The 98,609-nt window shown below is 70.3% G+C and carries 77 protein-coding genes, 3 tRNA genes and 1 pseudogene; 48 read left to right on the top strand and 33 right to left on the bottom strand.

All coding sequences use genetic code 11. The features are described from left to right. Positions 1-86 precede the first annotated feature (86 nt). Both DY157_RS07705 and DY157_RS07700 read left to right on the top strand, forming a co-directional pair. A complete protein-coding gene (locus DY157_RS07705) occupies positions 87-845 on the top strand; it encodes an anaerobic ribonucleoside-triphosphate reductase activating protein (RefSeq protein WP_115728084.1) in 759 nt (252 codons plus the stop codon). Between the two features lie 63 nt (positions 846-908). Then, complete coding sequence (locus DY157_RS07700) at positions 909-2,435, top strand: variant leucine-rich repeat-containing protein (RefSeq protein ID WP_115728083.1); 1,527 nt, start codon at positions 909-911, stop codon at positions 2,433-2,435. 214 nt (positions 2,436-2,649) lie between these two features. On the opposite strand, the gene DY157_RS07695 is transcribed toward DY157_RS07700, so the two are convergent. Next, positions 2,650-3,795, bottom strand: a complete 1,146-nt coding sequence (locus DY157_RS07695; protein WP_115728082.1) for an acyl-CoA dehydrogenase family protein — start codon at positions 3,793-3,795, stop codon at positions 2,650-2,652. A 154-nt stretch (positions 3,796-3,949) separates the two neighbouring features. On the opposite strand from DY157_RS07695, the gene DY157_RS07690 reads away from it, so the two are divergent. Continuing rightward, a complete protein-coding gene (locus DY157_RS07690; protein WP_328587401.1) occupies positions 3,950-4,636 on the top strand; it encodes a LytR C-terminal domain-containing protein in 687 nt (228 codons plus the stop codon). 107 nt (positions 4,637-4,743) lie between these two features. Here the strand turns inward: DY157_RS07690 and DY157_RS07685 are convergent, their stop codons facing one another. Then, positions 4,744-5,997: an App1 family protein gene (locus tag DY157_RS07685; RefSeq protein ID WP_115728080.1), complete on the bottom strand. Its 1,254-nt coding sequence runs from the start codon at positions 5,995-5,997 to the stop codon at positions 4,744-4,746. 151 nt (positions 5,998-6,148) lie between these two features. Next, positions 6,149-7,285 (bottom strand): LacI family DNA-binding transcriptional regulator, encoded by a 1,137-nt coding sequence (locus DY157_RS07680; RefSeq protein WP_115728079.1) that lies wholly within the window; start codon positions 7,283-7,285, stop codon positions 6,149-6,151. A 247-nt stretch (positions 7,286-7,532) separates the two neighbouring features. On the opposite strand from DY157_RS07680, the gene DY157_RS07675 reads away from it, so the two are divergent. From DY157_RS07675 to DY157_RS07640, 8 genes are all read left to right on the top strand, one after another. After that, positions 7,533-9,047, top strand: coding sequence for a sugar ABC transporter ATP-binding protein (locus DY157_RS07675; RefSeq protein WP_115728078.1), 1,515 nt, complete (start codon positions 7,533-7,535; stop codon positions 9,045-9,047). Then, complete coding sequence (locus DY157_RS07670; protein WP_115728077.1) at positions 9,044-10,063, top strand: ABC transporter permease; 1,020 nt, start codon at positions 9,044-9,046, stop codon at positions 10,061-10,063. Before DY157_RS07675 ends, DY157_RS07670 begins: the two co-directional genes overlap by 4 nt. Continuing rightward, positions 10,060-11,067, top strand: a complete 1,008-nt coding sequence (locus DY157_RS07665; protein WP_115728076.1) for an ABC transporter permease — start codon at positions 10,060-10,062, stop codon at positions 11,065-11,067. The genes DY157_RS07670 and DY157_RS07665 overlap by 4 nt, the downstream gene beginning before the upstream one ends. A 63-nt stretch (positions 11,068-11,130) precedes the next feature. Next, complete coding sequence (rhaS, locus tag DY157_RS07660) at positions 11,131-12,231, top strand: rhamnose ABC transporter substrate-binding protein (RefSeq protein ID WP_115728075.1); 1,101 nt, start codon at positions 11,131-11,133, stop codon at positions 12,229-12,231. Positions 12,232-12,399: 168 nt separating this feature from the next. After that, positions 12,400-12,765 (top strand): L-rhamnose mutarotase, encoded by a 366-nt coding sequence (locus DY157_RS07655; protein ID WP_115728074.1) that lies wholly within the window; start codon positions 12,400-12,402, stop codon positions 12,763-12,765. Positions 12,766-12,833: 68 nt separating this feature from the next. Next, on the top strand, positions 12,834-14,012 hold the full coding sequence (gene rhaI / locus DY157_RS07650) for an L-rhamnose isomerase (protein WP_115728073.1): 1,179 nt from the start codon (positions 12,834-12,836) through the stop codon (positions 14,010-14,012). 136 nt (positions 14,013-14,148) lie between these two features. Continuing rightward, the gene (locus DY157_RS07645; protein WP_115728072.1) at positions 14,149-15,648 is read left to right on the top strand and encodes a rhamnulokinase; all 1,500 of its coding nucleotides are present in this window, start codon (positions 14,149-14,151) and stop codon (positions 15,646-15,648) included. 69 nt (positions 15,649-15,717) lie between these two features. Next, positions 15,718-16,584 carry an alpha/beta hydrolase gene (locus DY157_RS07640; RefSeq protein ID WP_115728071.1) on the top strand — a complete coding sequence of 289 codons (867 nt, stop codon included), beginning with the start codon at positions 15,718-15,720 and terminating at the stop codon, positions 16,582-16,584. 151 nt (positions 16,585-16,735) lie between these two features. Here DY157_RS07640 and DY157_RS07635 read toward each other — a convergent pair whose 3' ends face one another. The 3 genes from DY157_RS07635 to DY157_RS07625 form a co-directional block, all read right to left on the bottom strand. Beyond that, positions 16,736-17,857 (bottom strand): class II aldolase/adducin family protein, encoded by a 1,122-nt coding sequence (locus DY157_RS07635; RefSeq protein WP_115728070.1) that lies wholly within the window; start codon positions 17,855-17,857, stop codon positions 16,736-16,738. Positions 17,858-17,925: 68 nt separating this feature from the next. Next, positions 17,926-19,668: an alpha-L-rhamnosidase-related protein gene (locus DY157_RS07630; RefSeq protein ID WP_160159484.1), complete on the bottom strand. Its 1,743-nt coding sequence runs from the start codon at positions 19,666-19,668 to the stop codon at positions 17,926-17,928. A 296-nt stretch (positions 19,669-19,964) separates the two neighbouring features. Continuing rightward, on the bottom strand, positions 19,965-22,547 hold the full coding sequence (locus DY157_RS07625; protein WP_235827171.1) for an alpha-L-rhamnosidase: 2,583 nt from the start codon (positions 22,545-22,547) through the stop codon (positions 19,965-19,967). Between the two features lie 436 nt (positions 22,548-22,983). Here DY157_RS07625 and DY157_RS07620 point away from each other — a divergent pair, with 436 nt between their 5' ends. The 4 genes from DY157_RS07620 to DY157_RS07605 all read left to right on the top strand — a co-directional run bounded on the left by DY157_RS07620 (position 22,984) and on the right by DY157_RS07605 (position 27,325). Continuing rightward, on the top strand, positions 22,984-24,306 hold the full coding sequence (locus DY157_RS07620; protein ID WP_115728067.1) for an ABC transporter substrate-binding protein: 1,323 nt from the start codon (positions 22,984-22,986) through the stop codon (positions 24,304-24,306). A 63-nt stretch (positions 24,307-24,369) separates the two neighbouring features. Then, the gene (locus DY157_RS07615) at positions 24,370-25,311 is read left to right on the top strand and encodes a carbohydrate ABC transporter permease (protein ID WP_115728066.1); all 942 of its coding nucleotides are present in this window, start codon (positions 24,370-24,372) and stop codon (positions 25,309-25,311) included. Then, positions 25,308-26,165, top strand: a complete 858-nt coding sequence (locus DY157_RS07610; RefSeq protein ID WP_115728065.1) for a carbohydrate ABC transporter permease — start codon at positions 25,308-25,310, stop codon at positions 26,163-26,165. The genes DY157_RS07615 and DY157_RS07610 overlap by 4 nt, the downstream gene beginning before the upstream one ends. Then, positions 26,051-27,325, top strand: a complete 1,275-nt coding sequence (locus tag DY157_RS07605; RefSeq protein ID WP_218938071.1) for a LacI family DNA-binding transcriptional regulator — start codon at positions 26,051-26,053, stop codon at positions 27,323-27,325. The genes DY157_RS07610 and DY157_RS07605 overlap by 115 nt, the downstream gene beginning before the upstream one ends. A gap of 34 nt (positions 27,326-27,359) precedes the next feature. Here the strand turns inward: DY157_RS07605 and DY157_RS07600 are convergent, their stop codons facing one another. Further along, a complete protein-coding gene (locus DY157_RS07600) occupies positions 27,360-28,574 on the bottom strand; it encodes an MFS transporter (protein WP_115728064.1) in 1,215 nt (404 codons plus the stop codon). 183 nt (positions 28,575-28,757) lie between these two features. On the opposite strand from DY157_RS07600, the gene DY157_RS07595 reads away from it, so the two are divergent. After that, positions 28,758-29,513: an NYN domain-containing protein gene (locus tag DY157_RS07595; protein WP_235827127.1), complete on the top strand. Its 756-nt coding sequence runs from the start codon at positions 28,758-28,760 to the stop codon at positions 29,511-29,513. An 87-nt stretch (positions 29,514-29,600) separates the two neighbouring features. Here the strand turns inward: DY157_RS07595 and DY157_RS07590 are convergent, their stop codons facing one another. From DY157_RS07590 to DY157_RS07565, 5 genes are all read right to left on the bottom strand, one after another. Then, positions 29,601-30,854, bottom strand: coding sequence for a multicopper oxidase domain-containing protein (locus DY157_RS07590; protein ID WP_407923468.1), 1,254 nt, complete (start codon positions 30,852-30,854; stop codon positions 29,601-29,603). Between the two features lie 1,867 nt (positions 30,855-32,721). Next, positions 32,722-34,062, bottom strand: coding sequence for a hypothetical protein (locus DY157_RS07580; protein ID WP_175578449.1), 1,341 nt, complete (start codon positions 34,060-34,062; stop codon positions 32,722-32,724). Positions 34,063-34,163: 101 nt separating this feature from the next. Then, positions 34,164-36,893, bottom strand: a complete 2,730-nt coding sequence (locus DY157_RS07575) for a glycoside hydrolase family 78 protein (RefSeq protein WP_115728063.1) — start codon at positions 36,891-36,893, stop codon at positions 34,164-34,166. A 14-nt stretch (positions 36,894-36,907) separates the two neighbouring features. After that, complete coding sequence (locus DY157_RS07570; RefSeq protein WP_115728062.1) at positions 36,908-37,738, bottom strand: alpha/beta hydrolase; 831 nt, start codon at positions 37,736-37,738, stop codon at positions 36,908-36,910. Beyond that, positions 37,735-39,027 carry an MFS transporter gene (locus DY157_RS07565; protein WP_218938070.1) on the bottom strand — a complete coding sequence of 431 codons (1,293 nt, stop codon included), beginning with the start codon at positions 39,025-39,027 and terminating at the stop codon, positions 37,735-37,737. Before DY157_RS07565 ends, DY157_RS07570 begins: the two co-directional genes overlap by 4 nt. Positions 39,028-39,119: 92 nt before the next feature. On the opposite strand from DY157_RS07565, the gene DY157_RS07560 reads away from it, so the two are divergent. Continuing rightward, entirely contained in the window at positions 39,120-40,106 is a 987-nt protein-coding gene (locus DY157_RS07560) for a LacI family DNA-binding transcriptional regulator (RefSeq protein WP_115728061.1), read from the top strand. 80 nt (positions 40,107-40,186) lie between these two features. Here the strand turns inward: DY157_RS07560 and pgm are convergent, their stop codons facing one another. Beyond that, positions 40,187-41,857 carry a phosphoglucomutase (alpha-D-glucose-1,6-bisphosphate-dependent) gene (gene pgm, locus DY157_RS07555; RefSeq protein WP_115728060.1) on the bottom strand — a complete coding sequence of 557 codons (1,671 nt, stop codon included), beginning with the start codon at positions 41,855-41,857 and terminating at the stop codon, positions 40,187-40,189. A 225-nt stretch (positions 41,858-42,082) separates the two neighbouring features. On the opposite strand from pgm, the gene DY157_RS07550 reads away from it, so the two are divergent. The 13 genes from DY157_RS07550 (at position 42,083) to DY157_RS07490 (ending at position 51,370) form a co-directional block, all read left to right on the top strand. After that, positions 42,083-43,423, top strand: a complete 1,341-nt coding sequence (locus DY157_RS07550; RefSeq protein WP_115728440.1) for an AGE family epimerase/isomerase — start codon at positions 42,083-42,085, stop codon at positions 43,421-43,423. 213 nt (positions 43,424-43,636) lie between these two features. Further along, a tRNA-Ser gene (locus DY157_RS07545) sits at positions 43,637-43,723 on the top strand. 69 nt (positions 43,724-43,792) lie between these two features. Further along, positions 43,793-43,886, top strand: a tRNA-Ser gene (locus DY157_RS07540). 232 nt (positions 43,887-44,118) lie between these two features. Further along, positions 44,119-45,387, top strand: a complete 1,269-nt coding sequence (locus DY157_RS07535; protein WP_115728059.1) for a tyrosine-type recombinase/integrase — start codon at positions 44,119-44,121, stop codon at positions 45,385-45,387. A gap of 787 nt (positions 45,388-46,174) precedes the next feature. Beyond that, complete coding sequence (locus tag DY157_RS11385; RefSeq protein WP_160159482.1) at positions 46,175-46,363, top strand: helix-turn-helix domain-containing protein; 189 nt, start codon at positions 46,175-46,177, stop codon at positions 46,361-46,363. After that, positions 46,360-46,950: a hypothetical protein gene (locus DY157_RS11380; RefSeq protein ID WP_160159481.1), complete on the top strand. Its 591-nt coding sequence runs from the start codon at positions 46,360-46,362 to the stop codon at positions 46,948-46,950. The genes DY157_RS11385 and DY157_RS11380 overlap by 4 nt, the downstream gene beginning before the upstream one ends. Beyond that, positions 46,947-47,258, top strand: coding sequence for a hypothetical protein (locus tag DY157_RS07520; RefSeq protein WP_115728056.1), 312 nt, complete (start codon positions 46,947-46,949; stop codon positions 47,256-47,258). The genes DY157_RS11380 and DY157_RS07520 overlap by 4 nt, the downstream gene beginning before the upstream one ends. Continuing rightward, entirely contained in the window at positions 47,255-47,479 is a 225-nt protein-coding gene (locus DY157_RS07515) for a hypothetical protein (protein ID WP_115728055.1), read from the top strand. Before DY157_RS07520 ends, DY157_RS07515 begins: the two co-directional genes overlap by 4 nt. Then, positions 47,476-48,375, top strand: coding sequence for a bifunctional DNA primase/polymerase (locus DY157_RS07510; protein WP_115728054.1), 900 nt, complete (start codon positions 47,476-47,478; stop codon positions 48,373-48,375). Before DY157_RS07515 ends, DY157_RS07510 begins: the two co-directional genes overlap by 4 nt. Then, a complete protein-coding gene (locus DY157_RS07505) occupies positions 48,372-49,004 on the top strand; it encodes a hypothetical protein (protein WP_115728053.1) in 633 nt (210 codons plus the stop codon). The genes DY157_RS07510 and DY157_RS07505 overlap by 4 nt, the downstream gene beginning before the upstream one ends. A gap of 164 nt (positions 49,005-49,168) precedes the next feature. Further along, positions 49,169-49,561 (top strand): WhiB family transcriptional regulator, encoded by a 393-nt coding sequence (locus DY157_RS07500; RefSeq protein ID WP_115728052.1) that lies wholly within the window; start codon positions 49,169-49,171, stop codon positions 49,559-49,561. Between the two features lie 127 nt (positions 49,562-49,688). Continuing rightward, positions 49,689-50,363: a hypothetical protein gene (locus DY157_RS07495; protein WP_115728051.1), complete on the top strand. Its 675-nt coding sequence runs from the start codon at positions 49,689-49,691 to the stop codon at positions 50,361-50,363. Between the two features lie 158 nt (positions 50,364-50,521). Then, the gene (locus tag DY157_RS07490) at positions 50,522-51,370 is read left to right on the top strand and encodes a phage major capsid protein (protein WP_115728050.1); all 849 of its coding nucleotides are present in this window, start codon (positions 50,522-50,524) and stop codon (positions 51,368-51,370) included. Between the two features lie 1,029 nt (positions 51,371-52,399). On the opposite strand, the gene hemL is transcribed toward DY157_RS07490, so the two are convergent. From hemL to hemE, 6 genes and pseudogenes are all read right to left on the bottom strand, one after another. Further along, a complete protein-coding gene (gene hemL / locus DY157_RS07485) occupies positions 52,400-53,719 on the bottom strand; it encodes a glutamate-1-semialdehyde 2,1-aminomutase (protein ID WP_115728049.1) in 1,320 nt (439 codons plus the stop codon). A gap of 196 nt (positions 53,720-53,915) precedes the next feature. Next, on the bottom strand, positions 53,916-54,896 hold the full coding sequence (hemB, locus tag DY157_RS07480) for a porphobilinogen synthase (RefSeq protein WP_115728048.1): 981 nt from the start codon (positions 54,894-54,896) through the stop codon (positions 53,916-53,918). After that, the gene (locus DY157_RS07475; RefSeq protein WP_235827169.1) at positions 54,893-55,813 is read right to left on the bottom strand and encodes a uroporphyrinogen-III synthase; all 921 of its coding nucleotides are present in this window, start codon (positions 55,811-55,813) and stop codon (positions 54,893-54,895) included. Before DY157_RS07475 ends, hemB begins: the two co-directional genes overlap by 4 nt. A gap of 117 nt (positions 55,814-55,930) precedes the next feature. Beyond that, positions 55,931-56,896, bottom strand: coding sequence for a hydroxymethylbilane synthase (gene hemC, locus DY157_RS07470; RefSeq protein WP_115728046.1), 966 nt, complete (start codon positions 56,894-56,896; stop codon positions 55,931-55,933). 236 nt (positions 56,897-57,132) lie between these two features. Beyond that, a complete protein-coding gene (locus tag DY157_RS07465) occupies positions 57,133-58,647 on the bottom strand; it encodes a protoporphyrinogen/coproporphyrinogen oxidase (protein WP_115728045.1) in 1,515 nt (504 codons plus the stop codon). After that, positions 58,644-59,702: pseudogene (gene hemE, locus DY157_RS07460) on the bottom strand (uroporphyrinogen decarboxylase); the annotation flags it as partial. The pseudogene hemE and the gene DY157_RS07465, both read right to left, overlap by 4 nt. Positions 59,703-59,969: 267 nt before the next feature. On the opposite strand from hemE, the gene DY157_RS07455 reads away from it, so the two are divergent. The 6 genes from DY157_RS07455 to recR all read left to right on the top strand — a co-directional run bounded on the left by DY157_RS07455 (position 59,970) and on the right by recR (position 68,713). Next, positions 59,970-61,184 carry a glutamyl-tRNA reductase gene (locus tag DY157_RS07455; protein WP_115728043.1) on the top strand — a complete coding sequence of 405 codons (1,215 nt, stop codon included), beginning with the start codon at positions 59,970-59,972 and terminating at the stop codon, positions 61,182-61,184. Beyond that, a complete protein-coding gene (locus tag DY157_RS07450; protein ID WP_115728042.1) occupies positions 61,181-62,359 on the top strand; it encodes a ferrochelatase in 1,179 nt (392 codons plus the stop codon). Before DY157_RS07455 ends, DY157_RS07450 begins: the two co-directional genes overlap by 4 nt. Before the next feature lie 79 nt (positions 62,360-62,438). Then, positions 62,439-63,167, top strand: coding sequence for a hydrogen peroxide-dependent heme synthase (gene hemQ / locus DY157_RS07445; RefSeq protein ID WP_115728041.1), 729 nt, complete (start codon positions 62,439-62,441; stop codon positions 63,165-63,167). Positions 63,168-63,261: 94 nt separating this feature from the next. Further along, entirely contained in the window at positions 63,262-64,707 is a 1,446-nt protein-coding gene (locus tag DY157_RS07440) for a GuaB1 family IMP dehydrogenase-related protein (protein WP_115728040.1), read from the top strand. A gap of 118 nt (positions 64,708-64,825) precedes the next feature. Beyond that, positions 64,826-68,113 carry a DNA polymerase III subunit gamma and tau gene (locus DY157_RS11740; RefSeq protein ID WP_235827125.1) on the top strand — a complete coding sequence of 1,096 codons (3,288 nt, stop codon included), beginning with the start codon at positions 64,826-64,828 and terminating at the stop codon, positions 68,111-68,113. A gap of 3 nt (positions 68,114-68,116) precedes the next feature. After that, positions 68,117-68,713: a recombination mediator RecR gene (gene recR, locus DY157_RS07430; protein WP_115728039.1), complete on the top strand. Its 597-nt coding sequence runs from the start codon at positions 68,117-68,119 to the stop codon at positions 68,711-68,713. 69 nt (positions 68,714-68,782) lie between these two features. Here the strand turns inward: recR and DY157_RS07425 are convergent, their stop codons facing one another. Further along, positions 68,783-69,499 (bottom strand): DUF554 domain-containing protein, encoded by a 717-nt coding sequence (locus DY157_RS07425; RefSeq protein ID WP_115728038.1) that lies wholly within the window; start codon positions 69,497-69,499, stop codon positions 68,783-68,785. Positions 69,500-69,530: 31 nt separating this feature from the next. Beyond that, on the bottom strand, positions 69,531-70,274 hold the full coding sequence (locus DY157_RS07420; protein ID WP_115728037.1) for a TM2 domain-containing protein: 744 nt from the start codon (positions 70,272-70,274) through the stop codon (positions 69,531-69,533). A 137-nt stretch (positions 70,275-70,411) separates the two neighbouring features. Here DY157_RS07420 and DY157_RS07415 point away from each other — a divergent pair, with 137 nt between their 5' ends. Together DY157_RS07415 and DY157_RS07410 are read left to right on the top strand one after the other, a co-directional pair. Then, a complete protein-coding gene (locus tag DY157_RS07415; protein WP_235827124.1) occupies positions 70,412-71,149 on the top strand; it encodes a response regulator transcription factor in 738 nt (245 codons plus the stop codon). After that, on the top strand, positions 71,146-72,846 hold the full coding sequence (locus tag DY157_RS07410) for a sensor histidine kinase (RefSeq protein ID WP_115728035.1): 1,701 nt from the start codon (positions 71,146-71,148) through the stop codon (positions 72,844-72,846). Before DY157_RS07415 ends, DY157_RS07410 begins: the two co-directional genes overlap by 4 nt. A gap of 550 nt (positions 72,847-73,396) precedes the next feature. Here the strand turns inward: DY157_RS07410 and DY157_RS07405 are convergent. From DY157_RS07405 to DY157_RS07395, 3 genes are all read right to left on the bottom strand, one after another. Continuing rightward, positions 73,397-74,197 carry an ABC transporter ATP-binding protein gene (locus DY157_RS07405; RefSeq protein WP_115728034.1) on the bottom strand — a complete coding sequence of 267 codons (801 nt, stop codon included), beginning with the start codon at positions 74,195-74,197 and terminating at the stop codon, positions 73,397-73,399. Continuing rightward, positions 74,197-75,144 (bottom strand): ABC transporter permease, encoded by a 948-nt coding sequence (locus DY157_RS07400; RefSeq protein WP_115728033.1) that lies wholly within the window; start codon positions 75,142-75,144, stop codon positions 74,197-74,199. Before DY157_RS07400 ends, DY157_RS07405 begins: the two co-directional genes overlap by 1 nt. Positions 75,145-75,240: 96 nt before the next feature. Then, on the bottom strand, positions 75,241-76,242 hold the full coding sequence (locus DY157_RS07395) for an ABC transporter substrate-binding protein (RefSeq protein WP_115728032.1): 1,002 nt from the start codon (positions 76,240-76,242) through the stop codon (positions 75,241-75,243). A 269-nt stretch (positions 76,243-76,511) separates the two neighbouring features. Between DY157_RS07395 and DY157_RS07390 the strand changes: the two genes are divergently transcribed. After that, positions 76,512-77,828: an aspartate kinase gene (locus DY157_RS07390; RefSeq protein ID WP_115728031.1), complete on the top strand. Its 1,317-nt coding sequence runs from the start codon at positions 76,512-76,514 to the stop codon at positions 77,826-77,828. Positions 77,829-77,952: 124 nt separating this feature from the next. Here the strand turns inward: DY157_RS07390 and DY157_RS11980 are convergent, their stop codons facing one another. From DY157_RS11980 to DY157_RS07360, 6 genes are all read right to left on the bottom strand, one after another. Beyond that, positions 77,953-80,346: an MFS transporter gene (locus DY157_RS11980; RefSeq protein ID WP_456236503.1), complete on the bottom strand. Its 2,394-nt coding sequence runs from the start codon at positions 80,344-80,346 to the stop codon at positions 77,953-77,955. 351 nt (positions 80,347-80,697) lie between these two features. Then, positions 80,698-81,411, bottom strand: a complete 714-nt coding sequence (locus tag DY157_RS07380) for a response regulator transcription factor (RefSeq protein ID WP_115728030.1) — start codon at positions 81,409-81,411, stop codon at positions 80,698-80,700. Then, positions 81,408-82,196, bottom strand: a complete 789-nt coding sequence (locus DY157_RS07375) for a sensor histidine kinase (RefSeq protein ID WP_115728029.1) — start codon at positions 82,194-82,196, stop codon at positions 81,408-81,410. The genes DY157_RS07380 and DY157_RS07375 overlap by 4 nt, the downstream gene beginning before the upstream one ends. A gap of 66 nt (positions 82,197-82,262) precedes the next feature. Further along, a complete protein-coding gene (gene trxA / locus DY157_RS07370; protein WP_115728028.1) occupies positions 82,263-82,625 on the bottom strand; it encodes a thioredoxin in 363 nt (120 codons plus the stop codon). A gap of 196 nt (positions 82,626-82,821) precedes the next feature. After that, positions 82,822-83,514 carry a TetR/AcrR family transcriptional regulator gene (locus DY157_RS07365; protein ID WP_115728027.1) on the bottom strand — a complete coding sequence of 231 codons (693 nt, stop codon included), beginning with the start codon at positions 83,512-83,514 and terminating at the stop codon, positions 82,822-82,824. A gap of 102 nt (positions 83,515-83,616) precedes the next feature. Then, positions 83,617-84,090 (bottom strand): NUDIX domain-containing protein, encoded by a 474-nt coding sequence (locus tag DY157_RS07360; protein ID WP_235827123.1) that lies wholly within the window; start codon positions 84,088-84,090, stop codon positions 83,617-83,619. Positions 84,091-84,270: 180 nt separating this feature from the next. On the opposite strand from DY157_RS07360, the gene DY157_RS07355 reads away from it, so the two are divergent. Next, positions 84,271-84,341: transfer RNA gene (locus DY157_RS07355), tRNA-Gly, on the top strand. A gap of 208 nt (positions 84,342-84,549) precedes the next feature. Here the strand turns inward: DY157_RS07355 and DY157_RS07350 are convergent. Continuing rightward, positions 84,550-84,954, bottom strand: a complete 405-nt coding sequence (locus DY157_RS07350; protein WP_115728025.1) for an arsenate reductase ArsC — start codon at positions 84,952-84,954, stop codon at positions 84,550-84,552. A 132-nt stretch (positions 84,955-85,086) separates the two neighbouring features. Here DY157_RS07350 and DY157_RS07345 point away from each other — a divergent pair, with 132 nt between their 5' ends. From DY157_RS07345 to DY157_RS07330, 4 genes are all read left to right on the top strand, one after another. Next, positions 85,087-86,139 carry an efflux RND transporter periplasmic adaptor subunit gene (locus DY157_RS07345; protein ID WP_115728024.1) on the top strand — a complete coding sequence of 351 codons (1,053 nt, stop codon included), beginning with the start codon at positions 85,087-85,089 and terminating at the stop codon, positions 86,137-86,139. A 1-nt stretch (position 86,140) separates the two neighbouring features. Further along, the gene (locus DY157_RS07340; protein ID WP_115728023.1) at positions 86,141-86,947 is read left to right on the top strand and encodes an ABC transporter ATP-binding protein; all 807 of its coding nucleotides are present in this window, start codon (positions 86,141-86,143) and stop codon (positions 86,945-86,947) included. Next, entirely contained in the window at positions 86,944-88,350 is a 1,407-nt protein-coding gene (locus tag DY157_RS07335) for an ABC transporter permease (protein WP_115728022.1), read from the top strand. The genes DY157_RS07340 and DY157_RS07335 overlap by 4 nt, the downstream gene beginning before the upstream one ends. Before the next feature lie 135 nt (positions 88,351-88,485). After that, complete coding sequence (locus DY157_RS07330) at positions 88,486-89,667, top strand: IS30 family transposase (RefSeq protein ID WP_160159413.1); 1,182 nt, start codon at positions 88,486-88,488, stop codon at positions 89,665-89,667. A gap of 125 nt (positions 89,668-89,792) precedes the next feature. Here DY157_RS07330 and DY157_RS07325 read toward each other — a convergent pair whose 3' ends face one another. Then, the gene (locus DY157_RS07325) at positions 89,793-90,641 is read right to left on the bottom strand and encodes an HhH-GPD family protein (protein WP_115728439.1); all 849 of its coding nucleotides are present in this window, start codon (positions 90,639-90,641) and stop codon (positions 89,793-89,795) included. A 233-nt stretch (positions 90,642-90,874) separates the two neighbouring features. Between DY157_RS07325 and dcd the strand changes: the two genes are divergently transcribed. The 3 genes from dcd to DY157_RS07310 all read left to right on the top strand — a co-directional run bounded on the left by dcd (position 90,875) and on the right by DY157_RS07310 (position 93,721). Then, complete coding sequence (dcd, locus tag DY157_RS07320; RefSeq protein ID WP_115728438.1) at positions 90,875-91,456, top strand: dCTP deaminase; 582 nt, start codon at positions 90,875-90,877, stop codon at positions 91,454-91,456. Positions 91,457-91,464: 8 nt separating this feature from the next. After that, entirely contained in the window at positions 91,465-92,715 is a 1,251-nt protein-coding gene (locus DY157_RS07315; protein WP_115728021.1) for a PRTRC system protein E, read from the top strand. 127 nt (positions 92,716-92,842) lie between these two features. Continuing rightward, the gene (locus DY157_RS07310; protein WP_115728020.1) at positions 92,843-93,721 is read left to right on the top strand and encodes a hypothetical protein; all 879 of its coding nucleotides are present in this window, start codon (positions 92,843-92,845) and stop codon (positions 93,719-93,721) included. A gap of 883 nt (positions 93,722-94,604) precedes the next feature. Here DY157_RS07310 and DY157_RS07305 read toward each other — a convergent pair. Next, positions 94,605-97,187 carry a (Fe-S)-binding protein gene (locus DY157_RS07305; RefSeq protein ID WP_115728019.1) on the bottom strand — a complete coding sequence of 861 codons (2,583 nt, stop codon included), beginning with the start codon at positions 97,185-97,187 and terminating at the stop codon, positions 94,605-94,607. 89 nt (positions 97,188-97,276) lie between these two features. Between DY157_RS07305 and DY157_RS07300 the strand changes: the two genes are divergently transcribed. Continuing rightward, complete coding sequence (locus DY157_RS07300; protein WP_160159479.1) at positions 97,277-98,587, top strand: RNB domain-containing ribonuclease; 1,311 nt, start codon at positions 97,277-97,279, stop codon at positions 98,585-98,587. Positions 98,588-98,609 lie beyond the last annotated feature (22 nt).

Genomic DNA, 98,609 nt, shown 5'->3' with positions numbered 1-98,609 from the left:
TCTTTTTCCTTATATTCGTTTTTTTTTTTTAACATAGCGCGCGCCCACCGACTCCCACACCTCTCTATTCGTCGGCAGCGTCAGATGTGTATAAGAGCCGGGACCCCGGTCGACCGGGCGGGAATCACGAGGCCCTCGTGCCGGACGACCTCCAGATCGCCGGGCTCGTCCCGATGTCGACGGTCGACTGGCCGGGGAAGTTCGTCGCGTCCGTGTTCTGCCAGGGGTGCCCGTGGGCGTGCCCGTACTGCCAGAACTCGGCGATCCTCGATCCGCGGATCCCGGGGGTCGTCGCGTGGGACGCGCTCGAGCGCCTGCTCGAGCGGCGCCACGGCCTGCTCGACGGGGTCGTGTTCTCCGGCGGCGAGGCGACGCGCCAGCTCGCCCTCCTGCCCGCGATGCGGCGCGTCCGCGAGCTCGGCTACCTCGTCGGCCTCCACACGGCGGGACCCTACCCGCGGCGGCTCGAGGCGATCCTCGAGCAGGGCCTCGTCGACTGGGTGGGCGTCGACGTCAAGGCGATGCCCGAGCACTACGAGGAGGTCGCGGGCCGTCAGGGCGCCGGGGAGCGGGCGTGGGAGTCGCTGCGCCTCGTTCTCGCGCACCCGGAGGTCGACCACGAGGTCCGGCTCACCGTCTACCCGGAGGGCCCGGGCGACGGCCTCGACGTGGCGCGCGCGGTGAAGGCGGCCGGGGCCAGGTCGTTCGCGCTCCAGCAGGCGCGCGCGCTCGGCACTCCGGAGGGCTTCGAGGCGAGCGGCGCGGGCTGGGACGATCAGGTCGCGGCGCTCGCCCGCGACTGCGAGGCGCTCGGCTTCGAGAGATTCGAGTTCCGCCCCGCCTGAGCCTGCTCGCGGCCCGTATATTACGGTGGATTCGCCGTCCGCTGCGAGAAACGAGGAGGCGCGATGTCGAATCCGCCGAGTCCGAGGGACCCCGAGCAGTCAGTCGCCGACCCGACGACGAGCGCCGGGGATCTGCGACTCATCGCCTACTACCGCCCCGAGCTGCGCGCCCGCGTCGCCGCGCACCCGAACGCGTACCCGGGGCTCCTCGACTGGCTCGACGTGCTCGGCGACCCCGAGGTGAGCGCGGCCGTCGCCGCGCGCCGCGCTGCGGACATGCCGCCCGAACCCGTGGCGATCGACGAGGGCGCGGCCGACACCGCGATGGGCGGCGCCGAAGAGCCGCAGGCGTCGGACGAGTCCGCCTTCGCGCCGACCGAGGTCGAGGAACAGCCTGGCGAAGAAGAGCCCGCCGAGGCGGATTCGCCCGTGGAGTTCACGGACGACGACGACTTGGAGGCGACTCGGGAGGCGCCCGCGATCGAGTCGCTCCCCGAGGACGGGGGCGACCCTGCGTCCTCGTCGATGGACGAGCGCGAGCCCGACGACACCGCCGCTGGGCGGCCGGGGTCCGATGAGCCCGCGGAGGAGGAGTCGGCTACCGCCGTTCTGCCCGCCGCCGAATCGGCGACCGCCGAGTTCCCGCGCGTCGAGGAGGCGCCGAGCGGCCCCGTCGAGCGGGCCTCGATCTTCCCGGCGGGGACCTCGCCCGCCCTCGACGACGAGCCCGGCGCGGGCGCCGTCTGGGACGCGCCGATGCCGGCCGCGAATCCCTGGGCCCCCGAGGCCGTGTCCGCCCAGCCGACGAGGGCGGCCGGATGGGCCGCCGAACCCGCCGACCCCGATGCCGCCCCCGTCGCGACGCCGACCGGGTGGGCGCCGACCGGTGCGGCCCCCTCTGCCGGTGCGACTCCGCAGTGGCCGGGCGCCGCCCCCGTCGCGCCCGAGGACGGAAGGGAGGCCAAACGCGGAATCCCCGTCCCGCTCGCGGTCCTTGTCGCGATCGCGCTCGTGCTCCTCCTCGTCGTCGGGTGGCTCGTGACGAACGGCTTCGGAACGCGGACGCCGACGACCGCCGGGTCGGATTCCTCCACGACCGGGTCGAATTCGTCGACGACCGGGTCGGCCGACTCGGGCTCTTCGAGCGCGCAGAGCTCGGCGACGGACGCCGCTCAGTCGGAACCCTCCGAACCGAAGTACCCGGCTCCCGCCGGCGCGGTCGACATGGCCCAGCTCACCGCGCCCTCCGGGAACATCGCGTGCGTCCTCGGGACCGACGCGGTGACCTGCCAGATCTACGAGACCCGCTGGGCCGGGACCTCCTTCGACACCTGCGGCGGCCGCTCCTACGGCGTCCTCGTCGCGACCGCGGACACCGCGGAGAATTCGTGCGCCCAGGGCGACGTCGGCGACGTTCGCAATGCCCTGCCCTACGGCTCGTACGCGACCCACGGAGACTTCGCGTGCTCGTCGACCGAGGACGGCATCTCCTGCTGGAACACGATGACCGGCACGTCCTTCGCACTCGCGCGCGGCGGCTGGATGGTCGGGGACACGGGCGAGATCGCGCCGAGCGCGTTCACCTGGTAGGGGGCGAGTCAGAGCGATTGCTCCCGCTGCTTGCCTCACCACCGATATCGGAGCGAAGGGGCGGCGAAACCCCGATGAGGCAAGCAGCGGGAGCGCATGCGACAGCGAGGGGGAGGACCGATGGGTCCTCCCCCTCGCCGTTCCCGTGGATGGTCGGGCGTCGCTGAACGCGCCCAGAGGGGCGTTCAGCGCGCTCGCGCCATGAGACCCGTGCTCACTTCTCGATCGGCCCGAGCATCGCGTTCGCCCACGCGCCGTGGAGCGACTCCTGGTCGGAGGGCTGGAAGAGGCCCGCGAGGGCGTCGCGGTAGAGGCGCGAGAGCTCGTGCTTCGCGTAGTACGACGAGCCGCCGCACGCGCGGATCGCCTGCTCGACGGCGCGGAGCGTCGCCTCGGCGGCGGCGTTCTTCGCGGCGGAGAGCTGCGGCATCCAGATCGCGCCGCGGTCGACGCCGGCCTCGACGTCGCGGGCGAGTTCGCGGATCTGGGGGCCGACGGCGTTCATCGTGATCGCGGCCTCGGCGATCCTCCAGCGGATGTCGGGGTCGTTCGCGTAGACGGTCGCATTCTTCACGGACCTGCGGGTCTTCACGTGCTCCGCGGCGACCTCGACCGCGCGCTCGCCGACGCCCTGATAGGTGGCCGCGAGGAGGATCTCGAAGTGGGAGAAGATTCCGAAGACGACCGGGTCCTTCGAGGGGCCGGGCTCGCAGCGCGTGAGGATCCGGTCGGCGGGGGCGTGGGCGCCCTCGAGGATCGTCGTGTTCGACTGGGTGGCGCGCATGCCGAGGGTGTTCCAGTCGTCCTTGATGGTGAATCCGCCGTCCTCGCGGTGGAGGATCGCGAAGACGGAGTGGGGGCCGTCCTCGCCGGAGTCGTCGCGACCGAAGGTCATGAGGCGCGTCCAGACGGGGGCGAGGGACGTGAAGATCTTCGTCCCCTCGAAGGAGTAGCCGCCCTCGGAGTCGGGCGTCGCCTTCGTGATCGATCCAAAGAGGACGAGGTCGTTGCCGGGCTCGGAGATGCCGAAGCCGTAGAGTTCTCCGGCGGCCGCGTCGCGCAGGATGATCTCGCCGCGCGGATTCCCGTTGCGGACGAGGTGACGGCCGAGGCCGACGATGATCTGGTGCATGTTGATGCCGAGGGCCGTGCCCGGGGCGGCCTTCGCGAGGCGCGTCTGCTCGGCGGCGATCTCCTCGAGGGTGAGGCCGGCGCCCCCGTACTCGGCGGGGACGAAGGCGACGAGGTAGCCGGCGTCGCGGAGCTCGGCGAGGTCGTCGACGGGGAAGGTGTTCTCGGTGTCGTGGAGGCCGGCGCGCTCGTGGATGCGGGCGAGGAGGTCGTCGGGGAGGAAGCCCATGGGGGTCCTTTCGCTATCGGATCGGCGCCCCAACGCTATCGCCGCAGCGCTCCGGACGCGCGGCGTGGCGACGCCGCTCGCGCGCGACCGGATCGACGGCGCCTCACGCGAGAGTCGCGTCCCGGGGCGGCGTCGCGTCGAGTAGTTTGGGAGGGTGACTTCCCAGATGCCGGCCCTCACTCCGCGTCAGCGCTTCCTCAAGGAGCGCCAGCGCAAGCAGAACCTCACCTTCGCCGTCACCGGCGCCGTGATGGCGGCGCTCGCGCTGCTCAGCGTCCTCGTCCTCTCGGGGCTCGTCCTCGTGCCCTTCGGGAATGACTTCTCGAAGGCGACGAAGTACGCGTCGGCGGGGACGATCCCCTGCCCGGCGGGCGACGCGACGCCGGTGGCCGCGGCGTCGATCAAGGTGCAGGTCCTCAATACGACGTCCCGTCAGGGCCTCGCGTCCGAGGCGACGAACATGCTGACGGCGGCCGGCTACACGCCGCTCGAGGCGGGCAATTCGAGCCCGGAGTACGCGGGCACGGTCGAGATCGACGCGGGGCCCGCCGCGGTCAACGACGCCTACACGGTCGCGCGCTTCTTCCCGAAGTCGAAGGTCGTCCTCACGGAGGCGACGGACAAGACGGTGTCGGTGCTGCTCGGCACCTTCTACGACGGCCCGCTGTCGGCCGATGAGATCAAGCGGATCTCGGAGTCCACCGAGGCGATCGCCTCGCCCGACGGGTGCCTCGCCCTCTCCGACGAGGACGCGGCGCGTGCGACGGCCCAGTCGGGAGCCCAGTCCGGCGCCCAGTCCGGCGCGCAATCGGGCGCACAGTCCGGTCAGTCGGGGAACTGATCGCCGAATTCGACGAGTGGGGGGCGGTGCCATCCGGCTTCGCCCCCCACTGCTCGTTCAGCCAACGCCTCGTCGTCCCCGCTCGAAGGGACGGCGCCCCGTCCTCGTCACTCCGCGCGCGATGATTTCGCGCGGCGCTTCTTCGCATCCGGATCGGCGCGCCCGCCCGCGATCCGCGAAAGCCCACCGGACTTGATGCCGTGCATGAGCGCGTCGCCGTCGGATCCGAACCACACGGGGATCCTCTCGGGCGCGGTCCACAGGGCGTCGGGGACGAGTGCCTCGAAGGTGCCGTGGGACATGAACTGCTCGATCTCGGAGAGGGAGCGGATCGCGATGCCGGCGACGTTCGAGGGGAACTCGCGCGCGAATTCCGCGTAGATCTCCGGGTCGCGCTGCCCGTCGTCGCCGACGAGGAGCCACTTGACGGTGGGGAAGGTACGGGCGAGCCTGCGCAGCTCGCGGCGCTTGTGCTCGGGCCCGGAGCGGAACCAGCCGGTGTTCGAGGGCCCGAAGTCCGTCATGAGGAACCCGCCGCGCGGGTAGTCGAGCCGGTTGAGGAAGTCGCGGAGCGCGGGGACGACGTTCCAGGCGCCGGTCGAGAGGTAGACGACGGGCGCGTGCGGGGCGATGCCCTCGGGGACCGCGTCTGCTCCGACTCCGGCGAGGGCGGAGAGGAACGCCGCCATGCCGGGGACGGCCTCGCGGGAGGACACGCGGTCGACGAAGGAGTGCTTCGCCGCGACGAACAGGCGGGGGAGCATCGTCACCATCACGGTGTCGTCGATGTCGGAGACGACGCCGAAGGTCTCCTCGTCCCCGATGATCCGCAGGGCGACCGACACTGGGGCGCCGGCGCGCACCCGCCCTGAGGCGCGGGCCGCATTTCCGGCTCCGGCGGGAGCGGGCTCGGAGCGCAGGGTGTCGCCCTCTTGAAGACCGAGCGCTCGGACGTCGCCCTCGTGGAGAACCTGCATCCACGCGCTGTGCCATCCGGCCGAGAGACCGTGCCCGGGGACGGAGAGGTCGATGTAGCCGCCGCGGTCGGCGAAGGCGATGCGGCGCTGCGAGCCGACGGTCACGAGGACGGGCTGGCGCGGCACCTGCGCGTCGAAGAACTGCCGCCATCCGCGCCTCTGGGAGAGCCAGGAGCGCTCGTCGTGGCGCCGCTCCATGATGACGCGGCCGAGCACGCGGGCCCGACGCGTCGAGCCGTGACCGCCGAAGCCGACGATGCCGGGGTGGAATCCCCAGTCGCCGAGGAAACGGGAGAGCGCCTTCGACCCGGCCTCGCCGAAGGATGAGGTGAGGGTGAGGAGCAACGACGACGACTCGTCGTCGATGAGCGGTTCGGCGAACATGGGCCTCCTGTGCGGGGATACCGCCATTGTGCCCGATTCGCGCCGCGACGGGGGACGAGGCCGGGGCCGTGGACCCGAGGAGGGGAGGCTCGCGAGTCCCCCGGATTCGGCTCGTCGCCCCGCCCTCGTGCGGAAGACGGCGGGGGAGGGGTCAGCGCGAGGGGGCGGCGGTCGACTTGCGGACCACGAGGCGCGGATAGAACTTCAGGTGCGTGACCGAGGAGTCCGGGCGCGTGCTCTTGAGGAGGAGGTTGACGGCCTCGGTGCCGAGCTCGACCATCGGCTGATGGACCGTGGTGAGCGGTGTCGACATCTCGGCGGCGATCGCGATGTCGTCGAAGCCGACGAGCGAGACGTCCTGGGGCACGCGGACGCCGGAGTCGCGCAGGGCCGTCATCGCGCCGAAGGCGATGAGGTCGTTCGCGCAGAAGATCCCCGTGGGGAAGCCCTCGGGAAGATCGGGAGGGGAGAGCGGGCCGGTCGGCTGGTCGATGCCCTCCGAGCCGACGTGCGCGGCGATCCCGCGCGACTCGAGGTAGTCGAACATCGCCTGACGCCCCGCGTCGGCGGTGAAGTCCTCGACGTTGAGGGTCTCGAGGCGGATCGAGGGGCCGGTGAACGCCGCGTCCTTCGCCTCCCTCTCGGTCCAGTGCGCGATCGCGTCGTCGACCCCCCGCTGACGATTGCGGGCCTGGCGGACGGACGTTGGTCCGTTGAGGAAGAGGAGATCCCGGTGTCCGAGGGCGAGGAGGTGCTCGATCGCGAGGGTCGCGCCAGCGCGGTCGTCGATCGAGATCGAGGAGATGTCCGGCGGGGTGTCGGGGGAGTCGAAGAGGACGACCGGGACGCCGCGCTCGACGAGCTCGTGGGCGACGGCGAGCTCGGAGTCGGCGGGCGTGAGGAGGATGCCGCGGACCGCCTGCCCGGCGAGGGTGCGGAGGAGGCGGGCCTCTCGGCGGGAGTCGGAGTGGGTGGAGGACAGCGACATCACGCAGCCCTCCTCGGAGAGGCGCCGTTCGATGCCGGCGGCGGCCTCCATGAAGAAGGGGTTCGTGAGGTCGAAGACGGCGACGCCGACGAGTGGGGAGACGCCCTTGCGCAGGGCCTGGGCCGTGGGGTTCGGGACGTAGCCGAGCTCCTTGATCGCGGCCTCGACGCGCTCGCGGACGGCGGGGCGCACGGTGCCGCGGCCGTTGACGACGTTCGAGACGGTGCCGACGGAGACGCCGGCGAGCGCGGCGACGTCCTTGACGCCGGGCGCGCGGTCGGCGGGCTTGCCGGGGGCCATCGTCTGTTCCGCCTTTCCTCGGGGATGCTTGGGCCCCCATCGTGCCACTAGTGATGCGCCGCCCGGGAGTCTTCCGCAAAAGACCAGGTGACGGGCGGTGATGTCGCCTCGATGTGCCGGGGAGGATGAAACGAGCGTCGGAAGGTCACGTCCGTGAAACGATTCGCGAATGTGGTTGACAAGCTCGCGCTCGGAAGTGCAGACTCAGGGCACTGAATCGTTTCAACCTCAATGTGGAGGTGGTCGCGTGACACGCGAAACCGTTCAGCCCGTTGTCTCCCTTCAGCACGCTGTGAAGAAGTTCGGCTCCTTCACCGCGATGGGCGATGGATGCATCGAGCTGTATCCGGGCGAGATCCACGCGCTCGCCGGGGAGAACGGCGCCGGCAAGTCGACGCTCGTCAAAGTCCTCGCGGGCATCCATCGGCCGAACGCCGGGGAATTCCTCCTCGACGGGAAGCCCGTCTCCTTCAGCACTCCGGCCGAGTCGAAGGCCGCCGGAATCTCCGTCATCTACCAGGAGCCGACCCTCTTCCCCGACCTCACGGTCGCCGAGAACATCTATATCGGGCGCCAGCCCGTCAAGGCGCTCGGCATGATCGACCACGCGAAGATGCGCGACGACGCCCAGGCCCTCTTCGACCGCCTCGAGGTCGACATCGACCCCTCCCGTCCCGCCGAGGGCCTCTCGATCGCCGATCAGCAGATCCTCGAGATCGCGAAGGCCATCTCCCTCGACGCCAAGGTCCTCATCATGGACGAGCCGACCGCCGCCCTCTCCGGGCACGAGGTCGACCGCCTCTTCACGATCGCCCGGGCGCTGCGCGACAAGGGCGCCGCCCTCATGTTCATCTCCCACCGCATGGAGGAGATCTTCGGCCTCTGCGACCGCGTCACCATCATGCGCGACGGGCGCTACGTGTCGACCCGCATGATCGCGGAGACGAACGAGCCCGAACTCGTCCGCGACATGGTCGGTCGCAGCGTCGACCAGCTTTTCCCCAAGCTCGACGCCGAGATCGGCGACGTCGTCCTCAAGGTCGACGGCCTCACCCGCACCGGCGTCTTCCGCGACGTCTCCTTCGAGGTTCACTCCGGCGAGATCGTCGGCCTCGCGGGCCTCGTCGGCGCCGGCCGCTCCGAGGTCGCCCGCGCGATCATGGGCATCGACAAGGCCGACGCCGGCACGGTCGAGGTCTTCGGCAAGAGGCTCCGCTCCGGCGACACCACTGCGGCGATCAAGGCCGGCCTCGGCTTCGTCCCGGAGGACCGCCGCAAGCAGGGCCTCGTCATGGACCTCTCGGTCATGCGCAACGCCGCCCTCACGCTCCGCGAGAAGCTCGCCCGCTTCGGGATCATCGACGCGAAGCGCGAGGCGAGGAGCGCCGAGGAATGGTCGAAGCGCCTCGAAGTGAAGACCTCCAGCCAGTTCGACCCGGTCTCCTCCCTCTCCGGCGGCAACCAGCAGAAGGTCGTCCTCGCGAAGTGGCTCGCCACCGAGCCGCGCATCCTCATCGTCGACGAGCCGACCCGCGGCATCGACGTCGGCACGAAGTCCGAGGTCCACCGACTCCTCTCCACGCTCGCCCAGTCCGGCGTCGGCATCATCATGATCTCCTCGGAGCTCCCCGAGGTCCTCGGAATGTCCGACCGGGTGCTCGTCATGTGCGAGGGCGTCGTCACCGGCGAATTCACCCGCGCCGAGGCGAACGCCGAGAACGTCATGACCGCGGCGACCGACCACGCGAAGGCGGCATCATGAGCACGACCACCGCTCCACGATCGAGGTCCTTCGACCTCAAGCGCTTCTTCGGCGCGCGCGAGATGCCCGTCATCATCTCGCTCATCGCACTCGTCCTCATCACCTGGGCGCTCAACCCCCGCTTCCTCACCGCGCAGGGCGTGAAGGACCTCTTCCTCAACGCGACGATCGCGATGCTGCTCGCGGCGGGCCAGTCGCTCATCATCTCCTCCGAGGGCGTCGACCTCTCGATCGGCTCGATCCTCGGCTGCTCGGCGTTCTTCACCGGCGTCCTCTTCGCGTCCTCCGACGGCATGCCGATCATCGCGGTCTTCATCCTCGGCACGCTCCTCGGCGCGGTGCTCGGCGCGATCAACGGCGCACTCGTCACCAAGGCGAAGGTGCCCGCGATGGTCATCACGCTCGGCACGATGTACGTGTTCCGCGGCGCCCTCAACTGGTGGGCCGGCTCGAAGCAGTACTTCGCGGGCGATCGCCCCCAGGCCTTCGGCGACATGGGCGTCGCGACGATCCTCGGATTCCCGATCCTCACGCTCCTCGCGGTCATCGTCATCGTCCTCGTCTCGCTCTACCAGCGATTCGCGAGGTCGGGGCGCGATCTCTACGCGATCGGATCCGATCGGGACGCCGCGGCCGTCTACGGCATCCCCGTCGGCAAGAGGGTGTTCGCCGCGTTCGTCGCGAACGGCGCGCTCGTCGGCCTCGGCGGCGTCCTCTACGCCTCCCGGTTCAACTCCGTCGGCGCGACGACCGGCACGGGCATGGAGCTCGACATCGTCGCGGCCTGCGTCGTCGGCGGCGTCGCGATGACCGGCGGCGTGGGCACCGCCTACGGCGCCGCGATCGGCGCGCTCCTCCTCAACACGATCACCTCGGCCCTCACTGCCGTCGGCGTCGACAAGTTCTGGCAGCGCGCGGTCGTCGGCATCCTCATCATCGTCGCGATCCTCATCGACCGGGTGTCGACGATCCGTCGTCAGGACGCCCTGCGCAAGAAGGGAGGGGCGCAGTCATGACCGCCCCGGAAATCCAGACCGCGAAGAAGGGCCCCTCGGCCCTCGGCAGGCTCTGGGCCTCGCGCGACACGAAGATGGCCCTCATCCTCCTCGCCGCGATCGTCCTGGCCCTCGTCCTCGTCCCCCGCTTCGGGCAGCCCCGCACGCTCACCTACCTCACGCTCGACGTGACGACGACGCTCCTCATGGCGCTGCCGATGACGCTCGTCATGGTGAACGCCGACATCGACCTGTCGGTCGCCTCGACCGCGGGCCTCGTCTCCGCGAGCCTCGGCGTCCTCGTCCAGGGCGGCACGCCCTTCTGGATGGCGGTCGTCATCTGCCTCATCATCGGGATCCTCTGCGGCGGCATCAACGGCATCATCACCGCGTACATCGGCATCCCGGCGCTCGCCGTCACGATCGGCACGCTCGCCCTCTACCGAGGGCTCGCGCTCGTCGTCATCGGCGATCAGTCGATCTCGAAGTTCCCCGAGTGGGCGACCTCGTTCGCGACCGGCTCCTTCGGGAAGACCGGCATCCCCTACGTCGCGATCCCGCTCGTCGTCTTCGTCCTGCTCTTCTGGATCCTCCTCCACAAGACCCCGTACGGCCGCGGGCTCTATGCCCTCGGCTACTCCCAGGAGGCCGCGCGCTTCGTCGGCATCGATACGAAGAAGTCGAGGATGATCGCCCTCGTCCTCTCCGGATTCATGGCGGCGGTCGGCGGCGTCTTCTACACCCTGCGCTACTCGGCGGCGAAGTCCGACAACGTCGAGGGACTCGAGCTCACCGTCATCGCGGCCATCGTCTTCGGCGGCGTGTCCGTCTTCGGCGGCAAGGGCTCCATCTGGGGATCCGTCTTCGGCGTCTTCACCGTCGGCGTCCTCAACTATGCGCTCCGCCTCAACCGCATCCCGGAGGTCGTCCTCGTGATGATCACCGGCCTGCTCCTCATCGGCTCCGTCGTCGCCCCCTCGGTGGTGAGCGCCGTCAAGGACTGGCGGAGCCGGAACCGCACTTAGTACTCCTCCGATCAACACGAACCCACCCGGCGCGATCTGCGCCAGATGAAAGGAAAGACAAAGATGTCTCGACTCAACCGCGGCGTCACCGCCGCCTTCGGCGCCATGTTCCTCATGGCCTCGATGTCCCTCGCCGCATGCTCCGGCGGCTCGAGCTCGTCCTCCTCGGACTCCGGCTCGTCGTCCGCCTCGACCTCGCAGAGCTCGTCGATGGCCGCCTCCGACGGCAAGTACGACGTCTCCGACGCGACGATCACCTTCATCCCGAAGCAGCTCAACAACCCCTTCTCCGACGTCATGCTCGGCGGCGGCACGAAGGGCGCCGAAGAGGTCGGCTTCTCCGCCAACCAGGTCGTCGGCCCGCTCGAGGCCTCGTCCTCCTCGCAGGTCTCCTTCATCAACGCCGAGGTCCAGGCCGGAACCAACGTCATCGTCATCGCGGCCAATGATCCCGACGCCGTCTGCCCGGCGCTCAAGGACGCGATGAACGCCGGTTCGCACGTCGTCACCTTCGACTCCGACGCCTCGGCCGACTGCCGCGACGTCTTCATCAACCAGGTCGAGTCCAAGCAGGTCGCCATCACGATGCTCGAGATGGTCTCCGAGCAGATCGGCGGCAAGGGCAATATCGCGATCCTCTCGGCCACGGCCACCGCGACCAACCAGAACGCGTGGATCAAGTTCATGGAGGACGAGATCGCCTCCAACGACGCCTACAAGGACATCACAATCATCGACAAGGTCTACGGCGACGACGACGACACGAAGTCGTTCCAGGAGGCCCAGGGCCTGCTCCAGGCGCACCCCGACCTCGACGCCATCGTCTCCCCGACCACGGTCGGCATCGCGGCGACCGCCCGCTACCTCTCGACCTCGGAGTACAAGGGTAAGGTCGTTCTCACCGGCCTCGGTCTCCCCAACGAGATGCGCTCCTTCGTCAAGGACGGCACCGTCAAGGAATTCGCCCTCTGGGATCCCGCCCAGCTCGGCTACGTCGCGGCCTACGCGGGCGCGGCGCTCCAGTCCGGCGCGATGACCGGCGCGGTCGGCGACAAGTTCATCGCTGGCGAGCTCGGCGAGCGCGAGGTCCAGGAGGGCGGCGTGGTCGTCGTCGGCGACCCGGTGCGCTTCAACGCGGACAACATCGACAACTACGACTTCTGATCGGTCGTAGGCGTCATCGCGGCGGCCGACGGTTCTTCCCGTCGGCCGCCGCGCCGTTCGGGCCGCCCCGGCTTCCGCCGTCGAGAAGGGGCGGCCCTTGACGAGTGAAACGATTCATTCTATTGTTGGGGACAACGACGTTCCCGTTTCGACGATGAAGGAGGAATGATGTCGCAGACCCCGGATCTTCACGAGACCCTCGCGACGACGACGCAGAAGTCGCCGACCCGCCAGTGCTTCCTGCTCCGCGTCCGCCCCGAGATGCTCCCCGAGTACATCGACGTCCACCAGAGGGTCTGGGAGGAGATGCGAGATGCCCTCTCTCAGAGCGGCTGGCGCAACTACTCGCTCTTCCTCGAGGAGGAGACCGGCCTGTGCGTCGGCTACTTCGAGTCCGACGACGTCGACGCCGCTCAGGCCGCCATGGCCCTCACCGAGGTGAACACCCGATGGCAGGCGGAGATGGCGAAGTACTTCCAGCCCGACGGCGGCGGCGACGCGCAGATCCTCCCTCAGTACTTCTACCTTCCATGATCACCGGCGGCGATGACGCCGCCCCGTCCGACGATTCCACTCATTCCACCGAATAAGGAGAAATCCCCATGGTCGCTCTCTCCGACCTCAGCGCCGAGCAGCACCGCCTGCTCGCCGAGCAGACGATCGAGGTCCCCTCGTGGGCCTACGGCAACTCCGGCACCCGCTTCAAGGTCTTCACGACCCCCGGCACCCCGCGCGACCCCTACGAGAAGATCGCCGACGCCGCCGAGGTCCACAAGTACACGGGCCTGTCTCCCCGCGTCTCGCTCCACATCCCGTGGGACAAGGTCGACGACTTCGCCGCGCTGCGCGCCTACGCCGAGGACCTCGGCGTCGAGCTCGGCACGATCAACTCGAACGTCTTCCAGGACAACGACTACAAGTTCGGCTCCCTGACGAACACGGACGAGGACATCCGCGCGAAGGCCATCGCCCACCACATCGACTGCATCGAGGTCATGCGGGCCACCGGCTCCAAGGTCCTCAAGATCTGGCTGCCCGACGGCACGAACTACCCCGGCCAGGACTCCATGCGCGTCCGCCAGGACCTGCTCGCCGATTCCCTCTCGCAGATCTACGCCGAGCTCGACGACGACCAGAAGCTCCTCCTCGAGTACAAGTTCTTCGAGCCGTACTTCTACACGACCGATGTGCCGGACTGGGGCACCGCCCTCAGCCAGGTCCTCGCCCTCGGCGATCGCGCCGTCGTCTGCCTCGACACGGGCCACCACGCCCCGGGCACGAACATCGAGTTCATCGTCATGCAGCTCCTGCGCGCCGGTCGCCTCGGAGCGTTCGACTTCAACTCGCGCTTCTACGCCGACGACGACCTCATGGTCGGCGCCGCCGATCCCTTCCAGCTCTTCCGCATCATGCGCGAGATCGTGACGGCGAACGCACTCGACAAGAATTCGGGCGTCAACTTCATGCTCGATCAGTGCCACAACCTCGAGGAGAAGATCCCGGGCCAGATCCGCTCCGTCCTCAACGTCCAGGAGGCCACCGCCAAGGCCCTCATCGTCGACGAGGAGGCCCTGACGAAGGCTCAGCTCGAGCACGACGTCATCGCCGCGAACAACATCCTCATGGACGCCTTCTGGACCGACGTCCGCCCGATGCTCGCCGAGCTCCGCGAGGAGAAGGGACTGGATCCGGATCCGGAGAAGGCCTTCGCCGCCTCGGGGTACCTCGCGAAGATCGCCGAGGGGCGCGTCGGCGGCCAGCAGGCCAGCTGGGGCGCCTGATCCGATCGCCGGCGCGATCCGCGCCGACGTCACCGGCCCCCACGGGGGTCTCGAATCGATGAAGGGGGCCGTCCCGGCGGGCAGCGCCGGGACGGCCCCGTCGACTCGTCAGGGTCGAGACTCGAAGGAGTTCAGCATGGTGTACACGATCGCCGCGGTCGACCTCGGCGCGTCCTCGGGCCGCGTCCTGCGGGCCGTCCTCGAGGGCGGAAGGCTCGAGATCGAGGAGTGCTCGCGCTTCGCGAACGGTCCGGTCCGCGTGTCCGTCGAGGGCGTCGACGACTTCGAGTGGGACATCCTCTCCCTGTGGAACGGGATCCGCTTCGGCCTCGCCGAGGCCGCGCGCCGCGGCCCCGTCGACGCGATCGGCATCGACTCCTGGGCCGTCGACTACGGGCTGCTCGACTCCCAGGGGCGGATGCTCGGGAACCCGCAGTGCTACCGCTCCCCGCGCACGGGCCCCGCGGTCGAGGCGGTCTTCGACGCGATCGACGCGGACGCCCTCTACGCGCGCAACGGGCTCCAGTTCCAGCCCTTCAACTCGATGTTCCAGCTCGTCGCCGACAAGGAGATGGAGCGCGCGTCGAGCGCGCGGACGATGCTCCTCGTCCCCGACCTCCTCGGCTACTGGCTGACGGGCCGCCGCGTGTGCGAGGTGACGAACGCGTCGACGACGGGCCTCGTCGATCCGCGCACCCGCTATTGGGATCCCGAGGTCCTCGACCTGCTCGCCTCCCGCTTCGGGGTGGATGTGCCCGCGCTGCTCCCCGAGCTCGTCGAGCCCGGCGCGGTCGTCGGCCCGGTGCGCTTGGAGGGCGTCGATCTGCGGACGAGCTCCGGCGAGCCCACGCCCCTCATCGCGGTCGGCTCGCACGACACCGCCTCCGCGGTCGCCGCCGTTCCCGCGGTCGACGGTCGCCGCTTCGGCTTCGTCTCCTCGGGCACGTGGTCCCTCGTCGGGATCGAGCTCGACGAGCCGGTCCTCTCGGCGGCCTCGCGCGCCGCGAACTTCACGAACGAGCTCGGCGTCGACGGGACCGTCCGCTACCTCAAGAACATCATGGGCATGTGGGTCCAGCAGGAGTGCCTGCGCCAGTGGCGCGAGTCCGGGATGGAGGACATGTCCTGGCCCGTCCTCGACGCCGAGACGGAGGCGTCCGAGCCGATGCGTACGCTCTTCGACATCAACGACGCGGCGTTCCTCGCCCCCGGCGACATGCTCGGCCGCATCGACGCGTGGTGCGAGAAGGTCGGCGAGCCCGTGCCCGAGAACCGCGCGCAGGTGCTCCGCACGATCACCGAGTCGCTCGTCGTCGCCTACCGTCGCGCGCTGCGCGAGGGCTCCGAGCTCTCCGGCGAGCCCCTCGAGGTCGTCCACATCGTCGGCGGCGGCTCGAAGAACGTCCTCCTCTGCCAGTCGACGGCCGACGCGACGGGCCTGCCCGTCGTCGCGGGCCCCGTCGAGGGCACGGCGATGGGGAACATGATCGTCCAGCTTCGCGCCATCGGCGCGCTCGAGGGCGGCCTCGCCGATCTCCGCGAGGTCGTTGCGGCGTCCGAGCGCGTCGTCCGCTACGAGCCGCGTCCCGAGGCGCTTGCGGCCTGGGACGCCGCGGAGGCGCGCGTCTTCGGCTGAGTGAGTCGCGGACGCGGATCGACGAGGGCGGAGCCGAGCGCCCGACCACGGGGGAGTAGAAGGCGACTGATGGAATCCACGATCGAGGTCGACGAGCGACGCGTTGCGACGACGGAGGGCGAGGTGCGCATCCGCGTCTACTCGCCGCTCGCTCCGGTCGGCGCTGCGGGCGTCGTCTGGTGTCACGGCGGCGCATTCGCCTACGGGGACATCGACATGCCCGAGTCCGATTGGGTGTGCCGGGAATTCGCTCGCGCGGGTCGGACCGCCGTCTCCGTCGACTACTCCCTCTGCGATCCGACTCCCTTCGAGACGGGGGAGGGCCCGACGACGGAGGCGCGGGAGGTTCCCGTCGCCGCCGTCCAGGTGCGCGATTGCGCGCGCGAGGTCCTCGAAGGGAGGATCGACGGTCGCGTCGACGGGTGGTTCATCGGCGGTGCGAGTGCGGGAGCGAATCTCGCGCTGGCCGCGTGCCGGATGCTGATCGACGAGGGCGGCCCCGTGCCGCTCGGCGTCCTCCTCGCGTACCCGATCGTGCACGCTGAGCTGCCGGTGGCATCGGATGAGATTCGGAGCGCCTGCGCGAAGTCGGCCGGCCCCTGGCCCGTGTTCACCGACGAGATGGTCCGCCGCATGAGCCTCGGTCATGCCGGTGGGGCCTCGAACTTCGGCGCGGCGTACTTCTTCCCGGGCGATGGTCCGCTCGGGGGGCTTCCGCCCCTCCGCATCGTCAACAGCGAATTCGATTCGCTGCGGGCCTCCGGCGAGCTTCTCGCCGAGCAGGCGTCGGCGGCCGGATGCGCGGTCGAGGTCGACGTCGAGCCGGGCACCGAGCACGGTCACATCAACACGCCGGACCATCCCACCGCCATGAGGACGATGATGCGCTTCCTCGATTGGATGGACGGAATCGGCGATTCCTCGGGCGATCGCTGATCAATGCCCGTGGGGGCTGGTTCGATCCTCGCGCCGGGGCGGGTCGTCTGAGGCTCTCGGGTCGAAGCGTGTCCCTCGAGTGCGTCGTGAACGAGGCGGGGGGCGGCCGCCGACTCCAGTCGGCGGCCGCCCCCCGCTTGACGATAAGAGCTCAGCCCTCCTTGGCGACCGAGCGCCGGTAGGCCTCGGCCTCCCAGTTCTCGATGAAGTGACGCTCGCGGTCGTCCATCACGCGCACGCGGCCGAGGCGGTCGGCGTCGCGGGCGACGCGCAGGGCGTCGCAGTAGGTGGCGAGGGCGTTCTCGGCGCCGGAGGCGGAATCGCCCGCGGCGATGACGAGCGCGCCGGGGACGACGGCGATGATCGGCTTGCGCCCGCGCTCGGCCTCGTAGGCCTCGACGAGAGCGGCGATGGCGACCCCGTCCTCGTCGCCCGAGAGGATGATCGGAAGCGAGCCGGCATAGACGATCTGGTCGGGGATGAGGGGGCCCCGAGTGACCGGGCCGGCCTCAGGGCTGGAGGCGGTGAGGGCGAAGTCCTCGGCGGACGAGGCCGTGGCGTCGGCACCGAGCGCGGCGCGGAATGCCTCGGCGAGCTCGGAGGCGCGGGCCGGGACGATCTCGGCGGCGAGGGGCGCCTCGGGCTCCGGGGTCGCGTCGATGGCGGACCGGATCCGGTCGGTTAGCGAGTGGACGCGCTCGGCGACCTCGTCGTAGGTGGTGCCGGAGACGATGATGCCGTGATTGCCGAGCAGGGTGATGCCCGGGGCGGGCTTCCCGGTGCGCGCTGTGAAGGCCTCGCGCGCGGCCTCGACGCCGCGGGCGAGCGGCATGCCCGGATCGATGTAGTCGACCCACACGGCGTCGTCGCCGAGGATCCGCGCCGCGAGCTCGGGGCCGTCCTCGTTGCACGTGACGGCGTTCGCGGTGAGCGGGTGGAGATGGAGGACGAGCGGCTCGGGGATGAGGGCGTGGAAGAGGATCTCGACCGAGGGGCGACGGCCCCCGCCGTCTCCGACCTGGGCCCTCTGGGCGGCGACGCGGACCGGATCGCCGTCGACCTCCTCGTCGGAGTGGAGGGCGTCGAGGAGGACGTCGATGCGCAGCGGCACGAGTTCCTCGGCGCGCAGGGTCGCGAGCGGGACGCCCGAGGGCTTGATGTGGAGGATCCCGTCGATCTTCACCGAGGCGTTGCCGCCGCCGGCGCGCGAGAACTCCGTGTTCCCGCCGATCTCGTTGGCGAGCCGGATGAGTTGAGTGGTGATGTCGTCCATGGAGCGCTTCTTCCTCGAAGTCGATGAAACGTTTCAATCAATAGGGTAGGGATCGCCGTCCACAGCTGTCAATGAGTTCTCTCGATCCTCGTCGAGAGGGGTCCGGACATCCGAGTTCCTCGATCGATGAGTGCGGTTCCCGCGGGAATATCGACCGAAGCGCCATCGGCATCCGCGACCACAGAGATTGGCCCGAATGTCGTCGGCACCACACAGGCGGCCCATTCGAGATCCCCGAGTTCGGGTGTTACCGAGAACTCCGTCCAGCCGACGTTGAGCGGCTCAACGCCGAGGAGCAGTCGGGGGAGGATATCCGCGGGGCCGGACGACCATCCGTGGCACATGCTCTTGCCGAACGGCCGACCGTACATCGCCGTGGGCGTCTCGGTCGCCTCCGAGAGCTCCTCCCAGAACGTCGGCGTCCCCGTATCCAGCATCGGCCCCCAGTGCCGTTCGAGCATATTGAGCGCGGAGGCGCGTCGACCGCCGGCCAGCAGAGCTCGGAGCGCCCAGGCTCGCATCGCCGGCGTCCCCGTGGAGGTTGTTTCGATGACATCGAGTACCGATGCTTCGTCCGCTGAGCTCAGTCCTGAGAGGACTGCAAGAGTGTTCGGAAGTGGGGCGACCTCCGATTCCCCGTCGAGGTACTCGCGCCACGCAGCGCGGTTCGGGTCGCGACCGGTGGCGTGCAGACTCCGGTGGAGGGCGGCCTCAACGTTCGCGCACTGAGCCTCGAGACGGGCGACATCTTCTCGGTCGTGCCAGTCCGGAAGGGAGAACAGGCGACGAGCAGTTGTCAGCGCCCAGAACCACAGTGCTTGAAAGGCGGTCGACGTACGATCCGGATCGGGAACGGCCCCCCAATCGAGGAACACTGCGTCTGGTCCGCAATGGGCGAAGGCGCTATCGTCGGCCGTCGTTCGAAGGAGTCCTCGGTCGTCGCATTGCGAGAGGAGACTGCGCATGACGACGACGAGGTCCTCCATGTTCTCGTCGAGGATTGCCGGATCGGCGAACGCCTCACGGCCGAGGCCGAGAGAGATCACGCCCCAGAGCGTGTAGTCGGCGATGCCGTTCGCGTAGCCCCTCGTCGAACGCATGAGCGCTGCGACTCCGTCCCGGACCGCCGTCGAGTCTCCGAAGGCATACATGTTCGGCCAGATCGCAGCCGCATTATCGCCCATCCACGGGACGCGGTCCCGCTTCAATCCGTCGACGACGAGGGACTGCATGCAAAGCCCGAGCGTCGTCGCGGCCGCGGTCCACATTCTCGAAAGACGGTGGTCGGAACACGTGAACGCCCCCCTCCGATCGAATCTTCGAACGTGGGCGTTGACGTGAACGGCGTTTGGAGCGTCGTCGACAACCCGGGCGTATCTGAACCCGAGACGATTCGACGAGATCCACACGCCGGGTGACAGGGGGACGAACGGCGATTGCGACTCTCCTAGGTCGAAAGGCGCTCTCGCTTCTTCGGGCGTTTCGCCGGTGATGACTCCTGTCTCGCGGGGAGCATCGGCGGCCGAGATGAGGAGTTCGCCGAGAACCGGGTGCGGTGCGACGTGGAGATCGCCAGAGCGCTGGAGCTCCACCCGCGTAGCGGGTTCGCCCGCGAGGTGCGGGGGAACCCGGCCTCCGATGCGCGCATCTGCGTCATACCAGGCGTCGTCTTCGAGAATGCGCGTCCGCACAGTCGGCTGCTCAGCCGTGCGGATGTCGATCGCTATCGCGGGCGGAATACCCGGTGCGGCGTCGACGCGTACTCGACTGCCCGCTCGCAGTTCGATGGGTCCGTCGAGGAGGAGCGGCACTGGGGCCGACCCCGCGTCGCCGACGCTGACCGACCCCGTTGCCGAGACAAGGCGCGCGCACGGTCCGTCGAGGATGAATTCCGCGCGTCGACTCGGTGGAAGGGCGTTATCGGGATAAGAGACATGCCGCGCCGCTCGTCGACTTCCTTCGACGAGCGCCCGGAGTGCGCCGCGAGCGAACTGAGCGCGGGGGTAGAGCCAGACCCGGTCGGGTCTTTCGTCGGGATCTCCGACGTCGAGAGCCCGCAATGGGCATCTCGCGAGGATCGACTCTGGGTCGGCAGGAGGCTTGGAGTTCATGATGCGGGTGCATCGACCATCGCAATGGCCGGATCCGTCACTTCGATGGTGTAGCTGCCGTGGAAGAGTTCAGCAGAGGCCGGGCCGCCGTTCACGGTTGTCAGCGAGGACTCCGTGGTCGGCAGATCAAGGATCGCGCGGCTTCCGAAAGGCACGGTGAGATCAATGCGAAGAGTCTTCGGAGAGCAAAGTTCCCACGAAATGGCGAGGTCCCCGTAGGCGGTTCCGATCGTCGCGCGCGCCGACGTCAAGGCGCTCGCCGGGCGAGGTCCGATTCGAGACGTCCGGTATCCCGGTTCGATCGGCTCGAGTCCGGCGACATTGCGATACACCCAATCAATGACCGCGCCGTAGGCGTAGTGGTTGAACGAGATCATGCCGCCCTCATCGTCCTCCATCTCGCCCGCATGGATCGAACCGTCGGGCTTGATCGCGTCCCAGCGCTCCCATACGGTGGTCGCTCCGCGGTCCACCTGATACAGCCAGGAGGGCGCCTCGCGGCGGAGGAGCATCGAGTAGGCCTCCTCCCAATGCCCGGAATGGGAAAGTGCGAAAAGGACGAGAGGCGTGCCGAGGAATCCTGTGGCGATGCGTCCCCTCTCATTGCGAACGTCAGACGCGAGGGATTCGGCGAGAGACGAGCGTTCCGCCTCGGGGACGATGTCGAACTCGAGGCACATCGCCGCGCCCGTCTGGGTCTTACGGGCATCTTCCGACCACTCGGCCCAGACAGCGTCGGCGAGGCGCCTTCCGAGTGCGTCGAGTTCGTGAGCCTCCTCGGCGTGGCCGAGTAGCCCCTCCGTGCGCGCGAGGATGCGAATCGAGTGAACGTAGAAGGCATTCGCGACGAATCGGGCGGGAGCCTTCGCGTTCCACGGCTGGTCCACCGGGGCATCCGGATCGAGCCAATCGCCATACTGGAAGGGCTCGTCGGGGAGAAGCAGCTCCTTTCCCGCTCGACGCCTCAGGTGTTCGATCCAGCGGCGCATCGATGACAGCTGTCTCTCGAGAACCTCCGTCGAACCCGTCGACACGTACGTCGACCACGGCACGATGGTCGCCGCATCTGCCCAGCCGGCCCGTCCCATGTCGTCGATGACCTCGCCGCCCATGTGGGCGAGCCCGGAGATGATGTTGGGGACGACGGAGGCGACGGCACCATCCTCGGGCTGATCGAGCTCGAGGTCGCGCAACCACGACATCCAGAACGACTCCGAGTCGAACAGCGTGTTGGCCGTCGCCGCGAAGGCTTGCGCATCGCCCGTCCACCCGAGTCTCTCGTCGCGCTGAGGGCAATCAGTGGGAATCGAGACGAAGTTGTCCCGCTGCGACCAGACGACGTTCTCATGGAAGCGGTTGAGCGCCGCGTGAGAACTGGTGAACTCGGCTCGTCGTGGAAGGTCCGAGGAGATGGCGATGGCTTCTGCGCCGATGATCCGGACGGGGCCGGCGACCTGGGCGTAGCGGAACCCGTGGAATGTGAACACGGGCTCGAGGGTTACGGGCTCCTCCCCGGCGAGGATGTATCGGTCGGTCGCTTTGGCGCTCCTCAAGGACGCCGTATGAAGCGAACCGTCGGATTCGAGGACTTCCGCATGCGTGACGACGACTTCCGCCCCGGCCGCTCCTGCCACGGTCAGTCTCACCCAGCCGGCGATATTCTGCGTCGCGTCGAACACGACCGGAATGGACGCGTCTTCCATGTCGCCCGCGATCGGGATCATCGAGAACGCGGCGACCGGACGGACGGGGGCCGCTGAGCGCGGCTCGAACCGATTATCGGCACGACCGATGCGCTCCACCTGGCGCCAGTTCGTCTCGTCGAAGCCGGGCTGCGAGGGGTCTCCGGTCGCAAGGCGAAGATCGATGGTTGAACCGTCGTAGATGGATGCGCTACGGATCTGTCCGAAGCCGCCCATCCAAGACGAGTCGGTTCGGATGACGGTCGACTCGCCGTTCGCGCCGAACACTTCGATCCGCGCTGCGGCGCCTGATCGTGAACCGTAGATCTCCGTCGTGGAAACGAAACCGTACCTGCCTCTGTACCAACCATCTCCGACAGTGAGGGCGATGGCGTTCGATCCTCGACGTAGGCGGTCGGTCACGTCCAACGAATCCACGAGAATGCGTTCGGAATACTCGGTCCATCCCGGGGTGAGCTGGCGGTCTGAAGCGGGCCGACCATTGATCCGCGCGTCCACGAGACCAAGAGCTGAGAGGTAAAGGCGAGCTCGCACCGGTTCGAAATCAAGGTTGAACTCCTTGCGAAGGAGCGCGCAAGGACCCTCGACCGGGGACTCGAGCCCGATGACATCAGAATCGAACGAGTTCGCCGCGAGCCCGCCCTCGAGGCGAAGAGGGGCGGACCATGCGCTCCACCCGTTCGGCGTGGCGACGCGTACCGAGCAGTCGCGCCTCTCCCGTTCGGCGAGTGGACCTCCTGGAGCGGTAGCCGACTGGTCGTCAGTTCCTGAAACAGGTTGGTATTCGATCCATTCGCCGTCATTCGAACGAACTCGAAGCTGGTAGCCGATGGAGGCTTCGCATCCATCAGTGGCCTCGACGCTCCATCGAACCATCGACTCCTCGAGCGGAAGACCGATGAGTGAGGGGGAGAAGCGCGAATGGAGCGCGACGGCCTTGATCGAGGTGTCCGCGGCTTCGGTCGGGGGAAGCGTCGTCATGTCAGTGCCTCGCAATCGAGCGGCGCTCCGTCGCGCCACATGTGGTCGAGTAAACACTCGTATTGAAGCGCTTCGATCTGGATTTTGCAAGACCTCATCACTGGTTGCTGGGATGCTCCGTCAGCGATTGGTTTCGTTGGAAGGGCTATCAAGCGGCTTTGTTGCAAGCATGGGTCCCTGTAAAGTCCGTTCCCGAATCGTAATGGGCCATCCTCTTGACGGGGTTTCCAAAGCGGATCTATCGTGGAATCGCAATGAAGCGCTTCAACTTCATGGCTCTCATCGTTCCAATGGGGGAGCGGTGCTGACGTCACCACTTGGAGGCATTCGCATGACACATCGCAAGTCTGTTCTCGCGGCGGCGACCGTGGTCGCCGCCGTGAGCGCCCTCGGCCTCTCGGCCTGCGGATCGGGGACGTCTTCCTCGTCCGCCGGATCCGATGGCAAGACCGAGCTCTCGATCTACATCGACTCCGATCCCTCTTCGATCGCGCTCTGGGACGCGCTCAAGGAATCCTTCAACTCTTCCCACGACAAGATTCAGATCTCCTACGAGACCCACCCTTCCGGATCGGAAGGCGACAATCTCGTGAAGACCCGTCTGTCGACCGGGGACATGAACGACTTGTTCTGGTACAACTCCGGCTCTCTCCTCCAGGCGCTCAATCCCGACTCGACGCTCGTCGATCTCTCGGATCAGGCGTGGGTGTCTAAGGTCAACGACAACTGGAAGCAAGCTGCTTCGACGGACAAGGGAATCTACGGGCTCCCGGTCGGCGCGTCGTTCGCCTTCGGCATGATCTACAACAAGGACATCTACGCCAAGCTCGGCCTGGAGATCCCGACCTCATGGTCCGACTTCATGGCGAACAACGAGAAGATCGCGGCAGCCGGCATCACCCCCGTTGTCCAGACGTATTCGGATACCTGGACTTCGCAGGTCCCCGTCCTCGGCGATGCGGCCAACGTCCTCGCAGCCGATCCCGACTGGGCGACCAAGTACACCGAGAACAAGGCGAAGTACTCCGATGAGCCCGCCTTCGCCGGATTCCAGCACATGCAGGACGTCTTCGACGCCGGCTACATGAACAAGGACTTCGCCTCCGCGACCTACGACGACGGCGTGAAGATGCTTGCCGAGGGCACCGCCGCCCACTATCCGATGCTGACCTCGAACGTCTCCGCAGCGATCGGTGAGAACTACCCCGAAGCCGACAAGTCGCTCGGAGTCTTCGCGATCCCCGCGGACGATGCGGCGAACACTCGCCTCACCATCGGCACGCCGAACGGCATGTACATCCCGAAGTCGACCACGGGCGACAAACTCGACGCCGCCTACGAACTGCTGAATTGGCTCGCCACCCCCGATGCGTGCAAGGTGATGGGCTCCGCCATCACCGTCGGCGGTCCGTTCGTCAACACCGATTGCGAGCTCCCCGACACGGCGACCTCGCTCGTGTCCGACATGACCCCGTACTTCGACGAGGGGAAGACGGGTCTCGCGCTCGAATTCCTCTCCCCGGTGAAGGGCCCGTCGCTCGAGCAGATCACCGTCCAGGTCGGCTCGGGAATCTCGACCGCCAAGGAGGGGGCGGCCCTCTACGATCAGGACGTCGAGAAGCAGGCCCAGCAGCTCGGTCTCGAGGGTTGGTGACGATCGACTGATGATGCCGGGGCGAGCTTTCGCCCGCCCCGGCATCGTCTGGTTGGAGGAGCAATGACATCAGTCAGCATGCCGGTTCGGCGAACGAAGAAGAACGCGACCGACGAGACTTCCGGGAAGCGGGAGCGCAAGGGGAAGGGCCTCGACTCGTACTACCCCTTGTGGTTCCACGTTCCTGCGGGACTGTTCTTCGTCGTGCTCTTCCTCATTCCGACGGCCGCCTCGTTCTACTTCTCGCTCACTCGGTGGACTCTCTTCGACATCGAGTTCATCGGACTGGACAACTTCGTCCAGTTCTTCAAGGAGCCTTCGCTCGTGAAGGGCTTCATCAACACCTTCATCTACGCATTCGTCACCTCGGGAACGAAGGTTGTTCTCGGACTCGCCCTCGCGGTGCTCCTCACGTCGCAGGTCTTCGGACGGAACTACCTCCGGTCGGTGGTCTTCTTCCCGGTGCTCGTCTCGACAATCGGAGTCGGAGTGACGTGGAAGGTGCTTCTCGACCCGCAGGACGGCCTCGTCAATAGGTTGCTCGGCCTCGTCGGGATCGAGGGGCCCGGTTGGCTGACAGACCCCCACCTCGCGCTCTTCTCAGTCGCCGGCGTCGACGTTTGGAAGGGTGTCGGACTCGCAACCGTCATCTACATCTCCGGGATCGTCGCGATCCCCAGTGAGTACGTCGAAGCGGCGAAAATGGACGGTGCCGGCGCATGGGAGATCTTCAAGAACATCACGCTTCCTCTGTGCCGTCCCGCAACGGTCACCGTCATCATTCTCTCGCTCATCGGCGGCCTTCGGTCGTTCGACCTCATCTGGACGATGACGAGGGGCGGCCCGGGATTCTCGTCCGATGTCATCGCCTCGGTGATCTATAAGCAGTATCAGGCGGGCTTCTACGGGCTGTCGACAGCCGGGAACGTCGTCCTCTTCCTGGTCATCGCCTTCATCGTCATCCCCTTGAATTTCTGGCTCAATCGGAGGGGGAACCAGTCATGAGCACCACGACCGCGCCAGTGACGAACAAGAGGGCACACAAGGGACTCGTCCCAGGGATCGTCGCGATCCTCGTCAGCATCGTCGTCTTCATCGTTCCATTCGTCTTCATCATCCTCACGGCGGCGAAGACTCAGAAGGAGGCGTCGCTGCTGCAGTTCTCACTGCCGACCGAATTCGCCTTCGTTGAGAACTTCAAGACGGTGATCGCGACGCAGGACTACGTCCTCATCCGCGCATTCATCAACTCCGCTGTGGTCACAGTCGCCGCTGTTGCGATTCAGGTGATCCTCGGAGCGATGGTCGGCTATGTGCTTCAAAGGCGGAACTCCAAGTGGAACGTCGTCATCGACCTTTTCGTCATGATGGGCCTCATCATCCCTCCGGCGGTCGTGCCGACCATCTGGGTGCTTCAAGGCGTCGGGCTCTACAAGACGCTCGCCGGGCTGATCGCGGTGCATGTTGCTTTCGGCCTGTCCTTCTGCATCATGCTGTTCCGCGCGTTCGTCGAGACGATCCCGAAGGAGCTGGACGAGGCCGCGATCATCGATGGTGCCTCGCCGATGCGCCTCTTCTTCAGGGTGATCTTCCCGCTTCTGAAGTCGACGATCGTCACGGTCATCGTCGTGCAGGCGGTCTCCGTATTCAACGACTTCACCTACGCCCTTTACTTCCTACCCGGCCAGGGCAATGAGACCGTTCAGCTCACGCTCTACAATTTCCAATCGCAGGGCCTCAATCAGTGGAACCTCCTCTTCATGGATGTCCTGCTGATCACGATCCCGCCGCTCATCATGTTCGCCTTCTTCAACAGGCAGATCCAGGAGGGCATGACGGCGGGCGCAGTGAAGGGATGACTTTCCCGGAGCGCGGCCGGGGGCGACTTCTCCCGGTCGCGCCCGTCGTTACGGAATGTGGAACGGGGTGGAAACCGATGCCGAGCCGAACCGGCGCCTCGCCGAGGCTGCGCGATGTCGCGGAACTCGCAGGCGTCTCTCTCGGTACCGCGTCGAACGTCCTCAATCATCCGGATCGAGTGTCGCCGGCGACGATCGAACGCGTGCGCAGTGCGATCGACGAGTTGGGATTCGTGAGGAACGGGAACGCGAGCACGCTCGCATCCGGGAGTTCGGGATCGATCGGCCTAGTCGTCATCAACCTTTCGAATTCCATGTTCGTCGATGTCGCGCGCGGAGCGCAGGCCGCGGCGCGCGCCGCCGGCCACAACCTCCTTCTTGCCGACAGCGCCGATGACTTCCAGGCGCAGGGGGACAACGTCGACTCGTTCAACGAGGCGAGGGTCGCGGGTCTTCTCCTCGCCCCTATGCAGGACTCGCTTGACCACGTAGCCCGGCTCAAGGGCCGAGGCGTGCCAGTCGTCATCATCAATTACGACCATGCGGATCCGGATCTCTGCACGGTCGTCATCGACAACGAGCAGGCCGGCAGGATCGCCGTCGCGCACCTCCTCGACATCGGCTGCAGCAGGATCGCCTTCGCCGCCGGAGCAGATGCGCGATACCAACCGGTTCGACTTCGCAGGCTGGGGGTGCGCAAGGCGATGCGTGAGTCCACTGCCGGATTCGAGGAGCTCCTCACCTATGGAGTGAAGGAGTCCGACGGCCGGGACCTCGCATCGCGCATCGCGAATCGGAGTCCGGAGAACAGGCCCGACGGGATCCTCGCGGTGACCGATGAACTCGCATCCGGTCTCATCGAAGGACTTCTCGATTCAGGTATTCGCGTTCCTGAGGACATCGCCGTCATGGGCTGCGATCGCAACGCTTCTGCCGGTGACTGTCGTGTGCCGCTGACGAGCGTGACGATGGAGGGGAAGGCTCTGGGCGAGGCGGCTGTTCGCCTGCTGATCGATGAGATGGACGGGGACGGCGTTCACGTTCATCAGAGGATCGTCATCGAACCTCGGCTCGTCGTACGCGGCTCGACGGTTGTCGATGTGATCGGACGATTCCACGAACCAGCGGAAGGCGAGGCGGAGCGATCCGTCTCCGTCTGATCGGGCGCACCGCCCCGCCCTCGTCGATCGCCGTTCAGTCGGCGGAGGGGGAATGGGCGGACTCGGTCGCGCGGCGCAGGGTCGGCAGGCCGACGAGCATGAGCGCCACCATCGCCCAGGCGGCGCCCACCATGACGAGGTAGCCGCCGTGCGAGCCCGACGCGTCGACGGCCGGTCCGGCGAGCGCCGAGCCGATCGACAGGCCGATGTTGAGCGAGGTCGAGACCCAGGTGAGGCCCTCGGTGAGGCTGTCGGCGTCGACGACGCGCGCGATGATCGTGTTGACGTTCGTCATCGTCGGCGCGCACGCGACCCCGGCGATCGTCATCGCGAGGGCCATCGTCCACAGGCTGTGGGCGAGAAGGAAGGTCGTCGTGCCGACGCCCATGCCGAGGACGCCGAGGGCGAAGAGCCGCCACAGGGGCGAGCGCCACACGCGAGCGCCGTAGAGGAGCCCGGACATGAGGGAGCCGAAGGAGAACACGGCGAGGAGAACCCCGGACATCGCGGGGGCGCCGAGGGCCGCGGCGAAGTCGACGACCGCGACGTCGTTCGCGCCGAACATCATGCCCGCGCCGATGTAGGTGAGGACCATGACGACGATCGCGGGAATCCGCAGGACCGAGCGCCGCTTCTCGCCGGGCACGCGGAAGGCCGGGGCGGGCTCGCTCGCGCGCTGCGAGTAGAAGCCGATCCCGCCGACGAGGAGGAAGACGACGATGAGGCCGACGCCGACCCCGGGGTGGAGGAGCGTCCCGAGGACCGTCGAGAAGACCGGGCCGAGGATGTAGACGACCTCGTCCATCGAGGACTCGAAGGCGTACGCGGTCTGCAGATCGCCGGGGCGTTCGACGGCGCTCGCCCAGCGGGCGCGGACCATCGCGCCGGGGGATCCCCAGGTGGCGCCGGCGATCGCCGCGAGGACGAGGACGAGGGCGGGAGGCGCGTGCAGGACGGAGGCGACGAGGAGCCCCGTCGTCGCGGTCGAGCACACGGCGAGGGCCGGGAGCATCACCCGCGACTGGCCGCGCCGATCGACGAGGCGCGCGAGCGACGGAGCCGCAAGGGCGGTCGCGACGACGTTGACGGCGGAGACGAGGCCGGCGAGCGAGTAGTTCCCGTAGGACGCCTTGATGAGGAGGATGATCGAGATCCCGATCATCGACATCGGGAGGCGCAGGACGAGCCCGGCCGCGGAGAAGCGCCAGGCCCGGTTGATGCGCAGGACGTCGAGATAGCGGGAGAGCACCTGTCGATCCTAATGGCGCGCGCCCCGCGCGCTCCCGCCCGGGAGTGCCCGATCGGTCACGGTCCCGTTGACCAGTGCGTAGGACTGGGCTAGCCTGGCCGCAGGGCTTTGCCGTTGACCCTCCGCCAATATGGAGTGTGCCGATGACAAGCCCTTTTTGATTATCTCGGTGAGGAGATGTAGGTGGGAAATCGGGAAATCATCACTGCGATAATGGTCGATGGGGGCTTCTACCGGCATCGGGCAAGAGCCCTGTTTGGAAAGAAGTGCCCCGCAGATCGTGCGGACGAGCTTGTTGAGTATTGTCGACGTCACATTAAGGAATCAAAGTCTTCGCTGTACAGGATTTTCTACTATGACTGCCCTCCGTCCCAGAAAGTCCTCTTCCATCCTCTCACGGAGAAGCAAGTCAATCTCGGCAAGAGTCCTGAATATTCGTGGATGACGGACTTCCTTCGAGAGATCGTCAAGCGACGGAAGGTCGCGCTGCGGCGGGGTGAGGAACTCGAGACGCAAGAAGGGGATCGCTTGACGAATCGTGCGACAAAAGACTTGTGCTCTGGTAGACGCGGAGTTGACCAGCTCACTCCCTCGGACTTCCGTGCTGAGATCACCCAAAAGGGTGTGGATATGCGGATGGGCCTCGATATTGCTTCTCTTGCGCACCGTCGTATTGTCGATCAGATCATCATGATCTCAGGAGACTCCGACTTCGTTCCCGCGGCCAAGCACGCAAGGCGGGAGGGAATCGACTTCATTCTCGATCCCATGTGGGCGAAAGTGAGTGCCAGCTTGAACGAGCACATTGACGGGGTTCGCGAATGTGTGAGTCGTCCACCGAGGAACGAGCAGGATCCTCTCCATGCGCTCCATCCAGATTTTGGGAAGCGTGGACGGTCTCATCAGGCTGGCATCTCCGAAACTGACGCTGATGACTAATGCGCTAGGCGCAATACTTGGTGCCTTGAGGAAGCCGGCCGGGGCTCTTGGGCCCCAGATTGCCTAAATTGGCTCGCCTTAACCTCGCTACTCGGTGACGAGGAAGGTTCCCGCCTCGCCCTTCTCGGCGAGGCTCATCGCGTGGTTGACGAAGTTGTAGTGCCCGGGCTCGAGCGGAGTGAATTCGACGAATCCGCCCTCGGCGGGCGCGAGGGAGAGGACCTGGGCCGCGCCCCCGCCCGCCCCCCGACCGCGGATCGCGTAGTCGCCCTCGCGCCACACGGTGTCGAACTGGGTGCCGACGACGTGGAAGGAGAGCCCGAGGTTCGGGCCCGCGTCGAGGACCCACACGCGGACGCGCTCGCCGACCTTCACCTCGAGGGGGTGGGCCTTGTACTGGAACGCCCGCCCGTTGAAGGCCATGACGTCGGGCGCGAGCGCCGCGAGCTTCGCGGCGTCCGCGACCTCGCCGTCGGCGCCGAGGTACAGCTCGGACCCGATGAGGACGTACTCGTGGTCGATGGGGTCGAGGTCGGCGGGGTCGATGACGACCGCCCCGAACATTCCGTTCGCGATGTGCATCGACATCGGCGTCGTCGCGCAGTGGTAGAGCCAAATCCCCGCGTTCTTCGCCTCGAAGACGTACTCGAGGGTCTGCCCCGGCTCGATCGATTTCATCACCTCGTCGGGGGAGACGAGCCCGGCGTGGAAGTCGATCGAGTGGCTCATCGTCCCCTTGTTGACGAGGGTGATCCGGAAGGTGTCGCCGATCCTCCCGTGGAGCATCGGCCCGGGATTCGTGCCGTTGTACGTCCACGTCTCGCGGGTGAGCTCGTCGGTCACCCGCTCCGTCTGCTCGATGACGGTGAAGGTGTAGCGATGCTCGGTCCCGGCTCCCACCGGGTCGAGGGCGGGGTCGCGGGCGTCGACCGAGGAGGCGTAGTCGGAGAGCTCCTGCATCGTCGGCGCGGAGGTCGAGGTCGAGGAGGAGGTGGAACCCGAGGAGTGGCTCATCCCGCTCATCGACATGTCCATTCCGGACGATCCGGTCGCGCCCGTCGACGTCGAGGAGGACGAGGCCCCGGTCGCCCGAATGCTCAGCGTCATCCCGGCCTGACGGTGCCCGGGGATGGAGCACCATCCTTCGGCGTCGCCGGTGATGACCCCGGCGTCGAGCGTCGCGCTCGCCCCGGGCGCGATCGACCCCGTCGACTCCCCGGTCGCGAGCACGAGGTCGTGGCGCTGATCCGCCGTGTTGTTCACGGTGATGACGAGCCGATTCCCCGCGGGCACGTCGATCTCGTTCGGCGTGAAGCTCATCCCCTCGACGCCGATCGTCACCTCCGTCGTCTTGCCGGTGGCGGTGATCGACGAGGTCGCGGCCTCCGACTCCGATGAGCCGGAGGAGTCGAGCGCGGGCGTCGACGCGGGGTTCGCGAGGACGACGGCGAGGAGGAGGGCCGCGACGCCGACGACGCCGATGAGGGCGGAGGTCGCGCGCGAAACGGGCGAGGACTGGGGGTTCTCGGCCCGGGCGGGGCGCGGGCGGGGCGAGCCCGAGGGGGATCGGCGGCTGCCGCGGCCGGGGCGAGGCGCTCCGCAGGCGGGCGGGCACCGTCGGCGGAGGGCGCGGCCGCGTCGGCCTCGGGCGCGGGGCCGGCCCCGAAGGCGAGGAGGGTCAACGCGCGGCCGGCGTGGGGNTGCGGGGCCTCCTCGGGGCGGGCGGGATCTGTCGGTCGGTCGGGCGAATCGGCGGCGTACCGCGAATCGGGCGGTGACGCCGGGGTGAAAGGGTTGGGTGGTTGCGAAGGAGCGGGCGAATCGGATGCTCCGGGCGCCCTCGTCGATCCGAGGAGCGAGGTCGCGCCCGCGGGACGTGGGAGGGGCGCGGGGACCGGGTGGGAGGCGCCGGACTGCTCGGCGCGGGCGCGGGCGGCGCGGGACTGGGCGATGCCCGAGCGCGCGAGAAGGACGAGATCGAGCGCGAAGGTCGCCGCGAGGACGAGCCGGCACGCGGCGGCCGCCCCCGGAACCGAGGTGCCGCCCAGGGCGAGGAGCGCGAGGAGGGCGAGTGCGGCGTTGCGGGCGGCCTCCCGGGCCGGGGCGAAGCGCTCGATCGCGGCGACGCCGAGGCGGACGACCGAGGGGCCTCCGCCGATGACGACCGGCATGAGGTAGGAGAGGGCACCGATGAAGAGCTGCCCGACGCCGCCGACGCCCGCCAGGACGAGCCAGTCGAGGTCCGCGGCGCGCAGATCCGTCGCGCTCGCCGCGCGTAGGGCGTTGACCGCGAGGGCCGCGACGCCGAGGAGGATCCATGCGAGGCCCGCCGCCATCGACCAGGAGGCGTACTCGCGCGGGCCCTTGACGGCGGCGGACCGCACGAGCGGGAGGGCGATCCCGTAGACGATGGCGCCGAGCACGAGGAGAAGGCCCGCGCCGATGCCGGGCAGGAGGGAGAGGGCGGCGCTCGTCGCCGCGACGAGGAGGCCCGCGATCCACACGGGGAGGGCCTTGAGGGCGAGGGGGACGGCGTCGGCGTGCATGCGGGTGCGAAGCGCGGTCGGGCCGAGGGTGACGAGCGTGCCGCCGACGGTGAGTCCGATCCAGCCGCCGACCCCGAGGATCGCGTGGGCGAGGACGAGCGCGTCGTGGGAGGAGACGAGCCAGGCGGGCGCGCTCGCCGAGAACATCCCTGCAGTGAGGAGCCCGGCGAGCGAGGCGGTGAGGACGAGGAACAGGGCCGCGGCCTGGTAGAAGCGCAGGACGACGACGAAGCGGGAGGCGAGGCGCGACTTCGCCGCGATGAGGAGGTCGTAGCCGTGCCAGGCGGCGACGAGCCCGACTGCCGTCGCGCCGAGGTGCGTTCCGGGCAGCCACCCGGTCCACATCGACGCCGTGAGGAGGACGAGCGCGGCGTTGAAGGAGGCGATCCGCCAGGTGTTGCGCCGCCCCGCCTTCGGGTCGGCGGGGCCGAGGTGGGCGAGGGCGCGCGCGAAGTACCACGACCACTGGAGGATCCCGTTCGTCAGCACTCCGAGCGTGAGGACGTGGACCATCGTCCACAGGGGCTGGGGGATCCTCCCGGCGACGAGGATCGTCGCGACGGCGGCGACGAGCGCGAGACAGAGCCAGACAGTCGTCATCCGGTCGGTGCGGGGGACGCGCGGACGGCGAGGTCCGCGCGCGGGCGAGCCGCTCACCGCGCTCATCGGCGCTCTCCTGCAGAAACGCACACAGTTTCCGAATCGGCGGAATCGGAATCCGCGGAATTCCGCGGATCCTCTTCGGTCTCTGCGGGGTCGGAGGCCGAAACTGTGTGCGTTTTCGCGGGTCGGCCGGAGGAGACGGCGAGGACGAGCGTCGTTCCGATGAAGACGAGGACGGCGACGACGCCGAGGGAGCCGCCGAAGCGCCACGCGGGCTCGGCGCTGCGCGCCCCGGCGAGGAGGCGGACGACGAGCGAGGACTCGAGGAGCGCCCAGGCGAGCCACATCATCGGGTGGAAGGGGACGTCGCGCTTCGCGACGGCCGGGATGATCACCGGCGCGTGCGCGAGGAGCATCGAGACGACGAATCCGAGGGTGAGCGCGTGGACCGCGGCGTCGTACCCGTATCCGGAAGAGGCGGGCGGGGCCGCGATCCACAGGAGAGCCGGCACCGCGCACCACGCGTACCCGGAGAGCATGCAGGTCGCCGCGAGCCTCGGCAGACCGGGCAGGCGGATCGTCCGCCGGGCGACGTCGTGCCAGGCGGTGTCGAGGGCGAGGGCGCCGAGCGCGAGCCCGAGGACCGGATACCCGACGCGCGGTGCGAGGAGCGTCCCGACGAGCGCGACGAGGACGGCGAGGGATTCGGCGAGGACGCGCGGCGCGGTCGAGCCGCCGAGGAAGCTCATGCGCGCGAGTTCGAGGCGCTCCCCGACGATCGTCACGACGAGGAACATGAGGAGCCAGGGAACGACGGTCGGCGTCTCGACGCCGCGCCACCAGGCGAGGGCGCCGCCGAGCCCGATGATCGCCCCGAGGAGTTGGACGAGGACCGCGTACGACGCCTGCCGGTGCCGGTGAACTTCGACGTAGATCCCGACGAGGACCGCCATCGCGAGGGTCCACAGGAGCCCGGGGAGCATCCGGGCGGGCGCGAAACCGGTGAGGCGGGCCGTGAGGAACGCGGGGATCGGCAGCTCGGACACGGCGGTCCGCGCGGTCGTGGAGACCGAGAGGACGAGGGCGGCGAGGGCGGCCAGACCCGAGGAGAGCGGCGCGAGGTACGCCCAGCGCCGCGGCCGATCCCACCCGGTCTGAAGGGCGACCGCCCGCTCGAGGCAGATCGCGGTCCCGAGGAACCCGTAGACCATGAGGAGGCCGTGGACGCTCCCGAGCTCGGCGGAGGCGACGGGGGCGAGCGCCCCGAGCCGGACGAGCGCCGCGTCGAGCCCTGAAAGGACGGAGATACCTGCGAGCGCGAGGAGGACGAGACGGGCTCGTGGTGCGCGAGGGCGCGCGGGCACCGTCGCAGGGGCGGCGTGGGGCTCCGTGGACGCCATCTGACCTCCTGTTTCCGCGGGCGGGGACGAATCCCCACGCTAGCGGCCAGGCCCCCTCTTTTCCAGGGTTGGATTCCTCTCAATTCGGGGCATCGACGAGGTCAGCGTCGATCGATGGATCCTCGTGCGGGAAAGGGACGACGCAGCACGTGCCGCCCGTGTCCGACGGCGACGGGCTCGGAGCCGGGGAGGTCGATCGTCGCCTCCGCGCCGACGGGCACGAGCACCTCCGCCTCGAGGACGCCGCCCTCGAGCGACCAGTCGATCGATGCGGGTCCGTAGGGCGTGAGCACCTCCGCCCGCGCGCTCGTCACCGAGCCGCCGGGGCGCGGTGCGAAGAGGATCCGACGATAGCCGGGCTCGGTCGGCGAGATCCCCGCGACGACGCGGTGGAGCCAATCGGCGATCGCTCCGAACGCGTAGTGGCTGAACGAGGTCATCGTCGGCGAGTTCACCGTGCCGTCGGGCAGAAGGGAGTCCCAGCGCTCCCAGGTGGTCGTCGCCCCGTGGGTCACGGCGTAGAGCCATCCGGGGCACTCCGTGTTCTCGACGAGGAGGTAGGCCTCGTCGACGTGGTCGGCGAGGGTGAGCGCGTGGGCGATGAGCGGCGTCCCGACGAAGCCCGTCGCGATCCTTCCGCCGGCCTCGCGGACCATCCGCGCGAGGGACTTCCCGCCCTCCCGCGCGGCCCCGGCATCGGGGAAGAGGCCGAAGACGAGGGCGAGGGCGAGCGCCGTCTGCGTCGGCGCGCGCAGAGCCCCCGATTCGTCGAGCCACGTGCGCGCGAAGGCTCTCGCGACGGCGTCGGCGAGCTCCGCGTACTCGGCGGCGAGGGCGTCCTCGCCGATCGCGGCGCACAGGGCCGCGAAGGCCCGGCAGGCGCGGGCGAAGTAGGCGGTCGCGACGAGGTACTTGTCGGTGGCGCCGCCGGCGGGATCCTCGGGCGGCGCGGAGGGATCGAGCCAATCGCCGAACTGCTCGGAAGCGTGGCAGACGAGGCCGGGGCCGGCGGACCTGCGCACGTGCTCGAGCCAGCGCCGGGCGCTGTCGAACTGGCGGCGCAGGACGGCGTCGTCCCCCGTCGACCGGGCGAGGTCGAGCGGGGTGAGGACCGCGACGTCCCCCCAGACCGCCATAGGGTCCTTCGGGAGGAGGGAGAAGGGCTCGAGGGGGACGTAGGGGACGTACGGGGGCACCCAGTCGAGGTCGGCCTGTTCGGCCGCGAGGTCCTCGAGCCAGGAGCCGAGGACGCCGGACACGTCGTAGAGGAACGCCGCGGTCGGCGCGAAGACCTGGAGGTCCCCGGTCCACCCGAGGCGCTCGTCGCGCTGCGGGCAGTCGGTCGGGATGTCGACGAAGTTCGACCGGAGCGACCACACGACGTTCGAGTGGAGGCGCGCGATGAGCGGGTTCGAGCAGTCGAACCATCCGCGGCGCTCCATGTCGGAGTGGACGACCTCGGAGACGACGGAGTCCGGGCGGAGTTCGCCGATCCACCCCGCGACCTCGACGTAGCGGTAGCCGTGGATCGTGAATCGCGGCTCCCATTCGATGGGGGCCCCGCTGAGGACGAGGACGTCCTCGGCATCCGCGGTTCGCAGCGGCTCGAGGCAGAGCTCGCCGCCCTGGAGGACTTCGGCGTGCCTGAGGCGGAGTCGGTGGCCCGCGGGGCCGTCGGCCCGAACTCGGAGGCGCCCGGAGTGATTCTGTCCGAAGTCGAGGATGTAGCGGCCCTCGCCCTTGTCGACGATCTCGCGGGGGCGAAGCTCTTCGACACGACGGACGGGCGGGCCGAGGGGTGCGACGAGGGCGGTCGCCGGGAGGGCCTCCGCGCGGACGGGCGTCCATTCGGAGTCGTCGAATGCGGGCGTCGACCACGCCGGGTCGTGGAGGCGGGCGTCGAAGACCTCGCCCTCGTAGAGGCCGGAGGAGAGGATCGGACCGGGGCCGCCCGTCCAGCTCGCATCGGAGACGATGAGATGAGCGTTCCCGTCCTCGTCGATGATCTCGAGCTGGACGAGGGCGGAGAGGTCCTCGCCGTAGACGTCCCGCTTCCCGCCGCCGAAGCCGAGGCGCCCGCGCCACCAGCCGTCGCCGAGCCACACGCCGATGGCGTTCTCGCCCTCGACGAGGAGGTCGGCGACGTCGTACGTCGAGTAGCGGAGACGGTGGTGGTAGCTCGTCCAGCCGGGCGCGAGGACCTCGTCGCCGACGCGGCGCCCGTTGATCTCCGCCTCGACGAGTCCGTGCCCGCTGAGGTAGAGCCGGGCGCGGCGCGCCCGCGCCGGAAGGCGGAAGGTCCGTCGGATCCGCCCGGGGGCGCGCAACGGCGGCGTGAGGGATCCGCGCAGGCCGCGCGGGATGTCGGCCGACTGGAGGTGATCGGGCCGGGGATCGATCCGGTCCGGGGCGCCCGGCGCGATCGAGCCCGGCCTCGGGCCGACGGGGATCGCCGCCCAGTCCGTGCGGTCGAGCAGGCCGACCTCGACCGAGCCCGCCGGGCCCCACTCGCCCCACGACGCGCCGTCGGAGAGGCGGACGCGGGCGTCGACCCCCTGTCGGGAGGCGAGCGGCGCGAGCGGCCAGTCGACGAAGACCTGATCGGCGGTGTCGAGCTCGACGAGGCTCGTCCGCGACGCGCCATCGGGATCGGTCACCGCGATCTCGAGCTGGACTGCGCGCTGGCGGTAGTTCGGGTCGATCGCGTCGGCGGCACCGGCGACCCTCCAGGACAGGCGCGGCGACGCCTCGCCGATGCCGAGACGGGCGTCAGGGTGGTGCTCGAAGATCGGGGCGGTGGGCGTCGGCGCGCCGTGCGTCGGGGTCGGCATGGTCGGATCCTCTCCTACTCGGCCGTCAGCCAGTCGATGATTCGGGCGACGGTGCGCAGCGCCTCGGGCGTTTCGAGGCGATTGAGGTGCCCGTGGAGCGCGTTCGGCTCGCGAACGAGGCGGAGGTCGACGCCGGCCGACGCGAGGTCCGCGGCGAAGGCCTGGCCCGAGGGCCGCAGGGTGTCGAGCTCGGAGGTGATGACGAGGGCCGGCGGGAAGCCGGTGACGTCCCCGTGCGCCGGGAAGGCGTAGGGGTGCGCGCAGAGGCTCGCATCGCCGACGTAGTTGAGGTTGAGCTCGTCGCAGAGTTCGGGCGTGAAGCGCGCCTCCTCGGGGATCTCGTCCATGCGGGCGAGAAGATCGGCGGGGGCGGGAGGGATGACGTCGTGGAGCACGGGGTACACGAGGATCGCGCTCGCGGGAAGGGGTCCGCCCTCGTCCCTCATGCGCAGGCAGGTGACGGCCGCGAGGTTCCCACCGGCGCTGCCGCCGCCGACGTGCCAGCGGTCTGCGGGGACGCCGCCGAGCTCGGAGACGACGGCGTCGAGCCAGGCCGCGCGGACGTCGTCCCCGGGGACTGGGAAGTGGACGCCGTCGACGGCGAGCCGGTAGTCGACGTTGACGACGACGATTCCGGCCGCGGCGAGGAGTCGGGCGACCCCGTCGCCCTCGGGAACGTCGAGGTCGTTCATGCAGAATCCGCCGCCGTGGAGCCAGACGAGGCCGACGCCGACGGGCACCGACGGCAGGTAGAAGCGCGTGAGGACGTCTCCGTGGGGTCCCGGGATCGATCGATCCTTCGTGGTGAAGGGGATCGGAGCGGACGACGGGGTCGCCGGGGTCATGCGAGCGCCTCCTCGGCCTCGAGCGCGAACTCGTTGCGGGTCGAGCCGCGGAAGTAGAGACCGCCGATCGCGAAACCGATGGCGACGACGACGGCGAGTCCGAGGAAGACGCCTCGGGCGTTGGCGGTGAGGAGTGCGGGGGTGACGGTCGCGAAGGCCGCGGCGATCACTCGCGCGACGGCGAGGATCGTGCCCTGGGCGGTCGAGCGGAGCATCGTCGGGAAGGACTCTTGCGTCCACACCTTCATGATGCCCTCGAAGGCGAAGGCGTGACCGGTGGCGGCGACGAAGAGCGCGATGACCATCGTCATGAGGGTGACGCCGACGAGTCCGACGAGCGCGTAGGAAGAGGTCGCGAGGATGGCGCCGACGACGTAGAAGGGCATGCGCTTGGGGGTGTCGACGTACTTCATGAAGAGGAGGCCCGGCAGGAGGGCGGCGAGGAGGGCGATGAGGGCCCAGCGGTTGAACTCCTCGACCGTCGCGCCGGCGATCGTCGTCGCGATGAAGGTGTTGAAGGAGCCGGTCGTGTTCGCTCCGAGGTTCGCGAGAGTGTAGAAGCTGAGGAGCGCGAGGAACGGTGCGAGGTAGGGGGCCTTGAGGAGGTCGGCGACCTTGGCCTTCGGGGCCTCCTCGACGATTCCCGCGCGGCGGCGGGCGGCGGCCTCGAGCCAGACGGTGGATTCGGGGATCGTGAGGCGCCCGACGAGGACGATCGCGGCGATGACGCCGACGTGGGCGAAGAGGAGCTGGCCGCCAGCGCGCCCGAGGTTGCCCCAGAAGGAGGCGATGAGGATCGAGGCGACGATGCCGAGCAGCCAGAGGAGGTTCGACAGGAGGATGAGCTTGCCGCGGTTCTTGTCGGTGGCGCCCTCGGCGATCGTGGCGAGGGAGACGGGGAGGTCCGCGCCGATGCCGAGGCCGATGAGGACGATGCCGAGGAACAGCGGGAGGAACGAGGCCGAGGCGTAGGAGAGTCCCGCGCCGCAGACGATGAGGGCCATCGTGATGATGAAGACCTTGCGGCGGCCGAAGGTGTCGCCGAGTCGGCCGCCGACGATCGAGCCGATCGCGACGCAGAAGGTGAGGGCGCCCGAGAGGATGCCGAGCTGACCGGGGGTGAGGCCGATGGTCGCCTGGTAGATGGCGAGGGCGATGCCGGTGCCGACCATGGCGGCGGCGTCGATGTAGGACGCCATGCCGGCGATGACGCCGACGCGCCATTCGTTGGGTCGGCGGGCTTCGTGGGCAGATGCGTCCCGGGATGCGGTCGCGAGCGGGGTGGACACCGTGGATTCCTCCTTGAATCTCAATAACTCACACGTGTGAGTTATGTGGCACTACCGTAAGGTGTCAGTGCGAAGAACGCAAGGGGTGACCGATGAATCCGAGGAAGCGACCGACCGCGGCCGACGTGGCGGCGATCGCCGGGGTCTCCCGCTCGACCGTGTCCTACATCCTCAACGGCTCGGGCCGCCACACCTTCCCCGAGGAGACGATCGACAGGGTTCGAAGCGCCGCCGACCAGCTCGGATACACTCCCCAGGCGGCCGCGCGCGCCCTTCGCCGGGGCCGCTCCGGAATCGTCCTCCTCGCTGTTCCCGACGTGCCCGCGAGCTCGAACTTCTCCTCGCTCGTCTCCGCCCTCACCTACGGCGTGCGACGCGCCGGGCGCTCGCTCACCGTCCTCACGCTCGGCCCGTCCAACCGACTCCGCGACGTTCTGCGCGACATCTCGCCGAGCGTCATTCTCGAACTCCTCCCGCTCCCCGAGGAGGACCTGCGGGCCGCCCGCGCGGCCGGGGTCCAAGTCCTCTCCCTCGCGGAGCCGGTCGCCGACCTCGACCGGGAGGCGGGCGCGCTCCAGGTCGCCCACCTCGCCGAGACGGGACGCGAGCGCATCGCGATCCTCTCCCTCGACGCCGAGGTCACGCGCTCCTTCGCCGAGCCGCGCGTCGCCGGCGCCCTCGCGAAGGCCGCCGCGCTCGAGCTGCCGCCCGTCCGGGAATTGCGCCTCACCGGCGCCCCGCACAGCGCCGGCCGCCAGGTCGAGGAGTTCCTCCGCTCGATGACCGAGAACGGCCAGAAGGTCGACGCGATGTGCTGCTTCAACGACACGGTCGCCGCCGTCGTCGCGACGACCGCGATCCGCCTCGGACTGCGAGTACCGGAGGACCTCGCCGTCGTCGGCATGGACGACGACCCGCTCGCCGCCCTCCTCGCGCCTTCGCTGTCGACCGTCGCCTTCGACTACGCGGGGATCGGCACGCGGATCGAGGCGGTCCTGCGCGTCGAACTCGACGACTCGACCGAGTCCGTCCCCGCAGAGTGCGGGAGCGTGTCCCTCGTCCGTCGCGCGTCCTCCTGAACCCCGCCCGGCGAGCAGTCGGCCCCGCCCTCGTGCGCGATCGACGAGGACGGGGCCGGGGACTGCGGAACCGGAGGGGATCAGCCGAGGACGTCGGAGACGACCCGCTTCGCGGCCTCCTGGACCTCGGCGAGGTGCTCGGCGCCCTTGAAGGACTCCGCATAGATCTTGTAGACGTCCTCCGTGCCGGACGGACGGGCGGCGAACCACGCCGACTCCGTCGTCACCTTGAGACCGCCGATCGCCGCGTCATTGCCGGGCGCGCGGACGAGCTTCGCCTCGATCGCGTCGCCGGCGAGCTCGGTCGCCGTCACGTCCTCGGGGGAGAGGGCCGAGAGCTTCGCCTTCTGCTCGCGATTCGCGGGCGCGTCGATGCGGGCGTAGGCGGAGGCGCCGAAGCGCGCGACCTGCTCCTCGTGGAGCTGCGAGGGCGTCTTGCCGGTGACCGCGAGGATCTCGGAGGCGAGGAGGGCGAGGATGATGCCGTCCTTGTCCGTCGACCACACGGTCCCGTCCTTGCGGAGGAACGAGGCGCCCGCGGACTCCTCGCCGCCGAAGCCGACCGAGCCGTCGAGCAGGCCCGGGACGAAGTACTTGAAGCCGACCGGGACCTCGATGAGGCGGCGGCCCATCGACGCGACGACCCGGTCGATGAGGGCCGAGGAGACGAGGGTCTTACCGACCGCCGCGCCCTCGCCCCAGCCCGGGCGGTGCGAGAACAGGTACTCGATCGCGACGGCGAGGTAGTGGTTCGGGTTCATGAGGCCGTCCGGCGTCACGATGCCGTGGCGGTCCGAATCCGCGTCGTTGCCGGTCGCGATGTCGTAGGGCGTCTCGCCGTTCGCATCCGGGGTCATCGCCTGGCGCAGCGACGCCATCGCATTCGGGGACGAGCAGTCCATGCGGATCTTCCCGTCCCAGTCGAGCGTCATGAACGGCCACGCCGGATCGACGACCGGGTTGACGACGGTGAGGTCGAGGTCGTAGCGCTCGGCGATCGCCGCCCAGTAGTCGACCGAGGCGCCGCCGAGCGGGTCGGCGCCGATGCGGACGCCCGCCTCGCGGATCGCGTCGATGTCGATGACCTGGTCGAGCTGGTCGACGTAGAAGCGCAGGTAGTCGAACTTCTCGAGGTGCGGGTCCTCGAAGAGCGAGGGGCCGATGATGCGCGGGACCTTGCGCCAGCCCTCCTCGAGGATCTCGTTCGCGCGGTTCGCGATCCAGCCGGTCGCGTCGGTGTCGGCCGGGCCGCCGTGAGGCGGGTTGTACTTGAAGCCGCCGTCGCGCGGCGGGTTGTGCGAGGGCGTGACGACGATGCCGTCCGCCAGGCCCGGGCCCGAGGTGCGCAGCGCCTCCGGCGCGCCGTTCGCGCCGAGGATCGCGACCGAGACCGCCGGGGTCGGCGTGTAGGAGTTGCCCGAGTCGATCTTCACCGTGACGCCCGCGGCCGCGAGGACCTCGAGGGCGGTGCGCCACGCCGGCTCGGACAGGGCGTGGGTGTCGCGGCCGATGTAGAGGGGGCCGTCGAACCCCTGGGCGGCGCGGTACTCGACGATCGCCTTGGTGATCGCGACGATGTGCGCCTCGTTGAACTTGCCGTCGAGCGAGGACCCGCGGTGTCCGGAGGTGCCGAACGAGACGCGCTGGTCGACGACGCTCGGATCGGGCTCGATGTCGTAGTAGGCGGAGACGACCTCGTCGACGTCGATGAGGTCTTCGGGAAGGGCAACGGTGCCGGCTCTTTCGTGCATGCGACCAGTGTCGCACCCGTTCGCGCGCTCCGACGCCCGATTCCCGAAGAGCGGAATCCCGCTCCCCCGGACGCACGGCCCCGACCTCGTCGATCGTCCCCGGGGCGGGCCGACGCACTTTCGCGTTCTGGGGCCGGAGTCCCCCCGGGAGCGGGCGGCGTGCCGCTACCCTGTGTTACGCCGGTCACGCCGGTTCGAGCAACGAAGACGATGCAGGAGGCCCTCGTGGGGTGGTTTGACTCCGTCGAGCACAACAGGTGGCTGTCGACGCAGATGCAGGCGTTGATCGCCGAGGCCGAGGGGGCGATCGTCCCCACGGGATTCGCGCACCTCACGGACGAGGGCGAGCCCGACCCGACGCGGAGCATCGACCTCGCCGTCACGGCGCGCATGCTCTACGTGTTCTCCCTCGGCGTCCTCATGGGACTGCCGGGCACGCGCCGCTACGCCGACCATGCCCTCACCTGCATCGGCACGTACTTCACCGACCCGGTGAACGGCGGCATGTGGACGTCGATCAAGGCGGAGCCCGACGAATCCGGCCACGGCGTCCCCTGGGACGAGGAGGGCCGCGCGAAGTCCCAGTACCACAACGCCTACGTCATCCTCGGCCTCGCGGCGGCGACCGTCGCGAACCGGCAGGGCGCCCACGAACTCCTCGGCCAGGTCCTCCACGACCAGGAGCGGCACTGGCTCGAGCCGAACGGCCTCGTCGTCGACCAGTACGACGAGACCTTCACCGAGATCCTCCCCGTCCGCACGACCGGCACGCTCCTCCACACCGCCGAGGCCTACCTCGCGGCCGCCGAGGCGACGACCGACCCCGTGTGGATCGAGCGCGCCGAGGCGATGGCCGCCTTCGCGCACCGCGTCGCCTCGAACTCGGACTGGCGCCTGCCCGAGTACTTCGATAACTCGTGGACGCCGCTGACGGGCGAGCCCCAGGGACTGGCCGACCGGCGCCGCGTCTACCACGGGGCCGTCACCGGCCACGCCCTCCAGTGGTCGCGCCTCGCCCTCCAGATCCGGGCCGGCCTGCGTTCGCTCGGGCGCAACCAGCCCGAGTACCTCATGGAGATGGGCCTCGAGCTCTTCGAGCGCGCCCGCGTCGACGGCTGGCGCCGCACCGAAGGGCACGCGGGCTTCGCCACCTCGATCGACGCGAACGGCGAGCCGGTGCCCGGCGAGGACGAGCACCAGCAGTGGGTCGTCTGCGAGGGCGTATCCGCGACCGTCGCCCTGCGCCGCGCGATGCTCGACGACGGCGCCTCCATCGGCGAGGTCGAGCACTTCGAGCACTGCTACCGCTCCTTCCTCGACTTCATCAACGACCACCTCATCTCCCAGCCGGGCCGCTGGATCCGCCGCCTCGGCCCGCGCAACGAAGCGGTCGTCTCCTCGAAGTCCTCCCGCTGGGACGTCTACCACGCCGTCCAGGCGATGCTCGCCGTCCGCGTGCCGCTGTGGCCGCCGTACGCCGCGGCCCTCTCGCGCGGGCTCCTCGACAAGCCGGAGGAGGCCCCGGCCGACAAGAAGTCCTGGAACTTCTTCGGGCTGCGCCACTGACCTGCTTGCGGCGAGCCTCCTTCTCCGCTCGTCCGCGCCACCGCCCCGCTCTCGTTCATCGACGAGGCCGGGGCGGTGCGCCATCTTGAGGAGGCCGTCGGGCGGCTCCGCCCCGCGTGACGCACCGCGCGTTCCGCGTCTTCGCGGTCGGCGCTCGGCGGGCGTCCGCGTCGGGTACGATCGACGGGTCCGTCGGCTTGCGTCGGCGGGTCCGGAGGGCTGACCGAGCGGCCGAAGGTGGCGGTCTTGAAAACCGCTGTGTCAGCAATGGCACCGGGGGTTCGAATCCCTCGCCCTCCGCTGATCGGCTCGTCGCCGGGCGCCTCCTCTTTGGAGGTGGGCGCTTCGTGCACTAGAGTCGACCGCACTGGAGACGTCGCATAGTCCGGTCGAGTGCGCCTCCCTGCTAAGGAGGTAGGGGTGTATTAGCCCCTCGCGGGTTCAAATCCCGCCGTCTCCGCCACGGGAAAACCCCGGGGCTCCGCAACCGTTGGAATCCCGGGGTTTTCCGCACCATTCAGCGGGAAACCCGGCGTCGGGCTCAAACGACGAACAGGACCCGAGAGGACTCGAATAGACTCAGATGGACCCCTCTCGTTCCACGTACGTTCCACGCGAGCCGGATCCGCGCTCGCGGAAATTCGTGGAATAGCCGAGGGCGTGGAACAGCGGATGACCTGGGGGAGGGGACCATCATGGGCCGACGCGGGTTCGGGAGCATCGAACGACTCCCATCGGGCCGCTACCGCGCCCGCTATCGGGATCCGCGCGACCGGCGACGATGGATCAACGCGCCCACGACCTTCCAACGCAAGGGCGAAGCCGACGCATGGATATCCGCCCAATGGACCGCCGTCGCCTCCGGCCACTGGACACCCCCCGAAGACGCGGCCGCCGCCGAAGCCGCTCGCGCTCGAGCCCAAGCCCGAACCGTCGGGATCGTCGCCGCCGAATGGCTCGATGTCGGGGCCGAATCCGGTACCAAGGGCAAGCCGTGGAAGCCCAAGACCCTCGAGCACTACCGCCGACAGGTCGCCGCCCACCTCGACCCGACGCCCCTCGCCGCACTCCCCGTCTGCGACGTCACCGAGGCCGACGTCCGCGCATGGCGCGACGCCCTCCCACCCGGACGCAAAGGCGGACGCCGGAATGCCGAGGTCATGCTCTCCGGCGTCCTCGCCCACGCCCAACGCGCCGGCGACATCCCCACCAACCCCGCCGACCGGATCCTCGGTTGGGGACGTGACCCCCACGTGAAACAGGGCGCGACCACCATCGCCACCCCCGCGCAGATCGACACCATCCGCGAACACATGCCCGACCGCTACCGCGCGATGATCGACCTCGCTGCATGGTGCGCCCTCCGATTCGGCGAGGTCACCGAACTGCGCCGAGGCGACGTCCACGGCGACACCCTCCACATCCGGAGAGCCGCCGAACACGTCACCGGACGCGGATTCGTCGTCGACGCCCCCAAGTCGGCCGCCGGCATCCGCACGGTCACCATGCCCGCCACCGTCGCCCAGCGCGTCTCCGACCATCTCGCCGCCCACGTCCTCGCCTCACCCGATGCCCTCCTCTTCCCCTCCCAGAAAGACCCCGCCCACCACCTCGGGAACTCGACCCTCTGGCACCTCTACGCCCCCGCCGTAGCGGCCGCCGGACTCCCCACCGAATCCACACCCCGCCTCAAGCGCTTCACCTTCCACGACCTCCGGCACACCGGACTCACCTACGGCGCCCAAGTCGGAGCCACACCCGCCGAACTCATGGCCCGAGGCGGCCACTCCGACCCCAAGACCGCGCAGATCTACCAACACGCCACCGCCGAACGCGACCGCGCCCTCGCCGCCCGCCTCGACGCCCTCATCTCCGACGACGCCACCCAGCCGGCCCGCCGGCGAACCCTCCGACAACTCCAAGGCCGACGCAGGGGCCGGCCCACCCGAACCCCACGCCGCTAACCCCCCGGGGATACTCGCCCACCGAGTACCCCCACCACACCCCAGGAATGGGGGCACCACGGTTCCCCCAAACGCCGAGGGGTACGCGGATCTGCGTACCCTCCACGCCACCGACCGGACGCGATCCGCCCCGGGGATCTCGACGCCATTGAGACCCCCCGGCGCTCGCGGCCACCGACCGGGCCCCGGCCCGATCCCGACCATGAACCGGATCGCGCTCGCGGCCACCACACCCTAGGAATGGGGGCACCACGGTTCCCCCTCTCGCCGGGGGTGGGCGAGAAGTGCCCACCCCATTGCGCCGCAGACGTCGACGCGGATCCGCCGGACCGAATGGGACCGGAAAACGGACGGAATGGCGTCCGGGATAGCCCAGGAAGTGACGCACCCCACACCAGTAACCACATTTCGGGCGAAAATTCGCGCGATCAAGCGGATCCGGCCCCGCGAAACGGGCGAAAAGTTTACCAAGGGCCGCCTAAGTTACTCGACCGGCACCCGTCGCGTTACTACAGGTGGCGAACTGTTTCGACGTCTCCAATCGGGCCGCGAAGGGGGCCCAACACAGACGGCGCGCCCGCGTGCTGGAATTGAGGGCACGCGAGTCCCCTCCGGTCCACGTGGGGGAGTAGCAGACCGGGCGGACGCCCCCAGTCGAGAGCGGCAACTCTCGACGCGACAGGGGACGAACCGCCCGGCCACCTCACCCAGCTGCGAACCAGGAAGAGGCGCCCCAATGATGCCCCGAACTCTGCCCCCCAGTCACCCCCGCACGTCCTCCGGGGAGGTGAACCCCAGCACCGGCCCCGACTTCTACAGCCTCGCCCGCCTCGCCGACGTCCTCGACGTCAACCCGCGCACGCTGCGCCGCATGGTCGACCGAGGAGAGCTCGAAGCCGTCCGCATCGGCCGCGCGATCCGGATCCCGGGCCGCGAACTGCGCCGCCTCGGCTACACGCCGAAGGATGCAGCATGACACGCGCCGAAATCCCCACGCCGCGAGATCCCCGGGGTATGCTCGCCGCAGGTGCTGAAAACACCCCTACCGATAGCGGTGACCGCCCCGTCAAGGCGGTTTCTTCATGCGACCTCTGCGAGGCCGTCGGGAGTCCGTGGGAATACAAGACCCCGCCCCATGCGGGGGAATACCCGGGCGCGACTATCGGCGCGTTTTCAGCTCCCGGCCCTCGCGTCGCTGAAAACGACGCGCGTGCCTCCACTGCACCGATAGGCACAGGAGATCCGGCAATGGACAGCCGCACCGCACCCGCACACCCGCACACCCCCGAGGACGAGACCACGCTCGACGCGCGCAACATCCTCACCATCTACGCCCCCGGGTTCGCCGACTTCACCGACGAGCAACGCCGCGCGATCCACGTCGAAGCGAACCGAGTCGTCGGGATCATGGTCCGCCGCGCCAAGCGCATCGCAGACGAGGCGAAGCAGTTCGAACGCGCATTCGGACCCGAGGCCACCGAGGCCGCCCTCACGCTCTACGAAGCGATCACAGACCCCACCCTCCTCGACCGAGGCCTCGCCACCGAGGGGGAACTCCGATGACCACCAAGAACGACGCCCGCACCCAGCTCGCGACCGCCGCCGAACACCTCGGCATCGGCCGCCTCGGCCTCCTCATCGACGACCTCACGCCCACCGGCGCCGAGATCGTCCTCAACCAGGTCGCCGCCGACCTCTCCCGCCTCGTCCGCGAAGAACTCACCCGGTACGAGATCCTCACCCTCCACGTGCCCGAGCTCGCCGAACTCACCCACGAGAAGCGCGCAGCCGTGACCGTCGCCGCCGAAAACGCCGCCCGAGCCGTCGCCCAAGCCGCGACCCTCGACGCCCTCGAGGAGACGCACCGATGATCCGCAACGAAACCCCCCACTACCGGCCGGCCATCGCGTTCGAACAGATCGCCGCCGAAGCGATCAACGAAGCCGAACGCCTCTGGAAGGAAGACGGCCTCATGCGCGAAGCCGCCGACGTCCTCCGATTCGCCGCCCAATCCCTCGAACACTCCCAGGACTACCGCGAACGCCGCGCCCGCACCATCGCCGACCGCGAAACCCAGGGGGCCACACGATGACCCGCGAACAGCCCCCCGCGCTCGCGGCCGCCATCGACGAGGCCCCCACGCCCCTCGAGGCCGCCCTCGACTACGCCGGCCGGGGGTGGAAGGTCCTCCCCCTCGTCCACACGGGCCCCAAGGCGAAGGCCCCGGCGGTCCGCAGGGGATTCCATGCGGCCACCACCGACCCGGCGCAGATCCGCCAATGGTGGAAGACCCGCCCGAGCGCCCTCGTCGGCCTCGTCGTCCCTCCGGGCGTCGTCGTCCTCGACATCGACCCGCGCAACGGCGGCACCCTCGCCGACCTCGAAGCCGTCAACGGGGATCCGCTGCCCGCGACCCGCACCGTCCGCACTGGGTTCGGCGGCCTTCACCTCTGGTTCCTCACCCGCGACTCCCAGCCGCTCGCCGCCCACCCCCAGGGCGTCGACGGCCGCCCCCTCGTCGGAATCGACGTCAAGGCCGCCGGACGCGGCTACGTCGTCGCCCCACCCTCCCGACACCCGTCAACCGGCCTTGCCTACACGTGGGAGAACCCCGGCCCCGTCCTCCACTGCCCCCGACGTCTCTACGCCGCCCTACGGCGCGAACAGGCGCCCGCACGCACCAGGACACCCGCGAGCGCGCAAAGCCCGCGAGCGCGCCGGGACGACCCCTCAACGGCCCCGGGATCCGGCCGGCCGCCATCGCCCGACGGGCTCATCCGCTGGTACCGGACGACAACCCACGAGGGGGAACGGAACGAACGCCTCTACCGGGTCGCGTGCCGTCTCCTCGAGGAAGGACACCCCCCGCAGGTCCTCGACCGCCTCGCCGACGCCGCCCGAGACCTCGGCCTCGAAGACGTCGAAGTCGGAAAGACGATCATCTCGGCAATGGAACGCCACTACGCGAAGACGCAGGGCGCCGCATGAGCGGCACCCTCGTCACCGAGCTACTCGCCCACGCCGCCCACATCGGCGGAACCGAGAAACTCGTCCTCTTCGCAATCGCATGGCGCGCCTACGCCGAGAACGACCCCGAACACGCCAACGGCACCCGCTACCCCAACGCCCAAGAGATCCGCCCCCGCGAGGCCTACATCCCGCGAGCCGAACTCGAAGCATGGACCGGGCGCCGAGGGCGAACCATCTCCGACGCCATCGCCTCACTGCGCCGAATGGGCCTCGACGTCGTAGTCCCCGCCCGCACCGAAGCCGGAACAACCGCCACCGCATTCCGAGGCCACTCGACCACCTACCGACTCCCGACGGCCGCCGAACTCGACGCCACCCGAAAGGGTGCGGACGACCGCACCCAATCCGGATCCCGAACGCCGACGGCCGCCGAACTCGACGCCACCCGAAAGGGTGCGGACGACCGCACCCAATCCGGATCCCGAACGCCGACGGCCGCCGAACTCGACGCCACCCGAAAGGGTGCGGACGACCGCACCCAATCCGGCGACCTCGACCCCCCAACACCCGAAGAGAAAGGGTGCGGTACACCGCCGGAAAGGGTGCGGTACACCGCCGGAAAGGGTGCGGTACACCGCACCCCATAAACAAAACAAAACAACAAACCACTACCCCCCTACCCCCGGGCCCCGCGAACCGACCACCGCGCTCGCGGCCGCCGCCCTGGTACCGACCCGGACCCCGACCGCGAACCGGATCGCGCTCGCGGCCAGTGCCCGGATACCGACCGCGAACCTGAGGAGGCGAACCGATGCCGAAGCCGACCGAGAAGCCGCCCGCCGAAGTGCTCCGGCAACTGAACGCGCTCAAGGCCCTCAGCGCTGCGCACGCGATCCCGGACGACGCGCGACCCGCGTACCGCTGGCTCTCGGCCGCCCTCGATGCGCTCGACCAGGCGCCGCCGTGCAACGGGCTCGAGGAATTCACCGTCGAACGCAAGTGGCGCGCGAACGACGGAACGTTCAACGGCGCCGACTACGCCGATGCGGTCGACATGGCGGCCCGGATCTGCGCCCGCTGCCCCGTCCTCGACGAGTGCCGGGCCTACGGGATCGCCAACCCTCGAGAGTTCGGGATCTGGGGAGGCCTCGACCGGGCGGCCCGCCGGACCCTCGCCGATGCCGACGAACAGCAGACCGCATGACACGCGAGAAGCCACCCAGAAGCCCCGCAGACGCGCGAACAGGGCCAAGCCAGTACGCGAGGCCATCAACCACCCAAACGCCCGCCAGACGACCGTCTAGCGAATCCAAACAGGAAGGAACCCAGTAATGCCGGAATTCTCAGTAAGCAACGAGCAGGACCTCATTCATCGACTCTTCGCACCCGACCAGCCGAAGCCGAAGGAATTCGAGATCAAGGACGTCGCCCCCCTCGAGGTCGCCGACCCCGCACCCAGTCCGGATCCAGAACCGGCCACGCCCAAGGGCCCCGACGCCACCGAGGGGGCCGACGACGAGGCCCTAAGCCAGACTGAGGCCATCGAAGCGAACGACCCCGAAGATCCGGCGCCCGACTCTGCCGACTCTGCCGACTCTGCCGAGGCCACCGAAGGCCCCGAGGGTCCCGAGACCGTGGGGACTGACCGGGCCTCGCGCGAGGCCGCGAAATACCGGACGCGCCTCCGCGAGACCGAGAAGAAGCTCGCGACAGCCCAATCCATGTACAACGCCCTCATTCGGCAAATCGTCATTTCTCAGCTCCCCGACTACATCACAGAAAGACTCCTCTCGAAGGAACTCGACGGAGATTTCTCAACGCTCCTCAACGTCGACGGAACAGTGAACAAGCAAGCGATTTCCGAGACATTCGAGCGAATGCGCAAGGATTACAAACTCGGTCCCCAAGACGTCTACGTCAGTGGCATCTCCAGCGCCCCGAGCACGGGCACATTCGAATCGGCCTCGTGGTATTCCGTGTTCACCGACCGAGACGTAGAATTCTAGGCAACATCGGCGACACGCTGGCCCCGTGGGCCGCCCGCCGGTCAGCACCCCCAGCGGGGGAGCGCAGAGCCCTAGAGGGGCGCCGCGAGACATGAAACGTCACGACAGCGGCGCCCCTCTACCCGTTTTCGGGGGCGCCATGAACGGAGAAACCTCCCATGATGAAGACCACCGAAACCAGCAAGTCGTTCCTACCCGACGAGATCGGGCCCCTCGTCATTCAGCCGACAATGGCCCAGTCCGTCGCCTTCCAGGCCTCCGGCGTGCAGATGTTCTCCGCCGACAACGTCGACGCGATCCGCCTCCCCATCGTCAAGGCCGACCCGTCGGCCGCGTGGGTCGCCGAAGGCGAAGAGATCCCCGCATCGGACCAGGTACTCGCCGAAGACGTCGACACCTTCCACAAGGTCGCCGGCCTCACCATCGTCTCCCGCGAACTCGTCTCCGACTCGGCCCCCTCCGTCGCCGACGAGGTCGGAAAGGGCCTCGCCCGCGACATCTCCCGCAAGATCGACGCCGCGTTCTTCGGATCCCGAGCCGACAAGCTCGTCCCCCCTCGAGGACTCGGGGACATCACCGGAATCGGCACCGTCGCAGCCGGCACCGCATGGAAGAACTCGGACCCGTTCGTCGAAGCGATCTACAACGCCGAGAACGCCGCAGCGAAGATCCGGACATTCGTCGCCAACCCCGCCGACGCGCTCGCCCTCGCCAAGCTCAAGGACCAGACCGGATCCGAACGCCCCCTACTCGGACCCGACCCGACCCAGCCGACCCGCCGAATCCTCGCCGGCGTCCCACTCCTCTCCTCGCCGGCCGTCGCAGCCGGCACCGTCTGGGGAATCCCGGAGAGTCACTGCGTCTTCGCTATCCGCGAAGACGTCACCCTCGACCGAGACGGATCCGCGTTCTTCACGTCCGACCGAATCGCCATCCGCGCCACAATGCGAATCGCGATCCTCTACCCGCACCCCGCAGCAATTCAGAAAATCACCATCGGCGCCTAGAAAATCGCGCAATAAATGCGCAGACGAAAAGGCGACGAGAATTCACGGAAAGCCCGGCGATGAATAAATTCTCATCAACGGACCAAGGCGGGGAGGGGGGTACCCCTCCCCTCCCCGCCCGCTCCCCAAACGAGGTCATAGCGAAATATCTCCCCGCATTTTTTCCACAATTCGAGAATATGCGCGACCATGCATAATATTCAGTTGGAAATTCGCCGATAATTCGCTCATATCCCCTCGCGTGAACTCCTCCGAGCTGTTCCACATACGTTCCACGGACCAAAGAACGGCGACTATTTGCGCTGTTCACAGCGGTTTGGTTGAAAATCCCGCCGTCTCCGCCAGGGGAAAACCCCGGGGTTCCACAACCGTTGGAATCTCGGGGTTTTCCGCACCATTCAGCGGGAAACCCGGCGTCGGGCTCAAACGGCGAACAGGACCCGCTCCTTCCCCTCACCGAGAGCATCACGTCCGCGCGCCGAGAGCATCACCTTCGTCCATCGAAAGCATTACTTCCGCTAGCCGACGACCCTCGTCCCCTGGATCGCCGTCTCGGCGGGCTTCGCGGGTGGGGAAGGGCATCGAGTGTGCGATCCAGGTGGCCTGACACCCGGAATCAGCCTCTCGCATGACCTACATCGCCGTCTCGGCGGGCTCTGGTGGGCGGGAAGGGCATCGAGTGTGCGTTCCAGGTGGCCTGACACCCGGAATCAGCCTCTCGCATGACCTACATCGCCGTCTCGGCGGGCTCTGGTGGGCGGGAAGGGCATCGAGTGTGCGATCCGGGTGACTCGCACGTGGAAGGAACGGGGCGCTGGGAGCCTCGAGGCCGACGCCTCACCCGCAGAAACGCACACAGTTTCTCCGTCGGCTCTGATGCTGCAGGGCTCTGATCTGCGCTTTCCTCCGAGGATCCCTGGAGGGACCCTCCCACCGGGCCGAAACTGTGTGCGGATTCGCAGTTGGGACGTCGGAAACGCCTCCGACCCACGACTCCGCGACCGGCGGCCGGCCGGGATCCGCCGACTGCTACTCCGGCCGCATCGCCCGCGCGGCTGCGCGCGCCGCGGCGGGCGCGGCGTCGGCGATCGCCTCGAACTCGCGCTCGGAGTGCGCGGCGGAGACGAACCAGGCCTCGAAGAGCGAGGGAGGAAGGGCGATGCCCGCATCGAGGAAGGCGTGGAAGAACGGGGGATGGCGCCAGGTCTCCTGCGCCTGCATCTGCGCGTAGTCGCGCAACGGCCCCTGCGAGGCTTCGGGCCCGAACGCGACGGAGAAGAGCGAGCCCGCCCGCTGGATCGCATGCGGGACGCCTTCGGCGTCGAGGGCCGAATGGACGATCCCGGCGATCGTATTCGCTGCCGAGTCGACGCGCGCGTACACGGCCTCGTCTGCGAGCCGCAGCGTCGCGAGCCCGGCCGCGGTCGCGAGCGGATTCCCCGAGAGGGTCCCCGCTTGATAGACGGGGCCGAGCGGCGCGAGGAGGTCCATGACGGCCGCGCGCCCGCCGATCGCGGCGAGCGGCATCCCGCCGCCGACGACCTTGCCGAAGGTGAAGAGGTCGGGCGTCCAGGCCCCTTCGGCCCCCGACCGCAGCCCCCACCAGCCCGCGGGGCCGACGCGGAAGCCCGTGAGGACCTCGTCGAGGATCATCAGCGCCCCGTGCGCCGCGGTGATCCGACGGATCGCCGCATTGAATTCGCCCGGGTCGACGACGCCCATGTTCGCGGGGGCACCCTCGCAGATGACGGCGGCGATGTCCGCTCCTCGGGAGGCGAAGCACGACTCGAGGGCGGCCTCGTCGCCGTAGGGGAGGACGATCGTCTGGGCGGCGACGGCCGCGGGCACGCCCGCCGAGCCCGGGAGCCCTCCGGTCGCGACGCCCGAGCCGGCGGCGGCGAGGAGTCCGTCGGAGTGCCCGTGGTAGCAGCCCGCGAACTTCACGACGAGGTCGCGGCCGGTCGCCCCGCGCGCCAGCCGCATCGCGGTCATCGTCGCCTCCGTGCCCGTCGAGACGAAGCGGACCCGTTCGGCCGCGGGCACGCGCCTCCGGACCTCTTCGGCGAGGAGGGTCTCGGCCTGCGTCGGCGCTCCGAAGGAGAGTCCGCGGGCGGCGGCCTCCTGGACGGCGGCGACGACCTCGGGGTGCGAGTGCCCGAGGAGAGCCGGGCCCCACGAGCAGACGAGGTCGACGTACTCGCGCCCCTCGGCGTCGGTGATGCGCGCTCCGGTGGCGGACGCGATGAAGCGCGGGGCGCCGCCGACCGATCCATAGGCGCGGACGGGGGAGTCGACGCCGCCGGGGATCACGCGGGCGGCGCGGGCGAAGAGGTCGTCGTTGAGGGTCATGGGGTCTCCTTCTGCGGATTCGAAGTCGGTGTCGTCGTCGGGTTCGTGGGCTTCGGGTTCACGAGGCCGGGGCGGGCGCCCTTCAGGGGGAGGCGATCGGGTCGGCGGATCGGACGGGCCGGGGGCGCGCCGCTGCGCTCGTCAGCGGGTCGGCGGGGAAACGGGTTCGCCGAGGAACGGATCGCCGGGCCGCGCCTCAGCCGGCGCGGCGCGCGTACTCGAGCGCCCAGTAGGTGAGCACGAGGTCCGCTCCGGCGCGGATGATCGAGGTGAGGGACTCGTCGATGATCGCTTCGCGGGAGATCCATCCGTTGGCGGCCGCGGCCTCGACCATCGCGTACTCGCCGGACACCTGGTAGGCGGCGACGGGGACGGGGGAGGCGGCGGCGACCGCGGCGAGGACGTCGAGGTAGGCGAGCGCGGGCTTCACCATGACGATGTCGGCGCCCTCGTCGATGTCGAGGAGGGCCTCGCGCACGCCTTCGCGCCCGTTCGCCGGGTCCTGCTGGTAGGCGCGCCGGTCGCCTCGCAGGGTCGAGCCGACGGCCTCGCGGAAGGGCCCGTAGAAGGCGGAGGCGTACTTCGCGGAGTACGCGAGGATCGCCGTGTCGGTGCGCCCCGCGGCGTCGAGCGCCTCGCGGATCGCGGCGACCTGGCCGTCCATCATGCCGGAGGGCGAGACCATGTGGGCGCCGGCCTCGGCCTGGGCGAGGGCCATCGCCTGGTAGAGGGGGAGGGTCGCGTCGTTGTCGACCCGGCCCTCGTCGTCGAGGACGCCGCAGTGCCCGTGGTCGGTGAATTCGTCGAGGCAGGTGTCGGCGATGACGACGAGCGCGTCGCCGATCTCTTCTCGGACCGCTGCGATTCCGCGGTTGAGGATCCCGTCCTCGGCCCACGCGCGCGAGCCGGTCGCGTCGCGGACCTCGGGGACGCCGAAGAGGTCGATCCCGCCGACCCCGGCCTCGGCGCACTGGACGGCGTAGCGGCGCAGCGAGTCGAGGTCGAACTGGAACTGCCCGGGCATCGCCGCGATGGGGACGGGTGCGTCGGCGCCCTCGCGGACGAAGACGGGCGCGATGAGTTGGGACGGGTGGACGCGGGTCTCGCGCACGAGCGCCCGCATCGCCGGGGTGGCGCGCAGGCGGCGGGGGCGGATCGTGGGGATCGGAGCGGTCATCGCGACTCCTCGGGGTTGTGGGCGGAAACGGGACTGGGGGAAGCCGTCGGGCGCGGGCGCGGAGGCGAGCCTTCGAGTGAGCGGACGGCGCCGACGACGGCCTCGGGGGTCGGTGCGGATGCGATGACGACGCGCGCCCCGGGGGCGAGGCGGGCGCAGGCTCTCGCGGTCGGCTCGCCGAGGACGACCAGCGGCAGGCCCGAGGCGGGGGGCCCGAGCAGGGCGGTGAGCGCTTCGAGGGCCGAGGGTGCGGTGACGACCGCTGCGAGCAATGGAGCGTCGGACTCCGGCGCCGCCTGGTCGGGCGCGCCCGACCAGGCGGCGCGCAGCCCGTCGGGGAACTCGGCGGGGTCGGCGGTCGCGGTCGTGTAGATCCGGCGCTCCTCGACCTCCCAGCCGGCGGCCTCCAGTCGATCGACGAGGTCGGGGGCGGCGGACCCGGATCGGGGGAGGAGGATCCGACTTCCTCTCGGACGCGTCTCGCGCGGCTCGTCCGGGCCCGGTGCGTCGGGGACGGATGATCCGAGCCCTTCGGCGGCTCCGGGGCTCGGCGTTGCGACGCCCGACGGCGTCGCAACGCCGAGGGCCTCCGCGAGCGCCGCGCCCGAGCCCCGCGCGACGAGATCCGCCTCGACGCCGATGTCGCGAAGCGCTCGGGCGGTCCCCGGGCCGACGACGCCGATGCGGGCGCCGCGCGCGCGAGCGGTGAGAAGGTGGGCGGCGAGCGCGGCCGGCGCTCCGTTCGCGAGGACTCGCACGGCCCTGGGGGAGGTGAGGAGGATCCAGGCGCTCGGGGTCTCCATGGATCGGGTCGCGGCCACGACCTCGTCGATGTCGACGAGCGCGCGGGTGAGGGCGGCGGGGAGGACGGCGCACCCGGCGGCCTCGAGCGCGAGGGCGAAGGGGTCGGGGGNGATGAGGATAGTGCGAGCAGTATGAGGTCAAATAGGGGGGGCTGGGGGTGAGCGCGAGGGCGAAGGGGTCGGGGGAGGCGGGGGAGTGCGGGCGCGTGAGGAGGACGCGCGGGAGCGGCGTCATGAGCGGTGCGAGGCGCCGAGGTCGGCGATGTCGCCCGCGCCGGCGTCGACGAGCGCTGCGGCGAGGTGCTCGCCCAGTCCGGTCGCAGCTGCGAGGCCGCCGGATGCCGGGACGGAGGCCATGAGGCGGAGCGAACGGGCGCCGTCGGTCGAGAGGACGGCGCCCTCGAGGGTGAGCGCCTCCCCCTCGAGGTGCGCGAACGCGCCGACGGGCGCCGCGCATCCCGCCCCGAGCGCGTTCATCAGCGAGCGCTCGGCGGTGACGGCGAGCCGGGTCGCCGGGTCGTCGAGAGAGGCGAGGAGGTCGATGAGCCGGGGATCGGCGTCGGCGCGCGTTTCGATCGCGAGCGCGCCCTGGGCGGCGGGCGGGAGGACCCTCACCGGTTCGAGGTATTCGGTGATGCGGTGCGCGAGGTCGAGGCGGATGAGGCCGGCGGCGGCGAGGACGACCGCGTCGAGGTCGTCCTCGATCCTGCGCAGGCGCGTCGTCACGTTCCCGCGGATGTCGACGACCTCGAGGTCGGGGCGCAGCGCGAGGATCGACGCCGCGCGTCGGGGCGAACCGGTGCCGACTCGCGCGCCCCTCGGCAGGTCGTCGAGGGGTCCGAGACGCGAGCAGAGGACGTCCCGCGGATCGGCGCGCCGCGGGAGGGCGGCGATGACGAGGCCCTCCTGGTCGCCGGACGGCAGGTCCTTGCACGAGTGGACGGCGAAGTCGCACTCGCCGGCGAGGAGAGCCTCGCGCAGGCGGGCGACGAAGACTCCGGATCCGCCGAGGGAGACGAGCGGCGAGCGATCGACGTCGCCCTTCGTCGTCACGTGGACGAGCTCGACGTCGACGTACGTCCCCGTGCGCTCCGCGGCCGCTTCGACGGCCCGGGCGACTCTCGACGACTGGGCGAGGGCGAGGGCGCTCGCCCTCGTGCCGAGGGCGAGGCGGTGGATCGGAGGAGCGGAGAACATGGACGGAGAATAACCGAATTTCATCCTTGAAAATGAATTCTCCGGAGTCTCGGAGGGTTTTCCGGAGGCGGTGTCAGAAAATCGTTGACGCGCGCCATGGAATCATTTTTCCGACCCTGCGTCATAAAACTCGTCGGAGGTGCGAGGGTAATGCTCTCGGCGTCGCTGAAGTAATGCTCTCGGCGACGGAAGGTAATGCTCTCGACGAAGAAACGTGATGCTCTCGGTGGGCGGGATCAGGCGAGTCGGCGGGCGCGCTCGCGCGCGTCGGCGACGACCCGCGAGACCCCCGACCCGGCGACCCAGGCGCCCGCGAGCGCGAGCCCCCCGGCGGACTCCGACTCCGCCCGCACGGCGTCGATCCGCGCCCGCAGTTCGGGACCGGCCTGCGCGAGCGTCCCGTTCCAGTGGACGACCCGATGGTCGAGGACGTCCGACTCGCCGAGCGGCACTCCGGTGAGCGCCGACGCGTCGGCGAGGAGCTCGGGAAGCCCCGGCGTCCGATCGGACTCCCCGATCCGGCCGTGCGAGAGTCGGAGGAGGTGGACGTGGGGGCCGTGAGCGGCCTCGAGCGACTCGGCGATCCCCGACCACTTGACGTCGAGCTGCGAGAGCGCCTTCGCCCTCACCGGGCATCCGGCGTCCGGCGCGACGAGGAGCCCGGGCCCGACCGGCGCGGAGTCGAGGCCCTCGGCGCGCACCGCGAGGAACGAGCGGACGATCGGCGCTCCCGCGGGGAGCACGAGCCCGCCGTCGGCGGAGTGAAGAGAGGGGACGAGGTCGGGGCCCAGCCCCTCGAGCAGCCGGCGCGAGGCGCCGGGCGAACAGGCGATGACGAGGCGCGGCGCCCGCACGACGACGGAGGGGCCCGAGGGAACGGGCTCGTCGGAGGGAATCTCGGCGGGCCGGGTCGGCGCGACCTCGAGGATCCACGAGCCGCCGCGCCGAACGAGCGCGCGAGCGCCCGCCCGAGTGAGGACGGCGCCCCCGGCCTCGTCGATCGCGGACTCGAGCGCGGCGACGAGCGCGCGCATCCCCCCGCGCAGCCCGACGTCGCCGCGGGGTCCGGGGGCCCGGGCGAGCAGCGCGGCGACGGCCGCGGAGAGGCTCCCGCGCTCGACGAACGCGTCGCGCAGGCCGGGGACCGCCCGATCGACGTCGAGGCGCGCGGGGTCCGTCGAGAGGATCCCCGCGACGATCGGGCGGACGAGTCGGTCGAGGACGGCGCGCCCCATGCGCGCCTCGACGAGGGCGGCGAGGTCGACGGCCCCCGCCCCGATTTCGCGCCCCAGGGAGGCGTCGAGGGCGGCCCGCGCCGCGCCCCGCGTCCCCAGAACCGACGCGAGCTCGGGGCGCGAGGGATCGGAGGGGATTCCCATGAGCGCGCCCGGCACGAAGGGGTGGAGCGCCCAGGCGCGCGCCGACCCGGACGTCGGGGCGTCGGGAAGGGGCGGGAGGAAGAGTCGCGGTCGCCCGCCGCCCGGAGTCTCGATCTCGAGCCCGAGGGCGTCGGCCATCGAGGAGACCGCGTCCCCGCGCGGCGCGAAGGACTCCGCGCCGATGTCGACGCGGGCGCCGCCGACCTCGAGGGAGGCGATCTGCCCGCCGGGATAGCCGCGCGCCTCGAGCACGAGGGGGCGCAGGCCCGCCCTCGTGAACTCCCAGGCGGCCGCGAGCCCCGCGATCCCACCGCCGACGACGAGGGCATCCCATTCGCGACGGGCCGCGGCTCGAAGATCGAGTGCGCTCATCGGGCGCGCACCCGCTCGACGACGCGCGCGAGCGCGGCCGGATCCGCATCCTTCGGGACGCCGTGGGCGAGGTTGAAGACGTGGGCGGGGGCGCGCTCCCCGCGGGCGAGGACCTCGTCGACGGCGGCGTCGAGGACGGCGGGGGGAGCCGCGAGGAGCCCGGGATCGAGGTTCCCCTGGAGGGGGACGGCGTCGGAGAGGAGGGCGCTCGCGCGATCGAGGCCGATCCGCTGGTCGACGCCGATCGCGTCGCCCCCGGCCTCGCGCATCGCGGTGAGGAGGTGGGGCGTGCCCGTACCGAAGTGGACGAGCGGCGCGGGCAGGCCAGTCGCGGGGCTCGTCGCCTCGTCCACGAGGGCGATCGCGCGCGCCGAATGAGGGGAGGCGAAGCGCCGGTAGTCCTCCTCGGACAGCGTCCCGACCCACGAGTCGAAGAGCTGGGAGGCCGAGGCGCCGGCGCGGACCTGCTCGACGATGAAGGCGCCGGTGAGGTCCGCGCACCAGGCGAGGAGCCGATCCCACGCGTCGGGATCGGAGCGCATGAGGGCGCGCGCCTCGAGGTGATCGCGCGAGGGCCGCCCGGCGACGAGGTAGCAGGCGAGCGTGAAGGGGGCGCCGCCGAATCCGATGAGCGGCGTCGGGCCGAGCGCGGCGACCGCGCGGGCGACGGCCTCTCGGATGCTCGCGATCCCGGGGCGGACCTCGAGGGACGCGCCGTTCCCGGTGAGGCGGTCGACGGCGGCCCGGTCGCGGACCGGATCGACGAGGACGGGACCGATGCCCGGTGCGATGGAGACGTCGACGCCCGCGAGTCGCAGCGGGACCATGATGTCGGAGTAGAGGACGGCCGCGTCGACGCCGTAGCGGCGGACCGGCTGAAGGGTGGCTTCGACGACGAGGTCGGGGTCGAGGCATGCGTCGAGCATCTCGAGGCCGGAGCGGGCGCGCAGCGCCCGGTATTCGGGAAGGGAGCGGCCGGCCTGGCGCATGAACCAGACGGGGGGGGTCGCCGGGCGATGCCCGCGCAGGGCCGCGAGGAACGGGGAATCGGCGAGCGGGGAGGGCGCGGCATCGGGGAGGTCGGAGCGCGTCCTGCAGGAGGTCGCGGACGCCGATGGGGACCCCCCGGAGCGCGGCGCGCGATGATCCGTCGATGCGTCGTGAAATCGCTCCGCATTCGTGAATCGCTTTTCCGACGCGGCGTCAGAATATTCCTCGTCGAAGGCCGTCGACTTTTCTGTCGCAGTGTCGTGAAACTCCTCGAAGACATTCATGGGAAGAATTGTGCCGCATGAATTCGCATATGGTTAAATGCCGCCGTCATGGGAATTCATCTTCTCTTCGTCGGGCATTCGCGCCACGGCCTCGACGCGCTCGCCGAGGCGTCCCGAACGGCGCCCGGAATCGTCGACGCCCGCCTCGCCGAGGGCAGGCTCGCGGGCGCTCTCGTCCTCGCGACCTGCAACCGACTGGAGGTGCTCGTCGACGCCGAGCCGGCGGAGGCCCATGCACTTGCCTCGGCCCTCGGGGGCGCTCCCGTGCTCGAGGGTCCCGCGGCCCTCGCCCATCTCTTTCGGGTCGCCTCGGGCCTCGACTCCATGGTCGTCGGCGAGCGCGAGATCGCCGGTCAGGTTCGTCGCGCTGCCGAGGTCGCAGCCCGGCGCGGAGCCCTCACCCCCGCGCTCTCGCGCGCAGTCCAAGCCGCCTCCGCATGTCCCCGCCGAGTCGCGGCGGCGACCGGGCTCGCCGGGAGGGGCCGGTCGATCGTCTCCGTCGCCCTCGACATCGCCGAGGACTCCCTCGGCCCCCTCGAGGGGCGCCGCGCCGTCCTCGTCGGCACCGGCTCGTACGCGGGGGCGAGCGTCGCCGCCCTGCGCGACCGCGGCCTCCGCGACATCGCCGTCCACTCGGCGTCCGGGCGCGCCGAGTCCTTCTCCCGCGGCCACGGCACCCGCCCCCTGCCCGCCGACGGACTGTCCGAAGCCCTGAAGTCGGCGGACCTCGTCGTCGCCTGCCGGGGGACCGGGAGTCCGGCGCTCGGATCCGCCGAGCTCGCCGCCGCGGCCGAGACCCGATCCGCCGGCTGCCGCGACCGGTCCACGCCCCTCCTCGTCCTCGACCTCGCCCTCCTCCCCGACGTCGACCCGAGCGCCGTCCTTCCGAACGGGGTCGTCCGCATCGGACTCGAGGACGTCGCGGGCCGCCTCCCCGCCGTCGAGCGGGAGGACGTCGAGCGCGCCGAGCGGATCGTCGCCGAAGCCCTCGCCGCGCACCTGCGCTCGGCGGACGGAGCCGGCGTCGACCGGGCGATCGTCGAACTGCGCGCCCGCATCGACGCGGCCGTCGACGAGGAGATCGCCCGCCTCGGGGCCCTCGCCGACGACGAGTCCGCGCGCACCGCGCGCGCCCTTCGCCGCCTCGGCGCCCGGCTCGCCGACGCGCCCTGCCGCAGGGCGCGACTCGCGGTCGCCGACGGGAACGCCGCCGACTACCTCGACGGCCTCGCCCTCGTCCTCGGAATCGGAGCCCGCCCATGACGCAGCCGACCGCGCCCTACGACGCCCTCCTCGTCGTCTCCTACGGGGGTCCGAACGGCCCCGACGACGTCCTCCCGTTCATGCGCAACGCGACGCGCGGCAAGGGGATCCCCGACGAGCGCCTCCTCGAGGTCTCCGGCCACTACGCCCGCTTCGGGGGCGTCAGCCCGATCAACGCGTGCAACGCGCGGCTCCTCGACGCCCTGCGCGCCGAACTCGCGGCCCGCGGCGCGGACCTGCCCGTCGTCCTCGGCAATCGCAATTGGCATCCCTTCATCTCCGAGGCCGCGGCCGGGATTCTCGCGGACGGGGCGAAGCGGATCCTCATGCTGCCGACCTCCGCCTACGCGTCCTACTCGGGGTGCCGCCAGTACCGAGAGGACGTCGCCGCGGCGCTCGCGGGGCTCGGGGCCGGCGCGACCGGGATCGCGGTCGACAAGGTCCGGCCCTTCTACGACTCCCCGGGCTTCCTCGACGCTGAGGTCGAGGTCGTCTCCGCCTCGGTGAGGCGCCTCCTCGAGGCGGGGCGCGCGCCCTCCGAGACGCGTCTGCTCCTCGTCACCCACTCGATCCCCGTCGCCATGCAGGACGGGTCGGGGGATCCCGAGCGCCCGGGGGGCGACTACATCGCCCAGCACCTCGCGCTCGCCGACGTCCTCGTCCCGCGGGTCGAGGACGCGCTCGGACTCGCGCGCGGCGCGATCAGGGCCGAACTCGCCTACTGCTCGCGCTCGGGGCCGCCGCAGGCGCGGTGGCTCGAGCCGGACGTCAACGACCGTCTCGCAGAGCTCCCCGCCGAAGGGGTGCGTGCCGTGTCCGTCGCCCCGATCGGATTCGTCTCCGATCACATGGAGGTCGTCTTCGACCTCGACACGGAGGCGGCCGAGACGGCCGCGGGCCTCGGCCTCGCCTACGACCGGGCCTCGACGCCCGGCGCGCACCCGGCGCTCGTCGCGTCCCTCGTCGACCTCGTCCTCGAACGGGCCGCCGTTGCCCGCGGAGAGAAGCCGGAACGGCCCTCGACCCTGCCGTCGGGCCCCTGGCCCGACGAGTGCGGGGCCCACTGCTGCCGGATGATCGCCGGCCTCGACACCGGAATCGACGTCGTCGCGGGACCGCGCGCCCCGAAGAACGGGGAGGCGCCCTCCCACCGGCACGCTCGTCCCGCTCGCTGATCCCATCCGCTCGAACGCACCGCAAGACCCCGGCGCGGCCCACCCGCGACGGCACCGCCCACCACCCGAAGGAGACACCATGGGCACCTACCAGCACGACCCCCGCGACGCCGCGAAGGTCGACATCGACGCCATCAACAACGGATTCCACTACGGCCTCACCTCGGTGTTCGCCACCGCCGCCCCGCTCCCGGCCGATGAGGCCGAGCGCTCCGCCCTCGTCGCCCGCTCCCTCGAGATGATCGAGGCCGACGGCGTCGAGCTGCGCGGCGCCTACGACATCGCGGGGTTCCGCGCGGACGCGGACCTCCTCCTCTGGTGGCTGTCCGACGACCCGGCGGCCCTGCAGAAGGCGTACCGCGCGGTCCTCGCCTCGCCGCTCGGCGAGTACCTCGAGCCGGTCTGGTCGGTGATGGGCCAGCACACCCCCGCCGAGTTCAACCGCGGGCACGTCCCCGCCTGCTTCGCCGGCGTCGCCCCGCGCGACTGGATCACCGTCTACCCCTTCGTCCGCTCCTACGACTGGTACCTCCTGCCCGCCGAGGAGCGCTCGCGGATCATGGCCGCCCACGGCCGCAACGGCTTCTCCCAGTACCCGGACGTCAAGGGCTCGACGCTGTCGAGCTTCGGGATGAGCGACTACGAGTGGATCCTCGCCTTCGAGGCCGACTCGCTCGATCGTCTCGAGGGAGTCCTCCACGCCCAGCGCTACACGGAGGCGCGCCTCCACGTCCGCGTCGACACCCCCTTCTTCACGGGACGCCGCATGCCGCTCGAGGAGTGGGCCTCCGCCCAGCCGCTCGCCTGAGGTCCCGGGGCGCGGGGCCGGGGCGCGCGAAGAACCCGGCCCCGCCCCGACCTCGTCCGATGCGGCGGTCCCGGCGCGCGGCTAGGCTGGGTGAGTGAAATACCTCAACGGCCTCGAGCCCACTTTCGACCTCACCTACGACGACGTGTTCATGGTGCCCTCGCGCTCCGGAGTGGGGTCCCGCAACGCGGTCGACCTCGCCACCGACGACGGCTCCGGGACGACGATCCCCCTCGTCGTCGCGAACATGACGGCGATCGCCGGCAAGCGCATGGCCGAGACGGTCGCGCGCCGCGGCGGCCTCGTCGTCATCCCCCAGGACATCCCGGTCGACGTCGTCGTCGCGACGGTCGACGAGGTGAAGTCCCGCCACCTCGTCTACGACACCCCGGTCGTCGTCAAGCCCCATCACACCTGCGGCTACACCCTCGGCCTCCTCCCGAAGCGCTCGCACGGCGCCGCGGTCGTCGTCGACCCCGAGACGAACGCGCCGGTCGGCCTCGTCGACGAGTCGGACGTCACCGACGTCGACCGCTTCACCCAGGTCCGCGAGGTGATGTCGACGCAGCTCCTTACGATCCCCGAGGGCGCCGACCCGCGCGAGGCCTTCGCGACCCTCAAGGCGTCCCACCGCGAGCTCGCGCCCGTCGTCGACGCCGAGGGCGGCCTCGTCGGCCTCCTCACGCGCAAGGGCGCGGTCCGCTCGACGATCTACCGGCCCGCGGTCGACGCGCAGAACCGCCTGCGCATCGGCGCGGCCATCGGCATGAACGGCGACCCGGCGGGCCGCGCGGTCCAGCTCGTGGCAGCGGGTGTCGACGTCATCGTCGTCGACACCGCCCACGGCCACCAGGACCGGATGATCGACGCCGTGCGCGCCGTCCGCGCCGCGCTCCCCGAGGGCTTCCCCATCGTCGCCGGCAACGTCGTGTCGGCCGTCGGCGTCGCCGACCTCGTCGAGGCGGGCGCCTCGATCGTCAAGGTCGGCGTGGGCCCGGGCGCGATGTGCACGACCCGCATGCAGACCGGCGTCGGCCGCCCGCAGTTCTCCGCGGTCCTCGAATGCTCGGCCGAGGCCGCCCGCCTCGGCGCCCACGTGTGGGCCGACGGCGGCGTCCGCCACCCGCGCGACGTCGCCCTGGCGCTCGCGGCCGGCGCCTCGAACGTCATGATCGGCTCCTGGTTCGCCGGCACCTACGAGTCGCCCGGCGACCTCCGCTACGACGCCCACGGGCGCCCCTACAAGGAGTCCTTCGGCATGGCGTCGAAGCGCGCGGTCAAGCGCCGCACGGAGGGCGAGTCGGAGTTCGACCGCGCCCGCAAGGCCCTCTTCGAGGAGGGGATCTCGGTCGCGCGCATGTACATCGATCCGGAGCGCGCGGGCGTCGAGGACCTCATCGACCAGATCGTCTCGGGCGTCCGCTCGTCCTTCACCTACGCGGGCGCCCGGACGCTCGCGGAGTTCCGCGAACGCGCGATCGTCGGCCTCCAGTCGGCCTCCGGATACCGCGAGGGGGCTCCCGTCCCGCAGTCGTGGTGACCGTTCCGCTCGTCGGCGCCCCCGCCCCGTCCTCGTTCATCGACGAGGGCGGGGCGGTGCGCGTTCGCCGACGGGGGAGGGAAGCGCAAACGCCGGTCCGGGCACGTAGGGTATTGGAGTGACCACTGCTCTGTATCGCCGGTACCGACCCGACACCTTCGCCGACGTCATCGGCCAGGACCACGTGACCGGGCCGCTCCGCGCGGCGCTGCGCGCGAACAGGGTGACGCACGCCTACCTCTTCTCCGGGCCGCGCGGGTGCGGGAAGACGACGTCCGCGCGCATCCTCGCGCGCTGCCTCAACTGCGCGCAGGGCCCGACGGACACGCCGTGCGGGCAGTGCGAGTCGTGCCGGGAGCTCGCGACCGGCGGGCCCGGGTCCCTCGACGTCGTCGAGATCGACGCGGCGAGCCACGGCGGCGTCGACGACGCCCGCGACCTGCGCGAGCGGGCGACCTTCGCGCCGGTGCGCGACCGCTACAAGATCTTCATCGTCGACGAGGCCCACATGGTGACGACCCAGGGCTTCAACGCTCTCCTCAAGCTCGTCGAGGAGCCCCCCGAGCACGTGAAGTTCGTCTTCGCGACGACGGAGCCGGAGCGCGTCATCGGGACGATCCGCTCGCGCACCCACCACTACCCGTTCCGCCTCGTCCCGCCGGACGTCCTCGAGCCGTATCTCGCGCATCTCGCGCACGAGGAGGGAGTCGAGGTCGGCCCCGGCGTCCTCCCGATGGTGATGCGCGCGGGCGGCGGCTCGGTCCGCGACACGCTCTCCGTCCTCGACCAGCTGATGGCCGGGTCGATCGATCACGCGGTCTCCTACGAGACCGCGGTCGCCCTCCTCGGCTACACGGACACGGCGCTCCTCGACGAGTCGGTCGACGCGCTCGCCGGCGGCGACGGCGCGGCCGCCTACCGGGTCGTCGAGCGGATGGTCGACTCCGGCCACGATCCGCGCCGCTTCGTCGAGGACCTCCTCCAGCGGCTCCGCGACCTCCTCATCATCGCGGTCGCGGGCGACGGGGCGTCCGACGTCCTCGCCTCGACGCCCGTCGACCAGTTCGAGCGGATGCGCCACCAGGCGGCGAACTGGGGCCCGCGCGCCCTCTCGCGCGCCGCGGATCTCACGGACGAGGCCCTCCGGCAGATGACTGGCGCGACCTCCCCGCGCCTCCAGCTCGAACTCCTCCTCGGGAGGATCCTCGTTCCGCCGACCGCCCCGGCCGCCCGTCCCGTCGACGAGGTCGCGATGCCCGGAACGGTCGGGTCCGCGGGGGGCGGCGCCCCCCGCGAGGACGCGCCGCAGGGCCGATTCGGCGCCCGCGAGGCGCGCGAGGCCCTCGAGCGCTCGCGCGGCCGACAGTCTGGCGACCGGCCGAACGAACGCCCGGCGGAACGAGCGGATCGTTCGAGCGCCGACGCGCGCGCCGATGACGGTCGCGGCGCGGCCCCGGCCGCTCGCTCCGACGGGCGCTCGGCTTCGAGCGCGTCGCACGATCCCCGCGCCGCGGCGCCCGGCGCCGGACCGGTCGAGTGGGCCTCCGCGCCCGCGCGTCCCGCCGTGCCCGCCTCCGAGCGTTCCGGATCCGCGAGCTCCTGGCCCGAGCCGGTCGCTCCCGGCGGCGTCGCCGAAGACCGCCCGCGCGTCGATCGCCCGTTCGGCCCCTCGGCCCCGTCCCATTCCGGTGATTCCGCGTGGCCCGAGGTCGCCTCCGCCGGCCGTCCCTCCGATGCGCCCCGCGTGGCCGCGCCGGCGCCGTCCTCCTCCGAGGTTCGGCCCGAGGCGGGCGATCCGCCCGCCGGTTCCATGGCCGCCGAGGGCGCCGCTTCGCAGGGCGCCGTCGAGCCTGACGCCGCGGGAACCGCCTCCAGCGCGCCCGCGGATTCCGGCGCGCGCGAAGCCGGTGGGCCCGGCGCCGACGCGCACTCCGGCGCGCCCGTGTCCGATCAGGCGCCCGCCGCCGCGCCCGAGCGGACGCGTCCGAGCGGCCAGGACGCCGACCTCGTCCGCGGTCGCTGGGAGGAGATCCTCAACCGACTCTCCTCGGTGAGCCGCGTCGCCTGGTCCCTCGTCACGGCGGGCGCGCAGCTCGGGGCCGTCGACGGATCCGAGCTCGTCCTCCTCTTCCCGACCGAGGTCCTCGTTGCGAAGTTCTGGCAGGGCGGGCGCGGCGTCCAGGTCGCCGAGGCCGTCTACGAGGTCACCGGCGTGCGCGTCGAGGTGAGCGCCCGGGTCGGCCAGTCCGCCGGAGGCGCGGCCGTCTCGACGCCGTCCGCCCTCGCGTCGTCCGAGGGCTCCCGCGGTCGCGCAGAGGACCTTCGCTTCGACGAGGGGTGGGTCTCGGAGCCGCCCCCTTTTGATGATCCGGCCTCCTCGTTCGACGAGGGCCCCGTCGGGGCGTCGCATCCCGACGACGACGCGGCAGCGCTCGACGACGGGCGGATCGAGGCCGGGCGCATCGATGCCTTGCGCCCGACCGACCCCGCGAGCAGCGCCGATGCCGTGAGTTCGGCCGGTGCCGCGGACCCCGCCGATGCGCGGGATTCAGCCGAGCCCGGCCGGGATTCCGCCGATCCCTCGGGCTCCTCCTCCGCGCCCGCGGCACCCGAGGCGCTCGAGCACGCCTCGTCGGCGCAGTCGCTCGCCGCCGAGCGGCGCGCACCCGTCGTCGAATCTTCGCCCGAGTCTCCCCGACCAGTCGCGACCGTGCGCACTGGCGGGCCGGAGCGCCGCTCCCTCTCGGTCTTCACCTATGACGACCCGGAGCCGACGAATGCTCCGTCGCCGTCCGCGCCCTCGTCCGCGACCGAGTCGGATTCCGCGCACGAGGCCGAGCGGACCGCGCCCGCCCGGGGCGCCTCCCCGCTCGCCGAATCGGCCCGCCCTGAACCGGCCTGGCCCGAGACCGCCCCGATCGGCCCGTCATCGCCCGAGCCCGAGGCGCGACGCGAGGACGACCGCTCCGCCGGTTCGGGGCCCGCGACTTCCGCCGCTCCCGCCGCCCCCTCCGACGGCTGGGGTCCCGTCGCGGTTCCCGGCAGCGCCCGGCAGGACGCGCCCGCGCCGTGGAGCGCAGAGCCCGTCTTCGAAGACGCCCCGTGGACGCCCGGTCGCGACTCCGCCCCCGATCGGCGCCCCGCCCCGACCTCGTCGACCGCGATGAGCGGCTGGGGGGAGGCGATCGCGGTACCCGGCGGCGTCTCCTTCGAGGACGAGGCCGACCCCGCGCCGACCGCGGGCAACGACCCGACGGCGGACGCGGCGGGTGCGAACGCGTTCGACGACGTCCCGTCGATCGACGACGAGGACATCGAGACGAGCAGCCGATTCGGCATCCCCGCGGTCCTCGACATCCTCGGGGGGACCGTCATCGAGGAGCTCTACGACGAAGGGACCCGCTGACCCGTGTACGAAGGCGCGCTTCAGGACCTCATCGACGAATTCGGCCGACTGCCCGGCATCGGGCCGAAGTCCGCGCAGCGGATGGCGATGCACGTCCTCGACTCCGACCCCGAGGAGGTCGCGCGGCTCGTGGCCGCCATCGAGGCCGTCCGCCAGAAGGTCCGTCACTGCGAGACGTGCGGGAACCTCACGGAGGAGGACACCTGCTCGATCTGCCGCGACGCCCGGCGCGACCCGACGATGATCTGCGTGGTCCAGGAGCCGAAGGACATCCAGGCGATCGAGGCGGCCCGCGTGTTCCGCGGGCGCTACCACGTGCTCGGCGGCGTCATCGATCCGATTCACGGCGTCGGGCCCGACCAGCTGCGGATCCGCCAGCTGCTCTCGCGCCTCCAGGACGATCGGATCACGGAGGTCATCCTCGCGACGAACCCGAACGTCGAGGGCGAGGCGACCGCCGCCTACCTCGCGCGCACGCTCGGGACGATCGGGATCACCACCTCGCGGCTCGCGATGGGCCTGCCGATGGGCGGGGACCTCGAGTACGCCGATTCGATCACGCTCGGCCGCGCCCTCGAGGGCCGACGCTCGATGGGCTGAGCCGATAGGGCCCCGGAAGCGGGGCCCGCACGTCGCCTCGCGAGGGCGACCGCCCGCCGGGTCGGCGCTCTAGACGAACGCCCAGGCGACCGCGACGATGAGCGCCGGCAGGAGGTTCGCGACCTTCACCTTGGGCCCGAAGAGGAGATTCACCCCGACGGCGAAGATGAGGACGTTCCCGACGAGGGAGAGGTTGGAGAGCGCGGCGTCCGTGAGGATCGGCCGAAGCGCCCCGGCGAGCAGGGAGATCGAGCCCTGGAAGAGCCCGACCGAGAGCGCCGAGAAGACGCAGCCCCTGCCCATCGACGCCGTCATGATCATGACGATGATGAGGTCGAGGACGGCCTTCGTGTAGAGAATCGTGTGGTTGAGGAGGAGCACGTCCTCGATCGCGCCGACGACCGCCATCGCTCCGATGCACACCGTGAGGGAGGCGGCGACGAAGCCCTCGACGAAGCGGGGGTCGCGCGCGTTCCCGGTCCGCTCCTTCAGCCACTCGCCGAAGGAGGTGAAGCGGCGATCGATGTCGAGGAGCTCGCCGACGACCGCGCCGATGGCGAGCGAGGCGAGCATCATCAGCGTTCCCGTCGACTCGAGGCGCCCGTCCGATCCGACGCGGAGCATCTGCGAGAGCGTCCCGCCGATCCCGAGGAAGAGGACGATGAGGCCGGAGGTCGCGATCATCGTGTCTCGGAAGCGATCGGGGAGGAACCGCCCGAAGAGGAGCCCGCCCGCGCCGCCCGCGAGGATCGCGAGGACGTTGACGAGGGTTCCGAGGCCGGGCATGGTCGCCTTCTTGAGATCGGGGCGAGAAGCGTCAGTCGGTGAGCTCGATGCCCCTCCCGTCGCGGTGCCACTCGGTGCCCGGCTGGGAGATGAGGATGAGAATGCCCTCGACCAGGCCCCAGATCGCGGGGATGAAGGAGAGCGAGCCGAAGCTGACGAGCGAGATGACGAGCTGGACGACCGCGCGGGTCGTGCGCCCGAGGTAGAAGTTGTGGACGCCGAAGGCGCCGAGGATGATGCCGAGAATGCCCGCGATGATCTTCGACTTCGGCGCGTATCCGGCCTGGCCCGCGTAGGCGTAGCCCGGCTGGCCGTACTGCTGCTGGGCGTACTGCTGCTGGGCGTACTGCTGTTCGGCGTAGCCCTGCGACGCGGAGTCCTGGCCGTAGGGCTGCCAGGCCCCCTGCTGCGCGCCGTAGGCGCCCTGGTCGTAGGGGTTCTGCGCGCCGTAGGGCTGCTGCTGGTACTGCGGGGCCGCCTGCGCCTGATCGCCGTAGGTGAAGCCGGGCTGGGCGTACGGGTTCTGCTGCGACTGCGCGGTGCCCCCCTGGGACGAGGACGTCGGCTGCGCATACGGGTTCTGCTGCGCGTACGGCGTCGAGGGGTCGGACTGCTCCGGGGCCGCCGAGCCGTAGGGCGCCCAGGTCGGGCCGTCCTCGGCGGGAGAACTCGCGTCCGCGCTGGGCGCGTAGGGGTTCGGCTGCGTCGGCCGCTGCGGCTGCTCGGGGATGCCGACGTTCTCGGGATCGGGATTCTGTGGGATCGGGATCGTCATGCGAGGACCCGCCTTCCGGGTGTTGCTCCGAACCCGGGCGGACCCCGGGCCGCGCCCAGACTAGCAGCGGCCCCTCATAGCGAGTCCACAGCGGATCCGCACCCCGTCCCGAGAGGCGCCGTGGGAGAATCGGCGACGTGAGCCCCGCATTGGAATCCTCGTTCGTCCGCCCCGACGGAACCCCCGCCCGCGTCCTCGTCGTCGACGACGAGGCGGTCCTCGCCGAGCTCCTCGGCGCCGCCCTGCGCCACCAGGGGTGGGAGACGCGCACCGCGTCCAACGGATGGGAGGCACTCGACGCCGCCGACGACTTCGATCCCGATGTCGTCGTCCTCGACATCCAGATGCCCGGACTCGACGGGATGGAGACCCTCGACCGGCTCCGCAAGAAGCGCCCCCATCTGCCCGTCCTCTTCCTCACCGCGCGCGACGCGGTCGCCGATCGCGTCGCCGGACTGCGCGCCGGCGCCGACGACTACGTGACGAAGCCCTTCGACCTCGACGAGGTGACCGCCCGCATCGACGCGCTCCTGCGCCGCGCGGGCATGGCGTCGGCGACCGTCTCCCACGTGCTCACGGTCGGCGACCTCGCCCTCGACGAGGACTCCCACGACGTCTCGCGCGCCGGGGACCCGATCTCGCTGACGAACACGGAGTTCGAGCTGCTCCGCTACCTCATGGAGAACCCCAACGTCGTCCTCTCGAAGTCGCAGATCCTCGACCGCGTGTGGTCCTACGACTTCGGCGGGCAGGCGAACGTCGTCGAGCTCTACATCTCCTACCTCCGCAAGAAGCTCGAAGCGGGGCGCACTCCGATGATCCACACCGTCCGCGGCGCCGGCTACATGCTCCGCCCGGGCGAGGACGCCAAGTGACCCCTCCCGCCCGCCGAACCGGGAGGCGCCGCCTTCCCCTGTCGACCCGTCTCTCCGTCTTCCTCGCGCTCGTCGTCGTCGCAGCGGTCCTCCTCGTCGTCGCCTCCTCCGGCATCGCGATGCGCTCGTGGATGACCGGGCAGATGGATCAGCAGCTCCAGCAGTCCCTCTTCCGCGCTCAGAAGCTCGACGGCGACGGCGACGGGGAGATCGGCCCGAACTCCGGCGGGGGCACCGGGACGGCGCCCTCCGGCGCCACGGGTGCCGAATCGTCGGCCCGGACGGGCGGCTCCTCGGGATCGGCGGGGACGAGCGGGTCGACAGGATCGGCCGACTCGGTCGACCAGTCGGGGTCGGTCCCGCCCGATCACGGCGTTCCCTCCGCGCTCGGCGGCCCGGGCTCCGCCGAGGGCCAGCTCCAGCTCATCGAGCGAGACGGGGTCGTCGTCTCCGGCCTCGTGAAGAACTTCGCCGTCGCCTCGCTCTCCGACGAGAACCTCGCGATCCTCCGCTCGGTGTCGACGAGCGGGCGCGGCGAGACGGTCCACCTCCGCGGGCTCGGAGACTTCCGGGTCCGCGCGACGATGCTCTTCAATGGAACCCGAATCGTCGTCGGCCAGTCGACCGAGCAGATCGATCGAACGGCGCTCGCCCTCATGGGCGTCGGCGGCGGGCTCGGCGCGATCGTCGTCGTCATCGCCGTCGTCTTCGGGCGCCGGTGGATCGTCCGCGAGATGGCGCCGCTCGGGAAGGTCGCCGCCACGGCCCGCGGCATCGGCCAGACAGACCTCGAGGTCGGGGCGATCGAGCCCTTCGACCGCGTCGCCCCCGAGGACGCCCCCGCCGGCACCGAGGTCGGCGACGTCGGCACCGCCCTCAACGCGATGATCGACAACGTCGAATCCGCGCTCACCGCGCGGGCCGAGTCGGAGAAGCGCCTGCGCCAGTTCGTCGCCGACGCCTCGCACGAGCTGCGCACGCCGCTCGCCTCCATCCAGGGGTATACGCAGCTCCTCCAGCGCGAGTCCATCGAGTCCGACCTCGCCCTCTCGCGCATCTCCTCGGAGTCCAAGCGCATGTCCGTCCTCGTTGAGGATCTGCTCCTCCTCGCGCGCCTCGACGCGGGCCGCGAACTCGAGTCGAAGCCCGTCGACGTCGTCCCCCTCGCGATCGACGCGGTCTCCGACGCTCACGCCGCCGGCCCCGACCACGAATGGGTCCTCGACGTGCCGATGGGCGACGAGGACGGAGCCGGGTTCGACGCGTGCGAGGTCCTCGGCGACGAGTCGGCGCTGCGCCAAGTCCTCGCGAACCTCGTGAACAACGCGCGCGTCCACACCCCCGCGGGGACCCGCGTCGTCGTCGGCGTCGCCGCCATTCCCGTCGCCGAGTCCGATGTCCTGCGCGACAAGACGGGGGAGCGCTCGTGGCGCGCCGGGGTCGGTGCCGCCGGGTCGGTACGGATCCGCGTCGCCGACAACGGTCCGGGCATCCCCGAGGAGCTCCGCTCGACGGTCTTCGACCGCTTCGTGCGCGGCGACTCCTCCCGCACGAGGTCGGGGTCGGGCTCCTCGGGACTCGGCCTGTCGATCGTCTCCTCGATCCTCGGCGCTCTCGGCGGCCGGGTCGAGATGTCGACAAGCGAGGCGGGAACGACCTTCGACGTCTACATTCCGAGGCTCTCCGAACTCGGCTGACCCCGGACCCATTTCGATCCCGTCCCATCTCGATCCCGTCCCATCTCGATCCCGTCCCACCTCGATCCCGTCCCATCTCGATCCCGTCCCACCTCGATCCCGTCCCATCTCGATCCCGTCCGGCCCCCACGCCCTACTCGCCGAGAGCATCACGTTCGCGCGTCGAGGGGATCTCTGGCTCTTCACAGTTTGGGGTGTAGTCGGTTGCCGATACCCCGCATGACGTGGATCGCCGTTTCGGCGTGGTTGGTGGGTGGGGGTGTGGCGTCGAGTGTGCGATCCGGGTAGCCCAGCGCCCAGAATCGGCGGCCCGGACGACCTACATCGCCGCCTCGGCGTGCTCTGGTGGGCGGGTGTGGTGTCGAGTGTGCGATCCGGGTAGCCCAGCGCCAGGAATCGGGCACCCTCCATCCGCCGCGAGCGATCCGCGCCGGCGCCCAGATCGGCCGCTGCGCCTCCGATCCGTCGGAGAGCCTCAGCCTCGTCGAGGAGAGCCCAGCCCGAGAGCCCTTCCGTCGGCCGAAGTGGATCCGCTCCGAGAACCCCGGAGTCAGCCGAAGAGCACGCGGTCCGAGAGGCCCTCGGATCCGGCGCCGCGGAGCTTGTCGAACTCCGCGAGCAGAGATTCGACCGTCGCCTGCTTCTTCGCCTCTCCCGCGAGCTCGAAGATGATCCGGCCCTCGTGCATCATGATGAGCCGGTTCCCCATGTCGAGGGCCTGCTCCATGTTGTGCGTGACCATGAGGGTCGTGAGCTTCTGGCGCTCGACGGCCTCACGGGTGAGGTCGGTGATGAGCGCCGCGCGCTTCGGGTCGAGGGCGGCCGTGTGCTCGTCGAGGAGGAGCACCTTCGGGCCCGAGAAGGTCGCCATCGTGAGCGAGAGCGCCTGGCGCTGGCCGCCGGACAGGAGGCCGACCTTCGTCGTCAGGCGGTTCTCGAGGCCCTGCTCGAGGGGCGCGAGCACGTCGCGGAACATCTGCCGCTTCTTCGCCGTGAGCGCCGGGCCGAGCGTCCGCTTGCGGCCGCGGCTCCATGCGAGGGCGAGGTTCTCCTCGATCGAGAGGTGGGGGGCCGTGCCCGCCATGGGGTCCTGGAAGACGCGGGAGACGTACTGGGAGACCGCGTAGTCGGGGAGCTTCGTGACGTCCTCGCCGTCGATGGTGACGCGGCCGACGTCGGCCTGGTAGCGGCCCGACACGATGTTGAGGAGCGTCGATTTCCCGGCGCCGTTCGAGCCGATGATCGTGACGAAGTCGCCGGGCTCGAGATGGAGGGAGACGTCGCGCAGGGCGACGCGCTCGTTGACGGTTCCGCGGAAGAAGGTCTTGGTGACGGCTTCGATATCGAGCATCACAGCACCACCTTGTCGTTGTCGCGCTCTTCGGGCGTGTGGGTGATGTCCGGTTCGGGGACGAGCGTGCGGGCGCGGCGGCGCTCGCGGATCTTCGAGAAGACGCCGATCCTCGGGATCATGAGGGCGAGGAACACGATGATCGCGGAGATGAGCTTCATGTCGTTCGCCTCGAGGAACTCGACGCCGAGTGCGAGCTGAATGATCACGCGGTAGGCGATCGAGCCGATGACGACGAACAGGGACGTCACCCAGACGCCGCGCGAGCCGATGAGTGCGGTGCCGATGATCACCGAGGCGAGGCCAGCGACGATGAGGCCGATGCCCATCGAGATGTCCGCGTAGCCCTGGTACTGGGCGACGAGGGCGCCCGATGCCGCGACGAGGCCGTTCGAGAGGGCGAGGCCGATGATCTTCATGCGACCGGTCGCGACGCCCTGGGCGCGGGCCATGCCCTCGTTGTCGCCGGTCGCGCGCATGCCGAGGCCGATCTGGGTCGAGAGGAACCAGTTGAATGCGGTCGTCACGAGGGCGACGAGGACGGCGAAGATGAGGATCGAGACCCAGGAGCCGAGGAGCCCGGCCTTGCGCAGGGGCGTGAGGACGGTGTCGACGCCGCGCAGGAGGGGGACGTTCGCCTTCCCGAGGATGCGGAGGTTGATCGAGTAGAGGCCGATCTGGGTGAGGATGCCCGCGAGGAGCGGGTGGATGCCCGCGTTGACGTGGAGGACGCCGGTGATCGAGCCCGCGAGGCAGCCGGCGACGAAGCCGCCGATCGTCGCGAGCCAGGGGTTCTGGCCCGCGGTGATCATGACGGCGGCGACGGCGGCGCCGGTCGTGAACGACGAGTCGACCGTGAGGTCGGCGATGTCGAGGACGCGGAACGTGAGGTACACGCCGAGCGCCATCAGGCCGTAGATGAGGCCGAGGTCGAGAGCTGTGAGCACGGGTCTTCCTTCATGCGGTTGTGCGCGGGCGCCTCGTGAGCGCCCATGTGGCGACCGCCCCGTCGGGTCGACGGGGCGGTCGCGGGCGAGCGGGGGTCACTCGACGGTGACGGCCTTGTCCTTGAGGGCCGCGGGGATCTCGAGGCCGAGGGCCTTGAGGGTCGTCGTGTTGATCGTCAGGGCGTACTCCTTCTGGGACTCGACCGGCGTGGTCGCCGGATCGGCGCCCTCGGTGAGGATCTTGATCGCCATCTGGCCGGTCTGTTCGCCGAGCTTCGCGTAGTCGATGCCGTAGGTCGCGAGCGCGCCGTTGGCGACGGAGTCGGCCTCGCCGGCGATGAGCGGGATCTTCGCGTCCTCGGCGGTCTGAACGACGGAGGCGAGGGCGGAGACGACGGTGTTGTCGGTGGGAACGTAGATCGCGTCGACCTTGGAGGCGAGGTCCTGGGCGGCCTGCTGGACCTCGGAGGAGTTCGTCACGGTGGATTCGACGACTTCGAGGCCCTCCTTCGCGGCGGCCTCCTTCGCGAGCTTCACCTGGACCTCGGAATTGACCTCTCCGGAGGAGTAGATGATGCCGACGGTCTTCGCGTCCGCGCTGAACTGCTTGATGAGCGAGATCTGGTCGGCGACCGGGTTCATGTCGGTCGTGCCCGTGATGTTCGAGCCGGGCGCGTCCATCGAGTCGACGAGCTGGGCGGACACCGGGTCGGTGACGGCGGTGAAGAGGATCGGCGTGTCGGTGATCGCCTGCGCGGCGGCCTGGGCCGAGGGGGTGGCGATCGCGAGGACGAGGTCGAGCTTCTCGCTCGCGAACTTCGAGGCGATGGAGGTGGCGGTCGCCTGGTCGCCCTGGGCGTTCTGCTCGTCGTAGGTGACGTCGATGCCGGCGTCGGCGAAGGCCTTCTTGAAGCCTTCGCGGGCGGCGTCGAGGGACGTGTGGGTGGTGATCTGCGTGATGCCGATCTTGTAGGACAGTCCGGCCGAGTCGCTCGAGCCTGAGGCGGCGGAGTCCGAGGAGGACGATCCGGAGCAGCCGGCGAGGACGAGTGCCGCGGCCGCCGCGGCGCTTGCGGCGATGAGGGACGTGCGCTTCATGGAAGGCCTCCACTGGTCGAGTGACGGGACGCGGGCCGGTCGTTCGATCCGCTCTCTGCTCTCGACGCTAGCCAGACTGTCGAATGGTGAGAAGGAAGTGTTCGGTCCGTGAACACCGCATGTCCGAAAATGTCTTGAATCCTGAGACCGCCTGATCCCGAGTGCGTGCCGATGCCCGAATGACGGGCGGCCCCGACGCGCCTCGGACCCGGACCTAGGATGATCCCGAGCGCGCCCGCTCCTCGGGCGCCCCGGAGGAATGGGGATCCGTGGCACTCATCGTGCAGAAGTACGGCGGTTCGTCGGTCGCGGACGTCGAGGCGATGAAGCGAGTCGCCCGACGCGTCGTCGACACGCACGACGCCGGTCATCAGGTCGTCGTCGTGGTCTCGGCCATGGGCGATACGACCGACGACCTGCTCGACACCGCCGCCCAGATCACGAGCCGCGCCCCCGAGCGCGAGATGGACATCCTCCTCTCCGCGGGCGAGCGCATCTCGATGTCGCTCCTCTCGATGGCCGTCAACGAACTGGGCGTCGAGGCGCAGGCATACACCGGCGCGCAGGCGGGCATCCGCACGGACTCCCACTTCGGCCGCGCCCAGATCATCGGCATGGTCCCCGAGCGCATCGCGCGCACCGTCAAGGAGGGCCAGGTCGCGATCGTCGCCGGCTTCCAGGGGATCTCGAAGGACGAGGACGTCACCACGCTCGGACGGGGCGGAAGCGACACGACCGCCGTGGCGCTCGCGGCCGCCCTCGGCGCCGACGTCTGCGAGATCTACACGGACGTCGACGGGCTCTTCTCCGCCGATCCGCGCATCGTTCCCAAGGCGCACCGCCTGCGGACGATCACCCAGGAGGAGACCCTCGAGCTCGCCGCCCACGGCGCGAAGATCCTCCACCTGCGTGCGGTCGAATTCGCCCGCCGCTACGGCGTCCCCCTTCACGTCCGCTCGTCCTTCTCGGAGAAGAACGGCACGTGGATCTCCGACGCCCCCGCCAACCCCGAACTCGAGGGACTCGTCCCCTCGGCCGCACTCGTCGATCCGAAGGAGCAGCACATGGAGCAGCCGATCGTCTCCGGCATCGCCCACGACCGTTCGCAGGACAAGATCACGGTGACGAACATCCCGAACACGCCGGGCAAGGCGGCCCGCGTCTTCTCGATCTGCGCCGAGGTCGGGGCGAACATCGACATGATCGTCCAGAACATCCCGGTCTCGGATCGGACGAAGGCGAACATCACGTTCACGCTGCCCGAGGGCGACGCTCGGAAGACCCTCGACGCCCTCGAGGCGGCGAAGGGCGAGATCGGCTTCGACGAACTCCGTTACAACCCGAACATCGGCAAGCTCTCGCTCGTCGGCGCGGGCATGCGGACGAACCCCGGCGTCTCGGCAAAGCTCTTCGGCGCCCTGTCGGAGGCGGGGATCAACATCGACCTCATCTCGACCTCGGAGATCCGCATCTCCGTCGTCACGCGCCTCGAGGATCTCGACCGCGCCGTCCAGGCCGTCCACCCGGCCTTCGGGCTCGACGCGACGGAGACCGGGGCGGTCGTCTGCGGCGGCCCCGGCCGCTGACGCCCCGGCGGCGGGCCTGGCCCTTATACACATCTCCCAGCTTATATACATCTCACATCTCCCAGCCCACCAGACCAAGGCGAATCTCGTATGCCCGCCTCTACAACTCCCGGGGGATAGAGACCTACTTAGCCAACAACGAGAGCGAGGGGACCGGAAAGCACAGTGGGTGGTGGAAGGGCCACAGACTGAAGGTATGACCAGCCCAGCGAGTCGCATGCGACACGTGACACCTCTGCCTAGTGAACCACAGCACGCAGTAACGNTCGAGGGCGACGTGGTCGCCGAGCGTGAAGACGGGGGCGGCGTCGCCCGAGAACGGGGCGGGCGCGGGAGCGGGGGCCCGGGCGACGAGCGTGCCGAACTCCGTCTCGAGGTCGTAGTGCATGGAGCCGCGGACGAACGACGCTCCGATCGCCTGCGCGTGGCGGCCGATGATCGCCGCGTCCGCGCTGGGTTCGAGTTCGATCGCCTCCGCGGGGATCGCGACGAGCGCGGATCCGGGCTCGGTCGAATCCGGTGCGGGCACGTGGAAGGACGCGGATCCCAGGCGGACGAGGGCGGCGCCAGAGCGGGCGCTCCCCTCGACCTCGCAGGCGAGGACGTTGGGGATCCCCATGAGGCGGGCGGCCTGCTCCGAGCCGGGCCGGAAGTAGAGGTCGCGGGCGTCGCCGGTCTCGACGACGCGCCCGTTCGTCATGAGGAGGAGCCGGTCGCCGACGATGCACGCCTCGTCGACGTCGTGGGTGACGTAGAGGGTCGCGATGCCGAGCCTGCGGACTTCGCGCAGGAGCGACTGCCGGATCGAGGCGGCGAGGCCGGTGCCGACGTGGGCGAGGGGCTCGTCGAGGAGGAGGACCGCGGGTCGGCGCGCGAGGACGCGGGCGAGCGCCACGCGCTGCGCCTGCCCGCCGGACAGGTTCGCGGGCCGTCGGTCGGCGAGGGTGGCGACGCCCATGCGCGCCATCGTCGCCTCGACGAGGTCCCTCGCGTGGCGCTCGGTCAATCCGGAGTCCGCGAGGCCGAAGGCCACGTTCTCCCGGACCGTCATCCGCTCGAAGAGTGCGGGGGTCTGGAAGACGAGGCCGGTCGGACGACGGCTGGGCTCGGTCCTCGTCTCGTCGCTCCCGTCGATGAGGATCGAGCCCGCGGCCTCGTCCTCGAACCCCGCGAGCGCGAGGAGGAGCGTCGACCTGCCGCAGCCGGACGGGCCGACGACGGCGCGGGCCTCCTCGCGCACGTCCATCAGTCGGCGCTCGTCCTTGCCGACGATGAACATGAGGACGACCGCGATGACGGCGACCGCGACGAGGAACCCGTAGGCGACGTTCCATCCGAAGTAGTGGATGAGGAGGCCGACGCCGGACGAAGCGAGGGTCGCGCCGAGGAGGTAGCCGAAGAGGCCGGTGAAGCCGGCGGCGGTGCCCGCGACGTTCTTCGGGCTCAGGTCGATCGCCTGGAGGCCGATGAGCATGACCGGGCCGTAGATGAGACCGCCGATGATGGCGATGAGCAGGTAGAAGACGCCGATCGGCGCGGTGGCGGGCATGAGCCAGTAGATGACGAGGGCGATGCCGACGCCGCCGAGGAAGAGGATGCCCGCGCCCGAGCGCCAGCCCTTGAAGACCTTGTCGGAGACCCAGCCGCACAGGAGCGTGCCGATGATGCCGGCGCCCTCGTAGATCGCGAAGCCGAGGATGCCCTCCTTGACGTTGACGCCGTGGATCTGCTCGGTGAGGTAGATCGGGATCCAGGAGAGGACGCCGTAGCGGAGCGCGTAGACGAAGACGTTCGTCACCGCGAGGAGGACGACGACGCGGTTCGTGAGGACGTGCGTGAAGAGCATGTCCTTCCAGCCCATGGACTCGGACTTCTCGATGACCTTGGCCGGGTCGTCGCGGTACTCCTCGATCGTCGGGAGGCCGAGGGCCTCGGGACGGTCGCGGATGAGGAGGAAGGCGATGAGGGCGACGAGGGCGACGAGGGCGGGCGCCCAGAAGGCGGGCGACCAGTCGGCGTCGTCCTTGGCGAAGGACTGGAGGGCCCAGCCGGAGATGAGGCCGACGCCGGCGCCGCCGACGTTGTGGGCGCAGTTCCAGATCGAGGTCATCCAGCCGCGCTCGGTCGTGGAGAACCAGTGGACGAGGACGCGGCCGCTGGGGGGCCAGCCCATGCCCTGGAACCAGCCGTTGATGAACATGACGATCGCGAAGATGCCGATCGAGGCCGACAGGGCCGGGACGAACGCGATGAGGAGGTTCATCACGGCCGAGAGGGCGAGGCCGATCGGCATGAAGTAGCGGGCGTTCGCCCTGTCGGAGAGCATCGCCATGAAGAACTTCGACAGGCCGTAGGAGAACAGGACGGCATTGGCGACGACGCCGATGCCGACCGCGTTCATGATGTCGTGCTCCTTGAGGATCGCCGACACCAGGGTGACGTTGTTACGGATGAGGTAGAAGCCGGCGTAGCCGATGAAGATCCCGAGGAACACGTTGAAGCGCCAGGTCTTGTACATCGGCGCGACGCGGTCGGGGGACACCGCCGGCGCCGCGGGCGGCGCCGAGAGGAACCCGAGGGGGCGGGAGGGCTGTGGAGACATCGTCGTTTCCTTCGCAGTACAGCGTTGTGGACGCTGCGATCCTCGCGCGGCACCGGTAACAGGAGGCGCCCGCTTCGGTGGCGCTCGGTGACAATCCCGTCACCGTGAATCGCGGCCCCGAGCGGCGCTCCTCGGCAGCGCGCTCCTGCGACGCCCCCGTGGAGTCGTGCGCCGAGATCCCCTCGACGGACGAAGGTGATGCTCTCGGCGGGGGAGGGGGCGCGAGGCCGGGGCGCGGTGTCGGCGGACCTAGCGGTGTCAGCGGATCTAGAGGTCGGCGCCCTCCTCGCGCGGGACGACGAGTCGGTAGCCGACGCCGCGCACCGGCTGCACGCACGCCGGATCCATGCCCGCGCGCTCGAGCTGGCGGCGCAGCCGGTACATCGTCGTCTTGATCATGTCGTGGGCGCCGACGGCGTCGGTCGTCTCCCACGCCTCGTTGAGGAGGTCGCGCCATGCGACGTCCTCGCCCTCGTGGGCGACGAGGACGGTGAGGACGCGCAGCTCCGTCGGGCTCAACTGGATCGGGTCTCCGCACCACGTCGCCGTGCGCCGGTCGGCGCCGATCGCGAGGGCGCCGGCCTCGAGGCCCCGGTCCGCCCGAGCGGGAGCGGGCGCGGCCCTGCGGACGACGGCCTGGGCGCGCAGCGCGAGCTCTCGGGGGCTGAAGGGCTTCGTCACGTAGTCGTCCGCCCCGGCCTCGAGCCCGCGGATGCGGTCCTCCTCGTCGCCGAGGGCGGTGAGGAGGATGACGGGCACGGCGTCCCCGGCGGCGCGGATCCTCTTAACGAGGTCGACCCCGGATCCTGTGGGCGTCATGACGTCGAGGATCAGGAGGTCGAACGAGCGCGCGTCGAGGAGGTCCTGGGGGCGCGCGGTCGACGGCGCGGTGACGCACTCGAAGCCCTGCGTCTCGAGGGCGAAGGAGACGATCGAGAGCATCTGGGGCTCGTCGTCGCAGACGAGGGCGATCGGCTTCATCGGTCCCCCTTCGGGAGTCGGACGTGGACGACGGTGCCGCGGCCCTCGAGGGAGTCGACCATGATCCTCCCCGAGTGGGCGGCGACGATCCGCTCCGCCACCATCATGCCGATCCCCGTGCCCGGGTTGGGCGCGGATCCGGGGGTGAAGGGCTCGAAGAGGGTGTCCTGCTCGTCCTCGGGGATGCCCTGCCCGGAGTCCTCGACGGCGATGAGCGCGCCCCCGTCCTCATCCTCGGCGACCGAGACGACGACGGCGCCGCCCGCCGAGGCGTGGCGCAGCGAGTTGTTGAGGAGGTTCCACATGAGCTGGCGGATCATCGGCGCGTTCGCGCGGATCTCGAGGACGCCGCCGGGCGCGTCGACGCGGATCGGCACATCGGCGATGCGCCGCATCTCGCGGGCGGTCGAGGCGACGACCTCGCGGACGTCGACGATCTCCGTCGCGAGCTCCTCATTCGACGAGAGCTTGAGGTCGGTGAGGAGCGACTCGGCGAGGTCGATCACCCGCTGGGTGTTGCTCGTCATCGTGCGGAGGAACTGGCGCTGCTTGTCGTCGAGGGGCCCGGCCATCCCCTCCTCGAGGATCTCGCCGGCCCCCTTGACGAGGGTGAGAGGGGTGCGGATCTCGTGGGCGAGGACCGCGGGCCGGTTGGTCCGCGCGAGCTCCTCGCGCCTCGACTCGGCGGCCTCCGCCTCGAGCCCGGCGGAGCGACGGCGCTCGCGGACGTAGAGAAGCGCGAGAAGAGCGCAGAAGGACCACCCGATGAGCGCGAGGTACTCCATGCGGGTGGTCCTTCCGAAGAGATCGAGGGGGCGGGCCCCTACTCTCTCACTTCGAGGGCGCGGCGGTCACTTCTCCGAGGCGGCGATCTGCTTGCGGACCTCGTCCATGTCGAGGTCGCGGATCTGCGAGATGAGGTCCTCGAGGGCGGGGCCCGGGAGGGCGCCGGCCTGGCGGAAGATCGCGATGCCGTCGCGGAACGCCATGAGGGTGGGGATCGACGAGATCTGCGCGGCGCGGGCGAGGTCCTGCTCGGCGTCGGTGTCGATCTTGCCGAAGACGATGTCGGGGTTCTTCTCCGAGGCCTCTTCGAAGACGGGGCCGAACTGGCGGCACGGTCCGCACCAGGCGGCCCAGAAGTCGACGAGGACGATCGGGTTGCCCGAGACGGTCGTCTCGAAGTTGTCGTTGGTGAGGGCGATGGTCGCCATGGGTTCTCCTAGCGTCTTCCGGGCGGGCGCCCGGTGGGGTCGAGGTCGAGCCGTTCGGCCCGTCTGCACACTCCAACGATGCCGTATCGGCGTCTATTCCGCGCGGCGTCGCTGATTCCCGTGTGATCCGCGTCCCGTCGCGTCCTCGTCGATCGACGAGGACGGGGCGGTCGGCGATGGGACGGTCGGCGAACGGTCAGTGCGCGACGGGGCAGCGCATGAAGGCGGTCGCGCGCTCGGCGGCGTCGTCGGCGGGCTCGGGCGCGGGGGCGAGGATCGGGACCGGGCCGATCTTCTCCGCGCTCGCGCCGACGGCGCGCAGGACGAAGGCCTCCGTCTGCGCGATCCGCGCGCGCCGGTCGATGGGGGAGGAGGGGAGGCGCTGCCCGGCGAGGCATGCGTGGACGAGCATGACGAGGCCGTGGGGGTCCTGACGGGGGATCGCTCCGGACGCCATCGCGTCCGCGAGAATCGTGAGGAGGAGTCGGCCGATGACTCCGGCGTGCTCGTGGAGGTGCTCGGAGTTGACGGCGGACACCTGATCGCGCAGGTGGATGCGGCTTGCGAGATGGTAGCGGGTCGTCATCTCGAGGTGGGAGCGGACGTAGAGGCGGAGCTTCTCGACGGGGTCGGGCTCGCCGGCGAGCGCGTCGGTGAGGAGTGCCGCGAACTCGGTGGTCGCCTCGGACATGTAGGCGAGGAGGAGGACCTCCTTGTCCTCGAAGTGGTTGTAGACGGCGGTGCGGCCGACGCCGGCGCGAGCGGCGATCTGCGACATCGTGATCGTGTCGAAGGAGCGCTCGGCGAGGAGCTCCCCGAGCGCGTCGAAGAGCCGCTGTCGCGTGAGCGCGCGGTGGTCGGCCAGGCAATCCCCGATGATCTTCGGCATGGGAACATTCTGACACTTCGGGCATGAATGTCGTCAAATGTGCGCGCTCGCCCCGCCCGCTCCCCATGAGGTCATGCGTCCGAGGGCGCGACGTCGTGCGCCTCAGTCCTCGCGGCGCAGCCTCGCGCAGAGGTTGGCGACGGCGAGGACGATGAGGAGGTCGTTGCCGATCCAGTCGAGCTCGGCGACTTCGGGGAGCGGGACCCAGCGCAGTTCCGCGTGCGAATCGCCCGCCCGGGGCGCGGGGGCGCCCGGAGTGATCTCGGCGAGACGTACGCCCATCGTGCGCCCCTGAAGAACGGGCCACCAGCGGCCGCCCGGCCCGTCGACCTCCGGTCCGAGGACGAGGGCGGTGCCGAGTTCCTCGCGGATCTCCCGTTCGAGCGCCTCGATCGGGGACTCCCCGGCGTCGATCTTGCCGCCGGGCAGTTCGAATCGGCCCGCGAGCTCCGTCGGATAGGCGCGGGCCGCGCACAGCAGTCGGGTCGGCGCCTGCAGCGAGTCGACGATCGCGGCGGCAACGACGGGCGCCGGGCCGGAGTAGTCGGCCGGTTCGAGCCAGGGGTCGGGAGTCACGGGCGCCAGTGTAGGCGGGGCGGGCCGAGGACCGACCGGGCGTCCTCCGAAGGTGGCGCAGGGTCCGGCCCGGACCGACCCGCCCGGAGAGGGGACTGTCACGGGCGCCGGACCCGACTCGCTTGGACGCGGGAGCCCGGGGCGGTTATGATCGTCGGGCACCTCCACTCGTGGGGGAATGCGGGCGTAGTTCATCGGTAGAATGGAAGCTTCCCAAGCTTCAGAGGCGGGTTCGATTCCCGTCGCCCGCTCCGATCCTCGGATCTCGACCCCGTCGCCGGTTGCCCGGTCGGCGGGGTTCGTCGTTGATGGGCCGGCGCTCTCGGTGGAGGGGTTGCCGCCATGCGGAGGGGGTATGGGTCCTCCACTTGTCGGCGACCCCTCCATTTCGGCGCTCGGCACCCCCGACCGAACGATGAACGGGCGCGCGCCCGCGGGCGAGGAACGCAGGCCGCCCGGCTACTCCCCGAGCAGCTCGCTCACGAGGGCGGCCACACGCGCCTTGACGGCGTCGCGGATCGGGCGGACCTCCTCGACGGGCCGCCCCGCGGGATCCTCGAGCGCCCAGTCCTCGTAGCGGACGCCCGGGAAGAAGGGGCACGCGTCCCCGCAGCCCATCGTGATGACGACATCGGAGGACTCGACCGCGTCGGGGGCCAGAATCCTCGGCCGCTCATCGGAGATATCGATCCCGTCCTCGGCCATCGCGGCGACGACCGCGGGGTTGAGCGCGTCGGCGGGAGCGGAGCCCGCGGACCGGACCTCGATGCGCCCGCCCGAGAGGACGCGCGCGTAGGCGGCGCCCATCTGGGAGCGGCCGGCGTTGTGGACGCAGACGAAGAGGATCGAGGGGCGCGAACTCATGGCAGCAGAGTAGCCGCGGCGACCCTGAAACATCCCTGAGCTGCCCCGGATTCCGTCCGGGGAGCGGTTCTCCCCAGGTCGGCGCGCCCATAGCCTGAACGCGTCATCATCGACCACCAGCCGAGGAGAGCCATGTCCACGTCGACCCGTTCGGGGAGGATCCTCAACATCGCGAAGACGGTGATCTGGGCGATCATCGCGATCGCGCTCGTGAAGTTCGCGTTCTTTCCCGGCGGCGGGGCCGACGCGGAACCGCAGTCGCTCGATCCGAGCGCGAACTACGGCCAGATGACGATCACCCCGACGAGGGGCGACATCACGAACACGGTGACGGCGAAGGGGACGGTCGAGGCCGACGCCGCGACGACGGTGAAGTCGACGGGCGAGGGCACGGTCTCCTACATCGCGCTCCCGGACGGCTCCCAGGTCGACACGGGCGCCCCGATCCTCGAGGTCCGCAAGGAGATCCAGGGTCAGGACTCGATGACGACCGACGACGAGGGCAACCAGACCGTCGTCCCCGGCAAGACCACCTACGAGTACACGACGATCTACGCGACCGCCTCGGGCACGCTCCGCCTCTCCGCCCTGCTCGGCCAGCAGTTCGCGATCGGCGACCCGGTCGCGACGATCCAGCCGCCGACCTTCTCCGCGGTCGCGCCCCTCAATGCCGACCAGCTCTACCGGATCCAGAACGCCCCGAATGAGGCGACCCTGACGATCACGAACGGCCCCGCGCCCTTCACGTGCTCCGGCCTCCAGATCGTCACGCCCGACAAGGCGCCGAAGACCGGCGACCAGAACGGCGCCGCGCAGACGACCGGCATCCAGGCGAAGTGCGCGATCCCCGGGGACCAGAAGGTCTTCCCCGGCCTCCAGGTGACGATGGACGTCGTCGCCGGCTCCGCGCAGGGAGTCCTCACCCTTCCGATCAGCGCGGTCGAGGGCCGCTTCCAGTCCGGCTACGTCTACGTCCCCGACCCCGACGGCGGCGACCCCGCGAAGAAGCCGGTGAAGCTCGGCCTCACCGACGGCAAGGTGGTGGAGATCGTCGAGGGACTTTCCGAATCCGACGAGGTCCTCGAGTTCGTCCCCTCGAAGTCGCAGGACGCGACCGACGGGTCGAGCGGCGGGTCGGGCGACACCGGGTTCTCCGGCGGGGCCGCGACGGGCGAGGGCGCCTGACATGCCGCTCATCTCGCTTGAGGGAGTGACGAGGACGGTCGAGCTCCCCGACGGCTCCGACGACCTGCGGATCCTCCGCGGCATCGACCTCGAGGTCGAGCCCGGCGATCACCTCTCGATCGTCGGCCGCTCGGGAACGGGCAAGTCGACGATGCTCAACATCATCGGCCTGCTCGACCTGCCGACCTCGGGAACGTACACGATCGACGGCATCGACGTCGCGAAGCTGCGCGAGGGGCGGCGGGCCCGGCTGCGCGGCGACACCTTCGGCTTCGTTTTCCAGCAGTTCAACATCTTCAACGCCCGCACCGCCCTCGAGAACGTCGAGGTCCCGATGCTCTACACGACGGGAACGCCCTTCTGGCGCCGGCGCGAACTGTCCGCACGGATGCTCGAAAGGGTCGGCCTCGGCGACCGCCTCGACTCCCACCCGACCGAGATGTCGGGCGGCGAGCAGCAGCGCATCGCGATCGCCCGAGCGCTCGTGAGGGGCCCGAGGATCATCCTCGCCGACGAGCCGACCGGCGCCCTCGACCCCGACACCGGCCGCCAGGTGATGAGCCTCCTCGAGACCGTCGCCGCCGAGAACGACGCGGCCCTCATCGTCATCACGCACGACTTCAACGTCGCCGCCCGCGCCCACCGGGTCCTCTCCCTGTCCGAGGGCGTCCTCCACGAGGTCGAGGATCCGTCCGCCCTCCTCTCCCCGACCGCCGACTCCGCCCTCGTCGATCCTCCGGCGACGGGCGGGGGGACGACGGACGAGGCCGGGGCCGGGCGCCGGGATGAGGAGGAGAGAAGCGCATGAGATTCCTCAACCAGCTTATCGGCGCGCTCGTCGAGGCGTGGGGCGAGGTGAAGGTCCAGAAGGCCCGCGTCGTCCTCTCGCTCGTCGGCGTCGTCGCCGCGGTTGCCGCGATGTCGACGGTCATCGCGCTCGGCGACCTCGTGGTCCAGTCGAACCGGGAGATGATGGAGGCCCAGACGGGCCGCTCGATCACCCTCCACATCACCGCGAATAAGAAGGCGTCGGATGACGGCTCCGACGATTCGGGCGCCGCGTCGACCGCCTACTCGGGCCCGACGACGGCCGTGTCGAACGTCGACGGGACCCCGGTCGAGGAGTCGTCGAACGCGGCGACCGCTTCCGAGGGCGTCGTCCACGACCCGATGGGCGACGCGATGACGACGGTCGCCCAGCGCTTCGCGATCCCCTACTGGGCGCGCCTGGAGACCGGCTCGGCCGAGTTCACGGAACTCGCCGAGGTTCAGCAGACCGGCTCCTTCCGCGGACGCGCGGTGCCCGAGCCCCAGTGGGGCTACCAGACCGCCGTGACCGTCAACGCCGTCGACCCCGCCTACTCGACCCTGTTCCGACTCCGTCCGATGTCGGGGCGCTGGATCGCCGAGTCCGACGCCGACCAGCGGCTCGTCCCCGTCGTCATCAACTCGATCCTCTGGGACTACCTCGGCAGATCTCCGATCGAGGATCCGATCATCCTCCACGCGAAGGACGGGTCCGGCGCCCAGTACAGGGTCGTCGGAGTCATCAAGGCGAAGTCGACCTGGGACAGCCCGACCCTCTACGTCGACTACACGGCGTGGCAGTACTCGAAGACGCGCGCCGCCGAGATCAAGGGCGAGGCCCAGGCGGGCGGCGCTTCGGTCGAGATGCTCGTGTGGGCGGGGGAGGGGCAGGCCGAGCAGGCCCGCAAGGTTCTGCCGAGCGCCCTCGCCTCCGTCCTCGGCGCCGGTTGGGAGGGCAGCGTCTACGGCGGCGAGCAGTGGGACGGCGGCCAGTCGGAGATGGGGACGGTCCGCACCGTCATCATGATCATCGGCGGGATCGTCATCTTCCTCGGAGCCCTCGGCCTGCTCAACGTCGCGATCGTCACCGTCCGCCAGCGCATCCGGGAGATCGGCATCCGCCGCGCGATGGGGGCGTCCGCGACCCGGGTGTTCTTCGCGGTGTTCATGGAATCGGTCGTCGCGACCTTCGTTGCGGGCGTCATCGGCGTCGGCCTCGCGATCGTCGCGCTGCGGTTCATCCCGCTCGAGTCGATGGACGTCATGCTCCAGGAGCGGCCGGCCTTCCCCATGGGGGCCGCGATCGACGGCGTCGCGATCTCGACGTCGATCGGCGCGCTGTGCGGGATCATCCCCGCGGTCGCGGCCGTCAAGGTGAAGCCGATCGACGCGATCCGGTACTGACCGTCGACGCCCCGCCGAGAGCATCACCTTCGCGCGCCGAAAGCATGGCGGTTTCAGGTGGTGAGTGCAACGCCTTGAGTGTGTGGGGTGGTTGCTGTGGGTTTTCGTTGTTCTGAGGCGGTTCGCCGCCAGGTGTTGGATCTGCTGATTGAGGGTGTGCCGGTTAGGCAGGTGCATTTGCGGGTGGGTGTCGCGGTGTGCACGATCCGCAAGTGGGCCAAAGATTGGGGCATGACGTTTCGTGTGGGTTCGCGAGGCGGGTGGGTGGGCAGTGCGCCCGCCGACCCTGTGGAGGGGCTGGTCAGCGGGGTCGGGCATGGGGCCCGGTTGACGATCGGGGGCCGCCAGCTCATCGAGTACTTGCACGGTCAGGGGATGAGCATGCGGGGGATCGCCCGCGAGCTTGGGGTGGCGGCCTCGACGGTGAAGCGGGAGTTGGATCGTGGGGGCGGCCAGTATCGGGCGGTACGCGCTCATGAGGAGGCTGCCGGGAGGCGGGCTCGTCCCAAGCCGTTCAAGCTGGAGGATCCTCGGCTGCGCGCCTTCGTGGTCGCCAAGCTTAACGAGCACTGGTCGCCTGAGCAGATCTCGCGGGCCTGGGCGTGTGGGGACAATAGGGGGGTGACGATCAGCCCGGAGACGATCTATCAGGCCCTGTATGTGCATGGGCGCGGCGCGTTGCGTCAAGAGCTCAAGGTGGAAAAGGCGTTGCGGTCGGGGCGCACGCGTCGCCTGGCGCGTTCGCCGCTGGCTCTGGCGCGCTCGAAGGGGAAGTCGTGGGTGGAGGGCGCCAGGATCGTGGACCGGCCCCAAGAGGTGGAAGGACGCCAGGTTCCGGGCCATTGGGAGGGGGATCTGATCGTGGGGGCGAACAACAAGAGCGCCGCGATCACCCTGGTGGAACGCACCACGGGCTACCTGCTCGTCCGGCCCCTGCCAGCGTGCCACGACACGGCAAGTGTGATCGACGTGCTCGCCGACATGATCAGCCCTTTCCCGCTCACGCTTCGCGAGACGATCACGTGGGACCAGGGAGGGGAGATGGCGAACGCGAAAGACCTGACCAGCCGGACCAAAACGAAGGTGTATTTCGCCGACCCGCATTCGCCCTGGCAGCGCGGGTCCAACGAGAACACCAACGGCCTGTTGCGCGACTACTTCCCTAAAGGCACCGACCTGAACGACTATCCCCCAGAAGCATTCGCCGAGGCCGAACGCCAACTCAACACCCGACCCCGCAAACGCCACGGCTGGAAAACACCCGCCGAACTCATGCAAAAATTACTCGACGACAACGCCGTTGCACTCACCGCCTGAAACCGCCCATCACTTTCGCGCGCCGAGAGCATCACGTTGCGCCGTCGAGGGGATGCGGCGCATGACGTCGCGATGGGGGCGAACGGCGACTGCGCAGGCGAAGATCGCGCAGTCGGCCGCGCGACCTACGCCGAAGGAAGGGAAAGACGACCGGCCGCGCCCTCGACGACGAGCCCGTCGGCGAGGAGCCCGGCGAGGACCCTCGGCGCCTGCTCGGGATCCGCGCCCGGCAAGGTCGCGGCGGCGAGCGCCTCGGCGCGCGACGCACCCGAAGGATCCGCGCTCGCGGAGCCCGCGTGCCGGTCGCGCAGGAGCGCCATCACGCGCCCGCGCGCCTGCCGATCCGTCCCGGTCCACGCCTGCGCCCTCGTCCTCGTCCCCGAGGCGGGTCGGCCCGCGGCCGTCCACCGGCAGAGGTCCGCGACCGGGCACTCCTCGCAGGCCGGAGTGCGCTGAGTGCAGACGAGCGCGCCGAACTCCATCACCGCGACGTTCCAGGTCGCGCACTCCGCGCCGTCGGCCGGGAGCATCCGGTCGGCGATCGCGCGCTCTGCGGCGGTCGGCGCGGAGGACGCGGGCCGCTCGATCCCCAGGAGGGTCCTCACGAGGACGCGGCGGATGTTCGTATCGAGGACGGCGATCCGTCCGTGGAACTGGAAGGACACGAGCGCCGAGGCCGTGTACGGGCCGATCCCCGGAAGGGAGAGGAGCTCCTCGTAGTCCGCGGGCACGCGCCCTCCGGGCCGGTTCGCGATGGCGATCGCGCAGTCGCGCAGCCGTAGCGCCCTCGAGGGATAGCCGAGCGAGCCCCATTCGACGAGCACATCGGCGGGAGAGGCGTCGGCGAGCGCCTGCGGCGTCGGCCAGTGCTCCATCCACCGCGACCAGAAGGGCTGGACGCGCGGCATCGGGGTCTGCTGGCTCATCACCTCGCCGACGAGCGTCCCCCACGGCGACACCGACTCCGCGCGCATCGGCAGGTCGCGCTTGTTCGCGGCGTACCAGTCGACGATCCGTCCGCGCAGATCGACGAGGACGGCCGCGGTCGGCTCGGACCCGGCAGCCACGGCGGTCGCCGGTTCGGGAGGGGCCGTCGTGGAGTCGGTCGATTCGGGGGCGTTCGGCACGCGCACAGCCTAGCGGGGACCCCCGGGGAAGGGACGTCCGCCCTCGCACTCGGAAGTCGGGGATGTGGGAGAATCGGGGCATGCTGCTCTCCGACCGCGACATTCACGCCGGGCTCGACTCCGGGCGGATCGCCCTCGATCCGCTCGACCGGTCCCTCGTCCAGCCGGCGAGCATCGACGTGCGCCTCGATCGCCTGTTCCGCCTCTTCGACAACCACCGGTACGCGGTGATCGATCCGGCGGCCGACCAGTCGGAGCTCACGCACATGGTCGACGTCGGCCCCGATCAGCCCTTCGTCCTCCACCCGGGCGAGTTCGTCCTCGGCGCGACCTATGAGCGCGTCACGCTCGGCGACGACATCGCGGCGCGGCTCGAGGGGAAGTCCTCGCTCGGCCGCCTCGGCCTGCTCACCCACTCGACGGCCGGCTTCATCGACCCCGGCTTCTCCGGGCACGTCACCCTCGAGCTGTCGAACACGGCGACGATGCCGATCCTCCTCTACCCGGGGATGAAGGTCGGGCAGCTCTGCTTCTTCGACCTCTCCTCGCCCGCCGAGCACCCCTACGGCTCGCAGGCCCTCGGCTCCCACTACCAGGGGCAGCGCGGTCCGACGCCGTCGCGCAGCCACCTGCGATTCTCGAGGACGAGGATCGAGCGCTGAAGGACGAGATGACCGAGTCACCCGGCGAGGATCGGGCCGCCTCCCCGCTCCGCCGATCGATGCGCGAGCGGATGGCGGACGCCTCGCACGCGCACGACCTCGCCGCGCCCTCGTACGGTGACCCCTCGCAGCTCACGTCGACGTCGCTCGGCGCTCTCTCCGACTTCTCCGCCGCGTTCGTCGTCGGCGACGAGGGGGTGTCGCGCACCGACGCGCTCGCCCCGATCGCGTCCCCGCTCGCGACGACGGGCCCCGCCGGGGTCATCGGCCTCGACGAGGCGCGCTCCCATCATCTTCTGCTCCTCGCCGACGAGGTCGACCCCTCCGAGATCGAGGCCCTCGCCCTCTCCATCTGGGACGCCGCGGCGTGGGAGGGAGCCGGCCGACTCCGCCTCACGGGCGGTGCGAGGCTCGAGGGCCCGTGGCGCGTCGATCTCGACGCCCGCAAGGCGCTCGGCACTCCCGCCGCCCTGACGAACGTGTGGGTCCTCCACTGCCCGACCGGGCGTCGAACCCCTGTGCCGAAGGCGCTCGCCGACGTCGACGAGTGGGCGCGCGTCTTCCCGGAGGGGACGCCGACGGGTCTCGAGTACCGGGTGCTCACCGCGCTCAAGCGCATGGCCCGCCGGCTCGGCGGGGCGCTCCGCATCGCCGACTCCGGCGCCCTCGTCGCTCCGGACCCGGATTCGGCGGTCTCCCTCACGGTCTACACGCCCCGCTGGCTCGATCCGGCGGACCTGCGCGCGATCCTCACCGGCGAGTTCCCGGACGTCGTCGATTCGCGCGAGGTGTCCTCGCCGGAGGCGGCCGTCCCGAGGGTCGTCGAGGAGCGGATTCACGAGATCGAGAAGTCGATCGGAACGGTGCGCACGGACATCGTGACGAAGATCGAGCGGGCGCGCGAGAAGGCCCTCGAGGCCGAGCGCGCCGCGGCCGTCGTCTCCGGATACGCCCTGCTCACGCCGATCGCCAACCGGTCCGACCTCATGATCGAGGTGCATCCGGTCCCGACTCCGCCCGCGGTCCTCCGGTGGGAGTCGTGGACGACGGGCGTCATCATCGAATACGTCCTGCGGTGGCTGCCCGGCGGGACGGTGACCGTGCCGACGGGGGTCTCTCGCGCCGCGCGTCTCGAGCGAATGCGCTCGGCCCGCGACATCGAGCGGGCCGCCGGGCTCGTCGTCGGCGCCGTCGGCGGATCGGTCGTCGACGAGGACGGTTTCCTCGTCGCGCTCGGCGACGACACCGCGATCGAATAGCGCTCGGCCGCGCCGCATCGGGCCGATATCGAAGAGCGACCTTCTCCGAAGTCCGCGCACAGCCGTGTTTCAGGGTTCTTCCAGACTCGCCGACTGCAATTGCGGGTAGAGACCAAGGAGGCCGCACATGGACAACACGGACAACGCGCAGCGCGCGCCCAGGGAAGTCGAACTGATCTTCGACGATGAGCCCGGCCGCTCATCCTCACGAGGTCGGGCCTCGGACGGCGCCCCTCGTTTCGCCCAGTCCGCTCGTGCCGGGGAGTCGCCGCGCGCCTCCTCCGCGTACACCTCGTTCCCGGGCGCCTCCTACGGCGGTCCCGCCGCCGCGGACGAGGCCGGGGCGGGGCGCTCGACCGTGGCGCTCTCGGAGGGTCGGATTCCGACGGGAGTCCTCGCGGGCGGCCTCGCGGCGACCGCGGTCGCCGGCATCTTCGCGGCGAACGCCTCGGGCGCCGTCGCCGTGCCCGGTGTGACGACCCTGTTGAGCGCCGCTTCGACGGGCGTGCTCGCCTCGTCCGCGACCCTGCTCACCGCGGCGTTCTCCTCGGTCGGGGCGATCCTCCTCGTCCTCGTCGCCTGGACGGCGCTGCGAAGCAGAGGTGAGCGGGCGGCGGCCTCGGCGCTCATGGTGTCGATGTGGACCGCGTGGATGCTCGCCGGAGCGGTCGGTTCGGTGGCCCTCGGCACGGTTCCCTACGTCGTCGCCGCGATCGCGTTCCCCGCGGCCCTCGTCGCCTCCGCGGCGGTGCTCCTCTCCGGGCGTTCGCGCGCCGGCTTCTGGGGCGCGGTTCTCGGCGGTTCGGCGCTCGTCGTCGGCGCCGCGGCGCTGCTCGTCGCGGCCGGGTCCGCGACCCTCGTCGGCGCGGTGGCCTCGGCGCTCGTCGGAGTCTCGGGCGCGCTGCTCGGGGTCAAGCTCTGGAATCGCTGGTGGGCGCCGATGATCGACGCGCGCGAGCGGATGAGCCGGATGATGAACTCCGCCTGGGGTGCGCGGGTCGCCTGACCACCCGCACTTCCCCATTCGCGCGGTCGTTCGCGCGAAGTCCGGCGTCAACGCCGAGCGGTCACGTCGACCGCCATCGCCGTCGAAGTCACGCGACTTCGGCGGCGAAGACATACCACCCGGGCTTGTGAAGTCCTGAGCCGCATCCCCTCGGCGCGCGAAGGTGATGCTCTCGGCGGCCGTTGGGTATTGCCGTCGCCGGGGGGTGGGTAATGCGGCTCTTCACGGTCGGGGGTGCAGTCGGGCGCAGCGGCAGCCCTGCGGCTCTCAGCGCCCCGGATCTTCACTATGCGTTTGGCGGCTTTCCGGGTGTTTGGCGGCGAAAATCCGGCCGATGATCGCCGCCAAACACCCGGAAAGCCGCCAAACGCGGTGAAAGCCGCCGAATATCCCGACGGAATCCTGCCGGAGCGCGTTGAGGCGGCAATGCAGGTTGTGCGGGCCGCTGATTCCGGGCGCGGGGCGACTTGGATCGCACGCTCGACCTCCCTCCGCACCCACCAACCACGCCGAGACGGCGATGCAGGTTGTGCGGGCCGCTGATTCCGGGCGCGGGGCGACTTGGATCGCACGCTCGACCTCCCTCCGCACCCACCAACCACGCCGAGACGGCGATGCAGGTTGTGCGGGCCGCCGATTCCGGGCGCGGGGCGACTTGGATCGCACACTCGGCGCCCCTCCCCACCCACCAGAGCACGTCGAGGCGGCGATGCAGGTTGTGCGGGCTATCGGCAACCGCCTGCACACCCGACTACGAAGAGCGGGTAATGCTCTCGGCGGCCGTTGGGTAATGCCGTCGCCGGGTGGGTAATGCTCTCGGCGCAGAGGGGGTGGTCGGATGCAGAGGGCGAATGTGGGTGACCGGGCGAACGGGAAGGCGGAATCAGGCCTCGGGGCGGGAGCGCCGGACGGACTCGAGGAGCATCACCGCGACGTCCTTCACCTCGGGCAGGCGCGCGGACCCGGCCTCGTCCCCCTGGGAGGCGGCCCCGGAGCGCCCGGCCCCGGACGCCGACGAGGACGCGGCCGGCCCCGAGAGGAACCCGGCGGACGAGCCTGAGGCGGACCCCAGCATCTGCGAGCAGAACGGGCAGGCGGTCGCGACGACGTCGGCGCCGGTGGAGGCGGCCTCGACGATGCGGGCGTCGGCGATGCGCGTGCCGCGCGACTCCTCGAACCACGCGTGGGCGCCGCCCGCGCCGCAGCACATTGCGCGGTCGCGGTTGCGGGGCATCTCGACGAGCTCGACGCCGGGCAGGGCCGAGACGAGTTCGCGCGGCGGCTCGTAGACGCGGTTGTGGCGCCCGAGGTAGCAGGCGTCGTGGTAGGTGACGTGGAGCGGGCGGCCCGCGCCGTCGACGTCGGAGGGCGAGCCCGCCGGGACCGGGGTGAGGCGCCCGTCGCGGACGAGCCGGTTGAGGAGCTGCGTGTGGTGGACGACGTCGAAGCGGCCGCCGAGCTCGGGGTACTCGCCGGCGATCGTGTTGAAGCAGTGGGCGCAGGAGACGACGATCTTCTGGGGCTTCGCCTCGGTGAGCGTCTCGATCGCCTGGGCGGCGAGCATCTGGAAGAGGACCTCGTTGCCCGCGCGCCGCGCCGGGTCGCCGGTGCAGGATTCGCCGGAGCCGAGGACCGCGAAGGTGACTCCGGCGGTGTGGAGGAGTTCGGCGATCGCGGCGGTCGTCTGCTTCGCCTTGTCGTCGAAGGCGCCGGCGCAGCCGACCCAGAAGAGGTAGTCGACGCCGCTCGCGTCCTCGAGGTCCTCGCCGACGACGGGGACCTCGAAGTCGAGGTCCTTCGCCCAGTCGAGGCGCTTGCGCGCGGGCTGGTTGTAGGGGTTCTGCTTCGACTCCATGCCGCGGAAGGCGCGGCCGAGCTCGCGGGGGAAGGCGGCCTCCATGAGGACCTGGTGGCGGCGCAGGTCGAGGATGTGATCGATGTGCTCGATGTCGACGGGGCACTGCTCGACGCAGGCGCCGCACATCGTGCAGTCCCAGAGAACCTCCTCGGAGACGACGTCCGGGACGAGGGGCGCGGCGACGTCGGCGACGCCCTGCGGGCCGGTCGCCCCGGAGGCGGAGAGCATCGTGAGGAGGTCGAAGGAGTGGGGGCTCGGTTCGACGCCCTTGTCGAGCATGAGCTCCCCGGAGGCGGCGAGCTCGGCGGCGGTCCGGTCGCCCGGGACCTGCCCGTCGACGATCTCCTGGGCGACGATCTCCTTCTTCGATGCGGACTCCATGTGGTCGCGCATCGCCATGACGAGGAGCTTGGGGGAGAGGGGCTTGCCGGTGTTCCACGCGGGGCAGAGCTCCTGGCAGCGGCCGCACTCGGTGCACGCATAGAGGTCGAGGCGCGCCTTCCACGAGAGGTCGGCGGCGGTGCCGGCGCCGAGGACGGTCTCCTCGGGCAGGTCGTCGAACTGGTCGGGCGAGGTGACGGGGACGCCGTCGATGAGCATGTGGTCGGCGGGACCGAGGGACTTGCGCCCGTCGGCGTAGCGGCGCGCGTAGAGGTTCGCGACGGCGACGAAGCGGTGCCAGGCGACGCCCATCGAGGTCTGGACGCCGACGACCATCATCCACAGCATCGAGACGATGATCTTGACGGTCGCGACGATGACGACGCCGTTCGCGATCCCGGTCGCCGACCATCCGGCGGACTTCACGAGAGCGCCGATCCACGCGGTGAGGGGGAAGTGGAAGATCTCCGGGAACGAGTTCGCGGCCGGGAGGGTCGTGAGCAGCGCGTACTCGAATCCGCGCAGGACGAGGATGCACGCGCAGACGAGGAGGACGACCCATTCGACGAAGCGGGCCTGCCAGCGGGTCGATCCGAGGAAGCGGGAGGCCATGCCCGCCGGCGATCCGTCGCGCTTCGCGGAGTGCGCACGAGGCCGGGGCGAGGCGTCCGACGAATCAGGGGAGGAATCGGAGGTCGAGTCGGAGGACGAATCAGGGGAGGAGGCGGCGCCGGTCCGTCGGCCCCGCGCGGCGGCGATCACCACGGCCGGATCGTCGTTCGAGACGGCGGCCTCCTCGATGGTGCCGTGACCTGCGCGGGTCCGGACGATCATGAGGAGGACGATCCCGATGAGCCCGCCCCAGGCGAGGAGCTCGGTGAGCCACTCCCAGGGGAGGAATCGCCCGAGAAGGGGGAGGGAGTAGGTCTGATCGCGCAGCTGCCCGTACCCGGCGACGAGCGTGAAGAAGAGCAGCGGGAACGACACCATGACGAACCAGTGGGCGACGCGGATCCACGGGCGGTGCCGGAACTCGCGGTGCGTGAGGGCGGTCGCGAGCATCATCCACAAGCGTGTGCCGACGGGGCCGCCGCGGCCCGGGTCGGGCGTTCCTGCGGCGACCTCGTGCCAGATGTGGGCGAGTCCGCGGCCGAAGGAGAGGATCCCGAAGAGCGTCGCGAAGAGCGCGAACACCCAGCACGCGACGGCGAGGACGGGTGTGGCCATGTGCGGATCCTCCCAGTGTCGAGGGGCGCCGAGTCCACGGCGCGCCCTTCATTGTGGCACCTCGACCGGAGGTGATGGAGACTGGCCCCATGGTTCAGCTCCATCGGATGCGCCTGCACGTCGACGACTCCTCCCTCATCCCCGTCCTCGACGCGATCCGGGCGGAGCTCAAGCTTCCCGACTCCTTCCCGCCCGAGGTCGACGCGCAGGTCGCGGCCGCCTGCGAGGAGTGGGACGCGTTCTGCTCGCGGGTGCGTCCGCGCTCGTCGTCCGCGGTCGCGCCCTCGTCGATCGACGAGGATGGGGCGTCGAACCCCGGGCGAACGGAGACGACGGGCCCCGAGCCCCTGCTCGACCTCCCCGAGCTCGAGGGAGCGGACGCCGTGGCGAACGGACCGTGGACGTCGCTCGTCCCCGGCGCGCTCCCGATGCTCGACGCGACCGAGATCCCCTTCGTGACGATCGATCCGGAGTCCTCGCGCGACCTCGACCAGGCCGTGCACCTCGCGCGCCTGCCCGAGGGGCGCGAGGACGGCGCCGTGTACCTCGTCGACTACGCGATCGCCTCGCTCGCGACCTTCGTCGCGGCGGGCTCCCCGCTCGACGCGGAGGTCCGCTCACGCGCCCTCACCGTCTACCTGCCCGATCATTCGACGCCGCTCCACCCGACGGCCCTGTCCGAGGGGTCGGCCTCTCTCCTGCCCGATCGGCTCGCGCCGGCGTGCGCTTGGCGGATCCTCCTCGACGCCTCCGGCGAGATCGTCTCGGCGACGGTCCGCCGGGCGCTCGTGCGCTCGCGGGCGAAGCTCTCCTACGAGGGCGTCGACGCCTGGCGCTCCTCCGGGGAGGCGATCGCAGGGGCGCCCGCCGATCTCGTCGAGCTCCTCGGCGAGATCGGGGAGAAGCGCCGGGCCCTCGAGACGCGCCGCGGCGGGGTCTCCTCGCCGACGCCCGAGCAGGAGATCACCCGCGCGACGGACCCGGACGGGTCGACGCACTACGAGCTCGACTATCGGCGCCAGTCGCCGGTCGAGGAGTGGAACGCGCAGGTCTCCCTTCTCACCGGCATCTCGGCGGCGCGGATCATGCGCGAGGCGGGCCTCGCGATCCTGCGCACCGTCCCGCCCGCCCCTCCCGTGGCGTTCGAGCGCCTCCGCCAGGTCGCCGCGCTCCTCGGGGTGGACTGGCCGGCCGACGTGGAGTACTCCGACCTCGTCCCGACCCTCGATCCGGCGAACCCGCGGCACGAGGCCTTCCTCACCCAGGCGATGAGCCTCTACCGCGGCGCCGGGTACACGGTCTTCGCGAACGATGCGTCTGCGCTCGCGCCCACGGCGGTCGACGAGGGCGCGAGCGCAGACGCATCGTTCGCGAAGACCGTGTACCCGGCGCCGCGGTAGAGGCCCTGTCTCTTTAACACAT

The organism is Actinomyces culturomici (genome assembly GCF_900499005.1).
Lineage (GTDB): Bacteria > Actinomycetota > Actinomycetes > Actinomycetales > Actinomycetaceae > Pauljensenia > Pauljensenia culturomici.
This window is presented reverse-complemented; position numbering and strand designations above follow the sequence as displayed.

Bases quoted from the DNA above. Each gene is read 5' to 3' on its own strand.
- DY157_RS07420 (WP_115728037.1), bottom strand. From the start codon at position 70,274: ATGACGATCCCGATCCCACAGAATCCCGATCCCGAGAACGTCGGCATC.
- DY157_RS07580 (WP_175578449.1), bottom strand. From the start codon at position 34,062: ATGGCGTCCACGGAGCCCCACGCCGCCCCTGCGACGGTGCCCGCGCGC.
- DY157_RS07310 (WP_115728020.1), top strand. From the start codon at position 92,843: ATGGACAACACGGACAACGCGCAGCGCGCGCCCAGGGAAGTCGAACTG.
- DY157_RS07380 (WP_115728030.1), bottom strand. From the start codon at position 81,411: ATGAAGCCGATCGCCCTCGTCTGCGACGACGAGCCCCAGATGCTCTCG.
- DY157_RS07455 (WP_115728043.1), top strand. From the start codon at position 59,970: ATGGGAATTCATCTTCTCTTCGTCGGGCATTCGCGCCACGGCCTCGAC.
- DY157_RS07395 (WP_115728032.1), bottom strand. From the start codon at position 76,242: ATGAAGCGCACGTCCCTCATCGCCGCAAGCGCCGCGGCGGCCGCGGCA.
- DY157_RS07510 (WP_115728054.1), top strand. From the start codon at position 47,476: ATGACCCGCGAACAGCCCCCCGCGCTCGCGGCCGCCATCGACGAGGCC.
- DY157_RS07655 (WP_115728074.1), top strand. From the start codon at position 12,400: ATGTCGCAGACCCCGGATCTTCACGAGACCCTCGCGACGACGACGCAG.
- pgm (WP_115728060.1), bottom strand. From the start codon at position 41,857: ATGCACGAAAGAGCCGGCACCGTTGCCCTTCCCGAAGACCTCATCGAC.
- DY157_RS07490 (WP_115728050.1), top strand. From the start codon at position 50,522: ATGATGAAGACCACCGAAACCAGCAAGTCGTTCCTACCCGACGAGATC.
- DY157_RS07515 (WP_115728055.1), top strand. From the start codon at position 47,255: ATGATCCGCAACGAAACCCCCCACTACCGGCCGGCCATCGCGTTCGAA.
- DY157_RS07375 (WP_115728029.1), bottom strand. From the start codon at position 82,196: ATGGAGTACCTCGCGCTCATCGGGTGGTCCTTCTGCGCTCTTCTCGCG.
- rhaS (WP_115728075.1), top strand. From the start codon at position 11,131: ATGTCTCGACTCAACCGCGGCGTCACCGCCGCCTTCGGCGCCATGTTC.
- DY157_RS07570 (WP_115728062.1), bottom strand. From the start codon at position 37,738: ATGACCCCGGCGACCCCGTCGTCCGCTCCGATCCCCTTCACCACGAAG.
- DY157_RS07700 (WP_115728083.1), top strand. From the start codon at position 909: ATGTCGAATCCGCCGAGTCCGAGGGACCCCGAGCAGTCAGTCGCCGAC.
- DY157_RS07610 (WP_115728065.1), top strand. From the start codon at position 25,308: ATGAGCACCACGACCGCGCCAGTGACGAACAAGAGGGCACACAAGGGA.
- DY157_RS07535 (WP_115728059.1), top strand. From the start codon at position 44,119: ATGGGCCGACGCGGGTTCGGGAGCATCGAACGACTCCCATCGGGCCGC.
- hemC (WP_115728046.1), bottom strand. From the start codon at position 56,896: ATGTTCTCCGCTCCTCCGATCCACCGCCTCGCCCTCGGCACGAGGGCG.
- DY157_RS07680 (WP_115728079.1), bottom strand. From the start codon at position 7,285: ATGGCCCCCGGCAAGCCCGCCGACCGCGCGCCCGGCGTCAAGGACGTC.
- DY157_RS07335 (WP_115728022.1), top strand. From the start codon at position 86,944: ATGAGATTCCTCAACCAGCTTATCGGCGCGCTCGTCGAGGCGTGGGGC.
- DY157_RS07325 (WP_115728439.1), bottom strand. From the start codon at position 90,641: ATGCGCGCGGAGTCGGTGTCGCCGTGGGGGACGCTCGTCGGCGAGGTG.
- DY157_RS07640 (WP_115728071.1), top strand. From the start codon at position 15,718: ATGGAATCCACGATCGAGGTCGACGAGCGACGCGTTGCGACGACGGAG.
- DY157_RS07575 (WP_115728063.1), bottom strand. From the start codon at position 36,893: ATGCCGACCCCGACGCACGGCGCGCCGACGCCCACCGCCCCGATCTTC.
- DY157_RS07670 (WP_115728077.1), top strand. From the start codon at position 9,044: ATGAGCACGACCACCGCTCCACGATCGAGGTCCTTCGACCTCAAGCGC.
- DY157_RS07465 (WP_115728045.1), bottom strand. From the start codon at position 58,647: ATGAGCGCACTCGATCTTCGAGCCGCGGCCCGTCGCGAATGGGATGCC.
- DY157_RS07620 (WP_115728067.1), top strand. From the start codon at position 22,984: ATGACACATCGCAAGTCTGTTCTCGCGGCGGCGACCGTGGTCGCCGCC.
- DY157_RS07560 (WP_115728061.1), top strand. From the start codon at position 39,120: ATGAATCCGAGGAAGCGACCGACCGCGGCCGACGTGGCGGCGATCGCC.
- DY157_RS07685 (WP_115728080.1), bottom strand. From the start codon at position 5,997: ATGTTCGCCGAACCGCTCATCGACGACGAGTCGTCGTCGTTGCTCCTC.
- hemL (WP_115728049.1), bottom strand. From the start codon at position 53,719: ATGACCCTCAACGACGACCTCTTCGCCCGCGCCGCCCGCGTGATCCCC.
- DY157_RS07300 (WP_160159479.1), top strand. From the start codon at position 97,277: ATGGTTCAGCTCCATCGGATGCGCCTGCACGTCGACGACTCCTCCCTC.
- DY157_RS07615 (WP_115728066.1), top strand. From the start codon at position 24,370: ATGACATCAGTCAGCATGCCGGTTCGGCGAACGAAGAAGAACGCGACC.
- DY157_RS07305 (WP_115728019.1), bottom strand. From the start codon at position 97,187: ATGGCCACACCCGTCCTCGCCGTCGCGTGCTGGGTGTTCGCGCTCTTC.
- DY157_RS07425 (WP_115728038.1), bottom strand. From the start codon at position 69,499: ATGCCCGGCCTCGGAACCCTCGTCAACGTCCTCGCGATCCTCGCGGGC.
- trxA (WP_115728028.1), bottom strand. From the start codon at position 82,625: ATGGCGACCATCGCCCTCACCAACGACAACTTCGAGACGACCGTCTCG.
- DY157_RS07695 (WP_115728082.1), bottom strand. From the start codon at position 3,795: ATGGGCTTCCTCCCCGACGACCTCCTCGCCCGCATCCACGAGCGCGCC.
- DY157_RS07405 (WP_115728034.1), bottom strand. From the start codon at position 74,197: ATGCTCGATATCGAAGCCGTCACCAAGACCTTCTTCCGCGGAACCGTC.
- DY157_RS07495 (WP_115728051.1), top strand. From the start codon at position 49,689: ATGCCGGAATTCTCAGTAAGCAACGAGCAGGACCTCATTCATCGACTC.
- DY157_RS07315 (WP_115728021.1), top strand. From the start codon at position 91,465: ATGACCGAGTCACCCGGCGAGGATCGGGCCGCCTCCCCGCTCCGCCGA.
- DY157_RS07345 (WP_115728024.1), top strand. From the start codon at position 85,087: ATGTCCACGTCGACCCGTTCGGGGAGGATCCTCAACATCGCGAAGACG.
- DY157_RS07365 (WP_115728027.1), bottom strand. From the start codon at position 83,514: ATGCCGAAGATCATCGGGGATTGCCTGGCCGACCACCGCGCGCTCACG.
- hemB (WP_115728048.1), bottom strand. From the start codon at position 54,896: ATGACCGCTCCGATCCCCACGATCCGCCCCCGCCGCCTGCGCGCCACC.
- DY157_RS07500 (WP_115728052.1), top strand. From the start codon at position 49,169: ATGCCGAAGCCGACCGAGAAGCCGCCCGCCGAAGTGCTCCGGCAACTG.
- DY157_RS07635 (WP_115728070.1), bottom strand. From the start codon at position 17,857: ATGGACGACATCACCACTCAACTCATCCGGCTCGCCAACGAGATCGGC.
- DY157_RS07665 (WP_115728076.1), top strand. From the start codon at position 10,060: ATGACCGCCCCGGAAATCCAGACCGCGAAGAAGGGCCCCTCGGCCCTC.
- DY157_RS07340 (WP_115728023.1), top strand. From the start codon at position 86,141: ATGCCGCTCATCTCGCTTGAGGGAGTGACGAGGACGGTCGAGCTCCCC.
- DY157_RS07625 (WP_235827171.1), bottom strand. From the start codon at position 22,547: ATGGTTCGATGGAGCGTCGAGGCCACTGATGGATGCGAAGCCTCCATC.
- dcd (WP_115728438.1), top strand. From the start codon at position 90,875: ATGCTGCTCTCCGACCGCGACATTCACGCCGGGCTCGACTCCGGGCGG.
- rhaI (WP_115728073.1), top strand. From the start codon at position 12,834: ATGGTCGCTCTCTCCGACCTCAGCGCCGAGCAGCACCGCCTGCTCGCC.
- hemQ (WP_115728041.1), top strand. From the start codon at position 62,439: ATGGGCACCTACCAGCACGACCCCCGCGACGCCGCGAAGGTCGACATC.
- DY157_RS07520 (WP_115728056.1), top strand. From the start codon at position 46,947: ATGACCACCAAGAACGACGCCCGCACCCAGCTCGCGACCGCCGCCGAA.
- DY157_RS07645 (WP_115728072.1), top strand. From the start codon at position 14,149: ATGGTGTACACGATCGCCGCGGTCGACCTCGGCGCGTCCTCGGGCCGC.
- DY157_RS07505 (WP_115728053.1), top strand. From the start codon at position 48,372: ATGAGCGGCACCCTCGTCACCGAGCTACTCGCCCACGCCGCCCACATC.
- DY157_RS07450 (WP_115728042.1), top strand. From the start codon at position 61,181: ATGACGCAGCCGACCGCGCCCTACGACGCCCTCCTCGTCGTCTCCTAC.
- DY157_RS11380 (WP_160159481.1), top strand. From the start codon at position 46,360: ATGACACGCGCCGAAATCCCCACGCCGCGAGATCCCCGGGGTATGCTC.
- DY157_RS07350 (WP_115728025.1), bottom strand. From the start codon at position 84,954: ATGAGTTCGCGCCCCTCGATCCTCTTCGTCTGCGTCCACAACGCCGGC.